General features: G+C 70.1%; 105 protein-coding genes, 3 tRNA genes and 2 pseudogenes (2 of these 110 only partly in view). 47 read left to right on the top strand and 63 right to left on the bottom strand.

The genetic code is table 11. The annotated features are described in order from the left end of the window. Together ACTWPT_RS29390 and ACTWPT_RS29385 are read left to right on the top strand one after the other, a co-directional pair. Window positions 1-493: the final stretch of a low temperature requirement protein A gene (locus ACTWPT_RS29390; RefSeq protein ID WP_443180704.1), read on the top strand. The gene continues 608 nt to the left of window position 1, outside the view; the window shows 493 of its 1,101 coding nt (coding positions 609-1,101); the start codon falls outside the window, past its left edge; its stop codon occupies window positions 491-493. Next, entirely contained in the window at window positions 490-819 is a 330-nt protein-coding gene (locus ACTWPT_RS29385; protein ID WP_443180703.1) for a nuclear transport factor 2 family protein, read from the top strand. The genes ACTWPT_RS29390 and ACTWPT_RS29385 overlap by 4 nt, the downstream gene beginning before the upstream one ends. A 42-nt stretch (window positions 820-861) precedes the next feature. Here the strand turns inward: ACTWPT_RS29385 and ACTWPT_RS29380 are convergent, their stop codons facing one another. The 7 genes from ACTWPT_RS29380 to ACTWPT_RS29350 are packed head-to-tail and all read right to left on the bottom strand — an operon-like array spanning window position 862 to window position 8,461. Beyond that, window positions 862-2,109, bottom strand: a complete 1,248-nt coding sequence (locus ACTWPT_RS29380) for an alanine racemase (protein ID WP_443180702.1) — start codon at window positions 2,107-2,109, stop codon at window positions 862-864. Further along, window positions 2,106-2,834, bottom strand: coding sequence for an MBL fold metallo-hydrolase (locus ACTWPT_RS29375; protein WP_443180701.1), 729 nt, complete (start codon window positions 2,832-2,834; stop codon window positions 2,106-2,108). The genes ACTWPT_RS29380 and ACTWPT_RS29375 overlap by 4 nt, the downstream gene beginning before the upstream one ends. Beyond that, a complete protein-coding gene (locus ACTWPT_RS29370; RefSeq protein ID WP_443180700.1) occupies window positions 2,825-3,952 on the bottom strand; it encodes a M20 family metallopeptidase in 1,128 nt (375 codons plus the stop codon). The genes ACTWPT_RS29375 and ACTWPT_RS29370 overlap by 10 nt, the downstream gene beginning before the upstream one ends. Further along, a complete protein-coding gene (locus tag ACTWPT_RS29365) occupies window positions 3,949-4,947 on the bottom strand; it encodes an ABC transporter permease (protein WP_443180699.1) in 999 nt (332 codons plus the stop codon). Before ACTWPT_RS29365 ends, ACTWPT_RS29370 begins: the two co-directional genes overlap by 4 nt. Next, window positions 4,944-5,873: an ABC transporter permease gene (locus tag ACTWPT_RS29360; protein ID WP_443180698.1), complete on the bottom strand. Its 930-nt coding sequence runs from the start codon at window positions 5,871-5,873 to the stop codon at window positions 4,944-4,946. The genes ACTWPT_RS29365 and ACTWPT_RS29360 overlap by 4 nt, the downstream gene beginning before the upstream one ends. Further along, entirely contained in the window at window positions 5,866-7,374 is a 1,509-nt protein-coding gene (locus ACTWPT_RS29355; RefSeq protein ID WP_443180697.1) for a sugar ABC transporter ATP-binding protein, read from the bottom strand. The genes ACTWPT_RS29360 and ACTWPT_RS29355 overlap by 8 nt, the downstream gene beginning before the upstream one ends. Before the next feature lie 13 nt (window positions 7,375-7,387). Next, the gene (locus ACTWPT_RS29350) at window positions 7,388-8,461 is read right to left on the bottom strand and encodes an ABC transporter substrate-binding protein (RefSeq protein WP_443180696.1); all 1,074 of its coding nucleotides are present in this window, start codon (window positions 8,459-8,461) and stop codon (window positions 7,388-7,390) included. 168 nt (window positions 8,462-8,629) lie between these two features. Here ACTWPT_RS29350 and ACTWPT_RS29345 point away from each other — a divergent pair, with 168 nt between their 5' ends. Both ACTWPT_RS29345 and ACTWPT_RS29340 read left to right on the top strand, forming a co-directional pair. After that, window positions 8,630-9,955: a hypothetical protein gene (locus tag ACTWPT_RS29345; RefSeq protein ID WP_443180695.1), complete on the top strand. Its 1,326-nt coding sequence runs from the start codon at window positions 8,630-8,632 to the stop codon at window positions 9,953-9,955. A 7-nt stretch (window positions 9,956-9,962) separates the two neighbouring features. Continuing rightward, window positions 9,963-11,228, top strand: coding sequence for an amidohydrolase/deacetylase family metallohydrolase (locus ACTWPT_RS29340; RefSeq protein ID WP_443180694.1), 1,266 nt, complete (start codon window positions 9,963-9,965; stop codon window positions 11,226-11,228). A gap of 5 nt (window positions 11,229-11,233) precedes the next feature. Here ACTWPT_RS29340 and ACTWPT_RS29335 read toward each other — a convergent pair whose 3' ends face one another. Then, entirely contained in the window at window positions 11,234-12,424 is a 1,191-nt protein-coding gene (locus ACTWPT_RS29335; protein WP_443180693.1) for a hypothetical protein, read from the bottom strand. Window positions 12,425-12,467: 43 nt separating this feature from the next. Continuing rightward, window positions 12,468-13,313 (bottom strand): spermidine synthase, encoded by an 846-nt coding sequence (locus tag ACTWPT_RS29330; protein WP_443180692.1) that lies wholly within the window; start codon window positions 13,311-13,313, stop codon window positions 12,468-12,470. Window positions 13,314-13,410: 97 nt separating this feature from the next. On the opposite strand from ACTWPT_RS29330, the gene ACTWPT_RS29325 reads away from it, so the two are divergent. From ACTWPT_RS29325 to lat, 3 genes are all read left to right on the top strand, one after another. Further along, complete coding sequence (locus ACTWPT_RS29325; RefSeq protein WP_443180691.1) at window positions 13,411-14,871, top strand: penicillin-binding transpeptidase domain-containing protein; 1,461 nt, start codon at window positions 13,411-13,413, stop codon at window positions 14,869-14,871. A 20-nt stretch (window positions 14,872-14,891) separates the two neighbouring features. Next, window positions 14,892-15,539 (top strand): PAQR family membrane homeostasis protein TrhA, encoded by a 648-nt coding sequence (trhA, locus tag ACTWPT_RS29320; protein ID WP_443180690.1) that lies wholly within the window; start codon window positions 14,892-14,894, stop codon window positions 15,537-15,539. 98 nt (window positions 15,540-15,637) lie between these two features. Beyond that, window positions 15,638-16,912 (top strand): L-lysine 6-transaminase, encoded by a 1,275-nt coding sequence (lat, locus tag ACTWPT_RS29315; protein ID WP_443180689.1) that lies wholly within the window; start codon window positions 15,638-15,640, stop codon window positions 16,910-16,912. Window positions 16,913-17,003: 91 nt separating this feature from the next. On the opposite strand, the gene ACTWPT_RS29310 is transcribed toward lat, so the two are convergent. The 8 genes from ACTWPT_RS29310 to ACTWPT_RS29275 form a co-directional block, all read right to left on the bottom strand. Beyond that, window positions 17,004-17,228, bottom strand: coding sequence for a helix-turn-helix domain-containing protein (locus ACTWPT_RS29310; protein WP_090938928.1), 225 nt, complete (start codon window positions 17,226-17,228; stop codon window positions 17,004-17,006). Window positions 17,229-17,386: 158 nt separating this feature from the next. Continuing rightward, window positions 17,387-17,462 (bottom strand) — tRNA-His (locus ACTWPT_RS29305). Window positions 17,463-17,530: 68 nt separating this feature from the next. After that, complete coding sequence (orn, locus tag ACTWPT_RS29300; RefSeq protein ID WP_443180688.1) at window positions 17,531-18,124, bottom strand: oligoribonuclease; 594 nt, start codon at window positions 18,122-18,124, stop codon at window positions 17,531-17,533. A 68-nt stretch (window positions 18,125-18,192) separates the two neighbouring features. Continuing rightward, the gene (locus tag ACTWPT_RS29295) at window positions 18,193-19,263 is read right to left on the bottom strand and encodes a DUF2510 domain-containing protein (protein ID WP_443180687.1); all 1,071 of its coding nucleotides are present in this window, start codon (window positions 19,261-19,263) and stop codon (window positions 18,193-18,195) included. A gap of 49 nt (window positions 19,264-19,312) precedes the next feature. After that, window positions 19,313-20,722 carry a hypothetical protein gene (locus ACTWPT_RS29290; RefSeq protein ID WP_443180686.1) on the bottom strand — a complete coding sequence of 470 codons (1,410 nt, stop codon included), beginning with the start codon at window positions 20,720-20,722 and terminating at the stop codon, window positions 19,313-19,315. A 21-nt stretch (window positions 20,723-20,743) separates the two neighbouring features. Further along, window positions 20,744-22,384 (bottom strand): serine/threonine-protein kinase, encoded by a 1,641-nt coding sequence (locus tag ACTWPT_RS29285; protein ID WP_443180685.1) that lies wholly within the window; start codon window positions 22,382-22,384, stop codon window positions 20,744-20,746. Window positions 22,385-22,497: 113 nt separating this feature from the next. After that, window positions 22,498-24,849, bottom strand: coding sequence for a protein kinase domain-containing protein (locus ACTWPT_RS29280; protein WP_443180684.1), 2,352 nt, complete (start codon window positions 24,847-24,849; stop codon window positions 22,498-22,500). An 85-nt stretch (window positions 24,850-24,934) separates the two neighbouring features. Next, complete coding sequence (locus ACTWPT_RS29275; RefSeq protein ID WP_443180683.1) at window positions 24,935-25,573, bottom strand: pyridoxamine 5'-phosphate oxidase family protein; 639 nt, start codon at window positions 25,571-25,573, stop codon at window positions 24,935-24,937. A 71-nt stretch (window positions 25,574-25,644) separates the two neighbouring features. Here ACTWPT_RS29275 and pdxR point away from each other — a divergent pair, with 71 nt between their 5' ends. Then, the gene (gene pdxR, locus ACTWPT_RS29270; protein WP_443180682.1) at window positions 25,645-27,021 is read left to right on the top strand and encodes a MocR-like pyridoxine biosynthesis transcription factor PdxR; all 1,377 of its coding nucleotides are present in this window, start codon (window positions 25,645-25,647) and stop codon (window positions 27,019-27,021) included. A gap of 16 nt (window positions 27,022-27,037) precedes the next feature. On the opposite strand, the gene ACTWPT_RS29265 is transcribed toward pdxR, so the two are convergent. Further along, on the bottom strand, window positions 27,038-28,156 hold the full coding sequence (locus ACTWPT_RS29265; RefSeq protein ID WP_443180681.1) for a DegT/DnrJ/EryC1/StrS family aminotransferase: 1,119 nt from the start codon (window positions 28,154-28,156) through the stop codon (window positions 27,038-27,040). Beyond that, on the bottom strand, window positions 28,153-29,190 hold the full coding sequence (locus ACTWPT_RS29260) for a GNAT family N-acetyltransferase (protein WP_443180680.1): 1,038 nt from the start codon (window positions 29,188-29,190) through the stop codon (window positions 28,153-28,155). Before ACTWPT_RS29260 ends, ACTWPT_RS29265 begins: the two co-directional genes overlap by 4 nt. Window positions 29,191-29,391: 201 nt before the next feature. Here ACTWPT_RS29260 and ACTWPT_RS29255 point away from each other — a divergent pair, with 201 nt between their 5' ends. From ACTWPT_RS29255 to ACTWPT_RS29245, 3 genes are all read left to right on the top strand, one after another. Then, window positions 29,392-30,432: a phosphotransferase family protein gene (locus ACTWPT_RS29255; protein ID WP_443180679.1), complete on the top strand. Its 1,041-nt coding sequence runs from the start codon at window positions 29,392-29,394 to the stop codon at window positions 30,430-30,432. 75 nt (window positions 30,433-30,507) lie between these two features. Continuing rightward, window positions 30,508-31,260, top strand: a complete 753-nt coding sequence (locus tag ACTWPT_RS29250; RefSeq protein ID WP_443180678.1) for an SDR family oxidoreductase — start codon at window positions 30,508-30,510, stop codon at window positions 31,258-31,260. A gap of 232 nt (window positions 31,261-31,492) precedes the next feature. After that, on the top strand, window positions 31,493-32,806 hold the full coding sequence (locus tag ACTWPT_RS29245) for a GH39 family glycosyl hydrolase (protein ID WP_443180677.1): 1,314 nt from the start codon (window positions 31,493-31,495) through the stop codon (window positions 32,804-32,806). Window positions 32,807-32,874: 68 nt separating this feature from the next. Here the strand turns inward: ACTWPT_RS29245 and ACTWPT_RS29240 are convergent, their stop codons facing one another. Beyond that, window positions 32,875-33,276 carry a MerR family transcriptional regulator gene (locus tag ACTWPT_RS29240; protein ID WP_443180676.1) on the bottom strand — a complete coding sequence of 134 codons (402 nt, stop codon included), beginning with the start codon at window positions 33,274-33,276 and terminating at the stop codon, window positions 32,875-32,877. A 28-nt stretch (window positions 33,277-33,304) separates the two neighbouring features. Here ACTWPT_RS29240 and ACTWPT_RS29235 point away from each other — a divergent pair, with 28 nt between their 5' ends. After that, window positions 33,305-34,054 (top strand): MBL fold metallo-hydrolase, encoded by a 750-nt coding sequence (locus tag ACTWPT_RS29235; RefSeq protein WP_443180675.1) that lies wholly within the window; start codon window positions 33,305-33,307, stop codon window positions 34,052-34,054. A 17-nt stretch (window positions 34,055-34,071) separates the two neighbouring features. On the opposite strand, the gene ACTWPT_RS29230 is transcribed toward ACTWPT_RS29235, so the two are convergent. The 12 genes from ACTWPT_RS29230 to ACTWPT_RS29175 form a co-directional block, all read right to left on the bottom strand. Then, window positions 34,072-34,710, bottom strand: a complete 639-nt coding sequence (locus tag ACTWPT_RS29230; protein ID WP_443180674.1) for a GNAT family N-acetyltransferase — start codon at window positions 34,708-34,710, stop codon at window positions 34,072-34,074. 42 nt (window positions 34,711-34,752) lie between these two features. Further along, entirely contained in the window at window positions 34,753-35,889 is a 1,137-nt protein-coding gene (locus ACTWPT_RS29225; protein ID WP_443180673.1) for a DUF418 domain-containing protein, read from the bottom strand. Between the two features lie 114 nt (window positions 35,890-36,003). Then, window positions 36,004-39,372 (bottom strand): hypothetical protein, encoded by a 3,369-nt coding sequence (locus tag ACTWPT_RS29220; RefSeq protein ID WP_443180672.1) that lies wholly within the window; start codon window positions 39,370-39,372, stop codon window positions 36,004-36,006. Between the two features lie 8 nt (window positions 39,373-39,380). After that, window positions 39,381-40,697, bottom strand: coding sequence for a lipopolysaccharide biosynthesis protein (locus tag ACTWPT_RS29215; protein WP_443180671.1), 1,317 nt, complete (start codon window positions 40,695-40,697; stop codon window positions 39,381-39,383). Then, on the bottom strand, window positions 40,690-41,493 hold the full coding sequence (locus ACTWPT_RS29210) for a polysaccharide deacetylase family protein (protein ID WP_443180670.1): 804 nt from the start codon (window positions 41,491-41,493) through the stop codon (window positions 40,690-40,692). Before ACTWPT_RS29210 ends, ACTWPT_RS29215 begins: the two co-directional genes overlap by 8 nt. Continuing rightward, window positions 41,490-42,431 carry a glycosyltransferase family 2 protein gene (locus ACTWPT_RS29205; RefSeq protein ID WP_443180669.1) on the bottom strand — a complete coding sequence of 314 codons (942 nt, stop codon included), beginning with the start codon at window positions 42,429-42,431 and terminating at the stop codon, window positions 41,490-41,492. The genes ACTWPT_RS29210 and ACTWPT_RS29205 overlap by 4 nt, the downstream gene beginning before the upstream one ends. Before the next feature lie 11 nt (window positions 42,432-42,442). After that, window positions 42,443-43,276, bottom strand: a complete 834-nt coding sequence (locus ACTWPT_RS29200) for a glycosyltransferase family 2 protein (RefSeq protein WP_443180668.1) — start codon at window positions 43,274-43,276, stop codon at window positions 42,443-42,445. 140 nt (window positions 43,277-43,416) lie between these two features. Then, on the bottom strand, window positions 43,417-44,547 hold the full coding sequence (locus tag ACTWPT_RS29195) for a GNAT family N-acetyltransferase (RefSeq protein WP_443180667.1): 1,131 nt from the start codon (window positions 44,545-44,547) through the stop codon (window positions 43,417-43,419). Next, entirely contained in the window at window positions 44,544-44,915 is a 372-nt protein-coding gene (locus ACTWPT_RS29190; RefSeq protein ID WP_443180666.1) for a hypothetical protein, read from the bottom strand. Before ACTWPT_RS29190 ends, ACTWPT_RS29195 begins: the two co-directional genes overlap by 4 nt. Before the next feature lie 286 nt (window positions 44,916-45,201). Further along, entirely contained in the window at window positions 45,202-46,761 is a 1,560-nt protein-coding gene (locus ACTWPT_RS29185; protein WP_443180665.1) for a sigma-70 family RNA polymerase sigma factor, read from the bottom strand. A gap of 107 nt (window positions 46,762-46,868) precedes the next feature. After that, a complete protein-coding gene (locus ACTWPT_RS29180) occupies window positions 46,869-48,551 on the bottom strand; it encodes a substrate-binding domain-containing protein (RefSeq protein ID WP_443180664.1) in 1,683 nt (560 codons plus the stop codon). Window positions 48,552-48,859: 308 nt separating this feature from the next. Further along, a complete protein-coding gene (locus tag ACTWPT_RS29175; RefSeq protein WP_443180663.1) occupies window positions 48,860-49,498 on the bottom strand; it encodes a cation transporter in 639 nt (212 codons plus the stop codon). Window positions 49,499-49,661: 163 nt separating this feature from the next. Here ACTWPT_RS29175 and ACTWPT_RS29170 point away from each other — a divergent pair, with 163 nt between their 5' ends. The 3 genes from ACTWPT_RS29170 (at window position 49,662) to ACTWPT_RS29160 (ending at window position 53,003) form a co-directional block, all read left to right on the top strand. Continuing rightward, a complete protein-coding gene (locus ACTWPT_RS29170) occupies window positions 49,662-50,432 on the top strand; it encodes a DUF4184 family protein (RefSeq protein WP_443180662.1) in 771 nt (256 codons plus the stop codon). A gap of 92 nt (window positions 50,433-50,524) precedes the next feature. Beyond that, on the top strand, window positions 50,525-51,271 hold the full coding sequence (locus ACTWPT_RS29165; RefSeq protein ID WP_443180752.1) for a TrmH family RNA methyltransferase: 747 nt from the start codon (window positions 50,525-50,527) through the stop codon (window positions 51,269-51,271). Between the two features lie 172 nt (window positions 51,272-51,443). Beyond that, window positions 51,444-53,003, top strand: coding sequence for a sulfatase family protein (locus tag ACTWPT_RS29160; protein ID WP_443180751.1), 1,560 nt, complete (start codon window positions 51,444-51,446; stop codon window positions 53,001-53,003). Window positions 53,004-53,027: 24 nt separating this feature from the next. On the opposite strand, the gene ACTWPT_RS29155 is transcribed toward ACTWPT_RS29160, so the two are convergent. Further along, window positions 53,028-53,309 (bottom strand): hypothetical protein, encoded by a 282-nt coding sequence (locus ACTWPT_RS29155; RefSeq protein ID WP_443180661.1) that lies wholly within the window; start codon window positions 53,307-53,309, stop codon window positions 53,028-53,030. 128 nt (window positions 53,310-53,437) lie between these two features. After that, entirely contained in the window at window positions 53,438-54,490 is a 1,053-nt protein-coding gene (locus tag ACTWPT_RS29150) for a LacI family DNA-binding transcriptional regulator (protein WP_443180660.1), read from the bottom strand. Between the two features lie 73 nt (window positions 54,491-54,563). On the opposite strand from ACTWPT_RS29150, the gene ACTWPT_RS29145 reads away from it, so the two are divergent. After that, on the top strand, window positions 54,564-54,743 hold the full coding sequence (locus ACTWPT_RS29145; RefSeq protein ID WP_443180659.1) for a hypothetical protein: 180 nt from the start codon (window positions 54,564-54,566) through the stop codon (window positions 54,741-54,743). 54 nt (window positions 54,744-54,797) lie between these two features. Beyond that, window positions 54,798-55,376: a hypothetical protein gene (locus tag ACTWPT_RS29140; RefSeq protein WP_443180658.1), complete on the top strand. Its 579-nt coding sequence runs from the start codon at window positions 54,798-54,800 to the stop codon at window positions 55,374-55,376. A 26-nt stretch (window positions 55,377-55,402) separates the two neighbouring features. Here the strand turns inward: ACTWPT_RS29140 and ACTWPT_RS29135 are convergent, their stop codons facing one another. Next, window positions 55,403-56,242: a D-alanyl-D-alanine carboxypeptidase family protein gene (locus ACTWPT_RS29135; protein WP_443180657.1), complete on the bottom strand. Its 840-nt coding sequence runs from the start codon at window positions 56,240-56,242 to the stop codon at window positions 55,403-55,405. 102 nt (window positions 56,243-56,344) lie between these two features. Here ACTWPT_RS29135 and ACTWPT_RS29130 point away from each other — a divergent pair, with 102 nt between their 5' ends. Continuing rightward, on the top strand, window positions 56,345-56,536 hold the full coding sequence (locus ACTWPT_RS29130) for a YegP family protein (RefSeq protein ID WP_443180656.1): 192 nt from the start codon (window positions 56,345-56,347) through the stop codon (window positions 56,534-56,536). Here the strand turns inward: ACTWPT_RS29130 and ACTWPT_RS29125 are convergent. Further along, window positions 56,531-57,028, bottom strand: a complete 498-nt coding sequence (locus ACTWPT_RS29125; protein WP_443180655.1) for a DedA family protein — start codon at window positions 57,026-57,028, stop codon at window positions 56,531-56,533. The genes ACTWPT_RS29130 and ACTWPT_RS29125 overlap by 6 nt on opposite strands. Window positions 57,029-57,191: 163 nt before the next feature. Between ACTWPT_RS29125 and ACTWPT_RS29120 the strand changes: the two genes are divergently transcribed. Next, complete coding sequence (locus ACTWPT_RS29120; RefSeq protein ID WP_443180654.1) at window positions 57,192-57,698, top strand: hypothetical protein; 507 nt, start codon at window positions 57,192-57,194, stop codon at window positions 57,696-57,698. Here the strand turns inward: ACTWPT_RS29120 and ACTWPT_RS29115 are convergent. From ACTWPT_RS29115 to ACTWPT_RS29105, 3 genes are all read right to left on the bottom strand, one after another. Continuing rightward, on the bottom strand, window positions 57,667-61,062 hold the full coding sequence (locus ACTWPT_RS29115) for a BTAD domain-containing putative transcriptional regulator (protein WP_443180653.1): 3,396 nt from the start codon (window positions 61,060-61,062) through the stop codon (window positions 57,667-57,669). The two genes, ACTWPT_RS29120 and ACTWPT_RS29115, sit on opposite strands and share 32 nt — an antisense overlap. 78 nt (window positions 61,063-61,140) lie before the next feature. Further along, entirely contained in the window at window positions 61,141-62,202 is a 1,062-nt protein-coding gene (locus tag ACTWPT_RS29110; RefSeq protein WP_443180652.1) for a lysylphosphatidylglycerol synthase domain-containing protein, read from the bottom strand. Between the two features lie 50 nt (window positions 62,203-62,252). Beyond that, entirely contained in the window at window positions 62,253-63,071 is an 819-nt protein-coding gene (locus ACTWPT_RS29105) for a PIG-L deacetylase family protein (protein WP_443180651.1), read from the bottom strand. Between the two features lie 23 nt (window positions 63,072-63,094). Between ACTWPT_RS29105 and ACTWPT_RS29100 the strand changes: the two genes are divergently transcribed. Next, on the top strand, window positions 63,095-64,204 hold the full coding sequence (locus ACTWPT_RS29100; RefSeq protein ID WP_443180650.1) for a glycosyltransferase family 4 protein: 1,110 nt from the start codon (window positions 63,095-63,097) through the stop codon (window positions 64,202-64,204). 11 nt (window positions 64,205-64,215) lie between these two features. Here ACTWPT_RS29100 and ACTWPT_RS29095 read toward each other — a convergent pair whose 3' ends face one another. The 3 genes from ACTWPT_RS29095 to ACTWPT_RS29085 all read right to left on the bottom strand — a co-directional run bounded on the left by ACTWPT_RS29095 (window position 64,216) and on the right by ACTWPT_RS29085 (window position 66,931). Continuing rightward, a complete protein-coding gene (locus tag ACTWPT_RS29095) occupies window positions 64,216-65,685 on the bottom strand; it encodes a DUF2079 domain-containing protein (protein ID WP_443180649.1) in 1,470 nt (489 codons plus the stop codon). A gap of 105 nt (window positions 65,686-65,790) precedes the next feature. Next, window positions 65,791-66,168, bottom strand: coding sequence for a hypothetical protein (locus tag ACTWPT_RS29090; protein ID WP_443180648.1), 378 nt, complete (start codon window positions 66,166-66,168; stop codon window positions 65,791-65,793). Window positions 66,169-66,379: 211 nt separating this feature from the next. Continuing rightward, complete coding sequence (locus ACTWPT_RS29085; protein WP_443180647.1) at window positions 66,380-66,931, bottom strand: DUF1707 SHOCT-like domain-containing protein; 552 nt, start codon at window positions 66,929-66,931, stop codon at window positions 66,380-66,382. A 181-nt stretch (window positions 66,932-67,112) separates the two neighbouring features. Here ACTWPT_RS29085 and ACTWPT_RS29080 point away from each other — a divergent pair. Continuing rightward, a pseudogene (locus tag ACTWPT_RS29080) lies at window positions 67,113-68,033 on the top strand (anti-sigma factor RsbA family regulatory protein). Here ACTWPT_RS29080 and ACTWPT_RS29075 read toward each other — a convergent pair. Further along, complete coding sequence (locus tag ACTWPT_RS29075; protein ID WP_443180646.1) at window positions 68,030-69,004, bottom strand: aldo/keto reductase; 975 nt, start codon at window positions 69,002-69,004, stop codon at window positions 68,030-68,032. The pseudogene ACTWPT_RS29080 and the gene ACTWPT_RS29075 sit on opposite strands and share 4 nt — an antisense overlap. Then, on the bottom strand, window positions 69,001-69,351 hold the full coding sequence (locus ACTWPT_RS29070; protein WP_443180645.1) for a MerR family transcriptional regulator: 351 nt from the start codon (window positions 69,349-69,351) through the stop codon (window positions 69,001-69,003). The genes ACTWPT_RS29075 and ACTWPT_RS29070 overlap by 4 nt, the downstream gene beginning before the upstream one ends. 214 nt (window positions 69,352-69,565) lie before the next feature. On the opposite strand from ACTWPT_RS29070, the gene ACTWPT_RS29065 reads away from it, so the two are divergent. From ACTWPT_RS29065 to ACTWPT_RS29030, 8 genes are all read left to right on the top strand, one after another. Then, on the top strand, window positions 69,566-70,186 hold the full coding sequence (locus ACTWPT_RS29065) for a DUF998 domain-containing protein (protein ID WP_443180644.1): 621 nt from the start codon (window positions 69,566-69,568) through the stop codon (window positions 70,184-70,186). 27 nt (window positions 70,187-70,213) lie between these two features. Continuing rightward, a complete protein-coding gene (locus tag ACTWPT_RS29060) occupies window positions 70,214-70,672 on the top strand; it encodes a universal stress protein (protein ID WP_443180643.1) in 459 nt (152 codons plus the stop codon). Window positions 70,673-70,935: 263 nt separating this feature from the next. Further along, on the top strand, window positions 70,936-71,826 hold the full coding sequence (locus ACTWPT_RS29055) for a methionine--tRNA ligase (RefSeq protein WP_443180642.1): 891 nt from the start codon (window positions 70,936-70,938) through the stop codon (window positions 71,824-71,826). After that, window positions 71,820-72,098, top strand: coding sequence for a class I tRNA ligase family protein (locus ACTWPT_RS29050; RefSeq protein WP_443180641.1), 279 nt, complete (start codon window positions 71,820-71,822; stop codon window positions 72,096-72,098). Before ACTWPT_RS29055 ends, ACTWPT_RS29050 begins: the two co-directional genes overlap by 7 nt. A gap of 57 nt (window positions 72,099-72,155) precedes the next feature. Beyond that, window positions 72,156-73,133, top strand: coding sequence for a phosphotriesterase family protein (locus ACTWPT_RS29045; RefSeq protein WP_443180640.1), 978 nt, complete (start codon window positions 72,156-72,158; stop codon window positions 73,131-73,133). Window positions 73,134-73,174: 41 nt separating this feature from the next. After that, entirely contained in the window at window positions 73,175-73,561 is a 387-nt protein-coding gene (locus ACTWPT_RS29040; protein ID WP_443180639.1) for an STAS domain-containing protein, read from the top strand. Between the two features lie 9 nt (window positions 73,562-73,570). Next, window positions 73,571-74,464, top strand: a complete 894-nt coding sequence (locus ACTWPT_RS29035) for a sigma-70 family RNA polymerase sigma factor (protein WP_443180638.1) — start codon at window positions 73,571-73,573, stop codon at window positions 74,462-74,464. Window positions 74,465-74,610: 146 nt separating this feature from the next. Continuing rightward, window positions 74,611-75,060, top strand: a complete 450-nt coding sequence (locus ACTWPT_RS29030) for a hypothetical protein (protein WP_443180637.1) — start codon at window positions 74,611-74,613, stop codon at window positions 75,058-75,060. Window positions 75,061-75,103: 43 nt separating this feature from the next. Here ACTWPT_RS29030 and ACTWPT_RS29025 read toward each other — a convergent pair whose 3' ends face one another. From ACTWPT_RS29025 to ACTWPT_RS29015, 3 genes are all read right to left on the bottom strand, one after another. After that, entirely contained in the window at window positions 75,104-75,235 is a 132-nt protein-coding gene (locus ACTWPT_RS29025; RefSeq protein WP_443180636.1) for a hypothetical protein, read from the bottom strand. Between the two features lie 23 nt (window positions 75,236-75,258). After that, entirely contained in the window at window positions 75,259-76,917 is a 1,659-nt protein-coding gene (gene ilvD, locus ACTWPT_RS29020) for a dihydroxy-acid dehydratase (protein WP_443180635.1), read from the bottom strand. Window positions 76,918-76,985: 68 nt separating this feature from the next. Then, a complete protein-coding gene (locus tag ACTWPT_RS29015; RefSeq protein ID WP_443180634.1) occupies window positions 76,986-78,206 on the bottom strand; it encodes a saccharopine dehydrogenase family protein in 1,221 nt (406 codons plus the stop codon). A gap of 99 nt (window positions 78,207-78,305) precedes the next feature. On the opposite strand from ACTWPT_RS29015, the gene ACTWPT_RS29010 reads away from it, so the two are divergent. Continuing rightward, on the top strand, window positions 78,306-79,046 hold the full coding sequence (locus ACTWPT_RS29010; RefSeq protein WP_443180633.1) for a TetR/AcrR family transcriptional regulator: 741 nt from the start codon (window positions 78,306-78,308) through the stop codon (window positions 79,044-79,046). Between the two features lie 18 nt (window positions 79,047-79,064). Here the strand turns inward: ACTWPT_RS29010 and ACTWPT_RS29005 are convergent, their stop codons facing one another. From ACTWPT_RS29005 to ACTWPT_RS28980, 6 genes are all read right to left on the bottom strand, one after another. Next, window positions 79,065-80,087, bottom strand: a complete 1,023-nt coding sequence (locus tag ACTWPT_RS29005) for a hypothetical protein (protein WP_443180632.1) — start codon at window positions 80,085-80,087, stop codon at window positions 79,065-79,067. A 99-nt stretch (window positions 80,088-80,186) separates the two neighbouring features. Continuing rightward, window positions 80,187-82,745, bottom strand: coding sequence for a Tex family protein (locus tag ACTWPT_RS29000; RefSeq protein WP_443180631.1), 2,559 nt, complete (start codon window positions 82,743-82,745; stop codon window positions 80,187-80,189). A gap of 27 nt (window positions 82,746-82,772) precedes the next feature. Further along, window positions 82,773-83,939: an amidohydrolase gene (locus ACTWPT_RS28995; RefSeq protein WP_443180630.1), complete on the bottom strand. Its 1,167-nt coding sequence runs from the start codon at window positions 83,937-83,939 to the stop codon at window positions 82,773-82,775. Between the two features lie 60 nt (window positions 83,940-83,999). Next, entirely contained in the window at window positions 84,000-84,224 is a 225-nt protein-coding gene (locus ACTWPT_RS28990; protein WP_305916383.1) for a hypothetical protein, read from the bottom strand. Between the two features lie 17 nt (window positions 84,225-84,241). Continuing rightward, window positions 84,242-84,676 (bottom strand): RpiB/LacA/LacB family sugar-phosphate isomerase, encoded by a 435-nt coding sequence (locus ACTWPT_RS28985; RefSeq protein WP_443180629.1) that lies wholly within the window; start codon window positions 84,674-84,676, stop codon window positions 84,242-84,244. A 29-nt stretch (window positions 84,677-84,705) separates the two neighbouring features. Then, window positions 84,706-84,778, bottom strand: a tRNA-Met gene (locus ACTWPT_RS28980). A gap of 194 nt (window positions 84,779-84,972) precedes the next feature. On the opposite strand from ACTWPT_RS28980, the gene ACTWPT_RS28975 reads away from it, so the two are divergent. Genes ACTWPT_RS28975 through ACTWPT_RS28945 form a run of 7 tightly spaced genes read left to right on the top strand, consistent with a single transcriptional unit; the run spans window position 84,973 to window position 92,711 of the window. Next, window positions 84,973-86,031 carry a DUF917 domain-containing protein gene (locus tag ACTWPT_RS28975; protein WP_443180628.1) on the top strand — a complete coding sequence of 353 codons (1,059 nt, stop codon included), beginning with the start codon at window positions 84,973-84,975 and terminating at the stop codon, window positions 86,029-86,031. Beyond that, window positions 86,024-87,613, top strand: a complete 1,590-nt coding sequence (locus ACTWPT_RS28970; protein WP_443180627.1) for a hydantoinase/oxoprolinase N-terminal domain-containing protein — start codon at window positions 86,024-86,026, stop codon at window positions 87,611-87,613. Before ACTWPT_RS28975 ends, ACTWPT_RS28970 begins: the two co-directional genes overlap by 8 nt. 22 nt (window positions 87,614-87,635) lie before the next feature. Continuing rightward, complete coding sequence (locus ACTWPT_RS28965) at window positions 87,636-89,243, top strand: ABC transporter substrate-binding protein (RefSeq protein ID WP_443180626.1); 1,608 nt, start codon at window positions 87,636-87,638, stop codon at window positions 89,241-89,243. Between the two features lie 3 nt (window positions 89,244-89,246). Then, on the top strand, window positions 89,247-90,263 hold the full coding sequence (locus ACTWPT_RS28960) for an ABC transporter permease (protein WP_443180625.1): 1,017 nt from the start codon (window positions 89,247-89,249) through the stop codon (window positions 90,261-90,263). Next, window positions 90,260-91,108, top strand: coding sequence for an ABC transporter permease (locus ACTWPT_RS28955; protein ID WP_443180624.1), 849 nt, complete (start codon window positions 90,260-90,262; stop codon window positions 91,106-91,108). Before ACTWPT_RS28960 ends, ACTWPT_RS28955 begins: the two co-directional genes overlap by 4 nt. Continuing rightward, the gene (locus ACTWPT_RS28950; protein WP_443180623.1) at window positions 91,105-91,842 is read left to right on the top strand and encodes an ATP-binding cassette domain-containing protein; all 738 of its coding nucleotides are present in this window, start codon (window positions 91,105-91,107) and stop codon (window positions 91,840-91,842) included. Before ACTWPT_RS28955 ends, ACTWPT_RS28950 begins: the two co-directional genes overlap by 4 nt. A gap of 2 nt (window positions 91,843-91,844) precedes the next feature. After that, a complete protein-coding gene (locus tag ACTWPT_RS28945) occupies window positions 91,845-92,711 on the top strand; it encodes an ABC transporter ATP-binding protein (RefSeq protein ID WP_443180750.1) in 867 nt (288 codons plus the stop codon). On the opposite strand, the gene ACTWPT_RS28940 is transcribed toward ACTWPT_RS28945, so the two are convergent. After that, a complete protein-coding gene (locus ACTWPT_RS28940) occupies window positions 92,704-93,171 on the bottom strand; it encodes a MarR family winged helix-turn-helix transcriptional regulator (RefSeq protein ID WP_443180622.1) in 468 nt (155 codons plus the stop codon). The genes ACTWPT_RS28945 and ACTWPT_RS28940 overlap by 8 nt on opposite strands. Before the next feature lie 73 nt (window positions 93,172-93,244). On the opposite strand from ACTWPT_RS28940, the gene ACTWPT_RS28935 reads away from it, so the two are divergent. Continuing rightward, window positions 93,245-94,633, top strand: a complete 1,389-nt coding sequence (locus tag ACTWPT_RS28935; protein WP_443180621.1) for an MFS transporter — start codon at window positions 93,245-93,247, stop codon at window positions 94,631-94,633. A gap of 23 nt (window positions 94,634-94,656) precedes the next feature. On the opposite strand, the gene ACTWPT_RS28930 is transcribed toward ACTWPT_RS28935, so the two are convergent. Both ACTWPT_RS28930 and ACTWPT_RS28925 read right to left on the bottom strand, forming a co-directional pair. After that, on the bottom strand, window positions 94,657-95,013 hold the full coding sequence (locus tag ACTWPT_RS28930) for a DUF742 domain-containing protein (RefSeq protein WP_443180620.1): 357 nt from the start codon (window positions 95,011-95,013) through the stop codon (window positions 94,657-94,659). Beyond that, window positions 95,006-96,889: a sensor histidine kinase gene (locus tag ACTWPT_RS28925; RefSeq protein ID WP_443180619.1), complete on the bottom strand. Its 1,884-nt coding sequence runs from the start codon at window positions 96,887-96,889 to the stop codon at window positions 95,006-95,008. The genes ACTWPT_RS28930 and ACTWPT_RS28925 overlap by 8 nt, the downstream gene beginning before the upstream one ends. A 170-nt stretch (window positions 96,890-97,059) precedes the next feature. On the opposite strand from ACTWPT_RS28925, the gene ACTWPT_RS28920 reads away from it, so the two are divergent. Beyond that, a complete protein-coding gene (locus tag ACTWPT_RS28920) occupies window positions 97,060-98,619 on the top strand; it encodes an ABC transporter substrate-binding protein (protein WP_443180618.1) in 1,560 nt (519 codons plus the stop codon). Here ACTWPT_RS28920 and ACTWPT_RS28915 read toward each other — a convergent pair. Then, entirely contained in the window at window positions 98,595-98,759 is a 165-nt protein-coding gene (locus ACTWPT_RS28915; protein WP_443180755.1) for a hypothetical protein, read from the bottom strand. The genes ACTWPT_RS28920 and ACTWPT_RS28915 overlap by 25 nt on opposite strands. A 402-nt stretch (window positions 98,760-99,161) precedes the next feature. Here ACTWPT_RS28915 and ACTWPT_RS28910 point away from each other — a divergent pair, with 402 nt between their 5' ends. After that, a complete protein-coding gene (locus ACTWPT_RS28910) occupies window positions 99,162-99,788 on the top strand; it encodes a hypothetical protein (protein WP_443180617.1) in 627 nt (208 codons plus the stop codon). On the opposite strand, the gene ACTWPT_RS28905 is transcribed toward ACTWPT_RS28910, so the two are convergent. Continuing rightward, window positions 99,757-100,866 carry an MFS transporter gene (locus ACTWPT_RS28905; RefSeq protein WP_443180616.1) on the bottom strand — a complete coding sequence of 370 codons (1,110 nt, stop codon included), beginning with the start codon at window positions 100,864-100,866 and terminating at the stop codon, window positions 99,757-99,759. The two genes, ACTWPT_RS28910 and ACTWPT_RS28905, sit on opposite strands and share 32 nt — an antisense overlap. A gap of 75 nt (window positions 100,867-100,941) precedes the next feature. Here ACTWPT_RS28905 and ACTWPT_RS28900 point away from each other — a divergent pair, with 75 nt between their 5' ends. From ACTWPT_RS28900 to ACTWPT_RS28880, 5 genes are all read left to right on the top strand, one after another. Then, window positions 100,942-103,470: an ATP-binding protein gene (locus ACTWPT_RS28900; protein ID WP_443180615.1), complete on the top strand. Its 2,529-nt coding sequence runs from the start codon at window positions 100,942-100,944 to the stop codon at window positions 103,468-103,470. A 7-nt stretch (window positions 103,471-103,477) separates the two neighbouring features. Continuing rightward, on the top strand, window positions 103,478-104,449 hold the full coding sequence (locus ACTWPT_RS28895; RefSeq protein ID WP_443180614.1) for an inositol-3-phosphate synthase: 972 nt from the start codon (window positions 103,478-103,480) through the stop codon (window positions 104,447-104,449). Window positions 104,450-104,468: 19 nt separating this feature from the next. Then, window positions 104,469-104,933 carry an AfsR/SARP family transcriptional regulator gene (locus tag ACTWPT_RS28890; RefSeq protein WP_443180613.1) on the top strand — a complete coding sequence of 155 codons (465 nt, stop codon included), beginning with the start codon at window positions 104,469-104,471 and terminating at the stop codon, window positions 104,931-104,933. Window positions 104,934-105,054: 121 nt separating this feature from the next. Further along, complete coding sequence (locus ACTWPT_RS28885; protein ID WP_443180612.1) at window positions 105,055-105,855, top strand: exodeoxyribonuclease III; 801 nt, start codon at window positions 105,055-105,057, stop codon at window positions 105,853-105,855. 83 nt (window positions 105,856-105,938) lie between these two features. Then, a complete protein-coding gene (locus tag ACTWPT_RS28880) occupies window positions 105,939-106,172 on the top strand; it encodes a hypothetical protein (RefSeq protein ID WP_443180611.1) in 234 nt (77 codons plus the stop codon). Window positions 106,173-106,210: 38 nt separating this feature from the next. Here the strand turns inward: ACTWPT_RS28880 and ACTWPT_RS28875 are convergent, their stop codons facing one another. Continuing rightward, window positions 106,211-107,164: a cobalamin biosynthesis protein gene (locus ACTWPT_RS28875; RefSeq protein ID WP_443180610.1), complete on the bottom strand. Its 954-nt coding sequence runs from the start codon at window positions 107,162-107,164 to the stop codon at window positions 106,211-106,213. Continuing rightward, a complete protein-coding gene (locus ACTWPT_RS28870; protein ID WP_443180609.1) occupies window positions 107,148-107,930 on the bottom strand; it encodes a phosphotransferase in 783 nt (260 codons plus the stop codon). The genes ACTWPT_RS28875 and ACTWPT_RS28870 overlap by 17 nt, the downstream gene beginning before the upstream one ends. A 196-nt stretch (window positions 107,931-108,126) precedes the next feature. Between ACTWPT_RS28870 and ACTWPT_RS28865 the strand changes: the two genes are divergently transcribed. Next, window positions 108,127-108,200, top strand: a tRNA-Arg gene (locus ACTWPT_RS28865). A gap of 209 nt (window positions 108,201-108,409) precedes the next feature. Here ACTWPT_RS28865 and ACTWPT_RS28860 read toward each other — a convergent pair. Genes ACTWPT_RS28860 through ACTWPT_RS28850 form a run of 3 tightly spaced genes read right to left on the bottom strand, consistent with a single transcriptional unit; the run spans window position 108,410 to window position 110,203 of the window. Then, window positions 108,410-109,654, bottom strand: coding sequence for a tyrosine-type recombinase/integrase (locus ACTWPT_RS28860; RefSeq protein ID WP_443180608.1), 1,245 nt, complete (start codon window positions 109,652-109,654; stop codon window positions 108,410-108,412). Beyond that, on the bottom strand, window positions 109,582-109,974 hold the full coding sequence (locus tag ACTWPT_RS28855) for a hypothetical protein (RefSeq protein WP_443180607.1): 393 nt from the start codon (window positions 109,972-109,974) through the stop codon (window positions 109,582-109,584). The genes ACTWPT_RS28860 and ACTWPT_RS28855 overlap by 73 nt, the downstream gene beginning before the upstream one ends. Continuing rightward, entirely contained in the window at window positions 109,967-110,203 is a 237-nt protein-coding gene (locus ACTWPT_RS28850) for a helix-turn-helix domain-containing protein (protein ID WP_443180606.1), read from the bottom strand. The genes ACTWPT_RS28855 and ACTWPT_RS28850 overlap by 8 nt, the downstream gene beginning before the upstream one ends. Before the next feature lie 962 nt (window positions 110,204-111,165). Here ACTWPT_RS28850 and ACTWPT_RS28845 point away from each other — a divergent pair. Next, a pseudogene (locus tag ACTWPT_RS28845) lies at window positions 111,166-111,784 on the top strand (ISL3 family transposase); it runs 931 nt beyond the window's last position.

Below are 111,784 nucleotides of genomic sequence, written 5' to 3'. Positions count from 1 at the left end.
GGTGATCGTGCTCGGCGAGGTCGTCGCCGCGGTCGTCGTGGGGCTCAAGGGCCACGACGTCACGCCGGGCACGCTGCTGATCGCCCTGGCCGGCGTGGCGATCGCGATGGGCTTCTGGTGGCTCTATTTCGGCCATCTCGACGAGTCTGTCGTCCTGCGCACCCGGCTGGCCGGGCAGGTGTGGGTCTACTCGCATCTGCCGTTGTCGCTCGGCCTGGTGGCATTCGGGATCGGCATCGAGCACGCCATCGCCCACCCAGCCAGCACCAGCTGGGCCGTCGGGCTGCCGGCCGCGCTGGTGTTCGCCGTGCTCGGAGTGCAGCACCTGTGCTCGCTCGACCGCCGCGCAGCCGTCATCCGCCTGACGGCCGCCGCGCTCACCCTCGCCACGTCCGCGCTGCCCACCGCGGTGGCGCTCCCGCTCTTTCTCGTGTACGCGGCCGCGCAGCCGGCGTACGACCTGCTCCGACCACGACCGGAAGGCGCCGCATGACCACCAGGGACCTGTTCGACCGCCAGTTGGCCGCCATCGCCGGCCAGGACCTCGAGGCCCTCCTGGCCCAATACCACGATGAGGCCACGGTGATCCGCTTCGACCGTGTCGCCAGGGGCCCCGCCGAGATCAGGGAGTTGTTCGCGGCGTATCTGTCGGCGAAGCCCCAGGTCGACGAAATCGTCTCGCTGCAGGTGACCGACGACGTGATCTTCTACAACGCGGTGATGACGATCGGCGGCAACCGCGTCACCACGTACGGCACGCTCGTGGTCAAGGACGGCAGGATCTGGCGCCAGTCGGCCGCCGCACTCCCAGTCACCTGATAACGGACGCCGCAGGCACAGATGCCGCAACGAGGTGCTGATTCAGAAGTAGGTGCGGATCAGGTCCACCACCGTGTGGTCGTCCTCGATCACCGGGATCATCTGCCACTTGTCGAACGCCGTGCAGGGATGGGAGACCCCGAAGCGGATCAGCTCACCCGGCGCGACCGTGGCGTCCGCGCCCACCTCGACATAGGCGTGGTGGTCGTTGACCGACATCACCCGCAGCCGGCCGGCCGGCCGCAGCGTGCCGTCGTGGGCGCGGACCTGCTGCGGCATGGGCAGGCCCTCGTCATAGGCCACCTCGCGCTTGCCCATGCCCACGATGGCCAGGCCGTCCTCCGGCGTCGAGAGCACCTGGGCCCACACGTGGAGCGCCGGCTCCAGCGAGCCTTCCTCGGGGATCCTCCGGAACGGCGTCCAGTCCTGATAAATCCCGTCATCGTGGGAGATGTAGGCGCCGCTGCGGAGGATCACCCGCAGCCGGTGCCCTGGCAACCACGCTCCGGCGAGCCGATCGGCGACCACGTCGAAGTACTTGCTGCCGCCCGCGGTGACGACGACCTCCTCGCCCAGCAGGCGCTCAGCCGACAGCCGGTGCACGGCGGCCCGCACCTCGTCCAGGTAGCGCCCGGCCGCCTCCGCGTCGGGCAGGCCGCCCTCGTAGGCGGCCACCCCGGCCAGCTCCAGCCCGGGGGCCTCCACCACGGCCCGTGCCACCTCGCTCAGCTCGGCGAGCGTACGGCTTCCCGTGCGCCCGCCCGGATGGCCCAGCTCGGCGAGCACCTGTAGCGGCCGCCCGCCGGGCACGGATACGACGGCGGCCGACATCGTCCGCACGCCCGTCACCGAGTCGGCGAAGCACAGGAAGCCGAAGCCCTGCCGGACCTGCTCGGCAGCCCAGCGCAGCGGGCCGGGATCGAGGAGCTCGTTGGCGAGCAACACGCTCGGCATGCCGAAGGCCCGGCAGGCCAGCGCCTGGCCCGCCGTGGCCACGCTGATCGCCGTCGCGCCGGCGGCGAGCTGGGCCGCGAAGAGCGAGGGCGCCATGGTGGTCTTGCCGTGCGGGGCGAACTCCAGGCCGTGCCGGGCGCAGAAGCGGGCCAGCGTGTCGATGTTGTGGACGATGGCGGCACGGTCGGCCACCATGACCGGCCAGGTGAAGGCCCCGCCGAAGAGATGGTGCCGCTGGGTCGCGAACTCGTCCAGGGACACCGCGGGGCCCGGCCACCACAGCCCCTTGGTCCGCCAGTCGATTTTCTCTGCGGGTATGGCCAACTTGATCGTCACGTGGTGCTCTCCGGTAGGAGCCCGCGGGCGAGGACGTCGCGGGCCGTGGTCAGGTGCCGGTGGGCCCGGCGCAGCGAGATTTCGTGATGCCCGGGGAACAGCGCGTCCACCTGCAGCTCGGCCAGGCGGGTCAGGCTGGCTGCGTACTCGGGGATGCGGCAGTCGTGCAGGTTCTGCAGCGACACCCGGCCGCCCGTGAAGACGCAGTCCCCGGAGAACAAGGCGCGATGACCGGGCGCTTCCAGCAGGTAGCAGGTGTGGCCGTCGGCGTGGCCGGGCGTCGCCACCGCGCGGAGCGTCACCCCGCCCAGGTCGACCACCGTCCCATCAGCGATGGGCTGGACGCCGGGACACGGCGCGAACGCATAGTCCGGCGGGTACGAGCCGCCTGCCCGCGCCTGGTCGAGGCTGATCATCCGCTCGTCGCCGGTGGCGATCCACCGGTCCGCGGGCGCGCCGGCGAGCACCCGCAGGCCCGGGACCCGCCGCGCCAGCTCGGCCGCGCCGCCCGCGTGATCGGCATGGCCGTGGGTCAGCAGCAGGTACGCGGGCACGTCGCCGGCCAGGTTGTCCATGATCGCCGCGATGTCCTGCCCCGCTCCGGCGTCGACCAGCGCACACGCGCGCTCACCCCGGACGAGGTAGACGTGGCAGTCCAGGGGATCGGTGAGGTCGAAACCGGCGGCGCCGCTGCCGACCAGGTCCACGTGGTCGTTCAGTCGCACGCGCCCACCCGGACCAGATCAACGATGACGTCGGCGGCGCGGCGCACGTCGGCGAGGGCGACCGACTCGTCCGCCGCGTGCGCGTCGAGGATCGAGCCGGGCCCGAAGACCACCGCGGGGATGCCCGCCCGCGCGATCTTGCTGGCGTCCGTGCAGAAGGGCATGCCGTGCGCGCTCGCGTCGAGGCCGCGAGCGGCGAGCACCCGGCACAGCCCGGTGACGATCGGGCTGTCCGCCGGGGTGCCGAGGGCGTAGTCGACGGTGAACGGCGGGTCGAGCTCGATCCCGCCGGGCAGCAGCCGCGCCAGCTCCTCCCCGTCGTGTCGCCACACCTCCAGCGGATCCTCGCCGGGCAACGTCCGCCGGTCCACGTCGATCTCGCAACGTCCTGGCACGATGTTCGGACCGGTGCCGCCGCGAATCCGGGTGACACAACGGGTGGCCGGGCCGAGCAGCGGATGGCCGGGCACGTCCGGTGCGGTGGCGTCCAGGTAGGTCAGGACGCGGGCCATCAACGTCACGGCGTTGACCGCCTCGTCCGGGCGAGAGGCGTGGCCGGCCGAGCCCAGCGTCCGGACCGTGTAGCGCACCACACCCTTGTGCGCGATGCCCGCGGCCAGCCCGGTCGGCTCGCCGACCACCGCCGCCGCCACCTCCGGTACGGGCAGATCGTCCAGGAGCCCCAGCACGCCCCGGTAGTGGTGTTCCTCGTCGATCACCCCGGCCAGCACCACGGTGCACGGCGGCTCAGGGCCGGCGGCCAGCTCGGCCGCGGCCAGCATGAACGCCGCCAGCGAGCCCTTGGCGTCGCAGGCGCCCCGCCCGTACAACCGCCCGTCGCGGACCTCGCCCGCGTACGGGTCCACGGTCATGCCCTCGACCTCGACCGTGTCCAGATGCGAGGCCAGCAGGAGAGCCCGAGGGTCGCGGCCGGGCACCACGGCCACGACGTTGGGCCGCCCGGGCAGCACCTCGCGGATCGAGGCCGCGACGCCGTGCCGGTCGAGCCAGTCACGGGCGGTCTCGGCCAGCGCGGCCTCGCCCGGCCCTGATCCGTCGCGCGGGTTGACGCTGGGGACGCGTACCAGCTCGCGCAGCAGCGCCTCGGTGGGGCTCATACCGTGCGCCGTTCACGGGCGTACAGGAGCAGCAGCACGATGATGAGCAGGCCGAGGGCCACCTGGCGCAGCCCTTCGCCGAGGTTCCACGCCACGAGCAGCGCGGTCAGCAGGGTCAGCAGCAACGCGCCGGCGACCGTGCCGAGCAGGTGCCCGCGCCCGCCCAGGATCGACGTGCCGCCGAGGACGACGGCCGCGATCGACAGCAGCTGGTACGGGTTGCCCATGGTGAGCGAGCTGGTCCCGGTGAACCCGAGCAGCACCAGCCCGGCGACCCCCGCGAGCAGCGCGCAGGCGGCGTACATCACGAGCGTGGTGACCGGCACGGGCACGCCGGACGCCCGCGAGGCCGGCTCGCTGGTGCCGAGCGCGAAAGCGTAGCCGCCGAGCCGCGACAGGTGCAGCAGCCAGACGGCGACGCCCGCGATGCCCAGCCACAGCACGGTGGCCAGCGGGATCCCTGCCACGCTGCCGTTGGCGAGCGCGTCGAGCAGCGGGATGCTCGCCGACTTGGGGGAGCCGTTGGTGTAGATGAGCAGCGCGCCCGAGATGACCGTGGCGCTCGCCAGCGTCATGACCATGGGCGGCAGGCGCAGCCAGACGATGCCCGCGGCGTTCACCACCCCGACCAGCGCGCTGACCGCCAGCGCGACGAGAATCGCGACCGTGCCGCCCGACCCTGCGGCCACCTGCGCGCACACGACCGCCGACAGCGCCACCACCGCGGAGACGGACAGGTCGATGCCGCTCATCATCACCACGAGCGTCTGCCCGACGGCCACGATGCCGAGGAACGAGGCGGTCTGCACCAGGTAACGCACGCTTCCCACGCTGTCGAACCCGCGCGCGAACAGGATCGCCGCGAGCCACGTCAGCGCCAGCACCCCGAACGCCCACAGGGCCCGGTTGCCGCGCAGCCCGTCGAGCGGGCGCCGCGGCCGCGGCCCGGTGTCGTCCGCCCGCACGTCCGAGCCCTGGACGGCCTGCGTCATCATGCCACCCTCTCCCTGGTCGCCAGCGTCTTCACGGCGACCGCCACGATCAGCACGACGCCCTGCAGGATCATCTGGTAGAAGGTCGAGATCCCGGTGAACAACAGCAGGTTGGTCAGCAGCCCGAGCAGCAGTGCGCCGAGCAGCGTGCCGCGCATCTGCCCGACCCCGCCGAAGAAGCTGATCCCGCCGAGTACGGCGACCGCGATGGAGTTCAGCGTGTACGGCACGCCGATCGTCGGGTCGCCCGACCCGGTCTGGATCGCCAGGCCGATCCCGGCCAGCCCGGTGAAGAGCCCGGCGAAGCCGTAGGCGTAGATCTTGACGCGGCGGGTGTCGATGCCGCTGGCGTAGGCGCCGTGCTCGTTGCCGCCGACGGCGTAGAGCGCCAGCCCGAAGCGGGTGGTCTTGACCAGCTTCCACAGGCCGAGCGCCACGCCGATGCCGATGGCGGGCAGGGCGAGGCCGTGGAAGCCGAGGTTGTAGGCCCGCACGAGCCCGTCCGGCACCTGCCCGCCCGGCTGGGGGAGCGCGATCAGCGTGACCCCGCCCCACAGGAACGACGCCGCCAGCGTGACGATGATCGGCGGCAGTCCTGCGTACGCGACCAGCACTCCGTTGGCCGCGCCCGCCAGCACCGTGGCCGTGAGCGCGAGCGCCGCGGCGGCCACCACGCCTCCAGGGGCATCGGGAGGATAGATGACGAACACGGCCATGCCGAGCGACAATACGGCGCCGAGCGACAGATCGATGCCGCCGGTGAGCATGACGATGGTCTGCCCGGCCGCGGCCAGGATCAGCGGCAGGAACTGCGCGGACAGGATGGTGATCGTCGACGGGTGGAGCAGCGTCGGGTCGAGCCGCTGGTAGGCGACGAGCACCACGGCCAGCAGCGCGCACAGTCCCAGCAGGTCGAGGCGGTTACGCACCGGCCACCTCCGAGGCCGTGCTCCTGCCCGCCAACGACGCCTGGACCAGGCGTTCCTCGGTCAGCTCCGCCCCGGCCAGCCGATCCACCACCGCGCCCTCGTACATGACCAGGACCTCGTCACAGAGCCCCACCAGCTCCATGGTGTCGCCGGAGGTGACGAGCACGGCCATGCCCTCGCCGGCCAGCTCGCGCAGCAGGTGGTAGATCTCGCGCTTGGTGCCGACGTCGATGCCGCGGGTCGGCTCGGCGAGCAGGAGGACGCGGGGCCGGTTCGGCAGCCACTTGGCGAGCGCGACCTTCTGCTGGTTGCCGCCGGACAGGCGGCGGGCCTCCTGGGCAGGCGAGGTGGTCTTGATGCGCATCCGGCCGATCAGGTCGCTCACGAGCAGGTCCTCGCGCCGCCGCGAGACGGTGGTCAGCGTTCGGGCGGGGGCGAGCGTGCGCAGGCTGGTCAGCGCGAGGTTGGCGCGGACGCTCCGGACCACGTGCAGCCCTTCGGTCTTGCGGTCTTCCGGCACGTAGCCGATGCCGCGGCGGATCGCTTCGCGGGGGGAGGCCAGACGGCAGGGCCGCCCGTCCACCGTGATCCGGCCGCTGTGGGGGTGCAGGCCGAACAGGGCGCGAAGGACTTCCCGCTGACCCTGGCCCTGCAGCCCGCCCAGTCCGACGATCCGCCCCGGCGCCAGCTCGAGGTCCGCCCCCGTACACAGCCCAGAGGCGCGCAGAATCGGTTCCCCGACAGGTGGAGGGGTGTTCGCTTTAGGAGGGAACATGGCTGAGAGCTCGCGGCCCACCATGAGCCGGACGAGATCGTCGTGATCGGTGTCCGCGTGCTCGCGGGTGGCCATGACCTCGCCGTCCTTGAGCACGGTCAGCCGGTCGGCGACGGCCAGCAGCTCACCCATGCGGTGGCTGACGATCACGACGGAGCGACCGCGCGCACGCAGGTCGGCGACCACCCGGAAGACCGCGCCCACCTGGTCGTCGTCGAGCGCCGACGTGGCCTCGTCGAGTATCAGCAGGCGCGGGTCCGAGGTGAGCGCCTTGGCCAGCTCCACGAGCTGCTGCGCGCCGAGGGGGAGCCGCCTGGCGGGCGTGCGCGGGTCGACGTCCAGGCCGACCCGCTCCAGCAGCGGGCGGGCGCGGGCCGCCAGGTCGCGGTGCCGGACGAGGCCGCGCCGGCTGGGCCAGGCCCCGAGGAACACGTTCTCCGCGACGCTCTGATGCGGGTTGAGGCTCAGCTCCTGGTGCACAGAGGCGATGCCGGCGGCCCGCGCGCGGTGCGGGGACCACGCGCGGACGGCTTCGCCGTCGTATCGGATGGTGCCGGAGTCCGGGGCGAGCAGGCCGGTGATCAGCGAGAGCACGGTGCTCTTGCCGGCGCCGTTCTCGCCGACCAGGGCGAGCACCTCTCCGGCGCGGACGTCGAAGGTGACCTCGCGCAGGACGGTGACCCCGGCGAAGGACTTCGACATCCGCTCGACGTTCAACAGCGTCATCCGGGACCCTCCGCTACGCGCCGAGCAGCTTGTCGATCTCGCTCTGCGGGATCGGCTGGATGGGGTAGGAGTCGTCGGGCTGGTCCGGCTTGACGAACTGGTCGAGGTTCTCATCGGTGATCTTCGGGAGGGGGACGGTGATGGTGGAGGGGACGTCGGTGCCGGCGGCCTTGGCCACCGCGGCCCGCAGCGCGATCACCGCCAGGTAGTTGGGCTGCGCCGTCGCGATCGAGGAGAAGCCGTCCTTGCGCTTGTCGGCCCACAGCTTCAGGAAGCCGTTGTAGTTCTCGCCGGTGATCGGGACGAGCTTCTTGTCCTGCTTGACCAGGGTCTGCAGCGCCGCCGCGGACAGAGCGCCGCCCTGGGAGAAGACGCCGGTGATGGACGGGTGCGCCGAATAGGCCGAGGCGAACGCCTGCGCGGCCGGGGCCAGGTTGTACTCGCTGTGCACGTTCGCCGCGATCTTGATGTTCGGGTACTTCTTGAACACCTCTTCCGCGCCCTTCCAGCGCTCCTCGCTGACGGAGACGCCGGCCGGGCCGTTCATCGCGATGATCTCGCCTTTGCCGCCGAGCTTGTCGGCCAGCCACTGGGCGGTCATCCTGCCCCACTCGACCTGGTCGGTGCCGACCCGGATGACCTTCTCGCTGGTGACGAGGCTGTCGAAGTTCACCACCACGATGCCCGCGGCCACGGCCTTCTCCATCACGGGGTTGAGTGCGGTGGAGGAGCCGGCGTCGACGAGGATGACATCGTACTTCTGCGTGATCATCGCCTGGATCTGGGCGATCTGCTGGGAGGCGTCGCCGTTGGCGTTGAAGGTCTCGTAGCTTGCGACCTTGCCCTCGGTCTTCAGCTTGGCCACGTCCTCCTCGAGCATCTGCAGGGTCTGCTGCATCCACGAGGGGGCCAGGTAGATGGTGGACCAGCCGACCTTGAGCGCCTTGGGCGCGGCGCTCGACGCGCCGCCGGTCGCACCGGCGGGGGAGGCCGTGGTACTGCCCTGGTCGACGTTGCACGCAGCGGTGGCCAGCAGCGCGCCGAGTGCCGCTGAGGCGATCAGGGCGCGTCGCGTCATCCTCGTCATGAAGCCCTCCTATAACGGACCACGTTCGTAAGTGGTTCGTAGTATGGTGGGATCAGGATGCTCCTAAGGAGTCGTTTCGGTCAACAGTGGGTTCGTTAAAAGGACGTATCCCTGGCCGGCGTGTCGTTAATGTGAACTACTAATGAACATGGGTCGTATAGGGGGATCATGGCGATCGTGATCGGGCTCGTCATCCACGCGAGCCACCGCGCCGTCTTCGAGGAGGCGGCCCGCACGTTGTCAGGCGTGCGTCTGGAGTGGGTGACCTACGAGCAGGAGGAGGAGATCCGGCCGGGGGTCCAGGCACTCCTCGAGCGTGAGCAGGTGCACGGCATGCTGCTCGGCCCGGTTCCGTACGCCGAGTCGCGCGACCTGCTCCCAGCGGGTCTGTCGGTCGCGGTCACCAAGGCCGCCGCCCTCGACCTGTCCTTCGCCTTCTTCCGCGCGCAGGTCCGCGGCTGCGCCGCCGTGCCGGTCAGCGTGGACACGTTCGATCCCGAGACGGTCCACGAGGTCGTCCACGCGCTCGGGCTCGACCCCGACCAGGTCGCCTGCCTGCCGTACGACCCCGAGCAGTCCGTCGACGAGATCGTCGGCTTCCACCGCCGCTTCGCCGAGCGGACCGGCGCCGCCTACGCCATCAGCCTGCGCACCGCCGTCACCGCGCGGCTGACGGCCGGCTCGGTCCCCGTGGTGAACGCCTTGCAAGGGCCCACCACCATCCGGGCCGACCTCCACGAGCTCGCCCTGCGGATCCAGTCCCGGCAGGCCAGCGCGTCGCGGTTCGCCGCGGGGGTCTTCCTCCTGGGCGCCCAGGACGCACAGACCGATCTCGACCGGGCCCGTATCGGGCTGATGAACCTGCTGGTCAACACGCCGGAGTTCGACGAGGCGTGGATCGAGAACCGCGACCGCCGCGGCGTCGTCGTCTTCGCGCACAAGGCGCTGTTCGAGGAGGTCACGCACAACTGGGTGTCGTTGCCCATTCTCGGTCAGGCCCACGAGACCCTCGGCGTGCGGCCGGCCGCCGGGTTCGGCATCGGCGGATCCGCCCGCACCTGCGTCCAGCTCGCCGAATGGGCGGCGTCCCGCGCCGAGCAGGAGGCCGCTCCGTCGGCCTACCTCGTCGAGGACAGCGGCGTCATCATCGGCCCCATGAGCGGGTCCGGGTCGCCGCTCGCCTTCACCTATCGCGAGCACGGCGGCGACCTGGAGGAGCTGGCGCGGCGCGCGGGGCTCAGCCCGGCCACCCTGTCCAGGCTCGCCGCGCTCGAACGCAGCCTCGGCGGGCGGTTGATCTCGCCGAGCGACCTCGCGGGACAGCTCGGCATCACCAACCCGAGCGGACGCCGGCTGATCCGCAAGCTCAGCGAGTCCGGCCTGGTCACCGAGGAGGGCAGCGAGCAAATGCACCGCAAGGGCCGCCCGACCCGGCTCTACCGCCTCGGCATCGGCACCGCTCTCGCCGGCGAGCCCGCCTCCCGAAACGTATAGGAGCAGGATGTCCTACGATCTGCTGCTGGCCGGTGGCGACGTCATCGACGTCGGCGGCGGGCACGTCGGCCGCTACGACGTCGGCGTGCGCGGCGGCCGGATCGCCGCGGTCGCCCCCGCCCTGCCCCGGCACGCGGCCCGCGAGGTCGTCGACGCCCGCGGCAAGCTGATCACGCCCGGCCTGGTCGACCTGCACGCGCACGTCCACCCCGGCGCCACCTACTGGGGGATCGACCCCGACCCCGTCGCCTGGTACACCGGGGTGACCACCTGGGTCGACGCCGGCTCGGCCGGCGCGTACGCCATCGAGTCCCTGCGTGCCGCGGTCAGCGACTACCAGGTGCGCGTCGCGGCGCTGCTCAACGTCTCGGCCGTCGGCCTGACCGCGCCCGACGGGGAGAGCCGCGAGCTGGCCAACTGCGACGTCGATCTCGCCGCGGCGACCCTGGCCGGCAACCGCGACCTGCTCTTCGGCGTGAAGGTCCGGATGGACGGCAAGACGGTCGGCGCCAACGGGCTGGAGCCGCTGCGCCGGGCGATCAAGGTGGCCGAGGCGGGCGGGGTCCCGGTCATGGTGCACATCGGCGTCGCGCCACCGGCCGTGGACGAGGTGCTGCGGCTGCTGCGCCCCGGCGACATCGTCACCCACTGCGCCAGCGGGCTGGCCACCGGCATGGTGGACGGAGGCGGCATCGCGCCCGCGGTCGCCGAGGCGTACGCAGCAGGTGTGCTGTTCGACATCGGGCACGGATCCGGCGGCTTCGCGTTCGACGTGCTCGAAGCACAGCTCAAGGCCGGTGTGATCCCCCACACGATCTCCTCGGACCTGCACGCGCGGTGCCTGTACGGCCCCGTGTTCGACCTGCCGACGACGATGACGAAGCTGCTCGCCGTCGGGCTGCCGCTGGAAGAGGTGGTCGCGGCGGCCACGGTGCGTCCCGCCAGGGCGCTCGGCCTGCCCGGCGGCGTGGGCACGCTGGCCGTCGGAGCCCGGGCCGACCTCGCGGTGTTCGCGCTGGAGGAGGGCACGTTCGAGCTGGCCGACTCCCACCGTCAGCTCCGGATCTCGGACCGGCGGCTGGTCAACGAGCTCACCTACGTCGCCGGGCGGCCGCTGCCGCCCCGGCTGCCTCCGCACCCCAAGCCCTGGATCCCGCTCACGGACGCGCAACGCGAGGCGTTGCGGGTGCGCGCCGGCCGGGTCCGCGCGCTGCTCTCCGCTCCGCTGGTCGGCGCGGACGGGCTGGCCGAGCAGTTCCCCCGTTCACCCTGAGGCGCTCACCAACAGGCGGCGATCCTGTCCAGCACCGGCGCGGGATACATCCCGTAGTTGTAGAAGTCGACGGCCGCCGCGCCGGCGGAGGCGCAGGCGGCCACTTTCGCGGCCAGATGCGCGGCGTCGAGCGTGTCGGGGTGACCCGGCCGCACCACAACCCGCACCGGGCACCGTCCGCCGGCCGCCGCCACGACCGAGGCCACGTCGGCACGCAGCCGTGCCACGTCCCGCACGTAGCCCAGGCACGCGTAGCCGTCGGCCACGGCCGCCAGCGCAGGCACGTCCACCCCGAGCCGCCACCCCTGCTCGGCCGCGGGCCGGCCCTGAGGGACGCCGTCGCCGTAGCCCAGCAGCGCGCCGGTCAAGTCCAGATACACCAGCTCCCCGCCGTCCGCGTGCACGGCGGCCGCGACTCTGCGGGTCAGCGCGGTCACCACACCCTGCCGTACGGCGAGGAAGCCGTCGAGCTCCTCACCCACGGCGGCACGCAGCGCCGGCAGGTCGGCAGGCGTGGCCGGGGCCTCGCCGCCCAGCGCCCGGTCGAGATGACCGGCCACGGCCGCGCGCAACCGCCCGGCGTCCACCCCGGCGGCCTGTGCCGCCTTCCGGCAATCCGCGCAGAAGCACAACCCCATCAACAGCCGCTCGCCGGGGCCCAGCGGGACGAAGGAGCGCTCGTGGTGGTGTCCGTGGTCGAAGGTCCCGTACGAGAGCGCCTCGGCCACCACCGGCCCCACCGCGGCCGCCGTCCGGGCCAGCGCCACCGCGTATTCGCCGACGTCCGGATTGGCCGGGCACAGGTCGGCGAGCAGCCGGTCGCCGAAGCACGTCTCGGCGCACACATCGGGAAACGCGCTGCCCAGCGTGGTGTTGTGCAGGAACACCGTCCACGCGAGCACGTCGCCCGCCCGCTCGCGCAGCCGCGCCACCGCCTCCTGCTCCACCGCAGGCTGCCCCGGCGGGCGCAGCCGCACCCCCTGCCAGACCTCCGGCGGCAGCGGCAGGAACACGCCGTCACGCCGGTGCACCACCCGCCCGGCCTTTCCGCGCGGCACCACATCCCGGGCCTGGTGGTAGGCGACGGCGACGGTCACCGCCGCGACGCCCCGCTCCCGCACGCGGGCCGCCACCTCGTCCACGCCCTCGTCCACCAGATCGGACGGAAAGACGAACAGGCTGCTACGGGGAAACATGGAGAGATTTCACCACACGGGCCACAGCTTCGGGAAAGCCCGCCTACCCGAAGACGGCAGGCGGGGGCACCGGGGCCAGGACGGGATCGCCGTCCTTGATGGGGTACGCCCCGGCCACGAAGTTCGTCAGCGCCTCCCCGTGCACGCACCTCGCCTGCGTCAGCCCGCCGGCCGCGCGCCGCATGAGCAGGTCCAACGGCAGATCCGTACGCGAGGCCGCCACGATCAGATTCCCGAAGCGGCGCCCTCGCATGACGCCCGGCTCCGCCAGCAACGCCACATGGCGGAACGTGGCGGTCACCGTGGCCAGCAGGCGCTTGGCGAAGGCCAGGCCCTTGCCGTCCGCCAGGTTGATCAGCAGGGTGCCGTCCGGGCGCAGCACCCGGGCGAGGTCACCCATGTACTCGACCGTGGCCAGCTCCACCGGCATCGTCGCCCCGGTGAACGCGTCCAGCACCACCAGGTCCGCCGTAGCGTCCCAGACCTTCGCGGTGCCCTCCCTGCCGCCCTCCACGATGACCTTCAGCCGGGGCACCGAACGCAGCTCCAGCTGCTCGCGTACCAGATTGACCAGCAGGCCGTCGGGCTCGATCACGATGTGCCGGGAGCCGGGGCGGGTGGCGGCGACGTAGCGGGGGATCGTGCAGGCGCCGCCGCCGACATGGACACAGCTGAGCGATCCGTCCTGGAGAAGGTCGATAACGTCCGCCATGAGACGGACGTACTCGAATTCGAGGAATGTGGGGTCTTTTAGATCCACATACGACTGAGGTACGCCATCCTTGGACAGCATCCAGCCGTCCTGCCTGTCCAGATCCCGGAGGAGTTCGACCTCGCCGAACGTCACCGGATAAAGGCCGGGCATCGGTTCCCGCTGTCCACGTGTCACGCTGATCCCTCCTGGGAGAAACCGTATGCGACGCAGAAGGCTGATTGTGCTCGTTATCGCGGTTGTCGCGATAGTCGGGGCGAGCACGTTCGCGGTCATGGCGTCCAGCAGGGTCAGGGGGAGCGCGTCGCAGACGGCGGCCGCGTACTTCGAGGCGTGGCGCAAGGGGGACATCACGGGCATGGAGCGGCTGGTGTACCAGGCGCCGGCTGACTTCGTCACCCGGCATCGGGCGTTGTCGGACGAGCTGCACGTCGAGTCCATCCAGCTGACCCCGGGGCCGTTGAAGAGCATGGGGGACGGGGTCGCCGAGGTGCCGTTCGCGGGGGTGCGGCAGCTGACCGAGTTCGGGGCGTGGCCGTTCGACAGCACGTTGCGGCTGGCCGTGCGGGACCGGACGTGGAAGGTGTTATGGGCGCCCGAGACGCTCCACCCGCTGCTCAAGGACGGCGGGAGGCTGGAGCTGGGCGAGATCGACATGGTGGCGGCCGAACTGGTCACGAGCGAGGGCGACCGGATTCCCAACGACAGCTACGCGGAGGCGTACCTCGAGCGGCTCAAACCCGAGTTCGCCGAGGCGAACCAGGGCTGGGAGCTGGTGCTGAAGGTGCCGGGGCAGCCGGACCGGCCGTTGCTCAGCAAGCAGGCCGGGGCGAACGTCGAGGAGACCACATTGTCGCGGCCCGTCCAGGCGGCCGCCGCTCGGGCGCTGGACGGCGTGGATGACTCCTCGATCGTCGTCATCCAGCCGAGCACCGGCGCGATTCTGGGGCTGGCCGACCGCCTTGAGGAGAACCACAGCGCCGTGCAGGACCTCTTCCCGCCGGGCTCCGTCTTCAAGACGATCACTGCGGCGGCGCTGCTCAAGAGCGGCCTCGAACCGTTCGCGGAGGTCCCGTGCCCGGGCCGCTACACCGTCCCCGGCCATCGGACCATCGACAACGACGGGGTGGTGGATCGCGGCCTCGTCAGCTTCACCGACGCGTTCGCCCATTCCTGCAACACGGCGTTCGTCGAGCAGGCCACCACCAGGCTGAGCTCGAAGGACCTGGTGGAGACGGCGAACGAGTGGGGGTTCGGACGGCCGATCATGACGGGCATCGGCGGTAGCTGCGGCACCGTGCGGGAGACCGACGACATGGACGCGTTCGCCGAGGACGTGATCGGCCAGGGCGAGGTCGTCACCACCCCGCTGTGCATGGCGGCGCTCGCCGCCGCTGTGCAGAGCGGCGTGTGGCGCTCGCCCAGACTGCTGTCGGAGGAGCAGGTGAGCCGCATCCAGGGCACGCCGCCCGAGCCCGCGCCCATGGACGAGGGGATCGTGACAGCGCTGAGGGACATGATGACCGCGGTGGTGGACTACGGCACGGCGGCCGACGCTGGGCTGCCGGAGGGCGTGGCGGGCAAGACCGGCACGGCGGAGGTGGTCGACGGTGAGGATCACGCCTGGTTCATCGGCTACCGCGACGACCTGGCCTTCTGCGTCTTCGTCCGGCACGGCGGCAGTGGCGCCGCGACCGCCGCTCCGATAGCCGCCCGCTTCCTGAATGGGCTGTAACCTACGGTACCGTAGGTTACATGACGACCATCACCGTTAAGCCCAGGCTGCGAGGCTGGTTGCACACTGGAGCGCTGCCCGTGACGTTGATCGCCGGGTTCGTGCTCGTGGCGCTCGGTCCGACGTTGCAGGCCCGTCTGGCCTCCGCCGTCTATGTCCTCACATCGGCGTTATTGTTCGGCGTTTCCGCCACCTATCACCGCAGCACGCTCGGCCCGAAGCTGGCCGAGTTCCTCCGCAGGTTCGATCACGCCAACATCTATTTGATCATTGCCGGCACCTATACGCCGTTCGCGCTGCTGGCTCTGGACGGGGTGGCCCGGGTGGCGGTGCTGAGCATCACCTGGGGTGGCGCGCTGGCGGGCGTGTTGTTCCGGGTGTTCTGGATGGGCGCGCCGCGCTGGCTCTACACCGTGCTCTACCTGGCGCTCGGCTGGACCGCGATCTTCGTGATGCCACAGCTGCTCGAGGGCGCGGGCGTGGCCGCCGTTGTGCTGGTGGCGGCGGGCGGCGTGTTCTACTCGGCCGGCGCCATCGTGTACGGGCTGCGCCGCCCCGACCCGTCACCCCGCTGGTTCGGCTTCCACGAGGTGTTCCACGCGTTCACCATCGCCGCCTATCTGGTCCAGTACATCGCGGTGTCGATCGTGGTCTACTCCCACGCATAAAGAACTCCACTTTGTGGGTAGATGTACCGTAAATTTTACGTATGTGTCGGCGTTCCGCCGGAGGAACGTACGGCCCATCTGCCCACAGTGGAGTGGACATGGACGTACACACCCGCCTTGCCCGCCACCTGCTGGTCGACGGCTACCGCCTGGTGCTCGACCTGGAGCTGAGCCGTGGCTCCTGGCTCGTCGACGCCCGCAACGGCCGCCGCTACCTTGACTTCTACACCTTCTTCGCCTCCGCCCCGCTCGGCGTGAACCCGCCGTTCGACCCCGACTTCGTCCAGCTGCTCGGGCAGGTCGCGCGCAACAAGCCGGCCAACCCGGACATGTACACCGAGCACCTGGCCGACTTCGTCGACACCTTCGTCCGCGTGCTCGGCGACCCCGAGCTGCCGCACCTGTTCTTCGTCGAGGGCGGCGCCCTGGCCGTCGAGAACGCGCTCAAGACCGCCTTCGACTGGAAGAGCCGCCACAACGAGGCCGCGGGCCGCCCACGCGAGCTGGGCACCAAGGTCCTGCACCTGACGCGGGCCTTCCACGGCCGCAGCGGCTACACCATGAGCCTGACCAACACCGAGCCAGGCAAGACCGACCGCTTCCCCAGGTTCGACTGGCCGCGCATCGACGTGCCCGCCATCCACTTCGGCGACGTCGAGGCGGCCGAGGAACGCGCGCTCGCGCAGGCACGGGAGGCCTTCGAGCGCCATCCGCACGACATCGCCTGCTTCATCGCCGAGCCGATCCAGGGCGAGGGCGGCGACAACCACATGCGGCCGGAATTCCTGCAGGCCATGCAGCACATGTGCCACGAGTACGACGCGCTGTTCATCGTCGACGAGGTCCAGACCGGCGGCGGGACGACCGGCTCGCCGTGGGCGTACCAGCAGCTGGGGCTGGCCCCCGACGTCGTGGCCTTCGCCAAGAAGGTCCAGGTGGGCGGGATCATGGCAGGCCGCAGGGTCGACCAGGTCACCGACAACGTGTTCCAGCTGAGCGGCCGGATCAACTCGACGTGGGGCGGCGGCCTGGTGGACATGGTCCGCAGCCGTGGCATCCTGGAGATCATCGAACGCGACGGCCTCATCCAGCGCGCTGCCACGCTGGGCAGTGTGCTGCTCGAACGCCTCACCAAGCTGGAGGCCGAGCGCCCCGAGGCGGTGTCGGGCGTCCGCGGCCGCGGCCTGATGTGCGCGTTCGACCTGCCCGACCAGGCCGCCCGCGACGCCCTGGTGACCCGGCTCAGGGAGGACCACGGCGTGCTCGTGCTGCCCTGCGGACCCCGGTCGGTACGCCTGCGCCCGGCGCTCAACATCCCGGAGCCCGACCTCGACCACGGCCTGAGCGCCCTGTCGGACGCCGTCACTGGGTGACGCTGGAGGCGGTGCCTGGCGGCTTCGGCGGGGGCATGATGTCCTGCGGCCAGGCGCCGGTGCCCGGCGCCGGGTCGGAAGGCCGGCCCGGTTACTGCCGGCGGGACAGCCAGAGGCCGATGGCGGTGACGCGGGAGTCCACGCCCAGCTTGGCGTAGATGCGGTTGACGTGGTTCTTGACAGTCTTCTCGCTGAGGAACAGCCGTTGCGCGATCTGGCCGTTGGACTGGCCCGTGGCGATGAGGTCCATGACCTCCGCCTCGCGTTTGCTCAGGGACGTGAACACGCTCTCGAACGCTGCGTCGTCGACTCTCATCCGGCCTCCGGGGGCGCGAAGACGGTCAGATCGCCGAGGGCCCCCGTGCTTACGGCGTTAGCGGTAGACAGCGAGCATAACTCGCAATGTCATGATTTGGGGGCGTTGTCGGGAGAAAACGACGATGGCCGGTCCCTCTGGGATCGGCCATCGTGCTCTGGGGTGAGTGAAGGGACTTGAACCCTCGACATCCAGGACCACAACCTGGCGCTCTACCAACTGAGCTACACCCACCACGGCCACCCGCTACGTGGCGGCACAGGAAAAGTGTAGCGGGGTTCGGGAGTCTTTACGCCACTCCTTTAGCCGCTGACACGCTCGGCCAATGATCTCGCGGTCGCCGAGTCGGGCCCCGGCTGGTCCACGAAGATCGCCGCGCGGTAGTAACGCAGCTCCCTGATGCTCTCCGTGATGTCCGCCAGCGCGCGGTGCCCGCCCTGCTTCTCCGGCGCGGCGAAGTAGACCCGCGGGTACCACCGGCGGACCAGCTCCTTGATCGACGAGACGTCGATCATCCGGTAGTGCAGATAGGCATCCACCGCCGGCATGTCCCTGGAGAGGAACGTGCGGTCGGTGCCGATCGAGTTGCCGCACAGCGGCGCCTTCTTCGGCTCCGGCACATGGCGGCGGATGTAGTCGAGGACGAGCGACTCCGCCTCCGACAGCGTCACCCCGCTCCCCAACTCGGGCAGCAGCCCGGAGGCGGTGTGCATCTCGCGCACCACTTGCGACATCTGCTCCAGCGACTCGGGCGGCGGCTTGATGACCACGTCCACGCCCTCGTCCAGCTGATTGAGCTCGCTGTCGGTGATGACGCACGCCACCTCCACCAGCGCGTCACGCCCGAGATCGAGTCCGGTCATCTCGCAGTCGATCCAGACCAGCAAGTCACTCATGAAATCTCCTCGCCCAGCGGCTCGGAGCAATCCGCCCGCTTGTTACTCCACCAGCCTAGTGCCACTGCTCACGCGGGCTTGAGCGAGCTCAAAACCTGGTCCACCACGTCCGTGCCGAGATTGTCGGGTACGGAGATGTAGACGATGGCCGGGCGCTCACCGGAGCCGCGATCCATGAGCACGAGCGCCCCGCTCTCCTTTTTCCACTTGTAGCCCTTCTCCTCCGACACCTTCGTGAAGTCGAGCTCGAACTGCAGCAGCCAGGCGTCCCGATCGCCGATCTTGATGGCCTTGTCCGCCACGATCTTGGTCTCGTGCGCCGGCTGGTAGAACCTGGAGAAGTCCACGAAGACGGCCTTGGCCGTATCCCCCATGCCGGTGGCGCCGCTATAGGGGTAGAGCTCGTTGAGCAGCCCCGAGTAGACGTTGCCGACCCAGTCGTCGTCCCCCTCGAAGTTCTCCTGTGACGTGGCGTGCACCCCGGCCGACCACAGCTGTTGCGTCGGGCTCGGGGTCGCGGGGTTGAGCTGCGTGGGCACCGTCCAGCCCTCGGGCACCGGGTACGAGATCCCCGCCTGCGGGTCGGTGATCCGGCCATCGGCAGGCTGGGGCGGCGGCTCGCCGGTGCCCTGGCTGGGCGGCTCGTTGGACGGCGGTTCGTTGGTGGGCGGCTCCTGGGACTCCGACGTCTCGGTCGGCAACGGCTGCGCGAGCTCGGTGCTGCTCCTGTTGATGAAGAAGATCCCGCCCACCACGATCAGCGCGACCACCACCAGGGCCGCCAGTCCGCCGAACACCCAGGGCAGCGGATTGCCCTGCTTGGGCGGCGGGCCGTAGCCGGGGCCCGGCAGTTGCGCGCCGCCCCATTGCTGGGCGGACGGCGTTGGCTGGCCGTAGGCGGACTGCCCGAAGGTGGGCTGCCCGTACTGGAGCGTGGGGTTCGCCGGCGTCGCCGACGAGTCCGGCCGCGACTGCTGCTGCGGCCCGGAGGCGGCCTGCGGCTGCTGGGGCCCGGAGGCAGGCTGCTGCGCCGGCTCCTGCGCATGCGTGGCGTCGGTCCACTGGTTACCGTCCCACCAGCGGAGCTGGGGCTCGCCGTACGGGTCCGGGTACCAGCCCGCGGGGGTCTGCGAGGTCATGTTCGCCAGATTAGTAAGAACCGCTTTGATATGCATTGCTGGCAAGGCATCAACACTTGTACGTGAAGCTGGCCTTGTCCGTACGTACCGGGCCCGGCGTCAGAATCCGCAACGTGGCGGTGGCTTTGACGTTGCTCTTGCCCGACAGTGACCACCTCAGCGGCAGGGTGTAGGACGTCTGGTCGGAGTTCGTGCGCAGCGATCCCTTGACGACTTCCTTGTCCAGGTTCTTGCGCCATTCGAAGGTGATCTCGCCGGGCGCCCCATTGGTGATGACCTTTCCGGTGATCACGACCTTGCTGTTGCAGCCCTGCGTCTTCTTCGGCGCCACCACGTCGATCGACTGGACCGCCAGCTCGGTCGTGTTGCCCAGCTTGAACCAGGCCAGCATCGCCCCCGCCATGATCGCGGCGAAGACGGCCGTGGCCCAGATCGTCCGCCACCGCCGCGCCCGCGAGGCCCTGGTTCGCTTGCCGCCAGGGCGGTGCACGGTGGACGCCTCGTCCCGGCCCGACCGCCAGATCCGCTCCGCCGTCGTCTCCGGCCGCTGCACCTGCGTGCTGATCCCCGGCCCGAACTGCAAGGGCCGCGCCGCTCGGTCGGGCACGTGCAGCAGCGTGACGATGTCGCCCTCGTCTCTGGGCAGGGCGGGTGGTTGCACGTACGCCCGCGGCTGCGCGAACGCCGACCTGCCGCGTGCCGCCTGCACCAGCCCTTCCCGGCTGATCCCGCCGCCGGGCAGCGCCGACTGCTCACTGAGCAGCGTGTTGCGTGCGGCGGCCAGGCCGAGCGTGCCCGCCATGGCGGCGACACGTTCGAACAGCTGAGCGGCCTGCGACGCGCCTGCCTGCGGCGCGTCAGGCCCGGAGGGGCCGGCCTGTGCCGCGCCCGGTGCGACGGAACTCGAGGAGGCGGCCAGCCCGCGGGCGAGCGCCGCCCAACCGGCCGCGTCCCGCTCGGGCGGGGACACCTGGCCGCGGATCGCGTCGGTCAGGCCGCGCTCGGACAACAACGCGACGCCCTCCGCCGTGATCACCACGGTGCCCGGGTGCACGGAGCCGTGCGTGACCCCGGCGGTGTGCAGCGCGATCAGCGTATGGGCGGTCTCCACCAGGGCGGACGCCGCGCCCGCCGGATCGACAGGACCGCCGGCGAGCACGTCGGCCAGGGTCGGGCTGACCGCCTGACCCGTGAGCAACCACACCTGGTCGCCGGCCGCCACGACGTCGGCCACCGGGATGAGGCCGGTCATCCCGCTCAGCACGAGCCGTTGGTCGGTCATGACCGCCTGGACGACGCGCTCCCGCACGCCGGGCAGCCCGATGATCTTCGGATCGAAGAGCAAGGCACCGGCGCGGCGGCCGTCGGGCGAGATCGCGTCGATCCAGTTGCCCAGTTCGGTCATCCAGGTGTGTTCGGTGAGCCGGAATCCGGCGATATCGTTCGTCGGGTTGTTCATCGCCGTCGCCCCCCGGCGCTGCTAGCGCTTCCTTCTATGGCGTCCCGCCATTCGGCGTTTCACCGCAAGTGTGACCGGAACCGTGCCGGACGTCATCAGGCCGAACACGATCAGCGCGGACTGCGCCATGCCGACGGCGTCGATCCTGGGCTCCTCGGTCGGCACCTCGTCTCGCGGAGGCGCCGTGTCCGTCGGGTCCGTCGGCGGTGTGGTCGACGGCTGCGTGGTCTGGGTCGGCCGGGTCGTCGGACGGCTGGTGGTCTGGGTGGGCGTCGGGGTCGGCGTGGGGGAAGACGGCGGACGGGTGTTGTCCGGTCCGCTGATCGTGCCGCTCGTCTCGGGCTCGGCCGTCTCGGTCGGGGTCGAGGTCGGGGTCGGCTTCTTGGTCTTGGTGGGCTTCTTGGTCTTGGTGGGCGTCTTGACCGGCGTGGGTGTGGCCGTGGTGGTTGTGGTGGGGGCGGCGTTCGTCGTCGGCACCGGCGGCGGGGTCTCGCTCGTCGTGGCCGGGGGCTCCGGCGTGGTCTCCTCCGGCGTGGGTGACGCCTCGTCCGTCTCGGCCGGCTCGCCCGTGTACGCCGTCGCCGGGCTCGGCGTGGTCGTGGTGGTCTGCGCCTGGAGCACAGGCTCGTCGGCGGAGGCGGTGGCGATGATCACAATGGCGCCGATCAGCACGCCGGCCGCGACAGCGCCGATGGCGAGTTTCGCGGGGAGCTTGCGCAGCACACTGGACGGATCGCGGAAACGGGTCTCGGCGAGCGACGTCTGCGTCTCCGCTGGGTCCTCGAGCGGGCTCGGGAAGAGCAGGACCAGCAGACCTGCGAGGGCCGCCAGGCGGCGACGCCCGCGCTCCTCCCAGTCGGGGCCGTACCCCTCGGCCGCCACGGCCTCCAGCTCGGTCAGGAACGCCTCCGCCGACGGCGGGCGCTCCGCGGGATCCTTGGCCAGGCCGCGCTCGATCAGGCCGCGTAACGCCGGGGGCACCTCCTCGACCGGGGTCGGCGCGCTCTGGTGCTGGCGGGCCAGCGCGGCCAGGTTGGTCGCCCGGTAGGGGCGGGCGCCGGTCAGGCACTCGAAGAACACCACGGTGGCCGCGTACACGTCGGTCGCGGGCCCGGCAGGCGCGCCCGACCACTGCTCGGGCGCCATGTACGGCGGCGTGCCCGCCGCGCTCGCTTCCTCGCCCGCGCGGACCGCGATGCCGAAGTCCACGAGCTTGCTGGTGCCGTCGCCCTGCACCATGACGTTCTCAGGCTTGAAGTCGCGGTGCACGACGCCGATGGCGTGCGCCGAGGCGAGGCCCTGGAGCGAGCCCTTGAGCACCGCCAGCGCGGCCTCGGGCCCGGTCGGACCCTCGGACCTGAGGATCTCGCGGAGCGAGACGCCGTTGATCAGCTCCATGATGATCGCCGCGCCCTGGCCGGACTCGACGTAGTCGATCAGGCGGGCGTGGTGCGCGCTCTGCAGCGTGGCCAGCAGCCTTGCCTCGTGCCGGAAGCGGGCGACGAAGCCCATGTCGGTTCTCAGCTCGTCACTGAGATACTTGATGGCCACCTCGGCGCCGTCGTAGTCGCGTGTGGCCAGCACGACACGACCGGCGGCTCCCGAGCCCAGTTCGCGAACCCCGGTGTAGCCGGGGACCCCCCATTGCCCCTCGCCGTACATAACGGCCTCCTCTGGACTCGTCTGGGCCCCCACCCGCATCAAACGGAGCGTAGCTTAACCAGAGGGAACCGCTTTCCCGCTACCAATATCCTGATAAGTCTGGATTAAGACTGTTAGTTAATCTTGCCGGGAGTATCGGATGTTTCGGGCCGGGGCTCCTTGGTGGGCTCTTTTGTGGGCTCCTCCTCGGACGGGCACTCGGGTGTGACCCCGCCGGCCGTGTCGCTGCCGTTGCCCGCGGCCGGGTCCGTGGAGGCTGTCACCGACCATTTCGTGCCGCACGGAAGCCGTTTGACCGGGAGGGTGAAGGTCCTGGTGTAGGACGTCTCGCCGGACAGCGTGTCCGATTTCGTGTCGCCGAGCTCGCCGGCCGAGAACGCCACGGTGAGCCGTACAGGCTGGGTGTTCGACGTGAGCACCTGGACGGTCGCCGAGAGACCGTCGCCAGGGCCGGCCCGTACGATCGACACCCGCCGCACTTCCGGCGGGCAGGGGACCGACGTCCGCGCGGTTTCCGTCCGGCCGCCCGCGGTCACCTTCACCGACAACGTCGCGTCGCAGGGGCGGGATCTGAAGGAGTGGGTGAGCGTCCGGGCGTAGGAGGTCCGGCCGGAAAGGGTCGCCGTGCGGGTGCCGACCGGGTCGCCGTTCACCGCGAACTCGGCCTGGACCGGGATCTCGCCTGTTCCGCTGGCCGTCACGTTGATTCTGGCCTGGGCGGCGCGGGCGGGCGCGGCGGGCACCACGAGGCCGACGCGCAGCCCGGTCACCCTCGTCGGGCAGGGCGGCACGGACACCGAGGCGGCCCTGCCGCCGCCGGGGGCCGCGGGTGAGGTGGTGACGGTCAGCGTGACCGTCTTACCGCACGGGCGTTCGCCCATGGACCAGGTGAGGGTCCGGGTGTAGGTCGTGGAGCCGATCAGGCGCACGCGCTCGGTACGGCCGTCCGTGCCGGAGGCCGCCCAGGTCGCGGTGGCGGTGACGGGGGCGGTGCCGCTGGCGCGCACCGTGACCGTGGTGGTGGCCACCCCGTCCTCGTTGACGGTGAGGTCGCCGAGGCCGATCGTGAGCACCGACGTGGCCGGCGACGGCGTGGTCACCGTGGGCGTCGGAGTGAGCGTGGGCGTCACAGTCGGAGTCGACGTCGTGGTCGTGGTCGGGGTCGTGGTGGTCGGCGTCTGGGTCGGGGTCCGCGTCGGGGGCGACGTGGGCGTCCGGGTCGGGGTCGACGTGGGCGTCCGGGTCCGCGTGGGTGTGGTCGCGGGGCCGGTGGACGCCGGCGGCGACACGGCAGGGCTCTCCTCGGGCAGGACCGCCTCGGGCGTGTTCTCCGGCGTTTCCTCGGGCGTCCCCTCCGGTGTCGTCGGCGGGACAGAGGCGAGTTCCGGGGTGATCTCGGTCGGCGGCACGGCCGCCGCCGCGCCGATCGGCTCAGCGGGCGGCCGTTCCCTGTTGGCCACCACGACCACCACCGCAATCGCCACGGCCGCCGCCAGCGCACCGCCCATCACCACACGCGCGACGGAGCTCGTGTTCGAGCGCAGCCCGCGGAAGACCGTCCTGGCCAGCGACGTGGACACCTCCGGCGTGGCCGCCGGCGGCGGTGTGGGCAGCAGCAGGGCGAGCAGGACCACCAGCGCGGCCAGCCGTCGCTTGCCCCGCTCCTCCCAGTCCTCGCCGTACGCGGCCTGGGCCGCCGCCTCCAGCTCGGCCACGAACGCCAGCGCGCTCTCCGGCCGCTGCCCCGGGTCCTTGGCCAGGCCGCGCCTGATCAGCCCGCGTACCGGCTCGGGCGCGTCGTGGAACGGTACAGGGGCATGGATGTGCTGGTAGCCGAGCACGCTGGGCTCGGTCGAGCGGTACGGCCGGTGCCCGGTCAGGCATTCGAAGAAGACCGCGGTGGCCGCGTACACGTCGGTCGAGGGCGAGGCCGGCCGTCTCTCCCACAACTCGGGCGCCATGTACGGCGGCGTGCCCTCCGGATGCGCGACCGTGCCCTGCCGCACGGCGATGCCGAAGTCGACGAGCTTGCTGACCCCGTCGTCCCTGACGATGACGTTCTCGGGCTTGTAGTCCCGGTGCACGAGGCCGAGCGCGTGCGCCCTGGCCAGGCCGAGCAGGGAGCCCTTCAGCACGACCAGCGCCGCCTCCGGCTCGGTCGCGCCGTGCTCGCGCAGCAACGCGCGCAGCGAGACGCCGTTGACCAGCTCCATCACGATGGCCGCGCCGCCCGAGTCCTGGACGTACTCCCACATCGTGGCGATGTTGGGGTCGCGGAGCGTGGTCAGCAGCCGCGCCTCGGACTGGAACCTGGCCAGCGCGGCGGGATCGCGCAGCAGGTCCGCCGAGAGGTACTTGATCGCGACCTTGACGCCGGTCTCGTCGTGCACGGCCAGCGCGACCCGCCCACTGGCGCCCGCGCCTAATTGCGTGATTTCCGTATATCCGGGAGCGCTCCACTCCATATGCCTCTCCCATCAGGAGCCGGCCCACCTGATGAGACGTGTGATCAAGGAGTCGGGTTTGCCAGGTGGTACCTGATTTATGGAACTACTCCCGATGGAGGATGTGAACAGGAGTATCGATACCTTCTGGGAGCAACGGATCTGGCTCGGGTTCTCCCCACGTGGTCACCAGGGGCAGGACGCCGGCCCATACCGGAAGGGCGTAGTCCTCCTCCTCGTCGACCGGCGCGCCGCGCCGGATCTTGACCGACGCCTCCTCCAGGGACAACGCCAGCACGGCCGTGGCGGCCAGTTCCTTGCGCGACGGTGGCCGGACGTAGTCCCACTGGCCGGGCGCGAGCTGCTCGGCCAGCGCCCGCAGCCCCGTCAGCCGCTCGTCCGGGTCGGTCACCAGCCTGGCCCGGCCGTAGATGACCGCCGAGCGGTAGTTGACGGAGTGGTGGAAGATCGAGCGGGCCAGCACGACGCCGTCCAGATGCGTGACCGTGACGCACACCTCGCCGTCGCCGGCCGCGCGCAGGGACGTCGCGCCTGTGGAGCCGTGCAGGTAGAGCGTTTCACCGACGCGGCCGTAGCCGGTGGGCACGACCATCGGGTGACCGTTGACGACGACGCCCAGGTGGCAGATCAGGCCGGTGTCGAGGATCTCGTACAGGTCGTGGCTGTCGGTGCTGGCGCGTTCCTTCGAGCGGCCGAGCGTGGTGCGAGGAGTGGTGGAGAGCATGATTCGACCGTAGCCGCGAAGTGGACTTATCCTGTAGGGCCACTATCGACCCCTTCGTAGGGACCACTTGCGTGCGTACCTCTGTTGACCTGCCTGTTTCCCTGTCGCGGGACACGGCCGAGCCGCTCACCACGCAGCTGGCCGACTGGCTGCGCCGCGCCATGCTCGACGGCGCGCTGGCGCCGGGCGAGCGGCTGCCCTCCACCCGGGCCCTCGCGGCCCAGCTGGAGGTGAGCAGGACCGTGGTCACGGAGGCGTACCAGCAGCTGTACGCCGAGGGGTGGCTGGACGGGCGGCACGGCTCAGGGACGTTCGTGGCCGACATGGAAGCGCCCACGCCGCCTGGCGAGACGACGTACGTGCCTGCGCCGCCCGCCCCGCCGGCCGCCTGGATCGACCTCACGGCCGGCGAGCCCTGGGTGCGTGACTACGACCAGGCGGCCTGGAAGCGGGCCTGGCGCAAGGCCGCCGACCTGCCGCCCCGCGCCGCGCCCGACCCGTACGGCCTGCCGCGCCTCAGAGAGCTGCTCGCCGACCACTTGCGGCGGGCCAGGGGCATGGCCGTCGGCCCGGAGAACATCCTGGTCACCAGGGGCACCGGCAACGGCCTCGACCTGTGCGCGCTCGCCCTGCTCGGCGGGGGCGGCCGCGCCGGCGTGGAGGACCCGGGCTACCACGTGGCGCGGACCGTGTTCGCGGCCCGGGGGGCCGAGATCGTGCCGTGCCCGGTGGACGAGGACGGCGTGATCGTGGACGGGCTGCCCACCGATCTGCGCGTGCTCTACACGACGCCGGCCCACCAGTACCCGCTGGGCGGGCGGCTGCCGATCCCGCGCAGGGAGCGGCTGCTGGCCTGGGCCAGGAGCACGGGCGCGACGATCATCGAGGACGACTACGACGCCGAGTTCCGCTACGACGTCGCCCCGCTGCCCGCGCTCTACGGCCTCGACCCGTCGCGGGTGGTGCTTCTGGGCACGCTCTCCAAGACCCTCGCGCCCGACGTCGGCGTCGGCTGGCTGGTCGGCGACCCCGAGCTCGTCGCCGGGATCGCCCGCCTGCGCCGCGCCGTGGCCGACCGCACCAGCGGGCCCGTGCAGCAGGCGGTGTCGACCCTGCTGGAGCGCGGCGACCTGGACCGGCACCTGCGGCGCATGCGCCTGGAATACGCCCGCCGCCGCGCCGCGGTCGTCGAGCTCCTCGGACCCGTCTGCCGGCTGCGCGGCGACACGGCCGGGCTGCACGTGCTGGCGGAGCTGCCCGCGTCCGTAGTGCCCGCCCTGGTCGAGCGGGCCAGGGAACGCGGCGTCCTGCTCGACTCGACCGGCCGGCACCACCACGGGCAGGAGCGGCTGCACGGCCTGGTGATCGGCTACGGCTCCGCGTCGCTCGCCGACGTCCGCCGCGGCTGCCGCATTCTCGCCGACCTGATCAAGAATTCCTTTGTGTGATGGCGTCGAGGGCGCGTCACGGAAGCGGCGGTGCGGGCTCCAGACGGCGCAGGACGGGCAGGGCGCGGTCGGTGTACACCGGGTCGACGGGGAGCACGTGCCGTGCCCACCAGCGGGCCGGGACCGGGTCCTGAGACGGCTCGGTGAAGGCCGGGGCGTAGTCGTCGTACGGAGGGTCGTACAAGTAGCCCGTGGCGACCCCATGCCGCTCCAGCTCGGCGATGGCCGCGTCCCTGTCGCGCACCAGCAGCGGGACCCGGAACAACGGCTGGTCCAGGTTGTCCCGCACGGCCGGCGCCACGGTGGGCAGCTCGGCCAGCCCGGCGACGCCCGCCAGCCGCCGCCCGCGGCCGGCGGGGACCTTGGCCAGGCGCCGGGACTGGTGCCAGCGGGCCAGCGGGCCCCGGCGCGCGCGGTAGTCGTGCAGGTCGGCGCGTACCCAGGGGTCGAAGGGCGGCAGCGAAGGGGTCTCCTTGAGCGCCGTCTCCAGCCCGTCGGGGTCGAGCGGGATGCGGTAGCCCTCGCGATCCTCCTGCATGCCGAGCGCACGCATGAGCGCGAGCGCCGGGCGTACGAGGTCCAGCTTGAGCGCCGCCTGGCGGGCCATGGAGGTGGCCACGCCGATCAGGTCCGCTTTCCACGACCCGGTGACGAGCAGCTGGTCGCGGGCGCGTTCGAGGGCGCGCAGGTCCGCTTCGCGCTCCACCGCCAGCACGCCGCCCGAGCCTGCCCCCGGATGTTTGGAGAGGCTGAAGACCCCCGCCTCGCCGAACGTCCCCAGCGGCCGTCCGCCGACGCTCGTCTCCATGGCGTGCGCCACGTCCTCGATCAGGATCTTCCCGGCGAAGGCGTCGGTGCGGTCGGGCAGTCCGTACAGGTTGGTCGTCAGGACCGCGTCCACCGCGTTGAGATCGACGCGGCCGACGTCGATGTTGCCGTCCCGCGGCGACAGCGGCGCGATCACCGGCCGCAGACCGGCCGCGAGCACGAGGAAGAGGATCTCGTCGGCGGAGATGGGCGACATGAGCAGTCGCTGCCCGGGCGTGCACCAGTGGCGTAGTGCCAGGTAGAGGCCGAGGCGGTTGGAGGGGAGCAGCAGGCAGTGACGGCCCGTGCGCTCTGCGATGTGTTTCACCGCTGTATGACGGTACGGAAGCGCCCGTAGGTTTTCAACGCCTTGTCCGCGGTTTTGAGCAGCAGCGGATTGGCCATCACGGTGGCCCGGGTCTTGCGCATCGGCACGCGCATCATCCAATGGACGCCCGCCGCCGCGCTGGCCCTGGCCACCCGCCCCTCGGCCACCTCCAGCTCGCCGTTCTTGAGCTTGTCCTTGTACTCCTTCTCGCCGCGGCCCATGTCGATCACCTCGATCCCGGCTGCCGCGGCCTGCTCAGCCATCGCGAGATGGTGGATGAGGCCGGGGGAGTACTTGGCGAAGCGCGTGTCGTAGGCGGGGAACCAGCCGGCGAGCGTCGTGCGGGTGCGCAATCCGAAATGCCCGGCCACCGGCTCGTCGTCCGCGTACACCATGTCCAGAACCCCGGCGAAGCTGTCCGACTGGGTCGCCAGCAACCGCTCGACCAGCTCGACGATCCATCGGTGCGCGAACCTGTCGGTGCGTCCGGTGCGCCGGTATTGCTCCGTCTTCCAGCCGAGCAGCGTGTGCAGCGGCTCGAGATCCGTGATCGCGAAGTCGTGACGCACCGTGCCGGCGTCGCGCTGGAGCTTGCGCGACTTGGCCAGGGTGGTCTTGTACGTCTTGCCGGAATGTTCCTTCAGTGCCGTGGTGTAACACTCGTACCCGTCGCGCAGGTCGATGATCGGTGACGGGTAGCGCTCGTGCCGGCCGTTCAGCAGCGGCTGACCGGACACCAGGTGGTCGAACTCGTACACCGCGAGCCCGCACTCCTTGATCAGCCGGCGCGCGTCGATCTCGATGTCCTTGGCGTGGATCAGGCCCTGGGCGTCGGTCAGCCCTGCGGCGACCGGTTTGCCGATGCCCATCGGATGCCGTTCAAAGGGGAAGAATCCCACGATTTCGGGACCGTCGTACAGGATGGCGACCTGGACGAGATCTCGCAGTTCGCCCACCGTGATCGTGAACTCTGGGGACAGGAACGGATTGTCGAAAGCGGGGTCGGACTCCTGCAGAGCCCGCCATCGGCTCACTTCGGTTGGTCCCAGCTCACGGGGGAGGGCAAGGGTGACGCGCATGGGCTCCCACTGACGGCATGCTTCTTGGTCCGGGCATGCGGGCCGACAAGTAAGCCCAGCGTAAGGCTTGTCTTCGCTGCTCAGCGACGTGGCCGCGGATTCTTACAGAATTTTCAGGTAGCGTTCGGAACCCGAGTCTCGTTCTAATGTGTGTCCATGACCGTACCTGGCATCGACCGGCCCCGCCTGGTCCAGTGGATGGGCCGGAACGTGCCCGACGCGGGCGAGCCCCTGTCCGTTTCTCTCATTTCCGGCGGCAGGTCGAACCTGACGTATCTGATCGAGGCCCGCGAACGCCGGCTGGTGCTGCGCCGCCCGCCGCTCGGTCACGTGTTGCCCACCGCCCACGACATGCGGCGCGAGTGGCGTGTCATCTCCGCGCTCGCGCCGACGCCCGTGCCGGTGCCGGAGCCGGTCGCCTTCTGCCCGGACGAGGACGTGATCGGGGCGCCGTTCTATCTCATGGGGTACGTGGACGGCACCGCCGTACGGACCAGAGAGCAGCTCGGCGACCCGGAGCCGGCGCCCGAGCGGACGCGACGGCTGTCGGAGCGGCTGGCCGAGGTGCTGGCCGCCATCCACGCCGTGGACTACCGAGAGGTGGGGCTGGGCGACTTCGGGCGGCCCGAGGGGTATATGGCCAGGCAGCTCGACCGGTGGTGCCAGCAGTGGGAGCGGTCGAAGACGGCCGACCTGCCGGAGTACGACCGGCTCGTGGACCGGCTGCGCAGGCGGCTGCCGGCCGAGTCGGCCGCGGGCTCCGGCACACTCGTGCACGGCGACTACCGGCTGGACAACACGCTGATCCGGCTCGGCGATCTGGAGATCATGGCCGTGGTCGACTGGGAGATGTCCACGCTCGGGGATCCGCTGGCCGATCTGGGGCTGACGCTGACGTACTGGCACGATCGCGGGGACGAGGAGCGGGCCAGGATCCCCGTGGCGGGGGACGTGACGGTCGCGCCCGGGTTCATGAACGCCGCCGAGTTCGCCGGCCACTACACGAAGGCGTCCGGGCGGGATATTTCGGATCTCGGGTTTTATGTGGCCTTCGGTAACTTCAAGCTGGCGGTCATCGTGGAGGGTATCCACGCGCGGTACCGGCAAGGTAAGACCGTGGGGGAGGGATTCGACGGGATCGGCTCCGCCGTGCCGACGCTGATCTCCCGCGCACACCGCATGCTCGACCAGGCTTGACGCGACGCAACGCCGCAGGACAAGACCTGAGACCGCTTACCGCACCTGACCGGGACCCCACGAGGAGCGAGCGCCATGAGCACAGTTGCACTGATTACCGGAGCGGCGAGCGGCATCGGCGCCGCCACGGCGCGGCGACTGTCGGCGGGTGGCGTCAAGTGCGTCCTCGTCGACCTCGAAGGGGAGGGCGTCGAGCGGCTGGCCAAGGAAGTGGACGGTGCGTGGCTGGCCGCCGACGTCAGCCGCGAGGAGGCCTCGCTCGAGGCCGTGGCGCTGGCCGAGCAGCGGTACGGGCGGCTGGACCTGGTGCACCTCAACGCCGGGATCCCCGCCAAGGTGGACGTGGCGGCCTTCGACACGCAGCGCTACCGCCAGGTGATGGGCGTGAACGTGGACGGCGTGGTCTTCGGCGTACGTGCCGCCGTGCCGCTCCTGCTGCGCTCCGGCGGCGGCGCCATCGTGGCCACCTCGTCGCTGGCCGGGCTCGTGGGCTACTCCGGCGACCCGATCTACACCATGACCAAGCACGCCGTGGTCGGCCTGGTCAGGGCGCTGGCCGAGCCGCTGGCGGCGCAGAACATCCGGATCAGCGCCGTCTGCCCGGGCTTCACGGACACGCCGCTGGTGGCCGAGGCGCGGGAGATGTTCGTCAACGCCGGATTCCCGCTGCTCACGGCCGAGGACGTGGCCGCCGCCGTCGAATCCGCCTTCTACACCGACGTCCCCGGCACACTCCTGATCGTCCAGCCGGGCCGGCAGCCGGTCCCGTACCGCTATGCCGGGGTCCCCGGCCCGGCGGGCGGCCAGCGCCCGCCACGCGGCGAGTAGCCGGCACGTCACCACCGAGGAGGCTCTCGGCAGGGAGTAGCCGGGCGCAGACCAACCGTAAGTCTCTTGCAAGTGGGACGATTAACGTAATCAGGGCTGGGCCACGCTATCTGCCCAGCCCTGATCACGTCCGCGACTCGTGAGGAGCGTTTCAGTGATTCCGACCGACGGCCGACACGCGCGCCGACGATCGCCCTGGCCCATCGCACTGGGAGCAGGAATCCTCGCAGTCGTGCTTGTGGCAGGCATCATGGTCTACGCCTCGATGCGGACCAAGTCCCGCACCGGGTTCACCGGCGCCGAGGTGGCCACGAAGGTGCCCACCGAGCCCGCGCCCCAACTCGACCAGCCGCCGGCGCTGGACACCTGGCCGCGCTGGGGCATCACGCACACCCAGTACAGCGCGGACAACGAGCCGCAGGACGTCGTCGACCAGGCCAGGGGCGTGCTCGGCCGGGTCCCGATGCTGCAGAACCAGCACATCATGGGCTGGGGTGTCGGCAACCCCGAGCCGAGCCCCGGGCAGTTCAACTTCCGCGACCTCGACCGGCGGCTGAAGTTCATGGCGTCGTCACGGGGGGTGCCGGTGATCACGCTGTGCTGCGCGCCCGACTGGATGAAGGGCGGGCAGGCCGGGCGTACGGACTGGAACAAGAACCACACGGTCTCACCCGAGCCCGAGCACTTCGACGACTTCGCCAAGCTGGCCACGCGGGTGGCCAAGCAGTACCCGACCGTCAAGCACTACATGGTGTGGAACGAGTTCAAGGGCTTCTGGGACCCGGCCACCAACAAGTGGGACGCCAGGGGCTACACCGAGATGTACAACAAGGTCTACACGGCACTGAAGAAGGTCAACAAGGACATCCAGGTCGGGGGTCCGTACATCCCGGTCGAGAGCAACGCCCGCTCCCCCCGCCCCTCCGAGCTGAGCGGCGCGTGGGGGACCATCGACCAGCGGGCTCTGGACGCGATCGAGTACTGGATCGACCACAAGAAGGGCGCCGACTTCATCGTGGTCGACGGCGCCTCCATGACGAACGACAAGGGGAACGTCCCGAACGACTTCGCCGCCCAGGCCAAGTTCGGCGCGATCACCACGTGGCTGCGCGAGAAGAGCGACAACCTGCCGGTGTGGTGGGCCGAGTGGTACGTGGAGCCGGAGAACGCGAACTGGTCGGAGGAGAAGCGCACGGCGGTCCAGGCTACGGCGCTGATGGAATTCGCCAGGAGCGGCGTCACCACGGCCCTTTACTGGAACCCGCAGCAGAAGGACGCGGGCGATTGCCGCGGCTGCTTGTGGGCTCCGAAGGTCGGCGGCGAAATGCCCATGGCCGGACTACTGAGCGGCTTCACGAAGTGGTTCCCGACGGGAGTGCAATTGGCCGACGTACAGTCGTCGGACGAGCGCGTGAAGGTCCTGGGCCAGGAGCGCCAGATTGTCATGGTGAACACCGTGGACGAGGAAGTAACGGCAACGGTGGACGGCAAACAGGTCACCCTTGCGCCCTACGAAATCAAGTGGACCGGGCGGGGCGGCGCGTAGGCGCGGCGCGATCGTCATCGACAACTCGACATTCGACGCCCCCGCTTGATCGCCGCTGCCCGCTGGCATCAGGCGGGGGGCGGGATGTGCGCCGCGATCCGCTCGCGGGCGTGCTCACACTCGGCGAAGCTGTGCGGGCAGGCCAGAGCATGCTCGATGAGCTCCTTGGCCGCGCGGGCCCGCGAGATGCGGTTTTCCAGCTCCACGATGTGCCGGCGCAGCAGGTCCCGATGATCCATCGGGCTGGGTGCGGACAGCAGCACACACAGCTCTCCGAGCGTGAACCCGGCTTCCTTGCCCATCCGGATCAGCGCCACCCGCTCCAGGTCGGCGGGTCCGTAACTCCGCTGACCGCCCGCCCGCCGGGCCGGCCGGAGCAGGCCCACGCTCTCCCAGTGCCGCAGCACGTGCGTGGGCAGGCCGAACCGGTCGGCCAGGTCGCCGATGGACAGGTCCTCGCTTGACTTCATGTGTACATTAACCGGCACCGTAGGCGGCATGATCAAGCAATCGATCGCGATCACCCGCGTGGTGAACTCCTGCGTGCTGCTCGAGCTGGACGGTCATCCCGTGCTCACCGACCCGTGGTTCATCGAGCGCTGGTGGCTACGCCGCGGCGAGCCGCTGGGCCTGCGCATCGCCGACCTGCCCCCGCTGGCGGCCGTCGTCGTCACCAACCCGGCCACCAACCACTGGGACCTGCGCGCACTGCGCATGCTGCCGGACAAGGACATCCCCGTGTACGTCCCCATCCCGCACATGGCTCGCCAGGCCAGGGCGCTCGGTTTCCGGCATGCCGAACGGGTGCGCTGGGGCGAGACCCGGCAGATCGCGCCCGGCGTCGCCATGCGAGTGGTGCCCGCCGGGCGCACTCTGATGTGGCCCAACAACGCCTACGCGTTCGACACCGTCGGCACCCGGGTGTTCTTCGGCGGGGAGATCGCCGAGGTCGGCCCGCTGGAGCGATACCGGGCCGAGCAGCCGGCGGCGGACCTCGCCCTGCTACCGGTCAACGGGTTGCGTCCGATGTTCGGTCCGCGCCTGGTGATGGATCCCGCCCGCGCGGTGGCCGGGGCATCCGTGCTGGGCGCGGAGGTGCTGGTCCCGGTGCACGAGGCCCACGGGCACGATCCCCTGTCGGCACTGTTCCGGCCCAGCGGCACCGCAGAGGACGCGGTGGCGCTGGCCGGGCCGGACTTGAGGGTCGTGAACCTGCCGCCAGGCGAGCGCTGGACGCCCGAGTCCTGAGCTCTCGAAGTCGGCCTTCATCCGGCCGACAGGCCGAAATGGGGCAGGCACTCCTCCAGGCCGTGGATCTTCACCGGGACGGGACTGGTGAAGTCGTCCCGGTTGAGTCGCACGCGCTGCTGGATCGCACGGCGCCCCCGTCTCTGGTGGACGGACACACCGTCGGGCTGGTAGCCGAGCTTGTGGGAGACCGCCAGCGAGGCAGGATTGTCCAGGAAGGCGCTGGAGACCGCCGTCTGGGCGCCAAGCCCGTCGAAGGCCAGGTGGAGTACGGCGGCCCGCATCTCCGTGCCCAGCCCGTTCCCCTGGTGGGCACGGGCCAGCCACGAGCCCGTACCCACCTCCCGCCCGACGGCGAAGTCGGAGGCGATCATGTCCTGAGCGCCGATCACCCGGCCCTCGTGGACGACGACGAAGTTGCAGTGCCACTGCTCGGGCCGCCAGCTCGCGATCACGCCGAGGTGGAAAAGCACGACGTTACCCGGAAGATCGGCCGCGGGGGCGTCGGTCCACGGCACACCGAACGGCATCCGCTCGGGATCGTGCACGCCTTCCAGAGCCCGGTCGGCGAGCTCGTCGAGGTCCTCCAGGGAGGGGATCCGCAGTTCGAGGCGGGGTGTGGTGAGGCGCAGGTTGAAGAGGGGCCAGTGGCGCATGTCGGCCTATTGTTCCTGGCCGCGCCTGCAAGGTCACCTCAATTACGCGCGACGGCCTGGTCTGCGCCAGTACGTGAGGTAGCGCAGCAACCACTCCACCGGCCCGTACCGATGCCCCTTGAGCCACCATCGGCTGTAGAACACCTGGACGACGAAGATGCCGAGGGCGATCACGACCTCCACCGGCGGGCTGACCCGGTCCACGAGCGCCAGCCCGTACCCGGTGAAGATCAGCGAGCAGATGAACGACTGCGCCAGGTAGTTGGACAGGGCCATCCGGCCGGGCGCGGCCAGAGCTCGCCCGATCCGCGGCATCTGAGGCAGCAGCCGCAGGAACGTGGCTCCGTACGCGGCCGCCAGCAGCGGGGCCGTCACCAGGTCCACCGCCTCGCCCCAGAACTTGTGCACGGTGCCGTTCCAGGCCGACAGGGTGTAGAAGCAGGCGCCGGCCAGCCCGACCGTGAAGCCCGTCCACTGGAGCCTGCGGAGCGTCCGTGTGTGGGCGGACAGGTTGCGAAGGGCGCCCAGCTTGCCCACGGCCAGGCCGATCAGGCACGCGGCCAGCACCGCCGGCCCCTGGAAGAGCACGCGGAGCATGATGATCGAGGACAGTTTGCGGAGGTGTTCGGAGACGATCTGCCAGAAACCTCCGCCCAGGGCAGCGTCCGATTGGGTGGCCTCAGCGGTCCCGCCCGCGACCGTGCCCGACATGTCGTGGCCCGCCATGGCCATCAGGGCCAGCAGCACGAAGCCGAGGGCCAGGAGCGCGGTCAGGCCGACGGCCAGCAGGATCGCCACACGCGGCGTGATCCGTCGCAGCACCAGCATCGCCACGCCCACGGCCGCGTACGTCGTCAGGATGTCCCCGGGGAACAACAACACGGCGTGCGCCAGCCCGAGGAGGAACAACCCGGCCAGCCTGCGCAGGAACATCGGGACGAACGGCCGGCCCTGCCGGGCGGCCGAATCGAGCTGGAGCGTGAAGCTGTAGCCGAACAGGAAGGAGAACAGCAGATAGAACTTGTTCTCCAGCAGGAGCGTCACGGTCCACCGCACGCCCCAGTCCAGCGACGAGTGGAACGCGGGCTCCGCCAGCCCGGCCATCCGGTAGCCGGAGGCCAGGAAGGCGATGTTGACCACGAGGATGCCCAGGAGCGAGAAGCCTCGTAGGGCGTCCACAGAAGCGATCCTCGCTGCCGCGGATGTGAGTCGTGCGTCCGGGATTGCGGAAAGTGTCTTCTGTGTCCTCATCGAGTGACATCATTCCGCACATCCTGAGCGTTTCCTGTGAATTCAGTTATTTTGTGCGATATAGATGAACCGCTCGACGATCACCGCGAGCGCCACCACGAACGCGGGCACCGCCAGGTAGAGCAGCCGCCTGCGAGCCTTCCTGGCCCGGTTCGGGCCGTTCAGCCGGATGACCTCATACCCGAAGAGCGTGACCCAGGTCACGGCCAGCGCGCCTATGCCCACCGGCGTCCAGGGCGACGTGGGGTCGCCGCGGCCCGCGAAGGGGTTCGGCTCGGGGATCTCCGTGCCGCGGACGAACTTCTTCCACGTGTAGAGTGCCGCGTCCTGGTTCGAGTAGACCCGCTTCAGGTCGGGCGAGGCGTCCAGCGCCGCGCGGAACCGCTCGCCCCAGTCCGCCGGGAACCCCTGGTTCAGCTGCAAGTAGCTCACCTGGCCGCGGCTCACCATGAGGTACGAGTTCCGCGGTGACTCCTGCAGCCTCTTGACCGCATCCGCGATCTTGGTCGGGTCCTTGTGCACGAGGGCCTGCAGGTTGAAGCTGACGATCTCGACGTCCCGCTCGCCCCACGGCATGGTGGGCGTGACCTCTGGGCCGAGCTTCGGCGTCAGGTAGATCACCCTGGCGCTGGGCTTGTCGTGCTCGTAGACGTAGTGCATGGCGCCGACCTCGCCGGCGGTGACCCGCTCGAACTTCTCGTTGCCGTACCTGGCCAGCAGGAACGTGAACGCGAACAACACCGCGAAGCAGGCCGCGAGCACCACCGAGAGCTTCTTCGTGAGCTGCGGGTTGAACCGCACGTTCCGCTTGCGCAGCGGCACGGTCTCCTCGCGCACGTCCGCGCTGTCGGCCGGCAGGTTCGGGAAGAAGGCGTACGCGGCCAGCAGGCAGGCGCCGGGCAGCGCGAACATGTAGATGCGCAGCCCGATCTCGCCGCCGTAGCTCTGCAGGCCGAGCGCCAGCACCGGCACGCACAGCAGGATCAGCGCCGACCGGTCGAACACCCCGCGCCGCAGCCGCCTGAACAGGCCCGTCGCCGCCAGGCTGAGGATGACCACGAGGATGCCGAGGCGCGCCTGCAGCACCATCGCGTGTGCCGGGTCGCTGCCCTCGATCCGGTCGCCGGTGTTGCTGCGCAGGTTCTGCAGGATGTTGCCCAGACCGCCGAAGATCGCGTCGATCTGGCTCGCCCAGAACCCGACCGTCATGTAGCTGATCCAGGCCAGCACCACCAGCCCGAGGGCGAACGGCAGCGCCCACGTCAGCGACGTCCGCTTGAAGATCAGAAACGCGGTCACGACGCCGAGCATCATGAACGGCGTGATCTGGTGCGAGGCCACCGACGCGAAGAACAACGCCAGCACCATCATCAGCATGAGCAGCTTGTCGGCCCGGTACGTGCCGGTGTTGGCCAGTTCGCCCGGCGTCATCGCGTCCAGCTTGCCCAGCAGCCTGCGCAGGCCCTTGGGCGGGATCGGCTTGGTCCGCGGCTCGACGCGCCCGAACCAGCGCAGCAGGATCGCCACGAATGCCAGATACAGGGCGAACGTGAAGCCCTGCGGCGAGAAATAGTCCTGCCCGATCCACTGCACCAGCACGAACAGCAGCGCCGCGAACCACCGCGCCCGCGTGGTCGCCACGACCTGGCGCAGGATCAGCACGAACGGGAGCAAGTAGAGCAGGTTCGACAGGAGCGGCGTCCACATCAGGATCGGCGTCAAGTCGGTGATGCCGGCGGCCTTCGTCACGAAGGCGAACAACGCGAAGAAGCCCGGCCAGCCCATGCGGGCGTCGATGCTGATGGCGGTCTCACCGGTTCTGCTGATGAACTCGACGAAACCGGCATGGATGTACGCGGTGGGGAAGCGCGGCTCGGTCGCCACCAGGGCGCCCGCGCCGTGCAGGGCGAACGTGATGGCGGCGATCTGGAACAGGAGGAGGAACTTGCGGTCCGTGCTCTGGGCGACCGTGACGAAGAACGACACGATCATGATGAGGAGCGCGATGAAGGCCGTGGCCGGGAGCGCCGAGATCAGGCCCAGGCCGTCGATGTTGTTGGGGTCCACGCCGCGTAGGGGTCCTGGGGAGACCTTGAGGGCGAGGACGTACATGAGCAGGCCCTCGAGGATCAGCAGGACCGGCAGCCACTTGGGGGCGCTGGCGATCAGCGCGCCGATCCGGCCGCCGGCGGGGCGCGGCTTGGGGGCCGCCGCCTGCTGCGGCACGGCTCGCTGGGGTCCGGCTTGCTGGGGGAGTGCCTGCTGCGGGCCGGCCTGCTGAGGGAGTGCTTGCCGTGAAGGCGCGCCCGCAGGCGCGCCTGGCCCACCGGGCCCACCGGGCCCCTGCGGCGGCGCCGTGGTGGGCTGCACCAAACCGGCCAGCCCGCTACTGCCCGGCCTGCCGGCAGCCGGCCTCCCGGTCGGCCCGCCAGGGGTTGGACGCCCGGTCGGCCCGCCAGGGGTTGGACGCCCGGTCGGCCCGCCAAGGGCTGGACGCCCGGTCGGCCCGCCAAGGGCTGGACGCCCGGTCGGCGCGCCCGTGGCCGGTCCTTTGGTCGCCGGTCCGACGGCGGGCGACTTCGCGATCGGCGCTCCGGTCGGTGGTGCTTCGGCGGGCACGTTCGTGGGCACCGTCCCGGCGCCGGGCGATGCGCTACCGGACTCCTCCTTCGCGGGCGCGCCTGTGGGCGACGCGCCCTTGGACGTGCCGGTCTTCGCACCCGCAGCCCCCTGCGAGGCGCCCTGCTGCGGCCGGCCGCCCTGCTGCGGCCCGCCGGCCTGCTGGGGCCCGCCGGCCTGCTGGGGCCCGCTGGGCGGCTGGGGCACGGCGGCGGGCTTGGCGGTGCCGGTGGGCTGCGGTCCGCTGGGCGGCTGGGTGCGCAGGCCCGGGTCGGTCGGCGCGTCGGCGTCCGAGTCGGCCGCCTTCTTGGGTTCGGACCCCTTGGGCGTGTCCGCCTTCTTGGGCTCGGGCCCCTTGGGCGTGTCCGCCTTCTTGGGCTCGATCTTCTTAGGTGCGGTAGGCGTCTTGGAGTCGCTTTCAGCCCGCTCGGCGACATCGCCCTCGGCTCCCGACGTTTCGTCGTCGGGTCGTTGGACGGGCATGGAGACGGTCCCGGCGGCCGACGGGTCGGCGTCCTCCGCGGTCGGCGGCCGGCCGATGTGGAGGGACGGCCCGGGAATCCGGAACGTCGTGGTCTGGTCCGCGGCGGACTCGTCCTCGTCCGTGGCAGCAGAGCCCTCAGCCGCGCCCTCATCCACCTCCGAAGAGGCAGGCTCCTTGTCGAACGTCAGCTTCGGGATCACCCCGGTAGCCTCCGGATCGAAGGGCACGTCTGACTCCTCCTTGTCCCCACGCATGTCCGAGGAGCCGGTGATCCCCGTTGTCATGCCATCGCCGTCCCGTTGCCTCACGTTGACCATCATGCGGCCCCGGACGACCCCTGGATGACAGTCGCCTTCCCAGATTCACCGAACTTGAGAATTCTACGAAGATTCCCGAAGATCAACACCGCCACGAGCAGCTCGCTGAAGAGCAACCCGTACCCCACCGCGTTCACCCCTGCGAACGGGAACAAGGCGATGGTGGACACGAGCACGAGCACGGCCAGCCCGATCTGCACGACCGCCAGCGCACGTGCCTTGCTCAGCGCGCGCAGCGCGCTCAAGTACACCTCGATCAGCACCCGCGGCAGCACGGCGAGCGCCATCAGCCGCAGCAGTAGCGTGCCCTCTTCGGCGAAATCCGAGCCGAAGATCGTCAGGATCAGCGGCGCCCCGAGGATCGCCACCGTGATGATCGGAATGACGATCATGAACGCCCGCCGCAACGCCCGCCGGCAGTTCGCGGCCAGCTGAGCAGGCTCGAAAGAGCCCTCGACGGTCAGCGACACCGCCATGTTCATGGCCAGCAGCTCGATCATGCTGGCCAGCGTGTGCGCCATCGAGAAGCGCCCGAACGTGGCCTCGCCCACCTGCGTGGCGATGACGACCGGCACCAAGTAGACGATCGCCAGGATCGACAACGTCCCGGGGAAGTCCCCGGACAGGAACCTGCCGATCTCCCGCAGCCGCGGCGGCTCCTGCCCGGCGTCGGCCGCCCGCACGTGCCGGGGCACGACCACGCCGAAGATCAGCCAGTTGACCGGGATCAGCGCGAGCGCCGTCGGGATCACCCACGAGACGAAGATCCCGCCTTCCGGCAGCGCGCCGGCCAGCGCCACCAGCAACCCCATCTTGACCAGGCCGAAAACCAGGTTGTTCATGGGTACGAACGTGGCCCTGCGCAGCCCGGTCAGCACCACGTCCTGCAGCGTGAACACGGCCCACACCACCACGGACGCCAGGAAGAACAGCCCGGGCCCGAACCCCCCGAGCACCTGGTACGTCTGGCCCCACATGGGCAGCGTCAGCAGGAAGCCGAGCGCGGCGACCCCGCCCGTGGCGGCGGCCAGGCCGTACCCGCGCAGGATCAGCTCGGGCGTGCGGCGGCCGGCCACCGGCAGGTAACGGGCGAGCGCCCCCACGAACCCCAGCGCGGTCAGCGACGCGAACAGCCGCATCGCGGTGATCACCGCCTGGCCGCGGCCGAATTCCTCAGGTGAGTAGTAGTGGGCGGCCAGCAGCCAGTAGCCCATGCCGAGCACGCCGGTGACGACGGTGTTGCCCATGAGGGCGTAGCCCTGCCGGAACAGGGGGTTGCGGAGGTCGCGAAGGATCTTCCCCCAGACGCTAGACATTTCTGCGCACCCGTTGCAGCCCGTACCTCGTGCGCCGCACGACCGCGTACCCCTTGGTGAGGATGCGCTCGCGCAGGTAGATGAGAGGTACGGCGTTGCCTTCGACGGCGCGCTTGAACATGTTGATGGTCGTGCCCTTGCCGACCGTCAACCGGGGGATGGCGAGCATGTCGTGCCGGTCCGCGGCGATGGTGTTGCTCACGGCGCAAGCGGCGAAATATCCGGCCTTGCGCACTTCTCGACGCACACGGGCGCTGGAGTACCCGTACGGGTAGGCCATGGTGGCGACCGGCGCGCCGATCTTCTCCTCCAGCAGGCCCTTGTTCCTCCGCAGCTCCTGCCGCAGGTCCTCGACGCGGAGCTGGTCGAGCTGGGGATGGCTGTGGCTGTGGCCGCCGATCTCGATGCCGGTCTGCGCCGCCTCGCGGGCCTGGCCCCAGGACAGCATGTCGTCCAGCGGCCGGCCCGCGGCATCCTTGCCGGCGTCGGAGACCCAGCCGCTGGTCAGGAAGACCGTGGCCGGGAAGCTGTGCTTGTCGAGCAGCGGCAGCGCCTGGCTGTGGAAGTCGGCGTAGCCGTCGTCGAAGGTCACCACGACCGGCTTCTCCGGCACGGTGCGGCCGTCGATCTTGTTGAGCGCGGCCACCAGGTCGCCCAGCGTGAGCGGGGTGAAACCGCTCTCCTTCAGGTAGGCGAGCTGCTCGTCCAGGTCCGACGGCCGCACCGAATGTGGACGGGTCTCGTCATTGGGGGTGTCCGTGACGGAGTGGTACATCAGGATCGGAACTCGGATCATGATCGTGCCGCCTTAAGCCGTACGGAACCCACCACATAGCCCCAGGTCGTCCAGGCCAGCCCGATGACGATAGCGGCCGCCCGGCCGAGCCCGCCCAGGTCGCCGCGCAGGGCCTCGCCGACGCCGCGCAGCGCGCCCAGCGGCAGCGTCTTGAGCGCGTGGGCCCGCTCGCTGGCCAGCCCGTCCTGGGTGCCGACCTCCTGCGTCACCAGGGCCTTCGACAGCCCTTCCGCGTAGCACCTCGACCTGAAGTACGCGAACCGCTCGCGCTGGGTGGACACCTTGTGCCCGATCACCGCGCGCGGCTCGAACAACATGACCGAGCCCGGCTTGCGCTGGCTCAGCCGGATGCAGAACTCGGTCTCCTCGCACCCCAGCGGGCGCGACTTGCGTCCCTGCACACTGCGCCCGATGCCGCTGTGGAAACCGCCCACCTCGGACACCACGTCACGCAGGAACGCCGCGTTGCCACCCATCACATTGCGGATCGGCGCACGTACCGACGGCATGCCGCGGTAGGTGCACCCCACCGTCCAGTCGAACTCGTACGGGAACCACCGCGGCCGCACCCCCGACGCCCATAGGGGATCGGTACGGCCGCCGACGCCCACCACACCCGGTTCCTGGAAGCCCTCCTCCAAAGCCTCCAGCCACCCGGGATCGGCGACGGCGTCGTCGTCGAGGAAGGCGACGATCTCACCGTTGGCCGTGGCCACGCCGGTGTTCTTGCCGCCGGACAGCCCCTGCTCGTGGGTGTTTTCCACCACGATGGCCTGCGGGTACTCAAGCTTGAGCTTGAGGTGCAGGTCGGGGTTGTAGTCGACCACCAGGATCAGCTCGTGTGCCGGGCGTGTCTGGTTCTCGACCGACTCGACTGCCTGCCTGATGTCCTCCCACCGGTCCTCGGTGTAGACGCAGATGACAACAGACGTGTTCACAACGATCCTTCTTAAGCGACGCCTCGGTCAGCGGCAGGAGTGGCGGTCGGCTCAGGCTGAGCAGGAGCGGGCTGGCGACGCCACTCCTTCAGGATGGTCTTGAGCACGCGGAAGCCATCTCGTACGGCGCGCAGATTGCTCTCGCCGTGAATGCGGTTGCGCTCGTGGCTCGGCACCTCGTGCACCTTCAGCCCGGCCTTGGCGGCCCGCACGTTCATCAGCGTCTCCACCTCGAAGCCGTCGCAGTCGAGGTTGAGCACGTCCAGGTGGCGGGCCCAGAAAGCGTTGTAGCCGTAGCACAGGTCGGTGTACTTGGTGCTGTACATGACGTTGACGATGCCGGTGAGGACCTTGTTGCCCAGGCGCCGGTTCAGCGTCAGGTCGTCGCTACCGCCACCGGAGGCGTAGCGCGAACCCTTGACGAAGTCGGCGCCGGTCACCAGCGCTCCCACGAAGTTGATGATCTCGCGGCCGTCGGTCGAGCCGTCGGCGTCGATCATCACGATGATGTCGCTGGTGCACGCGGCGAACCCGGCCGCCAGGGCGTCGCCCTTGCCCTTGCCGGTCTGCGTGACCACCTTCACGTTGGGACGCAGCCGCTTGGCCACGGCCACCGTGTCGTCGACGGAGTTGCCGTCGACGAGGATGATCTCGTCGATCCACTGCGGGATCGTGGCGAAGACATGGGGGAGGTTCTCGGCCTCGTTCATCGCCGGCACGACCACGCTCACCGTCGGGGAAATGGCCAGGTGAGGCGTGACAGGCGTGAAGCTCGATGGCGGCGGCATCGACCGGAGGGGCGAGGAGTGGACCTTGCCGTTGTGCTTGGTGATCTCGGGACTCATAGCGAGGGATATCCTTCCGGGGCCCTCCTCCGCGGGCCGGCCCAAACCAGCCCCGGGTGCTGCGGGAATGGCGAAACCGGTGAACGGTGCATTGAAGGGTCCTGTGGAGTGAGGGTGTGGCTGCGGGTTTCGGGGAGCGCTCAGCGTGCTCCGGTCGGTTCCTTGACTGCTGCGTTGGGTGGCTCTTGCTGCTGCATCGAAGTGCGCACCCGACCGAAGCCCTTGAGGACACGGTCGGCCGCTCTATAAAGAGACGGTCGATCCATGACAATTGTTCGGGCTTTGTTGAAAGGAGTTCGGCCGATCCAGTGGACCGCCGCCGTCGCGGACGGTCGCGAGATACGGCCTTCGGCAACGTACAGGACCCCGCTCTTGAGCCAGTCTTTGTACTCCTTGCCGCCCTTGCCCATGTCCACCATGTGCAGACCGCTCTTCGCGGCGGCCTCGGCCATCTGGAGATGGTGCACGATGCCGGGCGAATAACGCGCGTACTCGGTGTCGTAGGCGGGGAACCACCCTACAAGCGTGGTGGCCGTACGGAGGCCGAAATGTCCGGCGACGGGCACGTCACCGGCATAAAGCATGGTCAGCACGCCTGCGAAGTCCGATGAGTTCTCGGCATGCATCATGTCGGTCAATTCGACGATCCACGGCTGGGCGAACCTGTCCACCCGGCCAGTCCTCCGATACTGGTCCGACTTCCAGGCCAGTAACGTGCGCATCACCTCGGGGTCGGCCGAGGCCCACTCGAGGCGCAGCTCGCCCTGCTCGCGGCCGAGCTTGCGCTCCTTGTAGCGCACGGTCTTGAGGTTCTTCGGCGAATTGGCCTTGACCTGCTCGATCCAGGCCTCGAAGCCGGAGGTGAAGTCCATGACCGGGGCCGGGCGCACGTCCTGCTCGTACGGGGCGAACGTCGGCTGCCCCGCCACCAGGTGGTCGAAGTCGAACACGCTGAGCTTGCAGGCCCGCAGCAGGGCCTTGGCGTCGAGCTTCAGGTCCGGGGTCGAGATCAGACCGTGACATGTGGTGAGGAAGCCGCCGAGCGGTTTGCCGATGCCGAAGCTGTGCCGCTCGTACGGGAAGAATCCCTTGATGCCGCTTCCGTCGGAGACGACCGCCACCCTCACGTAGTCGCGCAAGCGGTCCATCGCCACGGCGAACTCGACCGACAGGAACGGGTTGTCCAGACTCGGGTCGGCCTTCTGCAGCTCACGCCATCGGACACGCTCGGAGTCCCCGAGCTCTCCCGGCCGAACTACCTGGATTGTCACCTTGCCCTGGCCCCCTGTTCGGTCTGCATGCTCTTCCCCCGGTACAAGACGCGGAGCACGTACATGAACCCGCCGAGCACGGCGACCGTCGCCACCCCGGCCCGCGGTGACCACGCGCCGAAGAGCAGCATGGCCTCAGCGAGCAGCACGTTCAGTACGAGACTTGCCGCGGCTCCTACGGATAGTGCGGCCAGTGGGTCACGATCACGCAACAGTCCCACCACTGCCGCTCCTGGAACCACCAGAAGGAACAAGGAGATCAGGAACGGGCGCAGCGGCGTCTCGATGTCGAAGAGCGCCACTACCGCTCCTGCTATGCAGGCGAGCCCCACCAACCAGGCGAGGGCTTTGCGGTGCTGCCTGAGCATCTCCTGTATCTCTCCTGCTCTTACTGGTAAAAGCGCGGTTGATCGCCAGTTCATGGGACCAATCCGCGCCTGGACACGTCAATGCCGACGCTTGGCGACGCGCTCCGGTTTACCGGCAGGCGGAGATTTCTTGTGTGATGTTCAACACACGGTCAAGCGGTCTCCGGACCCGACGCGGCCCCCAAGCACACCAGAATGCCCTATGTGGCCTAGGATCCACGAGTGGGGGTCCGATATATCCCTGATTGTCGTCTAAATAAGAGTCTACTGTGACGTTACGAGAGCTTTACTCGTTCATGGTCTCTACTGACGACGTCTCCATCCCGGTGGGCGATTCCGTCGGCTCCGGCGTGGGTGTCGGCTCGTCGTTCGGCGGGTCGGACGCCTGGGGTTCCCGGCCGTCCCAGGACAACGAGCAGGTCGCGGTGCCGCCGTTCGAGGTGAACGAGACCCGGCCCGTGCCGGCCTCGTTCGGGTCGATCACCGTCACCCAGATCATCACCGAGCCGCCGGCCTTGATCGACCCGCTCGCCGGGAACGCGTCCAGCCCCTGCGAGGCGGTCGCCACCCAGGACACGGAGGCGTTGCGGGCGCTGAGCCCGATCTTGGCCGCGCCGTCGATCCTTGGCGGGCACGACACGCCGAGCTTGGCGCCGGGCGCGGGCCTGCGGCGGGTGGCCGTGGGCCCAGTGGTGGGCACGGCCGCGGGCCTGGTGCTCGGTCGCGCGGCGGCCGGCCGCCCGCTCGGGGTGGGCCCCGTCGAGCTGGGCGGCGCCGACGGGCCGGCACTCAGGGTCGCCGACGGAGTCAGGTCGTCCTGCTCGGGAACGACCTCCGGAGTCGGACTCTCTTCGCCGGGGAGCGTGGGGGATGGGGCGAACTGCAGCGCAGTGGGGTTCGACGCCGTCCCGCTGTTGATCACGACCACGGCCCCCGTCGCGGCCAGCACGCACGCGCCCGCCAGCACCACCGGCGCGAGCCGGCGCGGCCGGCGCCGGCGCGAGCGGCGCTCGGCCGCCACCGGGAACCCGGCCCGGTCGAAGCTGTCCCCGCGATCCATGATCAGCGTACGAGTCTGGCCGCGTTCGGGATCTAGGCACGTGTCGATCACCCGGCGGCGCAGCGAGATCGGCGGGAACGCGACCGGCACCATGTCCAGGAGCCGCCCGGCCGAGACCTGCCGATGCCTGCCCTCGGTGCACACCTCGCAGCCGCCGATGTGCCCCGACAACCGCCGCCGCAGCAGCGGAGTGAGCGGCCCCTCCCACGAGTCGACCATGGCCGACAGGTCGGGACAGTGCGCCCGGCCCGTCCTGGCCAGCATCACGGCCGCCGCGGCGATCTCCAGATGGTCGCGGGCTCGGCCCAGTTTGGCGGCCGCCTGCCGCGAGGTCAGCGCCAGCACCGCGCCGGCCTCGGACGGGGTCAGGCCGTGGCGCAGCGACAGCTCCAGGACCTCGCGCTCGGTCTCGCCGAGCTCGCCCAGAGTCTCGTGAACCAGGTCGGCGAGCTCCGGATCCGCCTGCTCCTCCAGGTCGGGAAGCTCCTGTGTGGGGGTGTTCCGGTGCGCCATCCTGGCCCGCACCTGGAACCTGGCCAGCGCGTACAGCCAGGCCCGCAGCCGGCCCGGCTCCCTCAGCCGCTCCACGCACCCCTGCGCGGTGACCATGGCGTCGTGCACGGCGTCCGTCGCCAGGTCCCGGTCACCGGCCAGGGAGAACGCGTAGTCGTACAGCCGCTCGGCGTAGGAGTCGAAGAGCTTGGCGGGAGCGTCGGCGTCCGCGCGCCGCAGAGCCTCCACCAGCTCCTGATCGTCGGCGCGATCGACGGTCGGCCATCCAGGCACGGATTCCCTCCCCGCAGGTAGGACGGGCACTCAAGCCCCACGCGGAGAGGACGCGGCCTAGTTCGGGCAGGTTCGCCCGTTATGCCGATTGGGCATAACGGGCGAAATTACCCGTCGCAGTTGGGGGAGCAGAGGCGCCGCTCCATGCCCTGCAGGAAGAAGTCGCGGACCTGCAGGATGTTCTTGGCGATGTACGCCTCGCCGCCGGTCGCCTTGGCCAGCGCGTCCATCTGCTGCTTGCCGGGCGCGGCGTCAGGGCCGAAGGCGATGATGATGATGCTGACCGGGCGCTTGGGGTCGTAGGTGTCCTTCAGGAACTGCAGGATCGCCGGGTTTTTGATCCCGCCGTCGGGATCGTCATTGCCCGCGCCGTCCGTGAGGATCAAGAGCGTGTTGATCTTGTCCTGCTGGTACGTCTTGGTCATCTCCGTGTACGCGGCCTTGAGCGTGTCGTTCAGCCCGGTGTCGCCCGTCGCCTTGGCCTGGATCGTGCTGAGCTGCTTGACCATCAGGTCCTTGCGGAGCGTGCCGTTGATGCTCTCGGTGAGCGGCCCGAGGGAGACGATCTCCTTCCAGTCCCTGCCGCGGCCGTCCAGATGCGTGGAGAACGTCCACACACCCAGCTCGGAGTCGGCAGGGAACAGGCCGAGACCCTCCGTGGCGATCTTGCCGATGGCCTGCATGCGGGTCATGCCCGTGCCCGGCACCGGCAGCGCCATCGTGCCAGAGACGTCGAGCAGCGTGAGCAGGCGGCTGCCGAGGTTCAGCCTGGACCAGGTCTGCACCATCCGCGCCACGGTCGCGCCGTCGGGGGCCGGTAGCGCCTGCGGCGTCTCCGGCGTGAACCCCTTCTCCTTCGTCAGCACGTCGCCCGCCTTGCCGTCCGCGCTGCGGAAACCGGCGTCACGCAGGATCTTCTTGGCCGAGTCCGTGGACAGCTCCTGCTTGAAGTCCGCCGCCGCCTTCAGCGTGGCCGGCTCCTTGGTGAGGATCGTGACCGGGTAGTCGAGGCTGAGCGTGCCCTCCTTCGGGTAGAGGGCGACCACCGGGGCCTCCGGCTTCCTCGTGTTGTGCGCGTAGATGGCCTGCTCGGAGGCGACGCCCACGGGCACCTTGCTGCCGGACTTCACGGTGAGGCTGGCCAGCAACGCCGTCGAATCGGACGCGAGCTGTCCCGACAGCTCCTTCAATGCGCCCACCAGCGCCTTGTCCTGCCCGGCCTCCTTGGCCGTGCCCGCCGCGGCCAGCAGCGCCGCCAGGCCGGCGGAGTTCTTCTGCGGGTCGAGGGCGAGCACGCGTACCTTTTTGCCGGGGCCGTCCACGTTCGCCACGTTCGCCGCCGCGATCATGCTGGTCCAGCTCGGCGTGAGGGCGCCGGACAACTTCGACGCGGCTGACTTGGCCGCCGCCAGCACGACGGGGGAGGTCGCGATCGAGACCTCGGGCTCCGGCAACGCCTTGCCCGCCGGGGTCTTGCGCATGCTCTCCAGGAGGAGGCTGGAGTCCGCCACCCAGAAGTCGGCGGTGGCCTTGCCCGCGGCCAGCGCGTTGGCCGTCCTGGCCGCCGCCTCCTTGGCCACCGTCACGTCCACGCACTTGCTGTCGATCGAGTGCATGGCCTTGTTATAGTTATTCGCGATCTTGCTGAGCGCCGGCTCGACGTCGGGGGTCGCGACGACACGCAGCGCGAGCTTGCCGCCCGAGCAGTCGTGGTCGCGGTTGAAGATGACGAACGCGGCCACACCGAGGAGCACGGCCAGCGCCACGGCGCCGGCCAATGGCACGAGCACGCGGCCCCTGCTGCTGCGGCGCCTGCGAGATGGGGTTTCGCTGGCTCTGTATCCGCCGCCGTATCCGCCATCGAGCTCGTCTGTGCGGTGTCGCCCCACGATGTCCTCTTAGGTGTGTTGAGACCTTCCGGAGACCCTAGCGGGAGAAGCTCCGCAATACTCCGGGAACGATACTCGCTGCAGTCAGTGGTGCAAAACAGGCCATTTGGTGCAGCGATTACGCTCTGTTGTCATCGTGAACTGCGACTGTGACCAAATTGGCAGCAATATACGGGGGTTACCCCTGAGAGACAATGGGCTGGATGTTCTCAATGGGAGCAGACGTGGCCGCGCCAGGCCCGCCTTCCCTCCCGTACCGCGACCGCCGCCAGCATCAGCGCGACGGCCGGATCCACCCACCACCAGCCAAGGGTATTGAGCCACAGCCCGGCCAGGACGCCTGCCGCCATCGCCCCGCAGATCAGGTTCTGCATGCCCTCGCCCGACGTGGCCGCGGAGACCAACCGGCGGCCCAGCCGCCGTTTGGCGATCCCCAGCGCCGGCATGCCGACCAGGCTGCACGCCGTCACCACGATGCCCAACGCGGTCGGCGTCGCCCGGTGGCCCTCGCCCAGGTCGTGGAGCACGTGCACGACCAGGTAGGGCGCGAGCAGCCAGAAGCTCAGCGCGATCGCCTTCCTGGCGGAGCTCTCCGCGCCCGGCGACAGCGTGCGCGCCCCGGTGAACCGCCACAGCACGATCAAGCTGGCCGCCGCCTCCACCAGCGCGGACAGAGCCCAGCCGATCAGCGCGACCGAGTGCGCGGCCAAGCCCGCCGCCAGGCCGAGCGTGCTTTCGACGCCCAGCCAGGCGAGCGTGACCACAGACAGCCCGCGCGCCGCTCGGGCCGCGCGGAGCCAATCGGCTGACGCGGCCGGACGCTCATGAATCCGCTGGTCAGGCACCATGAACCCCCGAACTCCCGGCTATCCGGCCGTCGACAGCGATGTGTTATGTACCCATCACGGATCGTAATCGTGGAAGGTGTAGGCAAAGGATAGTCGTAACTTCCGCACATAATGAGCACTGATCGTCGGGGATCGCTCAGGGCTTATATTCGGGGGGAAGACTGTGCCATTCACGCCCAGTCACATGGCCGCGGTGGTGCCACTGATCACGTCATCACGGGTACGCAGATTCGCCGATCCATGGGCTCTGGCTATGGGGGCGATGGTCCCGGACCTGCCGATCTTCCTCCCTTTCCTGCCCCACTACACCAACTGGCACTCCTGGCTCGGCGTCGTCACCATCGACCTGGTAGCCGTGCTGGTGCTGTTGCCGCTGTTCCATTGGGTCTTCAGGGACCCGCTGATCTCCCTGCTGCCGCCGTCGCTGGCCGGCCGCGCCGCGCTCCTGACCCCGGACCGGCTCCGGCCGCTGCCCATCGCCGTGGGCGCCGTCATCGGTGCGGCCACCCACGTCCTGTGGGACTCCTTCACCCACTCCACCGGCCCGGCGGAGTGGGGCCCCTGGCTGTCGGTCTCGATCTTCGGCGTGATCAGGGTGTTCCGTCTCCTGCAGTACACCTCGTCGGTGATCGGGCTGGTCGCGGTCGTGTGGTGGGGTTGGCGAGCGCTGTCGAGGATGGTGGCGGCGCCCGTACCGGACCGGTTGCGGATCTCCCCGCGCACGCGCCGGACCGTCATGGTGGCCGGCGCGGCGGGGACCGTCGCCGGGGCGCTCCTCTGGCCCCTGGTGGACGAGCCCGACCCGGCATTCGGCCTGCCCAGCGTGATCACCAAGACCGGCGCGGGCACGGTGATCGGCCTGTGTCTGGTGCTCACCTGCTATGCGGCGGTCTGGCAGGTCAGAAGGCGCATGACGGTAGCTGAAGGCGCTTGAGCAGGCCGCTGAATGGCAGTATCGGAAGCGTGCCCGAGTACGTAACCGACGCCGACGACCCGCGCCTGTCCGACTACACCCGCCTGCGGGACATGGAGCTGCGCAAGAGCCTGGAGGCCGAGCGTGGCCTGTTCCTCGCCGAGGGCGAGAAGGTGATCAGGCGCGCCATCGGCGCCGGCTACCCGATCCGCTCCGTCCTGACCACGCGTCGCTGGCTGCCCTCGCTGTCCGACGTCCTCGGCGACGCCCTCGTGTACGTGGCGAGCGACGAGATCGTGGCGGGCATCGCCGGCTTCCAGGTTCACCGCGGCGCCCTGGCCTCCATGGAACGCCTCCCGCTCCCGTCCGTCGGCACCCTGCTCAAGGGCGGGGCGCGGCGGCTGCTGGTGCTGGAGGACCTGGTCGACCACTCCAACGTCGGCGCCATCTTCAGATCGGCCGCCGCGCTGGGCGTGGACGGGATCATCCTGTCGCCCCGGTGCGCGGATCCGCTGTATCGGCGTGCGGTGAAGGTCTCGATGGGGGCGGTGTTCTCGATCCCGTACGCGCGGCTGGACGATTGGTTCGACGGGCTCGCTCAGTTGCGGGAGGCGGGCTACCAGACCCTCGCCCTGACCCCTGACCAGGCCGCCGTCCCTATGGACGAGGTCATATTGGCGGATCGAGTGGCGTTGCTGCTCGGCGCCGAAGGGGATGGTCTGTCGTCTCATTGGCTGGAGGAAGCCGATCAGGCGGTGTGCATACCGATGAGCGCGACGGCGATGGCCGCCGGCGTGGACTCGTTGAACGTGGTGGCCGCCGCCGCGATCGCCTGTCATGGTCTGATGCGCGCCAAGTGACCTGAACCGTTCGCGCTCCCGCACCGCAGCCTTGCTGACCTATGCCTAATCGTGGGACGAATAGGTTGATTATTCGCGAAGTCGGACATTAGCGTACATTGCAGCCCTGAGCTTCCTCCCTCCGTAAAGGGCCGTCATGTCCATGCGCGCGAAAATCCCGAGAGCCTTGGCGATGGTGTTGGCCGTCGTCCTGGTCCTGACCACAGCCGGCCAGGCGAACGCCGCGACCGTCGTCGCCAAGCCTCAGCGGCCGAACATCATCTTCTTCCTTGTCGACGACCTGTCGGCCGAGCTGCTCCAGTACATGGACGCCGCCAGCGGCCTTGCCAAGGGTGGCACCACGTTCAGCAGCTACTACGTGGCCGACTCGCTCTGCTGCCCGTCGCGGGCCACGATGTTCACCGGCCAGTTCCCGCACAACACCGGCGTGCGTACCAACGAGGGCTACGACAGAGGCGGCTACCGGGCTTTCGAGCCGCACGAGAGCCGCACCTATGCCACCGCGCTGCACCAGGCCGGCTACCGCACCGGCTACCTGGGCAAGTACGTCAACGAGTACCCGGCGGGCGCCGGCTACAAGGTGCCGGCAGGGTGGGACGAGTGGCATGTGGCGGGGGCCGGCGGCTACAACGAGTACCGATACCAGCTCACCCGCTACATCAAGGAGCAGACGCCCGGCGCCAGGCCGCGCGACCCGTCCGACGGCACCTACCTGGTGGACGAGCTCGGGAAGCGGGCGGTCGGCTTCATCGAGCGGTCCCGCGCCTACGCGCCCGGCGAGCCGTTCTTCCTGCAGGTCTCGCCGTTCTCGCCACATGCCAGGGTCGACAACAAACCGGGCGACAAGGAGCCGCGTTTCCCACCTGCGCGCCGTGACCGGCCGAAGACCAAGTGGCCCGCCGGCCAGTTCCCCCACGGGGACTGCGGCGGCCCCGACTGCGCCGGCATCGATGTGACGAAGCTGCCCGCGTTCAACGAGGACACCGCCGACAAGCCCTCGTGGGTCCGGCGGGAGCCGATCGGGCCGAAGCTCGCCAAGGAACTGCGCACCGACTTCCGCAACCGGATCCGCATGGTTCAGTCGGTCGACGACATGGTGGAGCGCGTGCTCTCGACGTTGACGGAGCGCGAGCGGCGGAACACGTACGTGGTGTTCACCAGCGACAACGGTTTCCACCTGGGCCAGCATCGCCTGCTGCGCAACAAGTCCACCGCCTACGACCACGACGTCCGGGTGCCGCTGCTGGTCAAGCGCCCGGCCGCGGGACGGCAGGGCGATCTCGTGACCGACGCCATCACCCAGAACGTCGACCTGTTCGCGACATTCCTCGACATGGCCGGCATCGACCCGGCGCTGCGTGACAGCCGCGACGGGCGCAGCCTGCTGCCCTTCATCCAGGGCCGCCCGGTGCGGGACTGGCGGAACGCGGCGCTGATCGAGCACGTCAAGCCGAGTCTGGGCGGGCCGGGCTCGGACCCCGACGCGGACTCGCGCAAGGTAGGGAACGCCACGCCGCCGACGTACGCCGCCGTGCGCACCGCCGGCGAGCTCTATGTCGAGTACGAGGGCGATCCGAAACCCGAGTACTACAACACCGTCACCGATCCTCACCAGGAGACCAACGACCCCGGCAACCCCAGGACGGCCGGCCTCGCGAAGGCTCTCGACGGCTTGGAGAGCTGCGGCAAGCCAGATACGACGAACTGCTGGGACGCCTCGCACCTGCGCTGAGCCGGTCGTAGGGATGGAGAGATTTCAAGGCTGGTCGGTGAGCCAGGCGGGGTAACCGTCGACGTCGTGGCTCACCGGCCGGCTGACGATCGGGCCGTGCTCGCCGCTTCCTCGGATGTGTTGTTCGAGGATCGGGGCGTGCTGGTCCGTCGTGATGAGCGTGAGTTGCCAGGCGCTCGTGGACGGGTGGGGCACTTCGTCTATGTCGATGGAGGTCGCCAGGCCCGCGCACAGGATGCCATGCGCCACCGCGGCCGCTTTCCTGCGGCCTTCGATCGTCGCGCGGACCTCGATGAATTCCGCCATGGCACATTCCCTCTCAAGCGGCCTCAAGGGGCCCGAAACTCCATCACGAGTCGCATTGGCGAGTGAACCGTACCCCATGGGATGTGTCGCGGAACAGGGACGGACCTGCTCCATGCCCGCCGGGAGGCCTAACGCGCGGGGGGCGGGGCGGTGGAGGAGCGGACGATGAGCTCGTGGGGAAAGAGCAGCCGCTCGGGCTCGGCCACGTCCCCCGACAACAGCAGCCGCCCCGCCGTCTCGCCGATCTCCTGCTTGGCCTGCCTGATCGTGGTGAGCCCGGCCTCCTCGGCGGCGCTGTCGGAGAAGCCCACCACCGACAGCTCCCCGGGCACTGCGAGTCCCAGGTCGGCCGCCGCGTCCAGCACGCCCAGCGCCAGCACGTCGGTGTTGGCCAGGATCGCGGTGGGGCGCGGAGAACGGCCGAGCAGCGCGTGCCCCGCCTTCCTTCCCGCCTGCCGCGAGTTGCGCGCCACCTCGTAGAACGGCACCCCCGCCCACTCCAGCCCGGCCTCCTCGCACGCGCTCTGGTAGCCGCCGCGCCGCCGCCGCATGGCCTCGAACACCGCGCCCTCCTGCCGCGCCAGGTCGGCCCAGCCGGTGTAGCCGTCGTCGTTGAGTCCCACCATGGCCACCCCGATCCGCCGATGACCCAGCTCCAGCACGTGCCGCGCGGCCGCCGCGCCCGCCGCGGGCTCGTCGATGCCGACGAACGGGTGACCGGGCACATAGGGCTCGTCCACGATCACCACCGGCAACTTCCTGGCCAGCACCTCCGCCAGCGCCGGATGCCCGTCCGGCAGCGACACCACGCAGAAGGCGTCCACCACCGCGTCGCGTACGGTCTCGCTGCGCCGGTCGCCGTGCGGCAGCGGCAGGATGAGCAGTCCCACACCCGCGTCCTCGGCTGCCGTGGCCAGCCCCTGGAAGAACCCGATCGCGTAGGGGTCGGCGAACGCGTACGCCAGCGTCTCACTGAAGATCAGTCCGAGTGCCCCCGCCCGCCCGAGCCGTAGTGACCGTGCCGTCGGATTGGGCCCCGCGTAGCCGAGCTCGTCGGCCACCTCCATGATCCGCTGCCGTAGCCCTTCGCTGAGCTGGTCGGGGCGGGAGAAGGCGTAGGACACGGTGGCCCGGGACACGCCGAGCCGGTCGGCGATCGTCTGGAGTGTGACCCTGGCCATCGTCCCACCGTACCGAAGACCTTGTCCTGCCGCTCTTAATCAATTAAGGTCTTAATTGATTAAGGAGGAAATTATGGATGCCATGCACGTCCTCGCGCATCAGACGGCGATGGGATACCGGGAGTCGCTGAGCGAAGCGCTGCCGGGTGCGCCGCGCAGACCGCATCGGGACCGGAGCCGCGTTCGCGTACGGCTGGCGGACTCTCTCAGGTGGACGGCCGACCGCCTGGATCCGGTGTGCCGCACGGCGTGATGCTGCAGAATGTGACGGGCCGATTACCCAGGATGATTTACCCAGGGAGGGTCCGTGAAAATGACCTGGATCATCGCAGTCGCGGCCGCGGCCGGCCCGCTGACTGCTGACGCGGCGCAGGCGCTGAGTCCGCCCGTGGCCGGCGGTCCGCGAGGTCCGGCCGCGACCCCGCCGGCCGCCCTGATCTGTGCTGTCGGCACGCCGCCTGGCCGGCCGCTGGTCTTCGACCCGTGGGTCGGGCTCGCGCCCCGGCGTGCCGCGGTCCGGGGGCACCTCCAGCTCACGGGCTGCACATCGCCGGACGGCACGGCGACCGGTCTGCGCTCCGGCTGGGTCGCGTTGAGGGCAACCGGCGTGCTCTCGTGCACGAGCGCGCGCGGCGTCCGCGGTCACGCCGTCGTCACCTGGTTCGGCGGGGACGGCCGCCCCGTCGGCACCTCGAAGTTCCGCAGCCGGGGCGATTTCCTGGCCACCCAGCGTCCGGCCGACACCCTGCTCACCGGCGCCATCACGTCGGGGCCGCTCGGGGGTGAGCAGGCACGCGGCGGCATCACGCCCGACACGGGCCTGCTCAGCTGCGCCACCCAAGGTCTGGAGCGCCTGGCCGGCGCGGGCCACATGACCTTCGGCTAGCACCGTCCCTCTCCGCCCCCTCCCAACTAGCTGTCGATGATCTGCTCCTCGGCGTAGTCCAGCAGCTGCTCGGCCGTGGCGAAGCGGCGCTCGTTCGCGTCCTTCAGCAACACGCCCACCACCTGCCGGCCGCCGCGCTCGCCCGCGAACAACAGGCAGTATCCGGCAGCGCTCGTGTACCCGGTCTTCACGCCCAGCACCCCGTCCGCCCGTGACAACAGTTTGTTGGAGTTGCGCCACGTGTGCCGCCGGTGCAGCGAGGTCTCGCCCACCGTGTGCACCTTCTTGCCGACTACGGTCCTGAACGTGCTGCTCGCCAACGCCCGCTGGGCCAGCTTGGCCTGGTCGACGGCCGTCGAGTAGCCGCCGTTGCCCGGCGTGGGCATGCCGTCGGCGTTGGTGTAGCGGGTGTCGGTCAGGCCCAGGGCGCGGGCGGTGTTGTTCATCTTGGCGACGAAGGCCGTCTTGCCCGGGCCGTAGCGGCGGGCCAGGGCGTTGGCCGCGTCCGCGCCCGAGGGCAGCATGAGCCCGTACAGCAGGTCCCTGACCGTGAGGGTCTCGCCCTTCTTCAGCCCCGCCGTGGTGGCGCCGCCGCCGGCGGCGTACTTGACGTCGGTCGCGCTGATCGTGATCGTGTCGCTCAGCCGGGCCTCGCGCAGTACGACGTACGCCGTCATGACCTTGACCAGGCTGGCCACCGGGACCCGCCGCGTCTGCCGCTTGCCGAAGTGGATCGTTCCCGTCGAGTCGACGACGTACGCCGACGCGGCCATCACGGTGGGCTCGTCCGCCGCGGCGGCGGGGGAGGAGGAGACCCCCATAACCACCGCGAGTACGGCACAGCTGATCAATCCCGCAATACGCATGCCAAACATGTTGGCAGGAGATCAAGGGTTCGTTTGCGAAGTAGCGCCATAACGCCCGATCAGGCCGGGGTAAACGAATGTTAGATCGAGGAGGGGGCGACCATGGCAGGCAGGTTCGTGATCAGCGAGGACGGGCAGGGCGGCTTCCGCTTCGCGCTCGTCGCGAACAACGGGCAGACGCTGGCGGTCGGCGAGGGTTATCCGACCAAGGTGGCCTGCGTGAACGGCATCGAGACGGTACGCAGGAACGCCGTGGACGCCGTCATCGAGGACCAGAGTGTACGGAAGCTATGACACCAGGAGCTTCTCGTCCGTGGCGCGCTGCCTCCTCCTGCGCCGCCACACCACGAGCCACGCTCCGCCCCCGACGACCAGCACGGCGACGACCGCCGCCGTGACAGGCGAGCGCACGGCCAGCTGCAGCCAGCCCCAGAGGCCGAACCACCACAGGGGCGCCCAGGTCAGGCAGCCTAGCGCGCTGGCGACCACGTACCAGGGATAGGACACCCGCAGCGCGCCTGCCACCCACGGAAGCGTGTGCCGCAGCATGGGCACCCAGAAGCATCCGTAGACGGCCAGCGCGCCCCACTTCTCGACGACCCGCTCGACCTTCTCGATCCGCTCGCGGCCCACCTTGACGCCGATGCGCGAGTCGTAGAGCTTGTCGCCCAGCTTGCGGCCGACCCAGTAGTAGACCTGGAACGCGCCGAACAGGGCGAGGATCAGGATGGCGCCCACCAGCCAATACGGCAGGCCGAGCCAGAACGGCCTGGCGATATCGTCCATCGGCCCGCCCTTCCTGAAGCCTTAGGTCAGCCTTACCTTAGTTCAAGGTGCAAGTGATTGCCACACCGGCTTGCAAGCCGCCCCGCAAAAGGTGCAACCAGCCGACAACCAGCACTCAACCCCTCAACTCCACTCTAGGGGTGAGCCAAAAGGGGTGTTGAAGATGTCGACGACTAGAAGCGCAGCTGTACTGGCCAGTGGCACCGCGAACGCGGCCAAGCTGTTCGTGGCCGCCCTTGCTTTCACCAGCGCGTACGTCGGCTTCGCCGCCTACAGTAGCGCCAGCTCCACCCCCGAGCCCGCCAGGACCGTCACCCTGTCGGCCCGGGAGGTGCCCATCACCGAGCAGCTGCCCGCCCAGACCGGCAAGGTCACCGTGAGCGTCCTGGCCGACGGCGGCGCCGGGTGCGTCAAGTCGTACGTCGCCCGCAGCGTCCTGCTCAACTCCGACCCCGCCAAGGGCGTGGCGTACGGCTGGCGGCTGGCCCGCTGGAGCCCCGCCGCCAAGGCCTGGCGCACCTACTTCGTCGACCACGACGGCTTCGCCGGCGCCGCCCGAACCGTCGAGTGGCGGCCGCAGGTCACCGGCAACCCCGGCTGGTACCGCGTCGAGCTGACCGCCGTGGGCGCCGAGACCGTCAAGAGCGACCGTTTCCAGGTGAGCTGCTGACCGACCGCTGCGCCGCCTCCACCCAGCGCGGCACGCCCACCCGCTCGGCCACCTCCAGGGCCTTCTTGTAGTGCTCGCGTGCTGCGTCCGGCTGCCCCAGGCGGATGGCCAGGTCGCCGAGCGTCAGCGCCACCGGCCACAGCGCCACCACGCCCGTGCCCGCACCCGCCACCCGGTCGGCGAACGGCTTGAGCTTGTCGTAGCAGTCGACCATCCGCTCCCGGTCGTCCAGCAGCATGCCGGCCAGTGCCCGCCAGGTCATCGCCAGCTCGTAGAGGAAGTCGGGGCGCACCGGCGGACGCGTGGCGGCCACGGCTTTGGCGTCGTTGACGTGCCCGGCCGAGGCCAGGGCCAGCGCGTAGGCGTCGAGCGTCCACTTTGCGCCGCGGTGGTGGGCCTCGGCCAGCAGGTCCACCGTCTCCGCGGCCCGGCCGTCCACCAAGTGCAGGCAGAACGTCGTGATCAGCGGCAGGTCCTGGCGGCCTTCGAGCATGCCGGCCCGCGCGGTCATCCTGGCCGCCTCCCGGTAGGCCCGCTCGGCGCCCGCGTAGTCGCCGGTGATCATGAGCCGCATGCCGCCGTACCAGACCACGACCGCGGCCGGGGCCGGCAGGTCGTACTGCCTGGCCAGCGCGTCGGCGGCGGCCGCGTGCTCGTCGGCCGCGGTGAACTCGCCCCTGGCCGCCGCGCACTCCAGTAACACCAGGTGCGCCAGCGCCTGCGTGGCCATCTGCCCCGAACGCTGCGCGACCTCCAGCAGCTCCCTGCCGATGCTCTCCCGCGTGTCCACGGCCGGGATGTCGTAGGACTGCCGCAACCGCCCGCTCAGCGCCGCCGCGATCAGCGCGGGGTCGCCGCTCTGCCGGGCCAGCTCCAGCGCCTCCAGCGACGCCTGCCGCCCGCGCTCCGGTGAGGAGGAGCCCTCCAGCTCCAGCGCGAGCGTGGTCAGCAGGCTCGCCCGCAGTCGCTGCTCGCCCGCGGGCAGTTCGATGAGCGCCCGCTCGGTGACGTCCACGATCTCCCACGCGGTGCGGGTGAAATCGCGCGCCATGCCCTTGTGCGGCACGGCCAGCGACGCCGCCACCTTCGCGGTGATCTCCAGGTCGCCCAGCGGCAGCGCGGCGTCCATGGCCTGGCGGCGCAGCAACCGCGCGGCGTGCATGTCGCCACACAACGCCAGCGCCCTGATCTGGCGCAGCATGAGTCGCAGCCGCTCCTTGGCGCGTTCCGGCGTCTGCTCGCCCGATTCGTCGTTGCGGGACCGGTCGAACGCGGCGATGGCCTGCTCCCACAGCGTGGCCGCCTCGCGGTGCGCGAAGCGCCGCTCGGCCTGCTCGGCGGCCAGGCCCGCGTAGTGGACCGCCTTCTCCGCCGCGTCGGCCAGGTAGTAGTGGTGCGCCAGCGCGGCCACGTCGGACGGCGAGCGCTGCTCGATCACGCCTGCCACGGCCGCGTGCAGCCGGGTGCGGCGCAGCCTGGAGGCGTCGGAGTAGATGGTGTCGCGCACCAGGTCGTGGTCGAACCTGAGCAGCCCAGGACCTGGCTCCGTCACCAGGCCGGCCAGCAGCGCCGCCTCGACCGCCTCGATCACCGCGTCCTCGTCGCCCGAGACGGCGATCAGCACGTCGAGATCGACGTCCCGGCCGATCACGGCGGCCTGCAGCAGGATCTGCTGGGCGCCGGACGGCAGCTGCGAGATGCGCCGCCGCAGCACGTCACGTACGCCGGACGGCACCCTGGAGAGCACCTCTGTGGCGCTGGCCCGGTCGGCCGCGCCCTCGGCGTCCAGCAGGCGCACTGTCTCGCGGACGAAGAACGGGTTGCCGCCGGTGCGCTCGACGATCGACTCGACCGCGTCCTCGTCGATCTCGCGTACGCACGTCGCCCTGACCAGCTCGGCCACGGCCTTCGGATCGAGCCCCGACAGGCCCACCCGGAGCGGCCCGAGCCGGGCCAGCGCGGCCAGCACGTCGGACTGGCGGTCGTCCAGCTCGCTCTCCCTGCACGTCACCACGAGCAGCACGCGGCTGGTGGCCAGCAGGCTCGGCAGCGCCCGCAGCAGCGCCAACGTCTGGTCGTCGGCCCAGTGCAGGTCCTCGAGCGTCATCAGCACCGGCGCCCGCCGGGCGACCCCGGCCAGGTAGCCGCCGACCGCGCGGTGCAGCCGGAACCCGCCGGACACCTCGTCCTCGTCGGGATCGGGAACGGCGTCGTCCAGCAGCGGCGCGAGCAGCTGCGCGTATTCGCCCGCGCCGGTCATGCCGACGAGCGTGCGCAGGATCTCCACCCACGCCCACCCCGGAGGGGTGGCGCTGGAGTCGGGGCAGGCGCCGGAGGAGGTGATCCAGCCGTCACCGCCCAGCTTGCCCTCCAGCTGGCGCAGCAGCGTGGTCTTGCCCGCACCCGCGACCCCGGTCACGATCGCGACCTGGAACCTGCCCGTCCGCGAGGCCGCCGTGGTCAGCCTGGACAGCTCGGCGTCGCGGCCCACGAAGGGCTCGGGCTCCAGGGGCGGCGGCTCCACGGGCGCGGCGGGGCGGGGCGGCCAGGTGTCGGTGGTCGCCGGCGCGGGTCTCGCGGGCCGCGCGGGCAAGGCCAGCTCCAGCTCCGGCGACTGGGCAAGGATGTCGGACTCCAGCTTGCGCAGCGCGGGGCCCGGGTCGATGCCGAGCTCGTCGGCCAGCATGTTCCTGGCCCTGCGCAGGGCGGCCAGGGCGTCGCCCTGCCGGCCGCAGCGATAGAGCCCGAGCGCCAGCAGCCGCCAGCCCTCCTCGCGCAGCGGGTGCTCGGTGGTGAGTGCCTCCAGATCCGGCACGGTCTCGGCGTGCAGGCCCAGCCGCAGCCCGGTGTCGGCGTGCCGCTCGCGCGCAACCAGGCGCAGCTCGGTCAGCCGGTTGACCTCGGCTTCTGCCCACTGCTGGTCGGCGAAGTCCGAGTACGGAGTGCCGCGCCACAGCCCCAGCGCCTTCTCCAGGCGGCCGCGGGCCGACTGCGGATCGCCCTCCTCCAGGTGCTCACCCGCCGCGCGGACGAGCTGCTCGAACCTGAGCGCGTCGACTTGGTCGGAGGCCACGCGCAACGCATAGCCGGACGCGACCGTCACCAATAACCGGTTGGGCCCGCCGCGCGGGCGGCCGGGCTCCAGCACCCGGCGCAGGCGCGAGATGTAGACCTGCAGACCGGACTGCGCGCCCTTGGCCGCATCGTCGTCCCACAGATCGTAAAGAAGCGTGTCAACCGGTACGACTTGACCTCTGGCCACGAGAAGTCGGGCGAGGACGGCCCGCTGCCGCAACCCGCCGAGGTCGAGTTCGTCGTCGTGTTCGTACGCCTCGACTGGCCCCAAAACTCGGAACGCCACCATGTCAGCCGCCACGCTATGCGGGCCTGCGAATCACGCACAAGGGGCGTGGTTGATTAGCACGCGATGGGTTTGGGATTGTCACTGGGGGGCCTTCGAGATCGCGGACGGGGACCCCGCGCCGGCGTTCCGGCCGTTGCGCCTGCGCAGTAGCGCCCACGCGCCCAGTGCCAGGCCGCCGAACGGGATCTCGATAGTGTAAGTCCAGAAGCCGAAAAGCAGTGCGGTCGCGGTGGCCGGAGCGGCCGGCACGGCGAACGCGGTGGTGAGCAAGATCACTACTCCGCTCTCCATGATCCCGGCCCCGCTGGGCGTGATCACTGCGCTGGTGAGCACCCGAGACAGGGCGAATACGGCGATCGACTGGGCCAGCCCCGGCCAGGCGCCGGTGGCGTGCATGCAGGCCGCCATGATCGTCCACTGGAAGCCGAGGAAGAACACCATGCCCAGCGACAGGCCGGGCCACCGGGTCCTGACCACTCCCGCGGTGTCGGCACGGAGCCGGTGGAACGCCTGGGAGGCGCCGATCCTCAGCCGCAGCACCCGGGTGAGGCCGTCGAGGGCCCGGCCGAGCAGGTCCGCCGCGCGCTGCCAATAGAGTGCGGCGGCCACGATCGCGCACAACGCCAGGATGGAGATCGCGCCCGTCCAGCCCGCGTTGGCGACCGTCGCGTTGGGCGCCTCGCCCGCGATCAGCAACGCGATGATCCCGATGGCCGGCAGGATGAATCTGAACAACGTGTTCCAGATGCCGCTGACCAGCGTCATGACCACGATCGAGCGGTTGGGGAAGCCCCAGCCCCTGGTCATCGCGAACGACAGCGCCACTCCCACCGCCCCGCCGAACGGCAGCAGGTTGCTCACCGCGCTGCCGGCCGCGTTGAGCGTCAGGCCCTGCAGGTTGTTGAGCCCGGGCAGCGAGTTGGTCAGCACGAACGTGTAGGAGAGCAGGCTGAGCAGCCAAAGCGCGGTCATCAGCGCGATCTCGCCCGCGCGGAGCGTGCCGAACACCGTGCCGATCTCCGCCCAGGAGACCGGCTTGCCGGTGAGGGCGCGCACGATCTGCGGCAAATAGACCACGAGCAGCACGGCCAGCCCGAGCGACAGCACGGACAGGGCGATCTGCAGCGACTTGTTCTTCATCGGAGTCCAGTCTGCCGGGTCAAGGCCGGCGGTCTCTTCGTCCGGAAGTACTACTTAGGCCACTTCTCGAAAGGATGACGCAGCCGGGTCCCCTCGGGAAGGCCGCGGCGAACGTACCACTCGGTGCCGAAGACGAAGCGGTAAAGGGGGCGCGGGACCTTGAGCAGGACGGCGAGTGTGCGGTCGCTGTCGCCGCCGCTGGCCTGGGAGGTGTGCGCGGCCATGGAGGCCCGCTTCTGCTTCGTATATTTCCGGACATTCACCCAGTGGGTGATGGTCTCGCCGGACGAATACGCGCTCTCGAACGTCCGCACGTCGAACTCCGGCGGGAAGGTGTAGAACCGCCTGGCCAGCTTCAGCAGCCGTACCAGCGGATCCCGGTTGACCGTAGCCTCCAGGACGATCTCCGTGCCGGCGATCTGCGCTGCCCGCTTGCCCACCCGGTGCACCTGCACGTGGTCGGGATGCCCGTAGCCGCCGGCCGGATCGTAGATCGCCAGCAGGTCGGCCCGCTCCTCCTGCAGGATCGCGGCCAGCGCCTTGGCCGCCTCCTCGCTGTCGGCGTCGATGAAGGCGTTGTCCGGCCGCTCGTCCGCTCGGCCGCCCTTGGGGCTCAGCCCCGAGTCGCCGTAGCCGAGGCACTCGACGCGGGCGCAGCCCAGCACCGCCGCCGATTCGTAGAGCTCCTTCATCCTGGTCTCGCCCAGCGTCTCACCCGGCTCGATGTCGGCCAGGCCGCGCTCGCCCGCGGTGGCCACCACGAGCACCACTCGGTGCCCCTCGGCCGCGAGCATCGCCATGGTGCCCGCCGTCAGCAGGGCCTCGTCGTCGGGATGAGCATGGAAGAACACAGCGGTACGTGGAGGCACACGCCCAGATTAGTCTGGGAGGGGTGCGGATCTTTCACGTGAGTGACTGTTACCTGCCGCGACTCGGGGGGATCGAGGTCCAGGTGGCCGATCTCGTACGCATGCAGCGGGCGGCCGGCCACGAGGTGTCCGTGGCCACCGCGACCAAGGGCGAGTCGCTGCCCGGAGTGCGCAGGATCGTCGCCGGGATGCCGTTCGACCTGCCGGTGCACCCGTTCGGCGTGGGGCATCTCACACGGTGGATCACCTCGTCGCGTCCCGATGTCGTGCACGTGCACACAGGGGCGGTCTCGCCGTTCGCCTGGATGGGCGTGCGGGCCGCGGCGCGGGCGGGGACGCCGTGCGTGGTGACCGTGCACAGCATGTGGGATCCGGTCACGCGCGGGATCTACCGGCTGCTGCGGCTGGCGTTCGGCTGGCAGCGCTGGGGCCTGGTGGCCACCACGGTCAGCAACGCCGCCGCCGCGCCCATCCGCGCGGTGGCCGGGCCCGGCGTGCCGGTGCGCGTGGTCTCCAACGGTCTCGACCTGTCCGGCTGGGCACCCCCTCCCGGTGCGCGGGAGTGCGTGGACCGGCGCCCGGAGGTGCACGTCGTGGCGGTGGGCCGGCTGGCGCCGCGCAAGCAACCCGTACGCCTCCTCAGGATCCTGCAGGCCGCGCGCGCCCGGGTGCCTGCCCAGATCCCCATGCGGGCCACGATCGTCGGCGACGGGCCCGCTCGCGGGCAGATGGAGCGGTTCCTGGCCAGGCATGGCATGAGCGACTGGGTGTCCCTGCCGGGCCGCTACACCAGGGAGCAGATCGCCAAGGTCCTGGAGTCGGCCGACGTCTTCGTGGCGCCGGCCCCGCGCGAGTCGTTCGGCATCGCGGCGCTGGAGGCCCGCGCGGCGGGGGTGCCGGTGGTGGCGAGGACGCAGAGCGGGGTCGCCGACTTCGTCAAGGACGGCGTCGAGGGGCTGCTCGGACGCACCCTCGGCGACCTGTCACGCGCGGTGGCCCGGTTGTGCGCCGATCCCGGGCTCCGCGAGTCCATCGCCGCGCACAACCGCGCCACGCCACCCGCCGCCGGCTCGTGGCCGACGGTGCTGGAGGGCTTCGAACGGGCCTATCAGCAGGCACGTGCCCCGCACTAGGCCGGGCACACTCAGCGGCGCAGGACCACGTACCCGTCGCGCTCGAAGACCTTCACGTACCCCTGCCCCTGCAGCTCGTTGACCTTGGCGAGCTGATCGTCGAGCGAGCCGAAGGGGAACTCCCAGCGGAACGTGTCGGCCACGACCCACGGCGCGCCGCGCGGGGTGGGCGACCACAGCAGGACGGTGGCGCGCGAGGTCAGCGCCGGGCCGACCGAGTTGACGGCCTCGACGGTGACGCCCGAGGGCACCTTGCTCACCGCCTCAGCGGCGGCGGCCGCCTTGGGGTCCCCCTTGTAGAAGGCCGGATGGTAGAGCTGGTCGAAGGCGAACTTGGGAACCAGCGTGAGCGCGATCGCGCAGACCGCCGCGGACCAGGCCAGCTTCAGCGCGGTGTCGCCGGAGCGCTCGTACCACCGCAGCAGCCTGGCCAGCCCGTCCACGCCCGCGCAGAACAGGATCACCACGGTGAACGCGCTGTACTGGAAGTCGGCCTGCCACCACTGGACACGATCGGAAAACACACGTTCGAGCACATGCGGCAGGGCCGCCAGCGACAGCGGCGAGAGCAGGCACAACATCAGCGTCGGCCACGCGAGCAAGAACAGCGTGTCGACCTTGGCCTCCTCGCTGAACGGCAGCAGCAGCGCGGCGAGCGGATCGCGCATGATCCCCAGGACCGCGCCGGGAATGTCGCTCCCGAGGTGCCCGTAGGCCCAGAAGTCCTTGGCGTCGCCACCGAAGACCGAGATCACCAGACCGCGGACGAGCAGCATGGCCCCGATACCGAACACCGCGCACAGCGTGCCCCGCCATCGTTCGCCCATGACGATCAGGCACAACCCGAAGCCCGCCACCATGAGCCCCATGTCCTCTTTGACGAGGAGGAGCCCGGCCATCGCCAGGAACGCCGGCAGCATGCGACCGGCGTGGTAACGCTCGATCATGATCGCGGTGAGCAGCGGCACGAACATGACTTCGTGCACGTCGAACGCGACCGCCTGCGACACCGGCCACGACAGCGCGTACGCCACAGAGACCAGGTAAGCGGGTGCCACGCCCAGCACGCGCCTGGTGTAGCGCCACAGGAACGGGATCGCGGCCGCGAACAGCACCGCCTGCGCCACGATCAGCGTCTCCGGCCCGTCGTGGATCCAGTAGAACGGCGCGAGCAGCGCGTAGACGGGGGAGAAGTGATCGGCGAGCTGCATGTACTCCATGCCACGCCCGTGGAACATGCCGAGCGCCGGGACGTAGGGAGGCCGGAAGGCGGCGTAATTGCGCACCGTCTGGTCCATGATCACCAGGTCGAACGTGCTGGCCCGGAAAGACGCCAGCTTGACCAGCCCCAGCACGGCATAGGCCACCGTGGCGAGGAGCGCGATCGCGCCCACCCGCCCGCGGTGGCCGGTGAGCCGGATCCTCCATGAGGCGGCAGCGGCGCTGACCCCCGCGCGCGCCGCAATCGTGTCACCCGTCACGGGGAGCAAGACTAGAGCGAATCCGTACGAATGAGGCCGCCAGGAAGCGCGGCCGCCGCGCCGACCTGCCCCCCACAGGCGGAGCGGCGACCGCGGGCTCCATGGTCAGGAGCAGGCTGCGGTGATCTTGGTCGTGAAGCCGTTCACCTTGCCGCTGAACTCGGTGATGCTGCTCAGGTCGCCGCCCTTGATGGACGCAAACCCGCCAGCGAGGTCGTTCAGCGCGGCGGCGACCTCGCCGTCGTACTTACCGGCCAACTCCTTGGTCTTGTCGGCGGCGGTCTTCGAGGCCGTCTCCACGGCGTCCGCGTCGGCGGCGTTCTTGGTGACCGTGCTGCTCCACTCGGTGGCGATCTTGCTGGCCTCGGTGGCGGCGGTGTTGCAGTCCACGGCCTGGCCCAGAGCGCCGCAGCCCGTCACGGTGAGGACGGTAAGGGTCAGCGTCGCGGCCGCGACGGCCAGACGACGGCGAGGGGGTGTCATTTCCAGTGCCCTTCGTAGGTTTAGCGAACGAAGGGAACATTATGGGCCCAGGCTTGACTGTCACTTGCACCCCAGTAACACCATCGGTATCAAGCCGATGTAAAGCTATGGAGGAGGACTCGGGCGATTTCCTCCGGTTCTGGCAGGGGAGGTCCAAGACACCCTGATAGGCCACAAATCCGGCGAATAGCCCCGTGAGCAGCCAAAACCATCAGTGGGCGAACCAGCGCTTGCGCGGATACCGCACGACGAGCCCGCCGTACTTCGACCTGCCCGTGACCACCACGTAGAGGGCGCCGGGGCGGGGGCGGCTCGGCACGGCGCTCTTCGGCTGGCTGTAGTCGCTGCGGAACGTGTCCACGTTCGCCACCCCGCCCTCAGGGAGGATGATCTTCGCGGATCCGTAGGTGAGGTCCAGCTCGACTTCCACGACAGGATGGGTGACGACCGCCTCGGAGAAGTCGAGTTCGACGCTGCCGTATTTGGACGACACCCGCAGTCGCCGCGGCACCGCCCAGTCACCCGAGCGTTTGAGGTTGCCGTTCTTGGACTCCAGCTCGATCACGTCGTCGACCTGCGGTTGCTCGTCAGGAAGATCGGTGATCAGGCCCAGCAGGTCGCCGTACGTCCTCGCGGTCAGGGCCAGCTCGAGCCGGTCCTCTAGCTCCAGCTGGGTGAGACGGCCCTCGGTGAACGCCTGTTGCAAGCGGCGTGTCGTGCGCTCACGGTCGTCGTCGGAGACCCGCATCTGCAATTCCGACATGTCCTGAGCATAGATTCACCACGTTCAGAACGGGAGCATACGGCCGGAAGGGGTGCGCAGATCGAGGGAAAGCAGCCGGCGTGGAGGACGGGGACGGCGGATGACCTGGACTCTCTTCACACCGCGTTACGTACCCAACGGCTTGCCATGAAGTCATCATCATTGGGTAGCGTGAGACCTGATGCTGGCCGAACCATTCTCGCACCCCGCGCTTTTCTACCGGAGCGATCGGGAGTATGTGGCTGCGACCTCGGCTTTCGTGCGGGAGGGGCTGGCGGCGGGCGAGCCGGTCGCGGTCGCGGTCCCCGGCCGGAATCTGGCCATGATCTAGACCGAGCTGGGCTCGGACGCCAGTGCCGTGCGGCTGCTCGACATGACCGTGGCCGGGCGCAACCCGGGGCGGATCATCCCAGCCGTGCTGCATGACTTCGCCGACCGGCATCGCGACAGGCACGTGCGGATCATCGGCGAGCCGATCTGGCCGGGGCGCAGCGAGACGGAATATCCCGCCTGCGCCCAGCACGAGGCGCTGATCAACCTGTCGTTCGCGGGCAGCGACGTGACGATCCTGTGCCCGTACGACACCGTGGGCCTGGAGCAAGAGGTCATCCGCGAGGCCGCGCGCACCCATCCCGTGCTGCGCGACGTCTCGGGCGAGTGGCACAGCGAGGACTACGCTCCCGATCTGGTGGTGGAGGGGCACAACCGGCCGCTGGAGGAGCCGAAGGAGTTCCTGTCGCTGCGGTTCGACCGCACCAACCTGTCGGGCGCGCGTGGCCTGGCCGCGCAGCAGGCCGCCATGATGGGCTTCACCGGCGACCGGCTCGACGACATCCGGCTGGCCACGGCCGAGCTGGGCGCCAACAGCCTCGACCACGGCGGCGGCTCCGGCACGATCAGGGTCTGGGCAGAGGGTGGCCGGCTGGTGTGCGAGGTCAGCGACGCGGGCCACATCACCGACCCGCTGGCCGGGCGCAGGCCGGTCGACCCCCGTCACTCGGGGTCGCGCGGCCTGCTCATCGTCAACCTGCTCAGCGATCTCGTACGCGTGCACACCCGGGCCGGCGCGACCACCATCCGCGCCTACTTCGACGCGCCTTAACGCTCGACGTCCGCCATGTTCGGGTACCGTGTGCCGCGTACGGCGTCCGCGGGCACGGCCGCGGCGAGCTCGTCGAGCTGCTCCGCGGTCAGCGTGATGTCGGCCGCGGCGGCGTTCTCTTCGAGGTACTTCAGCCGCTTGGTGCCCGGGATAGGCACGATGTCCTCGCCCTGGGCCAGCAGCCAGGCCAGCGAGAGCTGCGCCGCGGTGACGCCGGCCGCCTCGGCGATGCTCGTCATTTCCGCCACGAGCTTGGCGTTGTGCTCGGCGTTCTCACCCACATTGCGCGGCAGGTGGCGCCGGAAGTCGTCCGCGGGCAGTTCCTCCGAACGCGGCAGCGTGCCGGTCAGCAGCCCGCGGCTGATCGGCGAGTACGCGACCAGCGCCGTGCCCAGTTCCCTCGCCGCAGGCAGGATCTCCGCCTCCAGCCCCCTCGTGAACAGGGAGTATTCGCTCTGCAGCGCGGCGATCGGGTGGACGGAGGCCGCCGTGCGCAGCGTCTCCGCGCTCACCTCCGACAGGCCCAGGTAACGCACCTTGCCCTGCTGGACCAGCTCCGCCATGGCTCCGACCGCGTCCTCGACCGGCACGTCGGGGTTGCGGCGATGCATGTAGTACAGGTCGATGTGGTCCACGCCCAGCCGCCGCAGCGAGGCGTCGCAGGCGGCTCTGATGTACTCCGGGCTGTTCTCGATCGAACGGCTGTCGCCCTCGCGCTTGACGCCGAACTTGGTGGCCAGCACCACCTCGTCCCGGCGGCCCTTGATCGCACGGCCGACCAGTTCCTCGTTGGCTCCTCTGCCGTACATGTCGGCCGTGTCGAGGAAATTGATGCCCAAGTCCAGCGCGCGGTGGATGACGGCCATCGATTCCGCCTCGTCGGCCTGCCCGTAGAACTCCGACATGCCCATGCAGCCGAGGCCGAGCGCGGAGACCTGAGGGCCGCCTGTTCCGAGCGTTCGCTTGTTCACGCCAGCTCCTTGTAAAAGTCGATCTTGTAGTCCAGTACCTTGAGGTCCTGGGTGAGCTCGGCGATCCTGGCCCTGACACGCTCGCGGTGCAGCTCCAGCATTTCCCTGCGCTCCTCGGCGGTGTGCTCGCCCATACGGCGCAGCTCCGCGTACCGGCACATGTCGGCGATCGGCATGCCGGTGGTGCGCAGCTTGGTGAGGAACTCCAGCCACCGGAGGTCCTCCTCCGCGTAGTCGCGGTGGCCGCTGCCGTTGCGGCCGACGGAGTGGATGAGCCCGACACGCTCGTAGTACCGCAGCGTGTGAGCGCTCAGGCCCGACCGCTGCGCGGCCTCCTGGATCGTCATGTCTTCAGGGTCACCCTTCGAGCGCGCTCTAAGTCAAATCGTGGGAGGCCCCCGCTACCTACCCTGAGGGGGCAGGCCCTACTCAGGGTCACTTCCGCACAGCTCAGCGAGGGTCGTTCAGCGGTGCCCCGACCTAAGTATTAGGGGAAGCTTCAGGGCCGCTTCGGGCCCATCTCCGATACTCGGCGAGGCCGCGTTCCACGAGCTTTGAGGCATGAAGGGATTGCTTGTCAGTGGATTCACGGCCATCGGCGTCGGGACGGGCGCCATGCTCACCCTCCACGCGGAGGCCGGCCTCGACCCGTTGCACAGCGTCATCAGCGAGTACGCCTTTCAGGAGTCCGGCTGGCTCCTGCCCGCCTCGCTGACCTTGTTCGCCGCGGGCTCGGCGCTGATCGCGGAGGTGATGCGCCGCGCGGGCGTGAACCGCTGGGTCGTGGGGCTGTTGCTGGCCTGGGGCGCGAGCATGTTCCTGATCGGCGCCTTCCCCACCGACCCGCCCGGCCTGCCGCTGTCCCTGTCGGGAGGCATTCACAGGTACGCCGCCTTCGCCGCCTTCCTGGTGATGCCCCTGGCCGGGTTGCTGCTGGTCAAGGCCAGGATCCGGTACGCCAAGGCGATGAAGATCCTGTGCGCGCTGGCGCTCGGCGCGCTGGTGCTGGTCGTCATCCCGTACGTGGTACGCATGTTCGGCATCCCGCTCACCAACGACGACATCCCGGCCGGGCTGACTCAGCGGGCCGTGGTCGTGACCGAGCTCGGCGTGCTGGCGCTGGCCGGGCTGTCGATGCTACGGCATTCGCTCGTGGGCCGGCCGGTGGTCCGCCAGGCGTGAAACCCGCCCCCAGGGAAGGGGGCTGACATGACCATTTTGATTGCGTACGACGGATCCGACGACGCCAAGGCGGCGATCGCCTTCGCGGGCCAGATCCTGAAAGGGGAGTCCGCTGTCGTGCTGACGGTGTGGGAGCGGCTCGCGACGACCTCGGCCAGGGCGTCGGCCGGACTAATGACGGCCATCGACGGCGACATGGCCGCGGACGAGGCGATCGGCGAGGCGATGCGGAAGCTGGCGCGGCATGGCGCCGACCTGGCCCGGGAGGCCGGGCTGGACGCCGTCCCGCGGTGCGAGCCCGACTCGGTCGCGGTGTGGGCGACGATCGTGGACGTCGCGGACGAGATCGACGCCACGCTCATCGTGACCGGGACGCGAGGGTTGGGCGGGGTGCGCTCGCTGCTGCTCGGCAGCACGTCCGACCGCGTCCTGCACCACACGCACCGGCCGGTCCTGGTGGTTCCCTCCCCGCGAACCGGCGACTGACCGGCCTGCCGCCGGCGTCCGTTCCGGCTCGATGGGATGTGCCACCGCCGCCGCTGACGCAGTCCCTCGCCCCACCACCGCACCGAGCGCGGCCGGAGCCGGCTTATCGGATGGCTGGTGTGGCGGCGTGGCGGCTAGCATGGAGTCATGACGATCTCTCTGGTGATGATGGCCCCCTAGGGGGTTTCACCGGCGACGCGTCTTGTTGAGGCCCTGCGATCCGGGGCCTCACGTCGTGTTCGGGGCCCTTTGGGAGGCACCCGATGTACATCACGACGACCATCCCCTATGTCAACGCCCGGCCGCACCTCGGGCACGCCCTGGAACTCGTTCAAGGCGACGTGCTGGCTCGGCACCACCGGCGGCGCGGCGAGCCCGTCCGCTTCCAGACCGGCACCGACGACAACTCGCTGAAGAACGTGCTGGCCGCGGAGGCGGAGGGGGTGCCGGTGCGGGAGCTGGTGGACAGGAACGCGGCCGCGTTCGAGGAGCTGCGCGGTCCGCTAGATCTATCCTTTGACTCGTTTATCCGGACAAGTAGTCATCCAGGGCACCGTGCGGGGGTTGAGCGGATCTGGCGGGCCGTTGAGCACGACCTTTACCCGCGGCACTACGAAGGGCTCTACTGCGTGGGCTGCGAGCAGTTCTACGCCGAGGGGCCATGCCCCGAGGGACACGGGGAACCGCTGCAACGGGTGTCGGAGGAGAACTGGTTCTTCCGGCTCTCCCGCTACCAAGACGTTCTGAGCGACCTGATCCGCGGCCGGCGGCTCAGGATCGAGCCGGTCGCGCGGCGGAACGAGGTGCTGGCCTTCGTCGAGTCAGGGCTGGCCGACATCAGCGTCTCCCGATCGGCCGCCCGCGCCCGCGGCTGGGGCATCCCCGTGCCCGGCGACCCCGCGCAGGTGGTCTACGTGTGGTGGGACGCGCTCGCCAACTACATCACCGCGCTGGACGGCGACGGCGACTACGAGCGGTGGTGGGTCGCGGAGCCGCGCAAGGTCCACCTGATGGGCAAGGGCGTGATCAGGTTCCACGCCGTGTACTGGCCCGCGATGTTGTTGTCGGCCGGCCTGCCGCTGCCCACGGAGATCTTTGTGCACGACCGGCGAGGATCTGGAGGCACTGTCCGGCGGAGTGTCCCGACATGGTGAACGAGGCGCTCGAGTACTACGACTTCCGGCGCGCGGCGGCGGCCGTGTGGACGATCGTCGAGGAGGCCAACCGGTACGTCGAGCGCACCCGGCCGTGGCAGCAGGACCGGGCCGGGCAAGAGGCGTCGCTGGGCACGCTCGTGCACGCGTGCCGGGCGCTGGCCGTACAGCTGGAGCCTTTCCTGCCCACGGCGGCGGCGCGGGTGGCCGCGGCGGTGAGCGGCCCACGGCTGGTCCGGCCCGCTCCCCTCTATCCCAGAGTCGCTGGTTGACGGCGGTCGTGCAGCAGCCTAGGTTGTCGCACACCGACCAGCCGGTATGGAGGTCCCATGCCCACCGTCAACACTGTCCGCGGCCCGGTAGACGTCGCGGATCTCGGTCAGACTCTGATGCACGAGCACATCTTCTTCGTGGCCACCGAGCACCTGGACAACTACGGCAGGGGTGCGTGGTGGGACGAGGAATACCGGGTCGCGGACGCGATCGCCAAGCTCAACGCCGTGGCCGCGAAGGGCGTGCGGACGCTGGTCGACCCGACGGTGTGGGGCCTGGGCAGGTACATCCCGCGCATCCAGCGCGTCGCGGAGCAGGTGCCCGGGCTGCACATCATCGTCGCGACCGGCATCTACTCCTTCGAGGAGCTGCCGCACCAGTACGAGCACCGCGGCCCCGGCCTGCTCATGGACATGCCCGAGCCGATGATCGACGACTTCGTCCGCGACCTCACCGACGGCATCGCCGACACCGGGGTGAAAGCGGCATTCCTCAAATGCGTCGTCGAGCAGAAAGGCCTGACTCCTGGCGTCGAGCGCATCTGCCGCGCGGTCGCGCAAGCACATGTACGCACAGGCGCGCCGATCACCGTCCACACGAACTCCTTCACGCAGAACGGGGTGATCGCGCTGGACCTGTTCGCCAAGGAAGGAGTGGACCTGACGAAGGTGGTCGTCGGGCACGCGGGCGACAGCAACGACCTCGACTACCTCATGCGGCTGGCCGACACGGGCGCGACGCTCGGGATGGACAGGTTCGGCCTGGACGTCTACAACCCGACCGCGCAGCGGGTGGCCACGATCGCGGCGCTGTGCGAGCGCGGGTACGCCGACCGGATGGTGCTCAGCCACGACACCGCCTGCTTCACGGACTACTTCGGCGGAGCCTGGGACGAGGCCCGCAGCACGCTCGCGCCCAACTGGCGCTACGATCACATTCACGACGACGTCTTGGCCGCACTGCTGGACTCGGGTGTGACCGATGACCAGATTGAGCAGATGCTGGTGTTCAACCCGAAGCGCTACTTCTCGTAAAGTGGGTGGATCGGGCGAGCGACTCGGGTAGGTGGAGCTGGGTGACTTCGGAGCAGGCCTTGTCGATCAGCCTCGGACTCCAGGGACCCTGCGTCATCGCGCGCCTGACGGGGGACTTCGACTTCGGCTCCGCGGCGGAGGTCCGTGACCGCGTCACCAAGGCCCTCGACCTGACCCAGCCCCCGCTGCTCGTCATCGACATGCAGGCCGTCAGTGTGTGCGACTCCTCCGGGCTGTCCGTGCTGGTCTACCTGCACAAGGCCGTCACCGCTTCCGGCGGCCGGCTGCTGTTGTCCGGGCTCAACGGCCGGTGCAAGCACCTGTTCGCGATCACCGCGCTGGACAAGTTCTTCGATATCCGCAGCACAGCGGAGCTGGCCATCGCCGAACTCAACGACGCCGGGAATTCGCCGCCGTTTACCGGGTAGTTCCCGTGCATGTCGGCCGAAGAGCCCGACCTGCTCGGCATGTATCTGGAGCAGATCGGAAAGACCCCCTTGCTCTCCGCCGCGGACGAAGTCGACCTCGCCCGGCGGATCGAGGCAGGCTTGTACGCGGGCCATCTGATCGAGCGCGGCACGTGCACGCCGGAGCTCGAACTCGTCGCACTCGACGGGCAACGCGCCAAGGACCTGCTGATCAGGTCCAACCTCCGGCTGGTGGTGGCCACCGCCAGGCGCTACGCCTTCCGGGGGCTGCCGCTGCTGGACGTCATCCAGGAGGGCAATCTCGGACTGATCAGGGCTGTGGAGAAGTTCGACTACCAGCGGGGATACAAGTTCTCCACCTACGGAATGTGGTGGATCCGCCAGGCCATCGAGCGCGGCGTCCACGACAAGAGCCGTACTGTCCGCCTGCCGGTCCACGTGGCGGAGGAGCTGTCGCGACTGACCAGGGTCACCCGGCAGCTGGCCGCGGAACTGGGCAGGGAGCCGACGGACGCCGAGCTCGGCGAGGCGGCTGAGCGCTCTCCGGAGCAGGTCGCCTCGTTACGCGTGTTCGGGCAGGAGGTGGTCAGCCTGGACATCCCGGTCGGCGAGCACGGGGAGGGCCGGATCGGGGACATGATCGCCGACGAGGACGGGCTGCAGGTGCAGGAGGCGACCGAGCGCCGCGCGATGAGTGACGAGCTCCACCAGGTGGTCACGACGCTCCCGCCACGCGAGGCGTTCGTCATCAGGCTCAGGTACGGCCTCAGCGGTCAGCAGGTCCAGACGTACACCGAGATCGGTGAGCAACTGGGTCTGACCAGGGAACGGATCCGCCAGCTGGAGAAGCAGGCGTTGAAGCGGCTCAGGCAGGGAGAGCCGCTGCTGGCGTGGGCCTCATAACCCACATAAGCCCGATATAAGCGGATAACCGTTTCGTATCGGATCATCGTTTGGAAATGTGGACCAGTCCGTATACCTGATAGTAGTCGGACCGGTACGAGTCGCTGCCAACTGGGGGGAGCGACCGTCTCTGCATAGGGGGCAGAATGATCAAGAATCTTGCCGGCACGGTCTTAGTGGCGGCTGCCGCGACCACGCTCATGGCGGCGCCCGCCAACGCGTCCTCCGCCGCGGACACCTCCGTAGTGAGTGTCGCGCAGGAGTCGAAGGCCACCGCCACAGCGGGGGCGCAGCTGATCCGTTCGTGGGTCTCCTTTGGCCGGTGCAAGGACACCTGTCGGATCAACGTCCGGGTCAGGAACATCTCCGGCAAATACCTCTATAACGTCCGCCTGAACGCTCGGCTCAGCATCAACGGCAGGAGCGTCGGAACGTGCACCGACTACGTCGGCACGATCAGGCCGTACAGGACGCGCTACGCGGCCTGCACCGTGCGCACCTACTCGCTAAGCAACGCCTACAACAACTACCTGGACGGTTACAGCCGCTTCAGGTATTACGCCAGGACGAACGTGGCCTACAGGTACTACCGCTGAGTGAGTGGCCAGGGGCCCGCCGACCCCCGGCCCGGCCCCTGGCTCACGCGGTGACGAGGAGCGCTACCCCGATCAGCACGGCGACCGGGACCAGCCACATCACGGCCTCGACAGCGAACTCCTTGTACATCGCGTAATTCTCCTCTGAAACGCCCTTTCGGGGCACTGCCGACACGTCAAGGGGCAGCATAGCCGCCGTCAGACGGTGACCGCGCCGTCGGAGGCAGAGCCGACCGTCGCGACGTACTTGGCCAGCACCCCCCGCTCCACCGGCCGCTCTGGACGCTGCCACGCGGCCCGGCGCTCGGCCAGGTCCGCCTCGGGCACCAGCAGGTCGACCGTCCCGGCCGCGCTGTCGACGACCACCGTGTCCCCGTCCCGCACCAGCGCGATCGGCCCGCCGTGGTACGCCTCCGGCGTCACGTGCCCGATCACCAGCCCGTGCGAGACTCCGCTGAAGCGCCCGTCGGTGACCAGCGCCACGGACGAGCCGAGGCCCCGGCCGACGAGGGGGCCGGTGACCGAGAGCATCTCGCGCATGCCGGGGCCGCCCGCCGGGCCCTCGTACCGGACGACGATCACGTCGCCGGCCACGATCCGGCCCTCCTGGATGGCGTCGTAACAGGCGTCCTCGGAGTCGAACACCCTGGCCGGGCCCTCGTGCCGGAAGTCGGCTTTGCCGCCCAGCTTGAGCACGCAGCCGTCGGGCGCCAGCGTGCCACGCAGGATGGCCAGCGCGCCGCGCCGCTTGAACGGCCGCTCCACGCTCGCCACGACCTCCTGCCCAGGCGTCTCGTGCGCCGCTCCGGCGACGTCGACGAGCCTGCGGCCGTCCACCAGCGTGACGTTCTCGCGCAGCAGCCCGGCTGCCAGCAACCGGCGGGCCACCAGTGAGGTGCCTCCGGCCCGCCACAGGTCGAGTGCCGTGTGGTCGCCGCCGCTCGGCTTGAGGCCCGTGATGATCGGGACCTCACGGCAGACTTCGCCGATCCTGTCGATCTCCAGTGGCAGCCCGGCCTCGCGCGCGATGGCCAGCAGGTGCAGCACGGCGTTGGTCGAGCCGCCCATGGCCGCCACCGACACGATCGCGTTGTGCAGGGCGTCCTCGGTGAGCACGCGGGACGGGCGGGCGTCGCGGGCCAGCGCGTCCATGGCGATCTCGCCGACCTGGTACGCCGCGGCGTTCTTGTCGGCGGCCACCGCCGGGATGTCGCCCACGCCGAACGGCGCCAGGCCCAGGAAGTCGGCGACGCTACCCATGGTGTTGGCGGTGTACTGGGCGGCGCAGGTGCCCGCACCCGGGCAGGCGTGCTTGGCGAGGTCGTCCAGCTCGGCCTGGTCCATGCGGCCGACGGCACGCTCGCCGAGCGCCTCCCACATGTCCTGGATCGTCACGTCCCGCCCGCGCCACCGGCCCGGCATCATGCTGCCGCTGTAGAGGATCACGGACGGCACGTCCAGCCGGGTCAGCGCCATGATCGCCGCGGGCACGGTCTTGTCGCAGCCCACGATCGCGACGATGGCGTCGAAACCGTGCGCGCGGCCCATCAGCTCGATCGAGTCGGCGATGACCTCGCGGCTGATCAGCGATGTCCGCATGCCGGGCGTGTGCATGGTGAGGTTGTCGGAGACCGCGATGGTGTTGAACTCCATCGGCATGCCGCCCGCCGCCCGCACCCCCTCGGCCACGTGGGCGGCCAGCTCGCGGTGGGTGAGGTTGCAGGGCATGGTGCCGGTCCAGGTGGAGGCGATGCCGACCACGGGTCGACGCATCTCCTCCTCCGACATGCCCATGGCGTACAGGTGGGAGCGGGCGGGTGCGCGGTCGGGGTCGTCGGCGATCGGCTTTCGGGTCATCACCCCTCCATGATCCCTCACCAGCACTTTCAGAGGACGCGCCGCCCCTCGGGTTAGGCGGGAGGAGGTCACTCCTCCCGCAGGCCCCACGGTGAGCCGTACTCGACCAGCAGGTCCAGGAACGGGCGCGGCGTGAACGCCTCGGGGCCCAGCACGCCCGTGCCCTTCCAGACGCCGCGCGCCAGCAGCTCAAGCGCGACCACCGGGTTGACGGCGGTCTGCCAGACCACGGCCTGGGAGCCGTACTCGCGCATCGACCACTGGTTGTCCACCACGTGGTACAGGTACACCTCGCGCGGCCGTCCGTCCTTGAGTCCCTTCACCCAGGTGCCGGCGCAGGTCTTGCCGTGCATGCGGTCGCCGAGCCCGGCCGGGTCGGGCAGCACGGCCGCCACCATGTCACGCGGTGACACCCGGACCGTGCCTCGATCGGTCCTGACCGGGACCGGCTCGGTGCTGTCCACGCCCAGCGCGTGCAGGGTCTTGAGGGTGCCGATGAACTCCTCGCCGAGGCCGTACTTGAAGGTGACCCTGCGCGCTGAGATCCACCTGGGGACGAGCAGCACCTCCTCGTGCTCGACGTTCACGCACTCGACCGGGCCGATGCCTTCGGGGAAGTCGAAGACCTCAGGTTCACTGAACGGTTCGGTCGTGTACCAGCCGCGGTCCTTCTCGTAGATGACCGGCGGGTTCAGGCACTCCTCGATCGTGGTCCAGATGGAGAACGACGGGGCGAACTCGTAGCCGTCCACGGTGAGGTTGGCGCCGTCCCTGATGCCGATCTCCTCGATCTCGTCGAACAGCTCGTCGGCGGCGTACCTGGCGAACACGTCGGCGAGTCCTGGCTCCACCCCCATGCCGACCAACGCCAGCCGGCCTTTCCCCGTCCATTCCCTTTCCCTGGCGAACTGCTCGTCGCCCAGCTTGACGCCGACCTCCTCGTACGGACGCTCGGGGTGTGGCTTCGACATCGACATGGCCATGTCGAGGTAGTCGACGCCGGCCGCCAGGGCAGCATCGAACAGCGGCAACACAAAACGCGGGTCGGTGGCGTTGAGCAGCACGTCGCATTCGTGCTCATGGAGCAACGCGGTGACGGCGGCGGAGTCGGCGGCGTCGATCCTGACAGGGGTGAACCTGGCCGCGTGCTCGCCCAGCGCGGCAACGGCCGCCTTGGCGCGGGGGAGGTCGTAGTCGGCGACGACCATGTGGTCGAAGAAAGGGCGGCGGGCGGCGATCCGCGTGATGGCGGTTCCCACCCCGCCGGCTCCTACAAGAAGGATACGCATGACAATTAATCCCCTTTTATCCGCTTTTGGGGGGCTGTGTCCTTCATCCAACTCGACTACACTCATCAACGTCAATGGCGTTGGCATAAGGAGCCGGTCATGCCGAAACGAGTGGTCCCTGAGACGGACCGGCGACGTCGCCGCCCCACCAAACAAGGCCTGGTCCTCAACCACCGGCTCATCGTCGAGACCGCGCTCCGCATGTTGCGCGAGCACGGCGCGGACGGCCTGACCGCCCGCCGCCTCGGACTCGCGCTGGGCGCCGACGCCAGCACCGTCTACCGCTACTTCCGCGGCATGGACGACCTGATCCTGGCCATCGCCGACGAGCTCTTCGCCCATGCCATGGCCGGCTGGCGATCCACCGGCGACTGGCGCTCCGACCTCCGCGAGCTCGGGCTGCGCATCCACCACGCCTACCTGGCCCACCCGCAGGCCGCCGTCCTGACCGCCAGCCGTGTCACGGGCCGCGCGAACGAGGTGGCGGCCGACGAGACCATCCTGGGCGTGCTTCGCGCCGCCGGCTTCCCCGACGCCGACGCGGTACGCATCTACCACGCCTTCATCGACCAGAGCCTGGCCTTCTCCATCCTGGACGCCGCCACCCTGGCCCTGCCGTCGGCTGCGCGGGAGGCCGACGAGGAGGTGTGGCAGGACACGTACGCCCGGCTGCCCGCCGCCACCCACCCCAACATCGCCGCAACGGCGCCATTGCTGGTGGCCCGCATGAACGACAGCGCCTACCCGACGGCACTCGACATGCTTCTGTCCACCGCGGCAGCCCAGCTCCGCGGGCATTGCCAGGGCAACCACATCAGTACGGCTCCCACCGTCGGCTGATCATCGGGAGCCATACGGTCAGAGGCGGTTCCGGGCGATGCGCTTGGCGAGGCCGGCCAGGGAGTCGTCGGCCATGAGGGCGGGCAGGCGGGGCGCGTCCTCGTCGATCTCGCGTAGCACCGCAGGCTGATCGCCCAAGAAGCGGCTCCAGGCGCGCGCCACCTCCGGCATGGCCGCGATGGCCTCGTCGGACATGATGGCCTCCCGCGGCAGCCATGAGGTCAGGAACTGCGACACGCGGCTCGGACTCCACCACAGCGGCCGGTCCCCGATGAACTCGACCAGCTTCTCGAACGCCTCCCGAGCCCCAGGCAGGTCCGGCAGGTCGTCGAATCGGGCCGCGGTGTCATCACCCGGTCCGCGGACGAGGCCCGGCACCGTGCGGGCCCTGGCGATCGCGAGCGGGCGCACCTCGGCCAGCGTGTCGGCGACCGCCGCTCCCATGATCCGGTCGCCCAGCTCGATCGCGTCCAGGATCCGCCCCCCGATCACGCCGGGCTCCGCCGCGTCCAGGCCCAGGTCGTCGAGGAACTTCACCTCTTCGACCACCGCGTCGACCGCCAGACCGCCGTTCGGCTGATCGATCCCCACGACCAGGATGTGGGGCTCCTTGCCGTTCTCGTACCGGAAGGACAGGACCGCCAGGGTCTGCTCGCCGTAGGGGTCCGCCTTTCCGTACCAGGCGCCCTCGCACGTCACCCGGCCCATCCGGCTCACCCACTGCGGCAGCGTGTCCACCAGCCCTTCCGCGGCACGTACGTACGCCTCCGAGGAAGGGGCGGTTTCCTCGGCGGCTGCCGTCTCGGCGGACGGGCCGGCACCGCTGGGCGAAGGGCTCGGGTTGACCGCCGCCAGAGCCGCGAGCGTGAGTCGCGCCTCCGTGCTGCCGTTCTCCGCCAGCTCCCGCAGGAAGGCGGCCACCTGGTCCTGCTCCAGGCTCGCCGTGAGCCGCGCCGCCCATAGCTCCGTTCGCAGGGGAGAGTGCCACCTGAGCAGGTCGCGGGCCTGGGCGATCGCCGTGGTAAACGCTGATGTGCTCACCATCTGACCGTATCTCTTCGGCCTGCGCTGAGGTCGCGGCGACGTTCCGCAAGCTGAGCGCCTGGGCGGTTGTCGCCCAGGCGCCCTCCCTTGATTGGCTCAGCGCCCGTTGTCGCCGGTGAGGCCCGCCTTGCGAAGGGCCTCGGCCATGGCGCCCGTCGGGGCGGCGCGGTCCTGACGGCGCTGGCCGTCGCCGCGTCCCCGCTGGCCGTCGCCACGACCGCGCTGCCCGCCGTCGCCGTTGCCGCGCTGGCCCGACTCGCGCTGGCCGTCGCCGCGATCGCCCTGGCCGCGTCCACGCTGCCCATCGCCACGGCCGCCCTGGCCGCGTCCGCGCGGGCCGCCGTTGCCACGGCCGCCCTCACCCTGGACACCCTCGCTACGGCTGCCTTGGCCTCGACCGCCCTCGCCACGGCCACTGTCGCTTCGACTGCCGTCACGGACGCCGCCGTCTCCTCGGGCGCCGCCCTGGCGGCCGGCTGACCGCCGAGGGCCGTCGCCCGGCCCCTGGGTGGTGGTCTCGTCCTCCAGGCGCAGGGTCAGCGAGATGCGCTTGCGGGGGATGTCCACGTCCAGCACCTTGACGCGGACGATGTCGCCCGGCTTGACCACGTCGCGCGGGTCCTTGACGTAGGTGCGGGACATGGCCGACACGTGGACCAGACCGTCCTGGTGCACGCCGACGTCCACGAACGCCCCGAACGCGGCCACGTTGGTGACCACACCCTCCAGGATCATCCCGGACGTCAGGTCGGAGATCTTCTCGATCCCTTCCTGGAACGTGGCGGTCTTGAAGGCGGGACGCGGGTCGCGGCCCGGCTTCTCCAGCTCGCGCAGGATGTCGGTGACCGTCGGGAGACCGAACGTCTCGTCGGTGAATTCCTGCGGCTTGATCGACCGTAGCGCCGCCGTGTTGCCGATCAGCGCCTTGAGGTCGGTCTGGACCGAGGTGAGGATACGGCGGACCACCGGGTACGCCTCAGGGTGCACGCTGGAGACGTCGAGCGGGTCGTCGCCGCCCCGGATGCGCAGGAAGCCCGCGCACTGCTCGAACGCCTTGGGACCGAGCCGCGGCACCTCCTTCAGCGCCGACCGCGTGCGGAACGGGCCGTTGGCGTCGCGGTGGCGCACGATGCTCTCGGCCAGCGTGGACCCGATGCCCGACACCCGCGTGAGCAGCGGCGCGGACGCGGTGTTGACGTCGACGCCGACGCCGTTGACACAGTCCTCGACCACCGCGTCCAGCGAACGCGACAGCTTGGTCTCGGCGAGATCGTGCTGGTATTGGCCGACGCCGATCGACTTGGGGTCGATCTTGACCAGCTCGGCCAGCGGGTCCTGCAGGCGGCGCGCGATGGAGACCGCGCCACGCAGCGACACGTCGAGCTCGGGCAGCTCCTGCGAGGCGTACGGTGACGCCGAGTAAACCGAGGCCCCGGCCTCCGACACCACGATCTTCGTGACCGACGGCATGTGCTGGACCAGCTCACCGGCCAGCTTGTCCGTCTCGCGTGAGGCCGTGCCGTTGCCGATCGCGATCAGCTCGACCCCGTGCCGCTGCGCGAGCGCGCCCAGCACGGCGAGCGACTGGTCCCACTGCCGCTTGGGCTCGTGCGGGTAGATGGTCGCGGTCTCGACGACCTTGCCGGTGGCGTCGACCACGGCCACCTTCACCCCGGTGCGCAGGCCCGGGTCCAACCCCATGGTCGGGCGGCTGCCGGCCGGCGCGGCGAGCAGCAGGTCGCGCAGGTTGGTCGCGAACACCCGCACGGCCTCGTCCTCGGCCGCCTGCCACAGCCGCATCCGCAGGTCGATGCCCAGGTGCACGAGAATGCGGGTGCGCCAGGCCCATCGCACGGTCTCGGTCAGCCACTTGTCAGCCGGCCGGCCCTGGTCGGCGATGCCGAACCTGGAGGCGACGCGCAGCTCGTAGTCGGGGCTGTCGTCCGGCTCCAGCGTGACGGACAGCACCTCCTCCTTCTCGCCGCGGAACATCGCCAGGATCCGGTGTGAGGGCAGCTTGGTGAACGGCTCGCCGAATTCGAAGTAGTCGGAGAACTTGGCCCCCGCCTCCTCCTTGCCTTCCCGCACCTTCGACACCAGCTGCCCACGGCTCCACAGCTGCTCGCGCAGCTCGCCGATGAGGTCGGCGTCCTCAGCGAACCGCTCGATCAGGATCGCCCTGGCCCCCTCCAGCGCCGCGCCCACATCGGCCACGCCCTCGGTCACGAAGCCCTCGGCGACGGCCAGCGGGCTCAGCGTCGGGTCGGCGAGTAGCTGGTCGGCCAGCGGCTCCAGCCCCAGCTCGCGGGCGATCTGCGCCTTGGTGCGCCGCTTGGGCTTGTAAGGCAGGTAGATGTCCTCGAGCCTGGCCTTGGTCTCGGCCGCCATGATCTGCTCGCGCAGCTGGTCGTCGAGCTTGCCCTGGGATTCGATCGACTCCAGGATCGCCGTGCGGCGCTCCTCCAGCTCACGCAGGTAACGCAGCCGCTCCTCCAGGGTGCGCAGCTGCGCGTCGTCGAGAGTGCCGGTGGCCTCTTTGCGGTATCGCGCGATGAACGGCACGGTCGCGCCGCCGTCGAGCAACTCGACGGCCGCCTGCACCTGCCCGTCGCGTACGCCGAGCTCTGCCGCGATCCGCTGGTGTATAGAGAGCACTTGCCTGCCTTTCGATGGTCCCGCCGGTCAATTGTGCAGGACGACGCCGTCCTTCATGACCAGAGTGCGCGCAGGGTGAACGACCACCGCCTCCGCCGCGCTGGCGCACGGCACCACGACCAGGTCGGCCCGGTCGCCGGCGGCCAGCCCGTAGCCCTCCAGCCCCAGCACGCGGGCGCCGCCGTAGGTGGCGGCCTCCAGCGTCAGCTCGATGTCCGCGTCCCTGCGGAACGTGCTGCGGTACGCGACGTGCATCGCCCGCTCCAGCATGTCGCCGCTGCCGTAAGGGCCCCACAGGTCCCTGATGCCGTCGTGCCCGCAGGCCACGGTGACGCCCGCGGCTCGCAGCTTCTTCACCGGCGGCACCGGGAAGCTGTAGACGGCCGCGGTCGCCAGCGCGACGCCCGCCTCGGCGAAGCCCTGGATCAGCCGGTCCTGGTAGGCGTCGTCGAGCTGACCGAGCGCGTACGCATGGCTGACCGTCACCCGGCCGCCCAGCCCCAGCGCCTTGGTGCGCTCGATGATCAGCTCCAGCTCCCACCCGCCCAGGGAGCCGCCGTCGTGCAGGTGGATGTCCACGTGGGCGCCGTAACGCTCGGCCAGGCCGAAGATCACGTCGAGGTGGCGCACGGGGTCGCGGTCGATGCCCGCGGGATCGAGCCCGCCGACCGCCTCGACGCCGCTCTTGAGCGCCTCTTCGAGCAACTCGGCCGTGCCCGGATTGGTGAGCAGGCCATGTTGGGGGAAGGCGACCTGGCGCACCCCGACGGGGGAGCGGGCGGCGGCCTCCCGCACGGCCTCCACACCACGTAGCCCGACCAGCGGGTCGATGTCGGTGTGCGTGCGCACATGGGTGGTGCCCGCCGCGCTCATGCGCTCCAGCAGCGCCCCGATGCGCTCCACGCTCGGAACCCCCAGCTCGGCCCGCCTGCCAAGGTCGTTGCCGATGCGGCCGGCGAGCGTGTCGTCGGCAGAATGCGGCACCCACGGCCCGCCGTAGAGGGTCTTGTCGAGGTGGCAGTGCGCCTCGACCAGGCCGGGCAGCACCAGCTGTCCCGCGATGTCCACGACCAGGGCGTCGTCCGGTGCGTCGATGCCCTGGCCGACGTGATGGATCAGGCCGTCGCGGACAAGGATGTCGGCGGTGGCCCCGAGCCCCCAGGGGAGCCCGCCGCGCAGCAGCACGTCGGTCATGCCAAGCACCCTAGACGCCCGGGCCGACGATTTCCGTGTCTCCGCCGTGACCGTTCCCGGTCAGTCGGGGCGGCTGGCGAAAAGCTCAAGATGGTTGCAGTAACGGCAGCGATAGGCTTCGATCTCCCACTTCGGCCGGCCCATCAGCTTGGCCCCGCCGAAGACCCCGCGTTCCAGAGCGCCCTCGACCCACCGTGCGAATCCCTTGGCGCTCTCGCCCGCATCCTGGATGAACCCGGCCTCCAGCCCCTCTTCGCCGCAGTGCGTGCAATGTAAATCGGCCATGCGACAGAGCGTAGCGGTCAGATCTCGTCCAGGTGGGCCACGTTGTCGACGTCGGTGGAGTCCGTGCTCGGCCGTCCCTTCAGCCATGCGTCGAGGATCTCGTCGAGCACCACGTCGGAGGTGAGCCGCAGGCTGAGAGCCAGCACGTTGGCGTCGTTCCACTTGCGGGCCCCGTCGGCGGTGTAGGCGTCGGCGCAGAGCGCGGCCCGCACGCCGGGCACCTTGTTCGCCGCGATCGACGCGCCCGTCCCGGTCCAGCAGCACACGACCGCCTGGTCGGCCCGTCCCTCGCTCACGTCGCGGGCGGCCAGCTCCGAGGCCCACGCCCAGTCGTCGCGCTCCTCGTCGTTGAGCGCGCCGTGCGTCACCACCTCGTGCCCGCGTCTGCGCAGCTCCGTCACGACCCGCTCGGCCACGCCGTCCTTGCTGTCGGCGGCCACCGAAATCCGCATGACACCAGCGTGCCACGGCACGGGACTCGTAGCGGGTGCGGGAATCGAACCCGCCTTGAGCGACGTATGAAATCGCCGGGCACACCAGCGCCCCCACCCGCCTCGATGAGCGACGGGCGGGGTCCTGGAGGTCAGGACACGCCCGTACGGTGCCGCCTGCGCATTCGCCCGCTGTTCATGGGCTCGATCTTGCCGGTCGCCACCGCGGCGGCGCAACGTATTTACCGGCACCCACACGTGCCGGACTGGCGGATTGAGGTGGCATGTGGTTGGTTGTGTCGCCAATGAGCATTGATGTGAGCGATATTCCGGCCCTCGCCCGAGGGTGCGCCGTTCTGGGCACCGGTGGCGGAGGAGACGTGCGGACCGGTTCGTTGGCCGCTGTCCGGGCCATCCGCGAGTACGGCGAGGTGCCGCTGGTCCAGCTGGCCGACCTGGCGGACGACGCGCTGATCGTGCCGCTGTCCGGGATCGGGGCGCCGACCGTCAGCCACGAGATGATCCACAGCGAGGACGAGCCCAAGCGCATCGCCGAGGAGATCGAGCGCCTCTTCGGCCGCCCGCCGAGCGCGGTCATGTCGTCCGAGATCGGCGGCTCCAACGGCGTCGCCCCGGTTGCCTGGGCCGCCCAGCTCGGGTTGCCGCTGCTCGACGCCGACGGCATGGGGCGGGCCTTCCCCGAAGTCCAGATGGTGTCGATGTACGTGGCGGGGCTGCCGGCCGACCTGGTGATCATGACCGACGTCGCCGGGAACGTGGTCACCATCCGCCCGGTCGACGGGCTGTGGTCGGAGCGGCTGGCCAGGGCCGTGTGCGTGGCCGCGGGTTCCAGCGCGCTGATGGCCGACTACGTGCTCACGGCCGTGCGGTCGCGGGGCGCGGTCATCGAGGGCACGGTCACGCGCGCGCTCGAGATCGGCAGGGCGACCGAGGGTGCGGCCGACCCGCTGCGCGCACTCCAGGACCGGCTCGGCGCCGCCAGACTGATCACCGGCAAGCTGACCGACGTGGAGCGGCGCACCACAGGCGGGTTCGTCCGGGGCACGGCCATGATCGAGGGCACCGGCGACGACCGGGGCCGCACCCTCACTCTGGAGCTCCAGAACGAGAACCTGGTCGCCGTCGAGAACGGCCGGATCCTGGCCATGGTGCCCGACCTGATCACGGTCGTGGACACCGAGGCCGCCGTCGCCATCCAGACCGAGAGCCTCAGATACGGCCAGCGCGTCACGGTGCTCGCCTGGCCGTGCGACCCTCTCTGGCGTACTCCCAAGGGGCTGGAGACGGCCGGGCCGCGGGCGTTCGGGTACGAGCTGGACTACGTTCCGGTCGAGGAGCTGACGGCGCATGGCTGACCTGCCGGAGTTCAGGATCGGGATCGACGTCGGTGGCACGAACACCGACGCGGTCGTGCTGGATGCCGAAGGCCGGATGATCGCCAAGGCGAAGCGCCCGACGACCCCGGAGGTGACCGAAGGGCTGCGGGCCGCACTCGACGCCGTTCTCACGGAGCTCGGACGCGGACAGGGCGAGGCGTCCGACAGCACCGGGCACGCGCACGACCGGATCACCCGCGTCATGCTGGGCACCACGCACGCGACCAACGCGATCCTGGAGCGCCGCAACCTCGGCCGGGTGGCCGTGTTGCGGCTCGGCGCGCCCGCCACCACGTCCGTGCCGCCGCTCTCCGGCTGGCCCGGCGACCTGCGCAAGGCCGTCTCGGCCGGCGAGGCCGTCGTGCCGGGTGGCCATTACGTCGACGGCCGCGAGATCCGGCCGCCGGACCTCGGCGCGATCCGCCGCTTCCTGGACGGGGTGGAGGCGGAGGCCGTGGCCGTCACCAGCGTGTTCAGCCCGGCGAGCGGCGAGCACGAGCGCCTGGTCGAGGAGCTGGTCCGGACCGAGTACGGGCTGCCGGTCTCGCTCAGCCACGAGATCGGCTCGCTGGGCCTGCTCGAACGCGAGAACGCCACCGTGCTCAACGCCGCGCTGTACGGTGTCGCCGCCCACGTGACCGGCGCCCTGGTCGCCGCCCTGGCCGAGCGCGGCCTGCGAGCCCGGCCGTACCTGGCGCAGAACGACGGCACGCTGATGACGCTTGAACACGCCGCGCGGCTGCCCGTGTCGACGATCGGCTCCGGCCCGGCGAACTCGCTGCGGGGGGCGGCGTACCTGTCCCGGGTGACGGACGCGATCGTGGTGGACGTGGGCGGCACCTCCACCGACCTCGGGGTGCTGGCCGGCGGGTTCCCGAGGGAGTCGGCGGCGGCGGTCGAGATAGGCGGGGTGCTCACCAACTTCCGCATGCCGGACATCCTGGCCATCGCGCTCGGCGGTGGGACCGTGGTGAGAGATCACGGGATCGGGCCGGACTCGGTCGGCTACCGGATCGTCCGGGAGGCGCTGGTGTTCGGCGGCAGCACGCCGACGATCACCGACGCCGCCGTGGCCGCCGGCCGTACACCGCCTGACGGGGAAGGCTGGCGTGCCCGCCTGGGTGACATGTCGGAAGGAATCGCCGACATGCTGGAAAGGGCGGTGGCCGTCGCGGACGAGATGGTGATCGACGCCGTGGACAGGATGGCGCTCGGCAGATCCGACAGACCGCTGGTCGCGGTGGGTGGCGGCGCGTTCGTCCTGCCGGAGCGCATCCCGGGTGCGGGCCGGGTGATCCGGCCCGAGCACGCCGAAGTGGCCAACGCCGTGGGCGCGGCCATAGCGCTGGCGAGCGGGAGAGTCGATACGATCTTGCCTGCGGGAGATAGCCGGTCAGAAGCCATCGAAAGGGCCAAGGAGGAGGCGGCGGCGCGAGCCGTCGCGGCGGGGGCGGATCCCTCCGGGGTCGAGATCGTCGATCTCCTCGAGGTGCCGTTGAGCTACCTCTCCGAACCCGCCGTGCGGGTACACGTCAAAGCAGCCGGACCCCTCGCCCGGTGAAAACCGAAAGGATCCCCCCACCATGCGCTGGCACAAGCGTCTGCTCGTGGCCGGAGTCACCGGTGTCCTGGCCTTGACCGCATCCGCGTGCGCGGGCGGCCAGGTGCGTGGCGCCGGCGGGACGCCCCAGCCGCAGACGAGCGGCAGTCAGTCGGCGACCATGCAGGCCAACGACAGCACGTTCGTCTACGTGCCCAACCTCGACGTGGTCACCGATTGGGACCCGGCGACCTCCTACTCCAACGAGATCGTCGCCTTGTCGAACATCTACGAGGGCCTGACCAGGTACAACTCCGAGTCCCGCAAGGCCGAGCCGCGCCTGGCCACCGAGTGGAGCTCGGCGAACGACGGCAAGGAGTGGACGTTCAAGCTGCGGCAGGGCGTGAAGTTCCACTCCGGCGCCACGATGGACGCCGAGGCCGCCAAGAAGGCCATCGAGCGGACGATCGAGAAGAAGGGGGGCGCGGCCTACATCTGGGACGCGGTCGATACGATCGAGGCCGTGGACGCGTCCACGCTGAAGTTCACGCTCAAGTACGCCACGCCGCTCGACCTCGTCGCCTCGTCCGGCTACGCGGCCTACATCTACGACGTGAACGCCGTGGACCCCGACGGCAAGACCGCGGCGGGCACCGGACCGTACACGATCGACTCTTGGCAGAAGGGCAAGGAGACCGAGCTCACGCTGAAGGCGTTCGACGACTATTGGGGCGGCTGGAGGCCGGAGCAGTACAAGAAGGTCGCCTTCCGCGTCACGCCGGAGATCACCACGGCCTGGCAGCTGCTGCAGAACGGCGAGGTGAACTTCGTCCAGCGGCTGAACCCGCAGCTCTTCCAGCAGGCGGGCACGACCGCGAAGGTGCAGACCGCGCAGGTGCCGTCGTTCCAGAACCTCCTCGTGTTGTTCAACACCGCCTCAGGGCCGACGAAGGACGAGCGGGTACGGCAGGCGCTGCAGGCGGCGATCGACTACGACGGCCTGATCGCCGCGCTCAAGGGCTCGGGCACGAAGGCCAGCGGCCTGGTGCCGCAGGGTCTGCTCGGCCACGTCGCGGGGATGGAGCCCAAGCAGGACCTGGCCAAGGCCCAGGAACTGCTGGCGGATGCCGGGTACGGCCCCGACCTCCCCGAGCTCAAGCTCTCCCTGACCTACGCCCAGGGCGACGAGGACCAGAAGTTGCTGGTCACGCTGCTCAGCTCGACGCTGAAGAAGCTGAACGTGACCCTGCAGGCCAAGCCCATGAGCTGGAACGCGCAGTGGGACCTGGGCAAGAAGCAGGGACAGGACATCTTCGTCATGTACTGGTATCCGGACTACCCGGACGCCTACTCCTGGTTCCTGAACGTCTTCAAGAGCGCCGAGAAGCCGCAGTTCAACCTGTCCTACCTGAAGAACGCCCAGGTCGACGCGGCCATCGACGCCTTGCCGCAGCTCACCGCGACCGATCAGCTCAAGGCGGAGATGGCGTACCAGGACCTGCAGAAGAAGATCATCGAGGAGCAGGCGGCGGTGGCGGTGCCGTACGTGCAGACCTACCAGCGCGCGCTCACGGACGACGTCCAGGGATATGTGGACAACCCCGCCTATCCCAACGTGGTGTTCTTCTACGAGCTCAAGCGCGCAAGCTGATCCATGGCGCGTTATCTGGCCCGCCGGCTCGGCCAGGCCCTCCTGGTCGTGGCCGGTGTGGTCATGCTCACGTTCGCCGTCATGCGGCTGGTGCCCGGCGATCCCGCGGTCGCGTTCGCCGGGCCGAAGGCCACACCCGAGCAGCTCGCCGCGGCGCGCGAGCGGTTCGGCCTCGACGACCCGATGCCCCTGCAGTTCGTGAACTACGTCCGTGACCTGTTCACCGGCGACTGGGGCACCAGCCTGCGGACCCGGCAGCCCGTACGCGACGACCTGTTTCTCGCTTTCCCGGCCTCGCTGGAGCTTGTGGGAGCGGCGCTGGTGGTCGCGGTCGTCGTGGGCGTCCCGATCGGGGTGCTCGCCGCCCGCTATAAGACGAAATTTCCGGACTTCGGGGTGCGGTTCACCAGCATGCTCGCCGTCTCTGTGCCGGTCTTCTGGCTGGCCCTGGCCATGCAGCTGATTTTCGCCGGCAATCTGGGCTGGTTCCCGATCGCCGGCGAGTACGACTCCTCGCTCGACACCACCAGCCCCCTCACCCTCTGGACGAACATCACCATCGTCGACGCCCTGATCACCGGCAACTGGCCGATCTTCACCAGCACCCTCGAACACCTGGTGCTGCCCGCCCTCGTCGTGGCCGCCTACCCGACCGGCGTGATCGCCCAGATGACCAGGGCGGCCCTCATCGAGGAGTCCGGGCAGGACCACGCCAGGCTGGAGCGCGCGCTCGGCTTCGGCGAGACGTCCATCCTGACCAGGTTCGCCCTAAGACCGGCGCTGGGCCCGGTGTTGTCGCTGATCGCCCTGGTGTTCGCGTATTCGATCGTCAATGGCTTCCTGGTCGAGGCCGTCTTCAACTGGCCGGGTCTCGGCCGTTACGCCGCCGAGTCGATCAAGTCGCTGGACACCCCGGCCATCGCCGGCGTCACCCTCCTGGTCGCCCTCGTGTACACCCTGGCCAACCTGGTCGTGGACCTGCTGCAGGGTGTCGTCGATCCGCGGGTGAGGGCACGATGACCGGCACGCAGGCGCCGCTGCGCCGCACGCTGCCCAGGATCCCCGACCGGTTCGCGGCCTTCGGGGCGGCCCTCATCGTGGTCGTCGTGCTGACCTCGATTCTGGCTCCGTGGCTCGCGCCGTACCCGGACGAGCCGAACCCGCTGGAGTTGCTGGAGCCGCCGAGCGCCGCGCACTGGTTCGGCACCGACAACGTCGGGCGGGACCTGCTCAGCAGGATCCTGTACGGCGGCCGCACGTCGTTGTTCATCGCCGTCGCCGTGCTGGCCGTCTCGGCGGTGGTCGGAGTGACGCTCGGCGTGGTGGCCGGGTACGCGGGCGGCTGGGTGAGGGACGTGATCATGCGCGTCACGGACGTGTTCCTGGCCTTCCCCGCGCTCCTGCTCTCCCTGGCCCTGGCGGTGGTGCTGCAGCCCAGCGTGAACACCGTCGTGCTGGCCATCGCGGTGACCTGGTGGCCGTGGTACACGCGGTTGTCCGCCTCGGTGGCCGCGTCGGTCGCCACCCGCAGCTACGTGGACGCCGCCCGGTGCCTCGGCGTGCCCGCGCCGCTGATCATCCTCAGGCACGTGCTGCCGAACTCGCTCACCCCCGTCCTGGTCCAGGTCTCGCTGGACGCGGGCGGGGTGATCCTGACCGCTGCCGCGCTGTCGTACCTGGGGCTGGGCGCGCAGGAACCGACGGCCGAGTGGGGGCTGATGGTGCAGCAGGGCCAGACCCTCTTCACCACGAACTGGTGGGTGGTGACCTTTCCCGGGCTGGCGATCCTCGTGACGGCGTTCGCGTTCAACGTGCTCGGCGAGGGCCTCAGGAATGCCCTCGACCCGCGAAGGGCGGTCAAGTGATCGAGGTGCGTGACCTCCGGGTCCGGTACGGGGGACGTGTCGTGGCCGACGTTCCTCAGCTGGACGTGGGCGAGGGCGAGTGCGTGGCGATCGTGGGGGAAAGCGGCTCCGGCAAATCGACCACACTGCTCTCGTTGCTGGGCCTCACCCAGGATGCCGAAATTTCGGGACAAATCAGGGTGTGTGGCGTCGACATGCTGACCGCCCCGCCGCGCCGTCTCCGCGAGATCCGCGGCGCCAGAGCCGCGCTGGTGATGCAGTCACCGCAGGCCGCGCTCAGCCCCGCCACCCGGCTCGGCGTCCTCATGCGCCGCGCGCTCCGGCTCCACGGAAGGGACGCCACCGAGCAGGTGATGGCGGAGGCCATGGAGGCCGTGCTGCTCGACCCGGAGCTCCTGCGCCGCTATCCGCACGAGGTCTCGGGTGGTCAGGCCCAGCGCTTCGCCATCGCGCTGGCCATCGCTCTGGGCGCGGAGGTGATCCTGGCCGACGAGCCTACGAGCGCCCTCGACGTGACCGTGCAGGCCGAGGTGGTGGGCGTGCTGCGCAGGCTGCGGGCCGAGCGGGGCCTGGCGCTCCTGCTCGTCTCCCACGACCTGGCCCTGGTGTCCACGATCGCCGACCGGGTGCTCGTCATGAAGGACGGCGCGGTCGTCGAGTCGGGGCCCGCGGCGGACGTGCTGGCCGCTCCGTCCCACCCGTACACGCGCGAGCTGCTGGAGGCGCTGCCGTGACCATGCTGAGGGCCGAGCGCGTGACGCTCGGGTACGGCAAACGCCCCGTCGTGCACGACGTGAGCCTGGACATCACGGAGGGCGGCGTCGGCCTGATCGGGGAGAGCGGCTCCGGCAAGACCACGCTGGCGCGGGCGTTCCTGGGCCTCCTCACCCCCATCTCAGGAAATATCTGGTACGGCGACCAAACGCTGAAAAGGGCGGACATGCGGGCGTTCCGTAAGGACGTCCAACCCGTCTTCCAGGCCGAAGCCCTCGACCCCCGGATGCGTATCGGCTCCTCCATAGCCGAGGCACTCCCCAGAGGCGAGCGAGCCCGGGTCGAGGAGCTGCTCGAACAGGTCGGCCTGGACCCGGACCTGGCCGCCCGAAGGCCGCACCAGCTCTCCGGAGGCCAGCGCCAGCGCGTCGTGATCGCCCGGGCCCTGGCCGTCGGGCCCCGCCTGCTCATCCTGGACGAGCCCACCAGCGCACTCGACGTGACGGTCCAGGCCAAGATCCTCGACCTGCTGGCGGGGCTGGACACCGAGCGCCTGCTCATCACCCACAACCTCGCGGTCGTGGAGCGGCTGTGCCGCACGTCCCACGTGCTGTTCGCGGGCCGCGTCGTCGAGTCGGGGCCCACAGCCGGCCTCCTGGCCGAGCCCGCCCACCCGTACACCAAGGCCCTGCGCGACGCCGTGCCCAAGCTCGGCGGGTCTCCGCCCGAGGCCAGAGGGCGGACGGAGGCCGTGCCGGCGGCGACGGGCTGCCCGTACCGGCTGCGCTGCCCGATCGCCGTGCCGGCGTGCGAGCAGGCGCCTCCTCTGCGGGACCTGAAGGACCGTCAGGTGGCCTGCCACCGGGCGGAGGAGGTGCTGCTCACTTGATGACCAGCTGAGCCCTCAGATGGGCGGTGACGTCGTCCGCGAGCTTCTCCATCAACCGGGCCAGCTCCGTCCGGTCCGCCGCCGACCAGTCGGCCAACGCTCCCTCGAACCAGTCGGTGGTCACTTTGCGGCACTTGCCCGCCGCCTCGGCGCCCTCCTGGGTGAGGGCGATGCGCCAGGCCCGGCCGTCGTCGGGGTCGCGGACGCGCTCGACCAGGCCGCGCTGCTCCAGCGCGGCGACGTGCCTGGTCACATGCGGGCTCTCCACCTGAAGTGCCTCGGCGATCGCGCCGATCCTGCGCGGTTCGCCCGCGTCCAGCAGGCTGACGAGGATCTCCACGCCGGGCCGGTCGAGCCGGATGCCCGCGGCCTCGGTCAGCCGCTCGTGGGTCTTGCCGCGCTTGAGGGTGGTCACGAGCGTGCGGAAGGCCGACACCGTTCTGTTGAGATCTTCGTCCATCTCGTTTGCTTACCTAACTTACGTATGTATTATCGCTTCTTGTTACTTACCTAAGTTATCTAAAGGAGCCGAGATGGCGACAGCCGTCGCATCGAGCGCACGCACGACGTCGAACAGGAACCCCTGGCCGGGAGTGATCGCGCTGGCCTTCGGCGCATCCATCGCCGCACTTCAGAACACCGCGGTGGTGCCGTTGCTTCCAGTGCTGCAACGCGAGCTGGGCACCTCTCTTGCCGCCGTGAGCTGGACGCTCACGCTGAGCCTCCTGGTCTCCGCGGTGGCCACGCCGCTGTTGTCGCGCTTCGGCGACATGTACGGCAGGCGCACGATGATCCTCGGCGCGCTGGCCCTGCTGGTGATCGGCTCGGTCATGGCGGCCCTGGCGACCTCGCTGGCCTGGCTGTTGGTGGCGCGCGTGCTGCAGGGCGCCGTGGCCGCCCTCGTGCCGCTGTCGATCGGGGTGGTACGCGACGTGCTGCCCCGGCAGCAGCTGGCGACCGGTATCGGGGTGGTGAGCGCGACGATGGGGTTCGGCGCCGGCGGCGGGATGATCCTGGCCGGGCTCGCCGCGGGCGACTGGCACCTGGTGTTCTGGATCATGGCCGGCATTTCCCTGGTGGCCGCGATCATCGTGGCCTTCCTCGTCCGCGACCACGCCCCGGCCGTGCGGGCCCGCCCCGACCTGCTCGGCGCCGCGCTGATGGCCGCCTGGCTGGTGGCGCTCCTGCTGGGCATCAGCGAGGGCGGCTCATGGGGCTGGACCTCGCCGGGCGTGCTCGGCCTGTTCGCCGCTGCGGGGCTGCTGGCCGCGGTCTGGGTCCTGGTCGAGCGGAGGGTGGCCGAGCCGCTGGTGGAGATGTCGATGCTGGTGCACCGGGGCACGGTCGGCGCGACGGTGGCCTCGATGCTGCTCGGGTTCGCGTTCTTCACGATCCTGACGGGCATGTCCGGGTTCGCCCAGTCGCCCGTGTCCGGGCTGTCCGCCTCGACCCTGGAGGTCGGGCTCTACCTGCTGCCGAGCACGCTGTTCATGCTGGTGATCTCGCTGTTCGCGGGCCGGCTCATGCGGGTCTTCCAGGCCTCGACCATGGTCGCGGCAGGCTCCGCGGTCACCGGCCTGGCCGCGCTGTGGCTGGTGTACCTGCACGACACCCCTGCCCACCTGTACGTGGCCGCCTCGCTCATGGGCGTCGGCCTCGGCGTCGGCTACGCGGCCCTGGGCACCATGGCCGTCGAGCACGTGGACCCGGGCAAGACGGCCGTGGCGGCAGGCGTGAACGCGCTCGTACGGATCGTGGGCGGCAGCACCTCGGGCGCCGTGATCGCCGCCATCCTGGCCGCCCAGCCCGGCATCACCGGCTATCAGTGGGTCTTCGGCGTGGCCACCGCGGCCGGGGCGGTGGCCACGGTGTTCGCCACGGTCTACGGGCAGCTCAACCGCAGGCACGTCACAGCGGTCTAAGAAGTCGGCATGAGATCGCCATGTCACAGCGCCTTCAGCCCGCTGATCACCTCCAGCAGCACCTTGGCGTCCGGTGCGGGAGGCGGGTGCTCGACCTGCACGAGCTGGCGCGCGTGCAGGTCGCCGACCAGCACGCGGACCACACCGACAGGCAGGTTGAGCTCGGCGGCCACGTCGGCGAGCCGGGTGGGTTTGGTGCACTTCTGCAAGATGATCAGATGTTCGGGGCCGAGGCCGACCGGCGGCGTCAGGCCGCCGGCGGTGATGATCACCGCGATGAGGTCGATGGCCTCGCTCGCGGGCACCGTACGGCCCCGGGTCAGCAGGTAGGCGGGGACGATCGGACCGGCGTCCTCGTCCAGCCAGCGCTCGTCACTCACTTCGCACCACCCGCATGGGGCGTACGGGCTCCTGCAGCACGGGAGCCTCGGGTTCGGCCACGTGCTCTTCCGGGATCAACACGATGGCGGTGGTCCCTCCATATGGTGAACCGCGCAATGTCACGCGGATGTCGTGCCTGGCGGCCAGGCGGGAGACGACGAAAAGGCCGAGCCGGTCGCTGTCGGCCAGGTCGAACTCCGGTGGGCTGGCCAGCCGCTCGTTGAGTTCGGCCAGCTCCTCTGCGCTCATCCCGAGCCCGCGGTCCTCGACCTCGAAGACGAAGCCGCGGGCCGCCGTCTCGCCGCGCACGATGACCGAGGTGTGCTCGGGGGAGTAGACGGTGGCGTTCTCGATGAGCTCGGCGATCAGGTGGATCACGTCGCCGACCACGGGCCCGGCCAGGCGGTTGGCCGGCATCGGCTCGACGGTGACCCGCTGGTAGTCCTCCACCTCGGCGGCCGCGCCGCGGGCCACGTCCAGCAGCGGCACCGGCCGGCTCCAGCCGCGGCCCGGGGTGGCGCCGGACAGGATGATCAGGCCCTCCGCGTGGCGGCGCATGCGGGTGGTCAGGTGGTCGAGCTTGAAAAGATCTTCGAGGGCGTCCGGATCGGTCGCCCGGTGCTGCATGTCCTCCAGTTGGATGCGCTGGCGGTGCAGCAGGGTCTGGCTGCGCCTGGCCAGGTTGCGGAACACGTGGCCGACGCCCTCGCTGAGCTGTGCCTGGCCGACCGCGGCCTCCACGGCGGTCTGCTGGACGGTGGAGAAGGCCTGGCCCACGTCGTCGATCTCGGTCGTCGTGCTCGTCACCGACAACTCCGGCATGTCGACCTTCTCGCCCTTGCGTAGCTTGGCGACCACGTGCGGCAGGCGCTCCTGGGCCACCTCCAGGGCGACCAGCCGGAGTGCGCCCAGCTCCTTGGACAGGCGGTTACCCATCCGCAGCGAGAACGCGATCGACACCACGACCAGCGCGAAACACGTGCCGGCCAGCAGGAACGTCCGATTGATCACCTCGTCGGCGACCGGCTCGGCCCGCGCGTTCAGCACCTGGCTGGCCAGCATCTGCGTCTCGTTGAACGACTTGGCCAGCCCCTCCGTCGCGCTGAGCCAGCCCTTGGGCATGCCGCCGGCGATGATCTGCTCTTCCATCATCCGCATCCGCTGGTAGGCGGGGGAGGCTATCAGGGTGGCGTTGGCGTCGCGCAGGGCCGGGTCGAGCTCGGCGAGCGACTGGTCGATGAGGAAGCGCCGGTTGCCGGCGATCTCGGTGAACAGCCTGCGCTCCGCGGCCGTGACCGGCCCGAGTGCGATGGCCTGCTCCCGGGTCAGCAGCTCCTTGGCGTAGCTCATGTCGATGACCACGCGGGACTGCTCGTAGATCGGGATGTCGTCAATGAGCGCGACGCGGCGGTGCAGGCCGAAGAGCGTGTCGATGATCGCGTTGTAGGCCTCCACGGTGTGCAGACGGTCGGACAGGCCCGTGTCGATCTCTCCTCGGATCGCGTCGAGCCTGTCGAGTTGCGTGTACACCGCGTCCACCTGTGTGCGGATCTCTTCCGATCGGTCCTTGGATGTGCTGGAGAGCTGTCTGAACGTGTCTCTGACGGTGTCGGTGCGGGTGCGTTGTTCGGCGACGGCCGAGGTGCCCGCCGTGTGCCGCAGGAGTTTGGCCGAGACGAGACGCTCACGCTGGATCTCGCTGATCAGTTTGTACGCGGGAAGGCGCAGGTTCGTCCAGAGTGTCTTGTATTCGCGCAGCTCCAAACCCTCGGTCGCGGTGACAGCGGTGATGACTCCCCACAACACCACCATGGAGGCCAGCGGCACCAGCAGTAGGCCGATGATCTTCATGCGGATCGTTCGGCTACGACCCATGGCACCTCACTCCGGTCGGTCCCCTGCTGGCAACCCCGGACGGGACAGGGTGAGGATAGCAATCCGATCACTAAAATGCCCAATTTTTCGGGACTTTTTGACACGCACCCCCGACCTCCGTGATCTTGGAGTAGGTTTCCCGGGGTACATCGCTGACAGAGGGAGATGCGTTGCGCCGTCGTCTCGCCGCGGCCGTCGCGCTGGCGCTCCTCGCGGCCTGCTCGCCGACCCCCGCACCACCATCGGTCCCGGCAGGCGAGGCGCCGTTCGTACACGTGCAGAACCTGGACGTGATCACGGAGTGGGACCCCAGCCGCTCCTTCTCCAACGAGATCATCGCCTTCCAGAACATCTACGAGACGCTCACGCTCTGGAACCCGGTCACCAAGAAGTCCGTCCCCCGCCTGGCCACGTCGTGGCGGGCCTCCGCCGACGGCCGCACCTGGACGTTCAACCTGCGTCCCGGCGTGACCTTCCACACCGGCCGGCCGCTGGACGCGGCGGCGGTCAAGGCGTCGATCGAGCGCACCATCGCCGCCAAGACCGGCGCGTTCTACATCTGGGACGCCGTCTCCTCGATCAGGGTCGAGGGCCCGGCGACGGTGACGTTCGTGCTCAAGTACCCGGTGCCCCTCGACCTGGTGGCCTCGGCCGGGTACGCGGCCTACATCTACGACACCAAGGCGGCGCCCGACCTCAGGAAGTGGTTCGGCCAGGGCAGGGACGCGGGCTCCGGGCCGTACACGGTGGCCAAGTGGCAGAAGGGCAAGGAGGAGGAGCTCACGCTCACGGCGTACGACAAGTACTGGGGTGGCTGGGACAAGCCGCACTACAGCACGGTGAAGTACCGCGTCGTGCCGGACGCCGACCGGGCGTGGCGCATGCTGCTGCGCGGTGAGGTGAGCTTCGTCGAGCGGCTCAACCCGCGCCTGTTCGCCAGGGCGCTGGTCACACCCGGCGTGCGTACGTCGGACCGGCCGTCGTTCCAGACGGCGATGTTGTTGTTCAACACCGAGAGCGGTCCCATGAAAGACGTGCGGGTGCGGCGCGCCGTGCAGAAGGCCGTCGACTACCAGGGCCTCATCAAGGATCTGAAGGGGGCAGGCTCGCCGGCCAGCGGCGTCATCCCCGAAGGGCTGATGGGTTACGTCCCCGGCCGCGTGTCCCGGCAGGACCTGATCGCCACGCAGCGGCTGCTGCGCCGGGCGGGCTACGGCCCGGGAGGCCGGCCGCTGCGGCTGCGCCTGACGTACGGGGAGGGTGACACCGACTGGCGCCTGCTCGCCATACGGCTGGAGGCCACGCTGAAGCCGCTCAACGTCCGGGTCGAGGCCACGGCCATGCCCTGGACGGCGCAGTGGGACCGGGGCAGGAAAAAGGGCCAGGACATCTTCGTCATGTACTGGTGGCCCGACTACGCCGACGGCTACTCCTACTTCGGCAACGTCTTCCACAGCGCCGAGCCGCCCGTGTTCAACCTGACCTACCTCAAGGACCAGGGGTTGGACGCACTGCTCGACACGGTGCCCGAGCTGACCGTGACCGACAAACACGCGGCGCAGCGGGCGTACGAGCAGGCCACCAAGCGGGTGCTGGACCAGCGGGCGGCCGCGGCGCTGCCCTGGGTGGTCAACTATCAGCGCGCCTATCAGGGCAGCGTCCAGGGCTACGTGGACAACCCGGCCTACGCCGACGTCGTGTTCGTTTACGAGCTGCGGCCCTCCGGCTGAGTATGGGCCCGGTCCCGGAGGCGAGTGCGAATCTCCTCGGGCGTGTAGGCGCGGCGCCGTCGCTCGGCTCGCGCGATCACCACTCCCGTGGCCGCGACGCCCATGATTCCGGCCAGACCGAGCATCTTCCACCAGCGCATAGTTGCCTAGAGTATGACCTGTTGATGGCGCTCGCCATGCGAGCCGGTGGTTACTGGTAGATCTGTTGTTGGATTTCTCCCACGTGATTGGTTGCGATGGACCGTAATCGTGAGATGACTTTCTGTCACAGCCGGGTGCCTGACTGGCGCTCGGTCCCCGCCCCCGTTGGTGTCCGCATCAACGGGATAGCATCCGGCGGGGCGGTGGCCCAAGAGCCGCATTCCCTCCAGAAGTGCGGAGTCAGGCCCCGACAACGCGGTTCACAGCCAAGGTTCGCCCGGCTTGCCGGACGGACGCGGCTTCGGCTTCCACCGGATCACTGCCCGGCCTCGGTCGGCGTGCGACGAGGCTACGCCGATGTTCGTTTTGCGTAAACACAGAGAACCGAAGACGCTAGCGGTGTGCTGACTCTCGACGAGGCCGTCAAGGTGACGAGGACCGGCGACCTGTGGGTCTTCCGCGGGCGCTCGGTCCCCGACCGCGCGATCCAGACGATGACCAACAGCCCGGTCAACCACGTGGGCATGGCCATCGTGATCGAGGACCTGCCGCCCATGATGTGGCACGCCGAGCTCGGCAGGTCGCTGCCGGACCTGTGGGCCGGCACCCACCATCGCGGGGTGCAGCTGCACGACCTGCGTGCCGCGGTCACGGTGTGGGTGAACAAATACGGTCAGCGGCCCTGGCTGCGCCAGCTGGAGCCGGAGGCCACCCCGGAGATGGAGGACGCGGCCCTGCGTACGGTCGCCCGCCTCGACGGCACCCCGTTCCCGTCCACCGCCCGCCTGGCGGCCCGCTGGTTCAGAGGGCGCGTCCCGCGCCGGACCCGCAAAGAGGTGGCGCTGGAGAGCGCCTACTGCGCCGAGGTCGTGGCCGTCACCTACGAGGAGATGGGGCTGCTGCCGACCGGCCGCCGCCCCAACTGGTACGACCCCGGCAGGTTCTGGAGCGGCGACGACCTCGAGCTGCTCGCCGGCCGCCGGCTCGGCAACGAGATCACCGTGGGAGTGGAGCGAGCGCCGGCCTGACCCTGGTCAGCGGCAGCGTGACGGCCATGAGCGCGGCCACCAGGGCGAAGCCGAGCGGGTAACCGGTGTGGCCGAGCAGCAGACCGAAGCCCATCGCCCCTGCGCCCATCCCCGCGTCGAAGGCCAGGTTCCACAGGGCGCTGACGCGGGAGGGCTCGCCGCGCTCGAACATCACCGCCAGCGTCGCGTTCTGCAGCACCCCGAACCCGGCCCCGAATACCGCCATCCCGGCCACCACCGCGACCGGGCCGTCGACCTGGGTTTGCAGCCCAATCCCCGTGACGGCGGCGAGCAGGCCCGGCATCAGCAGGCGGGCCGAGCCGTGCCGATCGCCGAACCTGCCGGCCAGCCAACGGGCCACCGGAGTCGCCAGCGACTGGGTGAGCAGCGCGGCCGAGGCCAGCTCAGGCGAGCCCGCCAGCGGTAGGAACGTCACCATGACGCCCGTCGCGGTGGTCACCGCCGCAAAGAGCAACGCGGGCCCGACCAGCCCGCGTGCCTGCGTCGAGTGCCGGGCGGTCACACGTGCGGGCCTGGTGGCCGGCAGCCCGCGCACGGTCACGAGCCCGGCCAGGGGCACCAGCCCGGCCACGACCAGGACGGGCGTGAAGCCGAGCGCGTCGCCGGCCCACAGGCCGAGGGGCAGGCCGAGGATCGACGGTATGCCGACCGCCACGCCGTATACGCCGAGGCCCTCGCTGCGTCGCTCCGCGGGCACGAGCTCGGCGGTCAGCGCCGTGCCCACGACCACGACGATGCCGAGCCCGGCCCCGCGCAGCAGAGAGACGGCCAGGACCAGCGGAAGCGCGGCCGACAGCGGCAGCAGCAGGGCGGGCCCGCCGAGCAGCGCCAGGCCCAGCCCCATCACGGTGCGGTAGCCGAACCTCGACAGCAGCCACGGGACGGCCAGCTCGGCCAGGACCGTGGCGAGCATCATGGTGGCCGTCGTCATCCCCGCGCCGAGCTCGCCGGCGCCGCCCGTCGCGGCGTACAGGGGGACCGCGGAGAACAGCAGGTAGAAGCCGAACAGCCCGGCTATCGAGGCGGCCATCATCAGGGTCATCGAGCGGATCATCATGCCGACGACGGTGCTTGAGCAGGTGCCTAGGACACATCGGGCAAGATGCTTAGCCGCCTCTTCATAATGAGTGACGTGTTCGTCGGACGTGAGGCCGAGCTGCGGCGGCTGGCCGCGGCGCAGGCCGCCACACCGGCGGCCGTGCTGGTCGTCGGCGAGGCGGGCATCGGCAAGTCCCGCCTCGTCCGCGAGTTCGCCGGCGGGATCGACGCGCTCGTCGCGGAGGGCGGCGCCGACCCGGGCGGGACGGCGTACGCGCCGTTCGTGCCCGTGCTGCGGCGGCTGGTCAGGGAGCACGGAGGCGGGCTGGTGCCGGGCGGCGGGCGCGGCGGGCTGGCGCGGCTGCTGCCCGAACTGGGAGAGGTGACGGAGCTGCCCGGGCTGGGGCGGGCACGGCTGTTCGAGGAGGTGCTCCTGCTGGTCGAGCGGGCCGCCGAGCGGCGTCCCGTGGTGCTCGTGCTGGAGGACCTGCACTGGGCCGACCAGGCCACCCGTGACCTGCTGGTGTTCCTGCTGCGCAATCTGATGCGGCCGGGCGTGCTGGTGATCGTGACCTCCCGTGAGCCGCTGCGGCTCCCGGCCGCCGAGGTGATCAGGCTGCCGCCGCTTGGGCGCGAGGAGGTGGCCCGCATGCTGGGTTGCGACCCCGATCCGCGTGTCGTAGCCGGCCGCGCGGAGCTGGACTCCATCGTGGCGCGGAGCGAGGGCAACCCGCTGTTCGTCGAGGCGCTGGCCGACGCCGGCGCCGGCGTGGCCACCCCGGCCTCGCTGCGCGAGTTGCTGCTCGCCGGGGCCGACCGGCTCGGCCCGCCCAGCCTGGACGTGCTGCGGATCGCCGCCGTGGCCGGTCGCAGGACGCCGCACGAGGTGCTGGCGGCCGTGGCCGGGCTGGACGAGCTGGCGCTCGACGACGCGTTGCGGCCGATCGTACGCGCGCGACTGCTGCTCGTGGACGGGGACGGCTACGCCTTCAGACACGCCCTGATCCGCGACGCCGTCTACGACGACCTGCTGCCGGGGGAGCGGCGCCGCCTGCACGCCCGCTGCGCCGAGGCGTGGCCGGAGCTTGCCGCCGACCACTGGTACGCGGCGGGGGACCGGCGGCGTGCCTTCGACGCCGCCTGGCAGGCCGGCCGCTGGGAACGTGTGCTTGAGCTGTGGGACGACGCCCACACGCGGGGCCGGGATCATACGTGGGTGCTGGAGCACGCGGCGCGGGACGCCTTGTGCGAAGGTGACGCCGAGCGGGCCGAGGAGCTGGCCACCCGGGCGCTGGAAGAGGTGGACGACCCGCTGCGGGCCGCGCACCTGCTGGAGTTGCGCGTCGCCGTCCGCGACCTGCTCGGCGAGGAGGGCCTCGGAGACCTGCGTGAAGCCGTACGCCTGGCCCCGCGCGAGGCCAGGCTGATCGGCTCCCTCGCCACCACGCTCGCCTGGAACGGCCAGGACGCCGAGGCCCGCGCCCACGCCGAGGAGGCGCTCGCGCTCGGCGACGCCCGGGCCATGGTCACGCTGGCCGCGCTCACCGCGCTCGACGGCGACCTCGGCACCGCGTCGAGCCTGTACGCCGAGTTCAGGTCCGGCGCGCCCGACGACGACAGCCTGCTCATGTCCTACGCCAGTGAGGCCGATGTGCTGGAGGCCGCGGGCGAGCACGCCAGGGCCGAGTCCGTGGCCCGCGAGGGCATGTCCAGGGCCAGACGTCTGGGCATGGCCCGCACCAGGGGCGCCCACCTGGCCGCGAACCTCGCCGAGCCGCTCGTCTCGCTCGGCCGCTGGCAGGAGGCCCGTGAGGTCATCCGCGCGGCGCTCGCCCTGGACCCGGCGCCGATCCATCGGGCCTGGATCCTCATGGTGCTGGGGACGGTCGCCGTCTGGGAAGGGGCATTGGCCGAGGCCGACGGCGTCGTCCGCCTGGCCAGGCCGTTGATGCGCGGGCGGTCGCGCGGCTACGACTCCTGTCTGGAGCCCGACCTGCTGGAGTGCCGGCTCGCGGTGGCCCAGTCGGACCTGGTGCGGGCCGGACTGGTGGTCGACCACGTGCTGGCCGAGCACGATCTCCGGCAGAGCCGTCGGTACGCCTGGCCGCTGCTGGTGCTGGCGGCCCGCGTCGGCCGCGTGCGGGAGGCGCCTGCGGGCATCGCCACGACGGGGCCGGTGCAGGAGGCGTACCGGGCTACGTTCGAGGCCGAGTGCGGCGGGTCGTGGGCGGCGGCCGTTGCGTGCTGGCGGTCCGTCAGGCAGCCGTACGCGCTGGGGCAGGCCCTGGTCAGGGCGGCCGAGCAGGACCGGGCGGGCGCCCGCGAGCCGCTGCGCGAGGCGGCCGCGATCGCCGCGAGCCTGGGCGCTGAGCCGCTGCGGCGGGAGGTCGAAGCGGCCGCCGCCACGCTCAGGGTCGGTCTCACCGGCGACCTCCGCCTGTCGGCCAGGGAGCTGGAGGTGCTCGGCCTGGTCGCCGAAGGGCTGAGCAACCGCCAGATCGCCGAGCGGCTGTTCATCTCCGCCAGGACCTCGGGCGTGCACGTCTCGAACATCCTGGCCAAGCTGGGGGCGAACTCCCGTGTGGAGGCCGCCGCGCTGGCCCGGCGCGCGGGGCTGATCTAATCCCGTCATGACTACCGTGAACGTGGCCGTGATCGGCGTGGGCAACTGCGTGTCGTCCCTCGTACAGGGCGTCGAGTACTACCGCGGCGGCGACGCGCCCGGTCTGCGGCACCCCGTGTGCGCCGGCTACGCGATCTCCGACGTGCGCTTCACCGCCGCCTTCGACGTCAACGCGGCCAAGCTCGGCCGCGATCTGTCGGAGGCCATCTGGACACCGCCCAACAACGCCCGCGCGTTCGCCGCCGTGCCGCATCTCGGGGTGCCGGTCGTGGAGGGAATCCTGGCCGACGGCGTGGGCCCGGGCTCAGCGGACCTGGTCGACCCGCGCGGCGCGGCAACGCCGGAAGACGTCGCCGCGCACCTGGCGGCCACGGGCACCCACGTGGTGCTGAACTTCCTGCCCACGGGCGCGCAGCAGGCCACCGAGCGGTACGCGCGGGCCGCCCTGGACGCCGGCTGCGCGTTCGTGAACTGCATGCCGGCCGTCCTCGCCCGCTCCCCGCAGTGGCGGCGCCGCTTCGCCGAGGCCGGGTTGCCGCTGCTCGGCGACGACCTGAAGAGCTCGTTCGGCGCCACGCTCCTGCACCGGGCGCTGGTCGACGCGCTGACGGCGAGCGGCGTCCGCCTGGGCAGCGGACACCAGCTGCTCGGCGGCGGCAACATGGACTTCGTCAACCTTCAGGACGCCTCGCGGATGGCGAGCAAGAAGGCCACCAAGGTCACGGGCGCGGGCGCGGCCGCGCACGTCGGCGCCCAGTACATACCGTTCATGGAGGACCGCAAGGTCGCCTACATTCGGCTGGACGGCGAGGGGTTCGGGGGCTCCCCGCTGGAGGTGGAGCTGCGCATGGTCGTCGAGGACTCGCCCAGTGCCGCGGGCAACGCCCTCGACGCGGTCCGGCACGCCAAGGCGGCCATGGACCAGGGCGTCGGCGGGCTCCTCGAGGAGGTGTCCACCGCGCTGATGAAGGCGGTTTGACACACTATGCTCGGGCGGGATGGAGATCCGCGTGCTCGGCCCGGTCGAGGTGCACGTCGGGGGCGCCCAGATCCCGATCGAGGGAGCCCAGCAGCAGTGCGTGCTCGGGCTGCTCGCGGCGCACCACGGCTCGTACGTGCCGGTCGACCGGCTCATCGAGGCGCTCTGGGAGGACGACCCGCCCAAGACCGCCAAGACCATCGTCCAGCTCAAGGTGTCGCAGCTGCGTAAGACCCTTGGCGAGCGTATCGCCAGCACGACCGCCGGCTACTCCCCCGACGAGGTGGACCTCGGGTGCTTCCGGCGTCTGGCCGCCGAGGGCCGGGCCGCGGACCGGCCCGAGGACGCCACCGCCGCCTGGGCGCGGGCACTGGAGCTGTGGCGCGGGGACGGCAGGCAACCCGGGGGCGTGGCTGGGGTCTCCAACGACGGCCGCGTCATCATCTACTCCCGCGCCAACAAGCCGCTCTGGACCAGCCGCTGATCGTCGCCGCTCGCGCTGGGCCGATGCGCAATCCGGTCAACGATCTCACGGCCCGGTGGGCGGCGGCGCTCGGCTCGGGGGAGTCGTCCCGAACCGTGGCAGTCGGTGGCAGGCTGAGAGCATGCGCCTGGCTACCTGGAACGTGAACTCCGTCAAGGCACGCCTGCCCCGGCTGCTCGACTGGCTGGCCGAGACCAAGCCCGACATCGTCTGCCTGCAGGAGACCAAGTGCCCGGCGGAGGCGTTCCCCATCGCGGAGGTGGGCGCGCTCGGGTACGCCGCCGCGGCGCACGGCGACGGGCGGTGGAACGGGGTCGCGCTGCTCTCCAAGGTCGGCCTGGACGAGGTGACGCTGAGCTTCCCCGGCGAGCCGGGCTTCGCTGAGCTGGACGGCGTGGGCGCAGCGCGTCCCGAGGCCCGCGCGATCGGCGCGACCTGCGCCGGCCTGCGGGTGTGGTCGCTGTACGCGCCGAACGGCCGTACCGTCGACTCGCCCCACTACCTCTACAAGCTCGACTGGTTCGCCGCGCTGCGGGACGCGCTCGCCGCGGAGACCGACCTGCCGCTGGTGGCATGCGGCGACTTCAACGTGGCGCCCACGGACGCCGACGTGTGGGATCCGGCTCTGTTCGTCGGCGCCACCCACGTCACCCCCGCCGAACGCGAGGCCCTGGCCGCGCTGCGCGCGCTCGGCCTGTACGACGTGGTGCCCACCCCGATGAAGGGGCCGCATCCGTTTACCTACTGGGACTACCGGGCCGGGATGTTCCACCAGAACAAGGGGATGCGTATCGACCTCGTGTACGCCGGCGAGGAGGTGGCGGGGCGGGTGCGGTCGGCGTACGTCGATCGCGAGGCCCGCAAGGGCAAGGGGCCGTCCGATCACGCGCCGATCGTGGTGGACCTCGACCCGATAATCTAATTACAAACCGCGGCCGTCCGAGTATCCTGTGTTCTCAAATGTTTCGGGGGCATTAACCTCTTCAAGGCCACAGGGGGATCTCCGTGGAATCTGCAGACGGTCGTGTCTTCTTATTCATCCTCCTCGCCCTGGCCGTATTCGCCCTCGGCCGCCGCTTCCAGACCATGATCATCATGCGTCAGGTGTGGAAGCAGAGCGCCAAGCAGGTCACGGCCAGGAAGGAAGTCGCGAACAGCGCTGCGAAGGCGATGATCGGAATAACGCTGATCTCGATATTCGTGATCTGGCTGGTGCTCAACCTGAACAGCGTCATGTGAAAAACAACGTTTGGCTGATTACCATCCGCTCTGACCGATTACCGGATTCCCTGTCGACGGCCCGCCGCGGCTCGGTTCAGCAAGAAGGAAGCGGCCACGGCGGCGCCGGCCGCCGCCACGCTCACCATCCCGGTCAGGCGTACGGCACGGCGGATGTCCCCGACGTCGGGCTTGGGGCCGTCGCCCATGGTGGGACGGTGCTCGGTCCGCCCGCCATAGACGTTCGTGCCGCCCAGGGTGACCCCGAGCGCGCCGGCGAACGCGGCCTCGCAGCGGCCGGCGTTCGGGCTGGGATGCCGATGCCCGTCCCGCCGCAGGACGGCCAGCGCCTGCCGCCGGTCCGGCCCGGCAAGGACCGTGAGCAGCCCCGTCACCCGGGCCGGAACGTAATTCGCGACGTCGTCCAGCCGAGCCGCCGCCCACCCGAACCGCTGGTAACGCGGTGACCGGTGCCCGATCATCGCGTCCAGCGTGTTGATCGCCCGGTACGCCAGCAGCCCCGGCACCCCCGCCACCGCTCCCCAGAACAACGGCGCCACGACGGCGTCGGAGGTGTTCTCCGCCAACGACTCGACCGTGGCCCGCGCCAGCTCGGCCGCCTCCAGCGCGGCGGGATCCCGCCCGCACAGATGCGGCAGCCTGTCCCTGGCCCGTTCCAGGTCGTCGCGTTCGAGGGCATCGGCCATGTAGGCGCCCTCACGGGCCAGCGTGGTGCCGCCGAGCACGGCCCAGGTGGCGAGGGCTGTGGCGACCGTACGCGCCTTGGGGCTGGGGAGTCGCTGCACCACAACCCCGATCCCAGCCGCGCCCCCTACGCAGATGGCCACATGCAGCACTCCATGCGCCTTCGTGTCGCCATATAGGGATTGCTCCAGCTTTGCCGCCGCCCGCCCGAACACCGCGACCGGGTGGGCGGCACTACGCGGATCTCCGATCAGCCGATCAAGCGCCACGCCGAGAGCGAGGCCAAGGGGGTCATACCAAATGGGCATGGAGCTCATCTTCGTGCACATCCAGCCAGGCCGCCGCCCGGCGGATGCGCTCACCCGCGCCTCCCGCCCACATCTTCGCCCAGTTGCCACCGGCCGCCGCGCGGTCTCGCATGACCGCGTAGGAACGCTGAAACCGCAGCCTCGCCAGCTCGAGCAGCCGCCGCCGATCACGTGGCGGGAGACCGTACGCGTCGCAGAAGAGCCGCAGCCGTGCACCCACGTCGAGATTGCGGAGCAGCGGCGCCCGGTCGACGGGATCGGCGATGGGCGCCCAGTGCCGCAGCGTGGTCACGACGTCGAAGAGCCGAGTGGTGGGCCGGGCCAGATCAAAGTCGATCATCGCGTACGGCCGCCCCGCCCGAAATATCACGTTATCCGGCGTTAAATCACAATGCCCAAGAACTTCCGGCGCCCTGTCATCATTCGACCCGCCTTCCCACCCCTCCAAGGTCAGCGGAAACCCAGCCGTCGCATCGTGGTAGTCCCGCAACAGCATCCCTAAACACCCGAGCGCCTCATCCGTCACACTCTCCAGCCGCAACCCGCTGACGCCCGGAAGGTAGGTGAGCATCTCCCGCCCAAGCCCATCGACGCCCAACACGCGCGGCGCCCCCGCGAATCCAACGGCCTCAAGATGCCTCAGCAGGGCATGCACGGCGGGCGTGGACGCACTGACCGGTCTCCGCACGGTGTCCCCGACCCGCACCACCCCGTCAGTCACATCCCCGCCCTGCAGGGGGATTTCATGCAGGAGCGTCGCGACCATGCCACGACAGCTTAGACCTTCCCACCCCACGAGCGCCCCGCCTTTTCCGCCCGTTCCCACGGCGATGGGGCATGCTGGGCGCTGAGCATCAAGGCCTGCGGGAACGCTGCTCGCGGGCGGTGTCAGGAGGCCGGAGGGCTGACACGGGGAAAACGAGTGCATGACAAGTCGCAGGATCATGCACAATAAGGCGGGAGCGCCCTTAGCTCAGCTGGATAGAGCACCGGACTTCTAATCCGACGGTCGCAGGTTCGAATCCTGCAGGGCGCGCGCTGATCATGGCTCTGACCTGCGGGAACGGTCCATCGGATTCTGTCTGGAGCAAAGTTCTAGGGCGATCGTGCTCCGTGCGTGCTCGCGTGCACCAACCCTGCACACACCATGATCCATTCACCCTCCTCGGGGTTCTGCGGAAGAGCAACGGCCCCGCTCCGCCGCGAGAAGGCGGCGATCGCGGGGCCGGATGCTTAATCCGACTGTCAGGCTCTCAGGGAGATGAGTTTTCCGGGCTGTGTCTGGTCTTCGTCGTCGAGGAGCAGGGCGGCGGTCTTCTCGGCCGCCGCGGTGGCCACTTGCGGGTAGACCGAGGTGTAGGTGTCGGCGGTGAAGGCGCTGGAGGTGTGTCCCAGCGTTTCCTGCACCACCTTCATCTCCACCCCGGCGGCCAGCATGAGCGATGCGGCGCCATGGCGCAGGTCGTGCAGGCGGATCGGTGGCAGGCCGGCCAGGTAGGCAAGCCAGAGGAACTGGTCAGAGACGTGCTGGGGATGCAGCCGGTCGCCGTAGGGCTGGGTGAAGACGAACCCGCTGTCCCTCCATGCCGACCCTGCGGCGAGGCGCTCCTGAAGTTGCCGCTGCCGGTGCGCACGCAATACCTGTACGGTTTCGGCGTCCAGGGCGATGGTCCGTACGGAGGCGTCGGTCTTCGGGGTGCCTTCGTGTACCTGCCACGCCAGCTGTACCAGCTGCCAGTTGACCGTGAGGGCTTGGCCGTCCAGGTCGACCTCCTTCCAGCGCAGCCCGCAGGCTTCGCCGCGGCGGAGCCCGCGCAAGGCGATGAGCCGGTACAGGGCGAACAGCCGGTGGCGTTGGGCTTCTTCGAGGAACAGGCGGGTCTGGGCGGGCGTCCAGACCATTACCGGGGAGGGGCGTGGCACGCTGGTGTAGGCGTCGATTGGGTCGACCCGCCGCCCGCTCCGGCGCTGTTTCTCGGTGCGCCGATACTCGCGGAAGTCGGCTTGCCACGTGCGGACCCGATCCTCGGTCCACACCAGGGGCTTGGGCCGGGTTTTGGGCGGCATCTCCAGTACGGCGGCGGGGTTGAAGTCGATCAACCGGTCCTGCCGCACGGCCATGTTCAGAGCGTGCCGCAGGGTGGCGCGGATGTTGTGCATGGTGGTGATGCTGATCGGGCGCCGGTATTTGACGCTGGCCCGCACTGCAGGGTCGGGGCTGGCGCGGCGTTCGGCGATGGTGTCGTTGAACTCCTCTATCTGCTCGAACATCAGCGAGATGTCGCTGACCTTGAGCTGATCCAGGCGAAGTTGCCCTAGATAGGGGGTGAGGTAGAGGCGGATGTGGCCTTCGTAGGAGCGGCGGGTGGTCTCCTCGATCTTCCGCTTGCGCATGAGGAACTCCTCCAACCAGGCGGCTACGGTGATGTCCTGGGTGAGGTCTTGCCGGGTCTTGATCTTGCGGCGGACGGTCTCCACCTCGGGCAGCACCCCGGTCTCGCCAGGGTGCGCTTGATCAGATCGGCGATCTGGGTGCGGGTGGCGGGCTCGCGCGGATCGGCCAACCCCAGCAGCTCGCGGACCCGAGCGAGTTCGGCTTCGGCCTCGTCTTGGCTGGCGAAGCCACCGCGGCGGAGCGGGCCGCGACGTGTGCCGTCGGGGCGGGGTGGCAGTTCGATCTGGTAGTGCCAGATGCCATGCCGGTAGCTCCACCCGCCGCCAGGGCGGCGCAGCTTGGGACATTTCTGTCCCAAGGTCTTGCCGTCCTCGCTGCGGCAGGAACAGCGTTTGAACGTGCTGCCATCAGCCATCAGTGGCGTCCTCCTCGATCGTATAGCCGTGGCCGTCGAGCAGCGCGATCAGGGCGGCGGTGGGGACCAGATACTTCTTGCCGATCCGGATGATCCGGCAAGGGAACTCACCCTCCCTAGCGAGCCGATAGGCCGTGGTGCGTCCCATCCCGAGCGCCCGTCCCGCGGTGACCACGTCGACCACGGCCGGTAGCTGCTGGATCTGGGCCAACGTCAGCCGCGCCGTCATCGCGGGCTCCCGCCCGGCGACGGACGCGCGGCTGACGTTGGCCCACCCGGCACAGCCATCGCGGTGGGCATGATCAGGCGAGCACCATCCTGACCATCGCCAGCCCCGCCGATGACCGTGCCCGGCACGGTGTATCGACGCCCACCTGGACGCCGGTGGTCAAGCCGAATCCGATGGTCGCTGCGGAACTCACACGCCACCTTGTCCCCGAGGATGCCGTGACAACGATGAGTCGCTCCTCTGGCGTGTCGGCGTAGAAGGACGGTCCGCGTGCCCCGTTCTTGCTCGCTACGGGCACATCGCAGGAGCCTGTGTTCCCTTACCGGCCTTTTCCGAACTCGCACCCCAGACACACGGTCCGGGCGCCGCAGATCAGCCTGGCCACTCAACGGCGGATGCCAAAGGCCCCCCTGACTGAGAACCATGAGCCTGCGATGCACGGTGAATGCAGTGGGCCGGTGGGCGAGGCGGATGGGTGGGGTCATGGTGGCGTGGCCCGATCACCCCGGGCCACCTAATCCCTGTCACCTTTCTAAATACCTGCCTCCAGGCCCGAATCCGGACACCAGATTAAGCAAAGCCTCGGCCACGACAACGTCCGGAGGGCGGCACATCCGGTCTACGCCCACAGACTCAAAGGTGGCGATACGGAGCGCACATCGCCGAACGGCCCACCGTCTCCTGTCATGCCAGACAGATCGACTCATACATGCGCGTGGACGTGACCTGGTCTCCGGCAGCCGAGATTCTTCATGGGCTCATTCGCTACGCCTGGTTGTTCCCGCCCGTCGAGATGACGACCTGGACCGCCCCGGGAATCTTGGAGGCCGACCAAACCGGGGCAGCTCAACCGGGCTTCCGTCATCCTCCTTGCCACCTCGACGAAGGGGTGAATGTTCCTCGCGTGGGGTCTGTCCAGTGATCGGCTCTGGCCCGTAATCGGTGGTGGCACTGAGTGATCCCTGCCAGGCTGGGCCGTGCTGAAGATCGACGATCTTGTGGGTGTGGTATTTGCGGGACTGTCTTCCCTAGTCATCGAGGGAGTACAGGACGAGGACGACCTTATCGGGGTCATGGCTCGTACACGTCATGAGCCAGTGCCGTGTCCGGTGTGCGGGGCGCTGACTGGTCGGGTGCACGGCTACGTGAGCCGGACGGTCACGGATGTCCCGGTCGATGGTCGCCGGGTGGTGGTGTCGCTACAGGTACGGCGTCTGATCTGCCCGGAGTGGGGATGCCCTCGGCGGACCTTCCGTGAGCAGGTGCCCGGGCTGCTCGAGCGCTACCAGCGTCGAACCAGCAGGCTCACCGGCCAACTGGGCGCGGTGGTGAAGGAACTGGCCGGCCGGCCGGGTGCTCGGCTGTCGGCGGTCCTGGCCGTCACGATTTCGAGGTCCACAGCGCTGCGACTGCTGGCGCGGCTGCCGCTGCCGGCGCTGCGGATCCCGCGCGTGCTGGGTGTCGATGACTTCGCTCTCAAGCGCCGGCACCGTTATGCCACCATCCTGATCGACGCCGAGACCGGCGAGCGGATCGATGTCCTGCCCGGCCGCGGTGCCGATGTGCTGGAGATGTGGCTGC

This window comes from Nonomuraea sp. 3N208 (assembly GCF_052245935.1).
Taxonomy (GTDB): Bacteria; Actinomycetota; Actinomycetes; order Streptosporangiales; family Streptosporangiaceae; genus Nonomuraea.
This window is presented reverse-complemented; position numbering and strand designations above follow the sequence as displayed.

Coding starts and splice junctions, on each gene's coding strand:
- ACTWPT_RS29385 (WP_443180703.1), top strand. CDS start 490: ATGACCACCAGGGACCTGTTCGACCGCCAGTTGGCCGCCATCGCCGGC.
- ACTWPT_RS29370 (WP_443180700.1), bottom strand. CDS start 3,952: ATGAGCCCCACCGAGGCGCTGCTGCGCGAGCTGGTACGCGTCCCCAGC.
- ACTWPT_RS29365 (WP_443180699.1), bottom strand. CDS start 4,947: ATGATGACGCAGGCCGTCCAGGGCTCGGACGTGCGGGCGGACGACACC.
- ACTWPT_RS29355 (WP_443180697.1), bottom strand. CDS start 7,374: ATGACGCTGTTGAACGTCGAGCGGATGTCGAAGTCCTTCGCCGGGGTC.
- ACTWPT_RS29350 (WP_443180696.1), bottom strand. CDS start 8,461: ATGACGAGGATGACGCGACGCGCCCTGATCGCCTCAGCGGCACTCGGC.
- ACTWPT_RS29345 (WP_443180695.1), top strand. CDS start 8,630: ATGGCGATCGTGATCGGGCTCGTCATCCACGCGAGCCACCGCGCCGTC.
- ACTWPT_RS29340 (WP_443180694.1), top strand. CDS start 9,963: ATGTCCTACGATCTGCTGCTGGCCGGTGGCGACGTCATCGACGTCGGC.
- ACTWPT_RS29335 (WP_443180693.1), bottom strand. CDS start 12,424: ATGTTTCCCCGTAGCAGCCTGTTCGTCTTTCCGTCCGATCTGGTGGAC.
- ACTWPT_RS29325 (WP_443180691.1), top strand. CDS start 13,411: ATGGCGTCCAGCAGGGTCAGGGGGAGCGCGTCGCAGACGGCGGCCGCG.
- trhA (WP_443180690.1), top strand. CDS start 14,892: ATGACGACCATCACCGTTAAGCCCAGGCTGCGAGGCTGGTTGCACACT.
- lat (WP_443180689.1), top strand. CDS start 15,638: ATGGACGTACACACCCGCCTTGCCCGCCACCTGCTGGTCGACGGCTAC.
- ACTWPT_RS29310 (WP_090938928.1), bottom strand. CDS start 17,228: ATGAGAGTCGACGACGCAGCGTTCGAGAGCGTGTTCACGTCCCTGAGC.
- orn (WP_443180688.1), bottom strand. CDS start 18,124: ATGAGTGACTTGCTGGTCTGGATCGACTGCGAGATGACCGGACTCGAT.
- ACTWPT_RS29295 (WP_443180687.1), bottom strand. CDS start 19,263: ATGACCTCGCAGACCCCCGCGGGCTGGTACCCGGACCCGTACGGCGAG.
- ACTWPT_RS29290 (WP_443180686.1), bottom strand. CDS start 20,722: ATGAACAACCCGACGAACGATATCGCCGGATTCCGGCTCACCGAACAC.
- ACTWPT_RS29285 (WP_443180685.1), bottom strand. CDS start 22,384: ATGTACGGCGAGGGGCAATGGGGGGTCCCCGGCTACACCGGGGTTCGC.
- ACTWPT_RS29280 (WP_443180684.1), bottom strand. CDS start 24,849: ATGGAGTGGAGCGCTCCCGGATATACGGAAATCACGCAATTAGGCGCG.
- ACTWPT_RS29275 (WP_443180683.1), bottom strand. CDS start 25,573: ATGCTCTCCACCACTCCTCGCACCACGCTCGGCCGCTCGAAGGAACGC.
- ACTWPT_RS29255 (WP_443180679.1), top strand. CDS start 29,392: ATGACCGTACCTGGCATCGACCGGCCCCGCCTGGTCCAGTGGATGGGC.
- ACTWPT_RS29250 (WP_443180678.1), top strand. CDS start 30,508: ATGAGCACAGTTGCACTGATTACCGGAGCGGCGAGCGGCATCGGCGCC.
- ACTWPT_RS29240 (WP_443180676.1), bottom strand. CDS start 33,276: ATGAAGTCAAGCGAGGACCTGTCCATCGGCGACCTGGCCGACCGGTTC.
- ACTWPT_RS29235 (WP_443180675.1), top strand. CDS start 33,305: ATGATCAAGCAATCGATCGCGATCACCCGCGTGGTGAACTCCTGCGTG.
- ACTWPT_RS29230 (WP_443180674.1), bottom strand. CDS start 34,710: ATGCGCCACTGGCCCCTCTTCAACCTGCGCCTCACCACACCCCGCCTC.
- ACTWPT_RS29215 (WP_443180671.1), bottom strand. CDS start 40,697: ATGTCTAGCGTCTGGGGGAAGATCCTTCGCGACCTCCGCAACCCCCTG.
- ACTWPT_RS29210 (WP_443180670.1), bottom strand. CDS start 41,493: ATGATCCGAGTTCCGATCCTGATGTACCACTCCGTCACGGACACCCCC.
- ACTWPT_RS29200 (WP_443180668.1), bottom strand. CDS start 43,276: ATGAGTCCCGAGATCACCAAGCACAACGGCAAGGTCCACTCCTCGCCC.
- ACTWPT_RS29190 (WP_443180666.1), bottom strand. CDS start 44,915: ATGCTCAGGCAGCACCGCAAAGCCCTCGCCTGGTTGGTGGGGCTCGCC.
- ACTWPT_RS29175 (WP_443180663.1), bottom strand. CDS start 49,498: ATGGTGCCTGACCAGCGGATTCATGAGCGTCCGGCCGCGTCAGCCGAT.
- ACTWPT_RS29165 (WP_443180752.1), top strand. CDS start 50,525: ATGGAGCTGCGCAAGAGCCTGGAGGCCGAGCGTGGCCTGTTCCTCGCC.
- ACTWPT_RS29160 (WP_443180751.1), top strand. CDS start 51,444: ATGGTGTTGGCCGTCGTCCTGGTCCTGACCACAGCCGGCCAGGCGAAC.
- ACTWPT_RS29155 (WP_443180661.1), bottom strand. CDS start 53,309: ATGGCGGAATTCATCGAGGTCCGCGCGACGATCGAAGGCCGCAGGAAA.
- ACTWPT_RS29150 (WP_443180660.1), bottom strand. CDS start 54,490: ATGGCCAGGGTCACACTCCAGACGATCGCCGACCGGCTCGGCGTGTCC.
- ACTWPT_RS29145 (WP_443180659.1), top strand. CDS start 54,564: ATGGATGCCATGCACGTCCTCGCGCATCAGACGGCGATGGGATACCGG.
- ACTWPT_RS29135 (WP_443180657.1), bottom strand. CDS start 56,242: ATGCGTATTGCGGGATTGATCAGCTGTGCCGTACTCGCGGTGGTTATG.
- ACTWPT_RS29130 (WP_443180656.1), top strand. CDS start 56,345: ATGGCAGGCAGGTTCGTGATCAGCGAGGACGGGCAGGGCGGCTTCCGC.
- ACTWPT_RS29125 (WP_443180655.1), bottom strand. CDS start 57,028: ATGGACGATATCGCCAGGCCGTTCTGGCTCGGCCTGCCGTATTGGCTG.
- ACTWPT_RS29120 (WP_443180654.1), top strand. CDS start 57,192: ATGTCGACGACTAGAAGCGCAGCTGTACTGGCCAGTGGCACCGCGAAC.
- ACTWPT_RS29115 (WP_443180653.1), bottom strand. CDS start 61,062: ATGGTGGCGTTCCGAGTTTTGGGGCCAGTCGAGGCGTACGAACACGAC.
- ACTWPT_RS29110 (WP_443180652.1), bottom strand. CDS start 62,202: ATGAAGAACAAGTCGCTGCAGATCGCCCTGTCCGTGCTGTCGCTCGGG.
- ACTWPT_RS29090 (WP_443180648.1), bottom strand. CDS start 66,168: ATGACACCCCCTCGCCGTCGTCTGGCCGTCGCGGCCGCGACGCTGACC.
- ACTWPT_RS29085 (WP_443180647.1), bottom strand. CDS start 66,931: ATGTCGGAATTGCAGATGCGGGTCTCCGACGACGACCGTGAGCGCACG.
- ACTWPT_RS29070 (WP_443180645.1), bottom strand. CDS start 69,351: ATGACGATCCAGGAGGCCGCGCAGCGGTCGGGCCTGAGCGCTCACACG.
- ACTWPT_RS29065 (WP_443180644.1), top strand. CDS start 69,566: ATGAAGGGATTGCTTGTCAGTGGATTCACGGCCATCGGCGTCGGGACG.
- ACTWPT_RS29060 (WP_443180643.1), top strand. CDS start 70,214: ATGACCATTTTGATTGCGTACGACGGATCCGACGACGCCAAGGCGGCG.
- ACTWPT_RS29055 (WP_443180642.1), top strand. CDS start 70,936: ATGTACATCACGACGACCATCCCCTATGTCAACGCCCGGCCGCACCTC.
- ACTWPT_RS29050 (WP_443180641.1), top strand. CDS start 71,820: ATGGTGAACGAGGCGCTCGAGTACTACGACTTCCGGCGCGCGGCGGCG.
- ACTWPT_RS29045 (WP_443180640.1), top strand. CDS start 72,156: ATGCCCACCGTCAACACTGTCCGCGGCCCGGTAGACGTCGCGGATCTC.
- ACTWPT_RS29035 (WP_443180638.1), top strand. CDS start 73,571: ATGTCGGCCGAAGAGCCCGACCTGCTCGGCATGTATCTGGAGCAGATC.
- ACTWPT_RS29030 (WP_443180637.1), top strand. CDS start 74,611: ATGATCAAGAATCTTGCCGGCACGGTCTTAGTGGCGGCTGCCGCGACC.
- ilvD (WP_443180635.1), bottom strand. CDS start 76,917: ATGACCCGAAAGCCGATCGCCGACGACCCCGACCGCGCACCCGCCCGC.
- ACTWPT_RS29015 (WP_443180634.1), bottom strand. CDS start 78,206: ATGCGTATCCTTCTTGTAGGAGCCGGCGGGGTGGGAACCGCCATCACG.
- ACTWPT_RS29010 (WP_443180633.1), top strand. CDS start 78,306: ATGCCGAAACGAGTGGTCCCTGAGACGGACCGGCGACGTCGCCGCCCC.
- ACTWPT_RS28995 (WP_443180630.1), bottom strand. CDS start 83,939: ATGACCGACGTGCTGCTGCGCGGCGGGCTCCCCTGGGGGCTCGGGGCC.
- ACTWPT_RS28990 (WP_305916383.1), bottom strand. CDS start 84,224: ATGGCCGATTTACATTGCACGCACTGCGGCGAAGAGGGGCTGGAGGCC.
- ACTWPT_RS28985 (WP_443180629.1), bottom strand. CDS start 84,676: ATGCGGATTTCGGTGGCCGCCGACAGCAAGGACGGCGTGGCCGAGCGG.
- ACTWPT_RS28970 (WP_443180627.1), top strand. CDS start 86,024: ATGGCTGACCTGCCGGAGTTCAGGATCGGGATCGACGTCGGTGGCACG.
- ACTWPT_RS28965 (WP_443180626.1), top strand. CDS start 87,636: ATGCGCTGGCACAAGCGTCTGCTCGTGGCCGGAGTCACCGGTGTCCTG.
- ACTWPT_RS28960 (WP_443180625.1), top strand. CDS start 89,247: ATGGCGCGTTATCTGGCCCGCCGGCTCGGCCAGGCCCTCCTGGTCGTG.
- ACTWPT_RS28955 (WP_443180624.1), top strand. CDS start 90,260: ATGACCGGCACGCAGGCGCCGCTGCGCCGCACGCTGCCCAGGATCCCC.
- ACTWPT_RS28945 (WP_443180750.1), top strand. CDS start 91,845: ATGCTGAGGGCCGAGCGCGTGACGCTCGGGTACGGCAAACGCCCCGTC.
- ACTWPT_RS28940 (WP_443180622.1), bottom strand. CDS start 93,171: ATGGACGAAGATCTCAACAGAACGGTGTCGGCCTTCCGCACGCTCGTG.
- ACTWPT_RS28935 (WP_443180621.1), top strand. CDS start 93,245: ATGGCGACAGCCGTCGCATCGAGCGCACGCACGACGTCGAACAGGAAC.
- ACTWPT_RS28925 (WP_443180619.1), bottom strand. CDS start 96,889: ATGGGTCGTAGCCGAACGATCCGCATGAAGATCATCGGCCTACTGCTG.
- ACTWPT_RS28915 (WP_443180755.1), bottom strand. CDS start 98,759: ATGCGCTGGTGGAAGATGCTCGGTCTGGCCGGAATCATGGGCGTCGCG.
- ACTWPT_RS28905 (WP_443180616.1), bottom strand. CDS start 100,866: ATGATGATCCGCTCGATGACCCTGATGATGGCCGCCTCGATAGCCGGG.
- ACTWPT_RS28895 (WP_443180614.1), top strand. CDS start 103,478: ATGACTACCGTGAACGTGGCCGTGATCGGCGTGGGCAACTGCGTGTCG.
- ACTWPT_RS28890 (WP_443180613.1), top strand. CDS start 104,469: ATGGAGATCCGCGTGCTCGGCCCGGTCGAGGTGCACGTCGGGGGCGCC.
- ACTWPT_RS28885 (WP_443180612.1), top strand. CDS start 105,055: ATGCGCCTGGCTACCTGGAACGTGAACTCCGTCAAGGCACGCCTGCCC.
- ACTWPT_RS28875 (WP_443180610.1), bottom strand. CDS start 107,164: ATGCCCATTTGGTATGACCCCCTTGGCCTCGCTCTCGGCGTGGCGCTT.
- ACTWPT_RS28870 (WP_443180609.1), bottom strand. CDS start 107,930: ATGGTCGCGACGCTCCTGCATGAAATCCCCCTGCAGGGCGGGGATGTG.
- ACTWPT_RS28855 (WP_443180607.1), bottom strand. CDS start 109,974: ATGGCTGATGGCAGCACGTTCAAACGCTGTTCCTGCCGCAGCGAGGAC.
- ACTWPT_RS28850 (WP_443180606.1), bottom strand. CDS start 110,203: ATGACGGCGCGGCTGACGTTGGCCCAGATCCAGCAGCTACCGGCCGTG.